Source organism: Marinomonas sp. PE14-40 (assembly GCF_051623805.1).
Lineage (GTDB): Bacteria > Pseudomonadota > Gammaproteobacteria > Pseudomonadales > Marinomonadaceae > Marinomonas.
In genome coordinates this window covers 2,530,001-2,645,343 of record NZ_CP130700.1, presented here as the reverse complement: position 1 = coordinate 2,645,343, position 115,343 = coordinate 2,530,001, and the positions used below count along the sequence as shown (strand labels likewise).

General features: G+C 39.6%; 100 protein-coding genes, 1 rRNA gene and 2 pseudogenes (2 of these 103 running past the window's edge). 61 read left to right on the top strand and 42 right to left on the bottom strand.

Features of this window, described 5'->3' with window-relative positions:
• From Q0A08_RS12200 to pseG, 9 genes are all read left to right on the top strand, one after another.
• A protein-coding gene (locus Q0A08_RS12200) for a flagellin (protein ID WP_438461815.1) crosses the window boundary here: on the top strand, positions 1-278 show its end. Its footprint begins 613 nt before the window's first position; 278 of the gene's 891 nt are visible here — the last part of the coding sequence; its start codon lies beyond the left edge, outside the window; it ends in the stop codon at positions 276-278.
• 725 nt (positions 279-1,003) lie between these two features.
• A complete protein-coding gene (locus Q0A08_RS12195) occupies positions 1,004-1,891 on the top strand; it encodes a flagellin (protein ID WP_438461814.1) in 888 nt (295 codons plus the stop codon).
• 60 nt (positions 1,892-1,951) lie between these two features.
• A complete protein-coding gene (locus Q0A08_RS12190; protein ID WP_438461813.1) occupies positions 1,952-2,386 on the top strand; it encodes a flagellar protein FlaG in 435 nt (144 codons plus the stop codon).
• 29 nt (positions 2,387-2,415) lie between these two features.
• Positions 2,416-3,840 carry a flagellar filament capping protein FliD gene (gene fliD / locus Q0A08_RS12185; protein ID WP_438461812.1) on the top strand — a complete coding sequence of 475 codons (1,425 nt, stop codon included), beginning with the start codon at positions 2,416-2,418 and terminating at the stop codon, positions 3,838-3,840.
• 26 nt (positions 3,841-3,866) lie between these two features.
• Positions 3,867-4,301 (top strand): flagellar export chaperone FliS, encoded by a 435-nt coding sequence (gene fliS, locus Q0A08_RS12180; protein WP_438461811.1) that lies wholly within the window; start codon positions 3,867-3,869, stop codon positions 4,299-4,301.
• 3 nt (positions 4,302-4,304) lie between these two features.
• A complete protein-coding gene (locus tag Q0A08_RS12175) occupies positions 4,305-4,595 on the top strand; it encodes a hypothetical protein (RefSeq protein WP_438461810.1) in 291 nt (96 codons plus the stop codon).
• Positions 4,588-6,708, top strand: a complete 2,121-nt coding sequence (locus Q0A08_RS12170) for a motility associated factor glycosyltransferase family protein (RefSeq protein ID WP_438461809.1) — start codon at positions 4,588-4,590, stop codon at positions 6,706-6,708. The genes Q0A08_RS12175 and Q0A08_RS12170 overlap by 8 nt, the downstream gene beginning before the upstream one ends.
• A gap of 23 nt (positions 6,709-6,731) precedes the next feature.
• The gene (gene pseI / locus Q0A08_RS12165; protein WP_438461808.1) at positions 6,732-7,760 is read left to right on the top strand and encodes a pseudaminic acid synthase; all 1,029 of its coding nucleotides are present in this window, start codon (positions 6,732-6,734) and stop codon (positions 7,758-7,760) included.
• A gap of 8 nt (positions 7,761-7,768) precedes the next feature.
• Positions 7,769-8,770 carry a UDP-2,4-diacetamido-2,4,6-trideoxy-beta-L-altropyranose hydrolase gene (pseG, locus tag Q0A08_RS12160; RefSeq protein WP_438461807.1) on the top strand — a complete coding sequence of 334 codons (1,002 nt, stop codon included), beginning with the start codon at positions 7,769-7,771 and terminating at the stop codon, positions 8,768-8,770.
• A 4-nt stretch (positions 8,771-8,774) separates the two neighbouring features.
• On the opposite strand, the gene pseF is transcribed toward pseG, so the two are convergent.
• From pseF to Q0A08_RS12145, 3 genes are all read right to left on the bottom strand, one after another.
• Positions 8,775-9,458 (bottom strand): pseudaminic acid cytidylyltransferase, encoded by a 684-nt coding sequence (pseF, locus tag Q0A08_RS12155; protein ID WP_438461806.1) that lies wholly within the window; start codon positions 9,456-9,458, stop codon positions 8,775-8,777.
• Complete coding sequence (gene pseC, locus Q0A08_RS12150; RefSeq protein WP_438461805.1) at positions 9,455-10,678, bottom strand: UDP-4-amino-4,6-dideoxy-N-acetyl-beta-L-altrosamine transaminase; 1,224 nt, start codon at positions 10,676-10,678, stop codon at positions 9,455-9,457. The genes pseF and pseC overlap by 4 nt, the downstream gene beginning before the upstream one ends.
• Positions 10,679-10,830: 152 nt before the next feature.
• Positions 10,831-11,388, bottom strand: coding sequence for a DNA-3-methyladenine glycosylase I (locus tag Q0A08_RS12145; RefSeq protein ID WP_438461804.1), 558 nt, complete (start codon positions 11,386-11,388; stop codon positions 10,831-10,833).
• A 111-nt stretch (positions 11,389-11,499) separates the two neighbouring features.
• Here Q0A08_RS12145 and Q0A08_RS12140 point away from each other — a divergent pair, with 111 nt between their 5' ends.
• The 7 genes from Q0A08_RS12140 (at position 11,500) to Q0A08_RS12110 (ending at position 18,562) form a co-directional block, all read left to right on the top strand.
• Positions 11,500-12,384, top strand: a complete 885-nt coding sequence (locus Q0A08_RS12140; protein ID WP_438461802.1) for an energy-coupling factor ABC transporter permease — start codon at positions 11,500-11,502, stop codon at positions 12,382-12,384.
• The gene (locus Q0A08_RS12135; protein ID WP_438461801.1) at positions 12,377-12,991 is read left to right on the top strand and encodes an NUDIX domain-containing protein; all 615 of its coding nucleotides are present in this window, start codon (positions 12,377-12,379) and stop codon (positions 12,989-12,991) included. The genes Q0A08_RS12140 and Q0A08_RS12135 overlap by 8 nt, the downstream gene beginning before the upstream one ends.
• Before the next feature lie 62 nt (positions 12,992-13,053).
• On the top strand, positions 13,054-14,013 hold the full coding sequence (locus tag Q0A08_RS12130) for an acetyltransferase (protein ID WP_438461800.1): 960 nt from the start codon (positions 13,054-13,056) through the stop codon (positions 14,011-14,013).
• A 3-nt stretch (positions 14,014-14,016) separates the two neighbouring features.
• The gene (locus Q0A08_RS12125) at positions 14,017-14,475 is read left to right on the top strand and encodes a DUF1249 domain-containing protein (protein ID WP_438461799.1); all 459 of its coding nucleotides are present in this window, start codon (positions 14,017-14,019) and stop codon (positions 14,473-14,475) included.
• Between the two features lie 57 nt (positions 14,476-14,532).
• Positions 14,533-15,105, top strand: coding sequence for a YqiA/YcfP family alpha/beta fold hydrolase (locus Q0A08_RS12120; RefSeq protein ID WP_438461798.1), 573 nt, complete (start codon positions 14,533-14,535; stop codon positions 15,103-15,105).
• Positions 15,106-15,315: 210 nt separating this feature from the next.
• Positions 15,316-17,214: a DNA topoisomerase IV subunit B gene (parE, locus tag Q0A08_RS12115; protein WP_438461797.1), complete on the top strand. Its 1,899-nt coding sequence runs from the start codon at positions 15,316-15,318 to the stop codon at positions 17,212-17,214.
• Between the two features lie 412 nt (positions 17,215-17,626).
• Positions 17,627-18,562 (top strand): HD domain-containing phosphohydrolase, encoded by a 936-nt coding sequence (locus Q0A08_RS12110; RefSeq protein WP_438461795.1) that lies wholly within the window; start codon positions 17,627-17,629, stop codon positions 18,560-18,562.
• Positions 18,563-18,572: 10 nt separating this feature from the next.
• Here the strand turns inward: Q0A08_RS12110 and rrtA are convergent, their stop codons facing one another.
• Positions 18,573-19,214 (bottom strand): rhombosortase, encoded by a 642-nt coding sequence (rrtA, locus tag Q0A08_RS12105; protein WP_438461794.1) that lies wholly within the window; start codon positions 19,212-19,214, stop codon positions 18,573-18,575.
• A 448-nt stretch (positions 19,215-19,662) separates the two neighbouring features.
• Between rrtA and Q0A08_RS12100 the strand changes: the two genes are divergently transcribed.
• Positions 19,663-20,274: a UPF0149 family protein gene (locus Q0A08_RS12100; protein ID WP_438461793.1), complete on the top strand. Its 612-nt coding sequence runs from the start codon at positions 19,663-19,665 to the stop codon at positions 20,272-20,274.
• Positions 20,275-20,342: 68 nt separating this feature from the next.
• Here the strand turns inward: Q0A08_RS12100 and Q0A08_RS12095 are convergent, their stop codons facing one another.
• The 5 genes from Q0A08_RS12095 to Q0A08_RS12075 all read right to left on the bottom strand — a co-directional run bounded on the left by Q0A08_RS12095 (position 20,343) and on the right by Q0A08_RS12075 (position 26,963).
• Positions 20,343-21,539 carry an aromatic amino acid transaminase gene (locus Q0A08_RS12095; RefSeq protein ID WP_438461792.1) on the bottom strand — a complete coding sequence of 399 codons (1,197 nt, stop codon included), beginning with the start codon at positions 21,537-21,539 and terminating at the stop codon, positions 20,343-20,345.
• A gap of 288 nt (positions 21,540-21,827) precedes the next feature.
• The gene (locus tag Q0A08_RS12090; RefSeq protein ID WP_438461791.1) at positions 21,828-23,492 is read right to left on the bottom strand and encodes a formate--tetrahydrofolate ligase; all 1,665 of its coding nucleotides are present in this window, start codon (positions 23,490-23,492) and stop codon (positions 21,828-21,830) included.
• Positions 23,493-23,813: 321 nt separating this feature from the next.
• On the bottom strand, positions 23,814-25,109 hold the full coding sequence (locus Q0A08_RS12085) for a DSD1 family PLP-dependent enzyme (RefSeq protein WP_438461790.1): 1,296 nt from the start codon (positions 25,107-25,109) through the stop codon (positions 23,814-23,816).
• Positions 25,110-25,118: 9 nt separating this feature from the next.
• Positions 25,119-26,528, bottom strand: coding sequence for a D-arabinono-1,4-lactone oxidase (locus Q0A08_RS12080; protein ID WP_438461789.1), 1,410 nt, complete (start codon positions 26,526-26,528; stop codon positions 25,119-25,121).
• A 75-nt stretch (positions 26,529-26,603) separates the two neighbouring features.
• On the bottom strand, positions 26,604-26,963 hold the full coding sequence (locus Q0A08_RS12075) for a c-type cytochrome (RefSeq protein WP_438461788.1): 360 nt from the start codon (positions 26,961-26,963) through the stop codon (positions 26,604-26,606).
• A gap of 238 nt (positions 26,964-27,201) precedes the next feature.
• Here Q0A08_RS12075 and Q0A08_RS12070 point away from each other — a divergent pair, with 238 nt between their 5' ends.
• The 3 genes from Q0A08_RS12070 to Q0A08_RS12060 all read left to right on the top strand — a co-directional run bounded on the left by Q0A08_RS12070 (position 27,202) and on the right by Q0A08_RS12060 (position 30,982).
• A complete protein-coding gene (locus Q0A08_RS12070; protein ID WP_438467584.1) occupies positions 27,202-28,245 on the top strand; it encodes an AraC family transcriptional regulator in 1,044 nt (347 codons plus the stop codon).
• 267 nt (positions 28,246-28,512) lie between these two features.
• A complete protein-coding gene (locus tag Q0A08_RS12065; protein ID WP_438467582.1) occupies positions 28,513-29,637 on the top strand; it encodes an outer membrane protein transport protein in 1,125 nt (374 codons plus the stop codon).
• 148 nt (positions 29,638-29,785) lie between these two features.
• On the top strand, positions 29,786-30,982 hold the full coding sequence (locus Q0A08_RS12060; protein WP_438467580.1) for an oxidoreductase family protein: 1,197 nt from the start codon (positions 29,786-29,788) through the stop codon (positions 30,980-30,982).
• 46 nt (positions 30,983-31,028) lie between these two features.
• Here Q0A08_RS12060 and hrpB read toward each other — a convergent pair whose 3' ends face one another.
• Together hrpB and Q0A08_RS12050 are read right to left on the bottom strand one after the other, a co-directional pair.
• Entirely contained in the window at positions 31,029-33,647 is a 2,619-nt protein-coding gene (hrpB, locus tag Q0A08_RS12055) for an ATP-dependent helicase HrpB (protein ID WP_438467578.1), read from the bottom strand.
• 84 nt (positions 33,648-33,731) lie between these two features.
• Positions 33,732-34,049, bottom strand: coding sequence for a 2Fe-2S iron-sulfur cluster-binding protein (locus tag Q0A08_RS12050; RefSeq protein ID WP_438467576.1), 318 nt, complete (start codon positions 34,047-34,049; stop codon positions 33,732-33,734).
• A 158-nt stretch (positions 34,050-34,207) separates the two neighbouring features.
• Between Q0A08_RS12050 and Q0A08_RS12045 the strand changes: the two genes are divergently transcribed.
• Positions 34,208-35,095, top strand: coding sequence for an AEC family transporter (locus Q0A08_RS12045; protein WP_438467575.1), 888 nt, complete (start codon positions 34,208-34,210; stop codon positions 35,093-35,095).
• 6 nt (positions 35,096-35,101) lie between these two features.
• On the opposite strand, the gene Q0A08_RS12040 is transcribed toward Q0A08_RS12045, so the two are convergent.
• Positions 35,102-37,156, bottom strand: a complete 2,055-nt coding sequence (locus tag Q0A08_RS12040; protein ID WP_438467574.1) for a putative bifunctional diguanylate cyclase/phosphodiesterase — start codon at positions 37,154-37,156, stop codon at positions 35,102-35,104.
• 273 nt (positions 37,157-37,429) lie between these two features.
• Here Q0A08_RS12040 and Q0A08_RS12035 point away from each other — a divergent pair, with 273 nt between their 5' ends.
• The 8 genes from Q0A08_RS12035 (at position 37,430) to Q0A08_RS12000 (ending at position 47,743) form a co-directional block, all read left to right on the top strand.
• Positions 37,430-37,705, top strand: coding sequence for a hypothetical protein (locus tag Q0A08_RS12035; protein WP_438467572.1), 276 nt, complete (start codon positions 37,430-37,432; stop codon positions 37,703-37,705).
• A 202-nt stretch (positions 37,706-37,907) separates the two neighbouring features.
• Positions 37,908-38,342 (top strand): hypothetical protein, encoded by a 435-nt coding sequence (locus Q0A08_RS12030; protein ID WP_438467570.1) that lies wholly within the window; start codon positions 37,908-37,910, stop codon positions 38,340-38,342.
• Between the two features lie 160 nt (positions 38,343-38,502).
• Positions 38,503-39,909 carry a TolC family protein gene (locus tag Q0A08_RS12025; protein WP_438467569.1) on the top strand — a complete coding sequence of 469 codons (1,407 nt, stop codon included), beginning with the start codon at positions 38,503-38,505 and terminating at the stop codon, positions 39,907-39,909.
• Positions 39,910-39,917: 8 nt separating this feature from the next.
• Entirely contained in the window at positions 39,918-41,339 is a 1,422-nt protein-coding gene (locus tag Q0A08_RS12020; protein WP_438467567.1) for an efflux RND transporter periplasmic adaptor subunit, read from the top strand.
• Entirely contained in the window at positions 41,336-44,470 is a 3,135-nt protein-coding gene (locus Q0A08_RS12015; protein ID WP_438467565.1) for an efflux RND transporter permease subunit, read from the top strand. Before Q0A08_RS12020 ends, Q0A08_RS12015 begins: the two co-directional genes overlap by 4 nt.
• A 30-nt stretch (positions 44,471-44,500) precedes the next feature.
• Positions 44,501-44,842: a copper resistance CopC family protein gene (locus tag Q0A08_RS12010; protein ID WP_438467563.1), complete on the top strand. Its 342-nt coding sequence runs from the start codon at positions 44,501-44,503 to the stop codon at positions 44,840-44,842.
• 244 nt (positions 44,843-45,086) lie between these two features.
• Positions 45,087-47,393, top strand: coding sequence for a heavy metal translocating P-type ATPase (locus tag Q0A08_RS12005; protein WP_438467561.1), 2,307 nt, complete (start codon positions 45,087-45,089; stop codon positions 47,391-47,393).
• Positions 47,390-47,743 carry a cupredoxin domain-containing protein gene (locus tag Q0A08_RS12000; protein WP_438467559.1) on the top strand — a complete coding sequence of 118 codons (354 nt, stop codon included), beginning with the start codon at positions 47,390-47,392 and terminating at the stop codon, positions 47,741-47,743. Before Q0A08_RS12005 ends, Q0A08_RS12000 begins: the two co-directional genes overlap by 4 nt.
• A gap of 113 nt (positions 47,744-47,856) precedes the next feature.
• On the opposite strand, the gene Q0A08_RS11995 is transcribed toward Q0A08_RS12000, so the two are convergent.
• The 3 genes from Q0A08_RS11995 to Q0A08_RS11985 all read right to left on the bottom strand — a co-directional run bounded on the left by Q0A08_RS11995 (position 47,857) and on the right by Q0A08_RS11985 (position 49,568).
• A complete protein-coding gene (locus Q0A08_RS11995; RefSeq protein WP_438467557.1) occupies positions 47,857-48,711 on the bottom strand; it encodes a CopD family protein in 855 nt (284 codons plus the stop codon).
• A gap of 102 nt (positions 48,712-48,813) precedes the next feature.
• A complete protein-coding gene (locus Q0A08_RS11990) occupies positions 48,814-49,161 on the bottom strand; it encodes a copper resistance CopC family protein (RefSeq protein ID WP_438467556.1) in 348 nt (115 codons plus the stop codon).
• Positions 49,162-49,217: 56 nt separating this feature from the next.
• Entirely contained in the window at positions 49,218-49,568 is a 351-nt protein-coding gene (locus Q0A08_RS11985; protein WP_438467554.1) for a hypothetical protein, read from the bottom strand.
• Positions 49,569-49,858: 290 nt separating this feature from the next.
• On the opposite strand from Q0A08_RS11985, the gene Q0A08_RS11980 reads away from it, so the two are divergent.
• From Q0A08_RS11980 to Q0A08_RS11960, 5 genes are all read left to right on the top strand, one after another.
• On the top strand, positions 49,859-50,485 hold the full coding sequence (locus Q0A08_RS11980; protein ID WP_438467552.1) for an ion transporter: 627 nt from the start codon (positions 49,859-49,861) through the stop codon (positions 50,483-50,485).
• A gap of 382 nt (positions 50,486-50,867) precedes the next feature.
• Positions 50,868-52,151 carry a site-specific integrase gene (locus Q0A08_RS11975; RefSeq protein WP_438467550.1) on the top strand — a complete coding sequence of 428 codons (1,284 nt, stop codon included), beginning with the start codon at positions 50,868-50,870 and terminating at the stop codon, positions 52,149-52,151.
• Positions 52,151-53,821 (top strand): hypothetical protein, encoded by a 1,671-nt coding sequence (locus Q0A08_RS11970; RefSeq protein WP_438467548.1) that lies wholly within the window; start codon positions 52,151-52,153, stop codon positions 53,819-53,821. Before Q0A08_RS11975 ends, Q0A08_RS11970 begins: the two co-directional genes overlap by 1 nt.
• Positions 53,811-56,078 (top strand): hypothetical protein, encoded by a 2,268-nt coding sequence (locus tag Q0A08_RS11965; protein ID WP_438467546.1) that lies wholly within the window; start codon positions 53,811-53,813, stop codon positions 56,076-56,078. The genes Q0A08_RS11970 and Q0A08_RS11965 overlap by 11 nt, the downstream gene beginning before the upstream one ends.
• The gene (locus Q0A08_RS11960; RefSeq protein WP_438467544.1) at positions 56,078-56,476 is read left to right on the top strand and encodes a hypothetical protein; all 399 of its coding nucleotides are present in this window, start codon (positions 56,078-56,080) and stop codon (positions 56,474-56,476) included. The genes Q0A08_RS11965 and Q0A08_RS11960 overlap by 1 nt, the downstream gene beginning before the upstream one ends.
• A 377-nt stretch (positions 56,477-56,853) precedes the next feature.
• On the opposite strand, the pseudogene Q0A08_RS11955 reads toward Q0A08_RS11960, so the two are convergent.
• Positions 56,854-57,500, bottom strand: a pseudogene (locus Q0A08_RS11955) (transposase); the annotation flags it as partial.
• A 45-nt stretch (positions 57,501-57,545) separates the two neighbouring features.
• Here Q0A08_RS11955 and Q0A08_RS11950 point away from each other — a divergent pair.
• The 6 genes and pseudogenes from Q0A08_RS11950 to Q0A08_RS11925 form a co-directional block, all read left to right on the top strand.
• A pseudogene (locus Q0A08_RS11950) lies at positions 57,546-58,292 on the top strand (DDE-type integrase/transposase/recombinase); the annotation flags it as partial.
• Between the two features lie 299 nt (positions 58,293-58,591).
• Positions 58,592-59,722: a radical SAM protein gene (locus Q0A08_RS11945; protein WP_438467542.1), complete on the top strand. Its 1,131-nt coding sequence runs from the start codon at positions 58,592-58,594 to the stop codon at positions 59,720-59,722.
• Positions 59,719-60,258: a hypothetical protein gene (locus Q0A08_RS11940; RefSeq protein WP_438467540.1), complete on the top strand. Its 540-nt coding sequence runs from the start codon at positions 59,719-59,721 to the stop codon at positions 60,256-60,258. The genes Q0A08_RS11945 and Q0A08_RS11940 overlap by 4 nt, the downstream gene beginning before the upstream one ends.
• Entirely contained in the window at positions 60,255-60,995 is a 741-nt protein-coding gene (locus Q0A08_RS11935) for a class I SAM-dependent methyltransferase (protein ID WP_438467538.1), read from the top strand. The genes Q0A08_RS11940 and Q0A08_RS11935 overlap by 4 nt, the downstream gene beginning before the upstream one ends.
• An 11-nt stretch (positions 60,996-61,006) precedes the next feature.
• A complete protein-coding gene (locus Q0A08_RS11930) occupies positions 61,007-61,675 on the top strand; it encodes a hypothetical protein (RefSeq protein WP_438467536.1) in 669 nt (222 codons plus the stop codon).
• 15 nt (positions 61,676-61,690) lie between these two features.
• Positions 61,691-62,785 (top strand): hypothetical protein, encoded by a 1,095-nt coding sequence (locus Q0A08_RS11925; protein ID WP_438467534.1) that lies wholly within the window; start codon positions 61,691-61,693, stop codon positions 62,783-62,785.
• A gap of 680 nt (positions 62,786-63,465) precedes the next feature.
• Here Q0A08_RS11925 and Q0A08_RS11920 read toward each other — a convergent pair.
• Both Q0A08_RS11920 and Q0A08_RS11915 read right to left on the bottom strand, forming a co-directional pair.
• Positions 63,466-64,863: a DEAD/DEAH box helicase gene (locus tag Q0A08_RS11920; RefSeq protein WP_438467532.1), complete on the bottom strand. Its 1,398-nt coding sequence runs from the start codon at positions 64,861-64,863 to the stop codon at positions 63,466-63,468.
• On the bottom strand, positions 64,860-65,360 hold the full coding sequence (locus Q0A08_RS11915) for a hypothetical protein (protein WP_438467530.1): 501 nt from the start codon (positions 65,358-65,360) through the stop codon (positions 64,860-64,862). The genes Q0A08_RS11920 and Q0A08_RS11915 overlap by 4 nt, the downstream gene beginning before the upstream one ends.
• 90 nt (positions 65,361-65,450) lie before the next feature.
• Between Q0A08_RS11915 and Q0A08_RS11910 the strand changes: the two genes are divergently transcribed.
• The 4 genes from Q0A08_RS11910 (at position 65,451) to Q0A08_RS11895 (ending at position 67,359) form a co-directional block, all read left to right on the top strand.
• Positions 65,451-65,660, top strand: coding sequence for a helix-turn-helix domain-containing protein (locus Q0A08_RS11910; RefSeq protein ID WP_438467528.1), 210 nt, complete (start codon positions 65,451-65,453; stop codon positions 65,658-65,660).
• A 468-nt stretch (positions 65,661-66,128) separates the two neighbouring features.
• Positions 66,129-66,560 carry a hypothetical protein gene (locus Q0A08_RS11905; RefSeq protein ID WP_438467526.1) on the top strand — a complete coding sequence of 144 codons (432 nt, stop codon included), beginning with the start codon at positions 66,129-66,131 and terminating at the stop codon, positions 66,558-66,560.
• 12 nt (positions 66,561-66,572) lie between these two features.
• Complete coding sequence (locus Q0A08_RS11900; protein WP_438467524.1) at positions 66,573-66,986, top strand: hypothetical protein; 414 nt, start codon at positions 66,573-66,575, stop codon at positions 66,984-66,986.
• A 58-nt stretch (positions 66,987-67,044) separates the two neighbouring features.
• Positions 67,045-67,359 (top strand): hypothetical protein, encoded by a 315-nt coding sequence (locus Q0A08_RS11895; RefSeq protein WP_438467522.1) that lies wholly within the window; start codon positions 67,045-67,047, stop codon positions 67,357-67,359.
• A 355-nt stretch (positions 67,360-67,714) separates the two neighbouring features.
• Here Q0A08_RS11895 and Q0A08_RS11890 read toward each other — a convergent pair whose 3' ends face one another.
• The 6 genes from Q0A08_RS11890 to Q0A08_RS11865 all read right to left on the bottom strand — a co-directional run bounded on the left by Q0A08_RS11890 (position 67,715) and on the right by Q0A08_RS11865 (position 76,065).
• Positions 67,715-69,058, bottom strand: a complete 1,344-nt coding sequence (locus Q0A08_RS11890; protein WP_438467520.1) for a hypothetical protein — start codon at positions 69,056-69,058, stop codon at positions 67,715-67,717.
• A 10-nt stretch (positions 69,059-69,068) separates the two neighbouring features.
• The gene (locus tag Q0A08_RS11885) at positions 69,069-69,866 is read right to left on the bottom strand and encodes a hypothetical protein (protein ID WP_438467518.1); all 798 of its coding nucleotides are present in this window, start codon (positions 69,864-69,866) and stop codon (positions 69,069-69,071) included.
• A 749-nt stretch (positions 69,867-70,615) separates the two neighbouring features.
• Complete coding sequence (locus tag Q0A08_RS11880; RefSeq protein WP_438467516.1) at positions 70,616-71,440, bottom strand: hypothetical protein; 825 nt, start codon at positions 71,438-71,440, stop codon at positions 70,616-70,618.
• A gap of 108 nt (positions 71,441-71,548) precedes the next feature.
• Positions 71,549-74,806: a PIN domain-containing protein gene (locus tag Q0A08_RS11875; protein ID WP_438467514.1), complete on the bottom strand. Its 3,258-nt coding sequence runs from the start codon at positions 74,804-74,806 to the stop codon at positions 71,549-71,551.
• Between the two features lie 8 nt (positions 74,807-74,814).
• The gene (gapS6a, locus tag Q0A08_RS11870; RefSeq protein WP_438467512.1) at positions 74,815-75,159 is read right to left on the bottom strand and encodes a GapS6a family protein; all 345 of its coding nucleotides are present in this window, start codon (positions 75,157-75,159) and stop codon (positions 74,815-74,817) included.
• Positions 75,160-75,276: 117 nt separating this feature from the next.
• Positions 75,277-76,065, bottom strand: a complete 789-nt coding sequence (locus tag Q0A08_RS11865; protein ID WP_438467510.1) for an ion transporter — start codon at positions 76,063-76,065, stop codon at positions 75,277-75,279.
• A 377-nt stretch (positions 76,066-76,442) separates the two neighbouring features.
• Here Q0A08_RS11865 and Q0A08_RS11860 point away from each other — a divergent pair, with 377 nt between their 5' ends.
• From Q0A08_RS11860 to Q0A08_RS11840, 5 genes are all read left to right on the top strand, one after another.
• Positions 76,443-76,691 (top strand): hypothetical protein, encoded by a 249-nt coding sequence (locus tag Q0A08_RS11860; RefSeq protein WP_438467508.1) that lies wholly within the window; start codon positions 76,443-76,445, stop codon positions 76,689-76,691.
• Between the two features lie 391 nt (positions 76,692-77,082).
• A complete protein-coding gene (locus tag Q0A08_RS11855) occupies positions 77,083-78,015 on the top strand; it encodes a hypothetical protein (protein ID WP_438467506.1) in 933 nt (310 codons plus the stop codon).
• A gap of 49 nt (positions 78,016-78,064) precedes the next feature.
• Positions 78,065-78,850, top strand: a complete 786-nt coding sequence (locus Q0A08_RS11850) for a hypothetical protein (RefSeq protein ID WP_438467504.1) — start codon at positions 78,065-78,067, stop codon at positions 78,848-78,850.
• 540 nt (positions 78,851-79,390) lie between these two features.
• Positions 79,391-80,071, top strand: coding sequence for a response regulator transcription factor (locus Q0A08_RS11845; protein ID WP_046016537.1), 681 nt, complete (start codon positions 79,391-79,393; stop codon positions 80,069-80,071).
• A gap of 10 nt (positions 80,072-80,081) precedes the next feature.
• The gene (locus Q0A08_RS11840) at positions 80,082-81,419 is read left to right on the top strand and encodes an ATP-binding protein (protein ID WP_438467501.1); all 1,338 of its coding nucleotides are present in this window, start codon (positions 80,082-80,084) and stop codon (positions 81,417-81,419) included.
• Positions 81,420-81,575: 156 nt separating this feature from the next.
• Here the strand turns inward: Q0A08_RS11840 and Q0A08_RS11835 are convergent, their stop codons facing one another.
• Positions 81,576-82,442, bottom strand: coding sequence for a LysR substrate-binding domain-containing protein (locus tag Q0A08_RS11835; protein ID WP_438467500.1), 867 nt, complete (start codon positions 82,440-82,442; stop codon positions 81,576-81,578).
• 253 nt (positions 82,443-82,695) lie between these two features.
• On the opposite strand from Q0A08_RS11835, the gene Q0A08_RS11830 reads away from it, so the two are divergent.
• Together Q0A08_RS11830 and Q0A08_RS11825 are read left to right on the top strand one after the other, a co-directional pair.
• Positions 82,696-83,826: an S-(hydroxymethyl)glutathione dehydrogenase/class III alcohol dehydrogenase gene (locus Q0A08_RS11830; RefSeq protein WP_438467499.1), complete on the top strand. Its 1,131-nt coding sequence runs from the start codon at positions 82,696-82,698 to the stop codon at positions 83,824-83,826.
• A 177-nt stretch (positions 83,827-84,003) separates the two neighbouring features.
• Positions 84,004-84,930, top strand: coding sequence for a bestrophin family protein (locus Q0A08_RS11825; protein ID WP_438467497.1), 927 nt, complete (start codon positions 84,004-84,006; stop codon positions 84,928-84,930).
• A 96-nt stretch (positions 84,931-85,026) separates the two neighbouring features.
• Here the strand turns inward: Q0A08_RS11825 and soxR are convergent, their stop codons facing one another.
• Positions 85,027-85,467 carry a redox-sensitive transcriptional activator SoxR gene (soxR, locus tag Q0A08_RS11820; RefSeq protein WP_063338964.1) on the bottom strand — a complete coding sequence of 147 codons (441 nt, stop codon included), beginning with the start codon at positions 85,465-85,467 and terminating at the stop codon, positions 85,027-85,029.
• Between the two features lie 119 nt (positions 85,468-85,586).
• Between soxR and Q0A08_RS11815 the strand changes: the two genes are divergently transcribed.
• Complete coding sequence (locus Q0A08_RS11815) at positions 85,587-85,985, top strand: RidA family protein (protein WP_438467495.1); 399 nt, start codon at positions 85,587-85,589, stop codon at positions 85,983-85,985.
• 6 nt (positions 85,986-85,991) lie between these two features.
• On the opposite strand, the gene Q0A08_RS11810 is transcribed toward Q0A08_RS11815, so the two are convergent.
• The gene (locus Q0A08_RS11810; RefSeq protein WP_438467493.1) at positions 85,992-86,810 is read right to left on the bottom strand and encodes a helix-turn-helix domain-containing protein; all 819 of its coding nucleotides are present in this window, start codon (positions 86,808-86,810) and stop codon (positions 85,992-85,994) included.
• A gap of 250 nt (positions 86,811-87,060) precedes the next feature.
• Here Q0A08_RS11810 and Q0A08_RS11805 point away from each other — a divergent pair, with 250 nt between their 5' ends.
• Together Q0A08_RS11805 and Q0A08_RS11800 are read left to right on the top strand one after the other, a co-directional pair.
• Positions 87,061-88,536: a Na+/H+ antiporter NhaC family protein gene (locus tag Q0A08_RS11805; RefSeq protein ID WP_438467491.1), complete on the top strand. Its 1,476-nt coding sequence runs from the start codon at positions 87,061-87,063 to the stop codon at positions 88,534-88,536.
• A 5-nt stretch (positions 88,537-88,541) separates the two neighbouring features.
• Positions 88,542-89,243, top strand: coding sequence for an aspartate/glutamate racemase family protein (locus tag Q0A08_RS11800; protein ID WP_438467489.1), 702 nt, complete (start codon positions 88,542-88,544; stop codon positions 89,241-89,243).
• Between the two features lie 96 nt (positions 89,244-89,339).
• On the opposite strand, the gene Q0A08_RS11795 is transcribed toward Q0A08_RS11800, so the two are convergent.
• Positions 89,340-89,849 (bottom strand): DUF6653 family protein, encoded by a 510-nt coding sequence (locus tag Q0A08_RS11795; RefSeq protein WP_438467487.1) that lies wholly within the window; start codon positions 89,847-89,849, stop codon positions 89,340-89,342.
• A gap of 50 nt (positions 89,850-89,899) precedes the next feature.
• A complete protein-coding gene (locus tag Q0A08_RS11790; RefSeq protein WP_438467485.1) occupies positions 89,900-90,472 on the bottom strand; it encodes a hypothetical protein in 573 nt (190 codons plus the stop codon).
• A 181-nt stretch (positions 90,473-90,653) separates the two neighbouring features.
• Between Q0A08_RS11790 and Q0A08_RS11785 the strand changes: the two genes are divergently transcribed.
• Positions 90,654-91,346: an SGNH/GDSL hydrolase family protein gene (locus Q0A08_RS11785; RefSeq protein ID WP_438467483.1), complete on the top strand. Its 693-nt coding sequence runs from the start codon at positions 90,654-90,656 to the stop codon at positions 91,344-91,346.
• A gap of 57 nt (positions 91,347-91,403) precedes the next feature.
• Here Q0A08_RS11785 and Q0A08_RS11780 read toward each other — a convergent pair whose 3' ends face one another.
• The 12 genes from Q0A08_RS11780 to Q0A08_RS11725 form a co-directional block, all read right to left on the bottom strand.
• The gene (locus Q0A08_RS11780; protein ID WP_438467481.1) at positions 91,404-92,045 is read right to left on the bottom strand and encodes an AAA family ATPase; all 642 of its coding nucleotides are present in this window, start codon (positions 92,043-92,045) and stop codon (positions 91,404-91,406) included.
• A 118-nt stretch (positions 92,046-92,163) separates the two neighbouring features.
• A complete protein-coding gene (locus Q0A08_RS11775; RefSeq protein WP_438467479.1) occupies positions 92,164-92,664 on the bottom strand; it encodes a hypothetical protein in 501 nt (166 codons plus the stop codon).
• A 208-nt stretch (positions 92,665-92,872) separates the two neighbouring features.
• Positions 92,873-93,877, bottom strand: coding sequence for an ABC transporter substrate-binding protein (locus tag Q0A08_RS11770; protein WP_438467477.1), 1,005 nt, complete (start codon positions 93,875-93,877; stop codon positions 92,873-92,875).
• A 118-nt stretch (positions 93,878-93,995) separates the two neighbouring features.
• Positions 93,996-94,778 (bottom strand): ATP-binding cassette domain-containing protein, encoded by a 783-nt coding sequence (locus tag Q0A08_RS11765; RefSeq protein WP_438467475.1) that lies wholly within the window; start codon positions 94,776-94,778, stop codon positions 93,996-93,998.
• Positions 94,778-95,860 (bottom strand): ABC transporter permease, encoded by a 1,083-nt coding sequence (locus Q0A08_RS11760; protein WP_046016522.1) that lies wholly within the window; start codon positions 95,858-95,860, stop codon positions 94,778-94,780. Before Q0A08_RS11760 ends, Q0A08_RS11765 begins: the two co-directional genes overlap by 1 nt.
• A 103-nt stretch (positions 95,861-95,963) precedes the next feature.
• Positions 95,964-96,983 carry a sugar ABC transporter substrate-binding protein gene (locus Q0A08_RS11755; RefSeq protein ID WP_438467473.1) on the bottom strand — a complete coding sequence of 340 codons (1,020 nt, stop codon included), beginning with the start codon at positions 96,981-96,983 and terminating at the stop codon, positions 95,964-95,966.
• 150 nt (positions 96,984-97,133) lie between these two features.
• Positions 97,134-99,704, bottom strand: a complete 2,571-nt coding sequence (locus Q0A08_RS11750; RefSeq protein ID WP_438467471.1) for a PAS-domain containing protein — start codon at positions 99,702-99,704, stop codon at positions 97,134-97,136.
• A gap of 76 nt (positions 99,705-99,780) precedes the next feature.
• Positions 99,781-100,557, bottom strand: coding sequence for a response regulator (locus tag Q0A08_RS11745; RefSeq protein ID WP_438467469.1), 777 nt, complete (start codon positions 100,555-100,557; stop codon positions 99,781-99,783).
• A 202-nt stretch (positions 100,558-100,759) separates the two neighbouring features.
• On the bottom strand, positions 100,760-101,725 hold the full coding sequence (locus tag Q0A08_RS11740) for a GlxA family transcriptional regulator (RefSeq protein WP_438467467.1): 966 nt from the start codon (positions 101,723-101,725) through the stop codon (positions 100,760-100,762).
• A 14-nt stretch (positions 101,726-101,739) separates the two neighbouring features.
• A complete protein-coding gene (locus tag Q0A08_RS11735; RefSeq protein WP_438467465.1) occupies positions 101,740-102,642 on the bottom strand; it encodes an EamA family transporter in 903 nt (300 codons plus the stop codon).
• 473 nt (positions 102,643-103,115) lie between these two features.
• A complete protein-coding gene (gene cydB / locus Q0A08_RS11730) occupies positions 103,116-104,120 on the bottom strand; it encodes a cytochrome d ubiquinol oxidase subunit II (protein WP_438467463.1) in 1,005 nt (334 codons plus the stop codon).
• Positions 104,120-105,529, bottom strand: a complete 1,410-nt coding sequence (locus Q0A08_RS11725; protein ID WP_438467461.1) for a cytochrome ubiquinol oxidase subunit I — start codon at positions 105,527-105,529, stop codon at positions 104,120-104,122. Before Q0A08_RS11725 ends, cydB begins: the two co-directional genes overlap by 1 nt.
• A gap of 353 nt (positions 105,530-105,882) precedes the next feature.
• Between Q0A08_RS11725 and Q0A08_RS11720 the strand changes: the two genes are divergently transcribed.
• Both Q0A08_RS11720 and Q0A08_RS11715 read left to right on the top strand, forming a co-directional pair.
• A complete protein-coding gene (locus Q0A08_RS11720) occupies positions 105,883-107,886 on the top strand; it encodes an ATP-binding protein (protein WP_438467459.1) in 2,004 nt (667 codons plus the stop codon).
• A gap of 62 nt (positions 107,887-107,948) precedes the next feature.
• Positions 107,949-109,340, top strand: a complete 1,392-nt coding sequence (locus Q0A08_RS11715) for a sigma-54-dependent transcriptional regulator (RefSeq protein WP_438467457.1) — start codon at positions 107,949-107,951, stop codon at positions 109,338-109,340.
• A 79-nt stretch (positions 109,341-109,419) separates the two neighbouring features.
• Here the strand turns inward: Q0A08_RS11715 and xseA are convergent, their stop codons facing one another.
• Positions 109,420-110,772: an exodeoxyribonuclease VII large subunit gene (gene xseA, locus Q0A08_RS11710; protein ID WP_438467455.1), complete on the bottom strand. Its 1,353-nt coding sequence runs from the start codon at positions 110,770-110,772 to the stop codon at positions 109,420-109,422.
• A gap of 96 nt (positions 110,773-110,868) precedes the next feature.
• On the opposite strand from xseA, the gene guaB reads away from it, so the two are divergent.
• From guaB to Q0A08_RS11690, 4 genes are all read left to right on the top strand, one after another.
• Positions 110,869-112,338, top strand: coding sequence for an IMP dehydrogenase (gene guaB, locus Q0A08_RS11705; RefSeq protein ID WP_438467453.1), 1,470 nt, complete (start codon positions 110,869-110,871; stop codon positions 112,336-112,338).
• A 134-nt stretch (positions 112,339-112,472) separates the two neighbouring features.
• Entirely contained in the window at positions 112,473-114,050 is a 1,578-nt protein-coding gene (guaA, locus tag Q0A08_RS11700; RefSeq protein WP_438467451.1) for a glutamine-hydrolyzing GMP synthase, read from the top strand.
• Between the two features lie 103 nt (positions 114,051-114,153).
• Positions 114,154-114,876, top strand: coding sequence for a DNA/RNA nuclease SfsA (gene sfsA, locus Q0A08_RS11695; protein WP_438467449.1), 723 nt, complete (start codon positions 114,154-114,156; stop codon positions 114,874-114,876).
• Between the two features lie 385 nt (positions 114,877-115,261).
• A 16S ribosomal RNA gene (locus Q0A08_RS11690) occupies positions 115,262-115,343 on the top strand (it continues 1,459 nt past the right edge of the window).

Genomic DNA, 115,343 nt, shown 5'->3' with positions numbered 1-115,343 from the left:
CACAAAGTATGATCGAAATGTTAGGTAGTATGATTGCCGCGGTTGATACTAAGCGTGCTGAGTTGGGTGCGGTGCAAAACCGGTTCTCTTCTACCATTAGTAACTTGGGTAACATTAAAGAGAATGTTGAAGGTGCGCGTTCCCGAATTCGTGATGCTGACTTCGCGGAAGAAACTGCGACTATGACAAGTAATCAAATTCTGCAACAAGCTAGTACGACTATTTTGTCGCAAGCAAATCAAAGACCACAATCAGCGATGTCCCTTCTAGGGGGTTAATAAATCGCGGTTAGATAGTTAACCAGTTTTAAAATTTAGTTAGGCTGCTCTGCGAAGGGCTTATCAGCTGGAGGTTTATTGGTGGCGGTTGATAAGTAAGCAAAATTACTTTTAGCTTTTTGGCGAAAGTTAAAGGGATTTACTAAAGGCTTCTTTTGAAGAAGTGATTTTGGCAAGCCATTAGTATACTAATGGCATAAAAAAGCGGCTGATCAGGCCGCTCTACGAAGGACTTTCAAATGCCGGAGGCAAGAGGTTTGGCGATGGCACTTGAAAATTTCGCTTCTCTCTCCTAGAAGTGATTTCAGCCAAACATTCGAAGTGTTTGGCTTTTTTTTTGTGAGATTGGCAGTCCCACATCATATTTATAGCAATACCTATGCCAACCTTTCTAATGCATTAATAAATTGTAAAAAATCACTCAATTTGAAAAAAACGAACGAATCCTCCAGTTAAAAAATATTTTCTTTATTTTTTATAATTTAATTTTCACCTAACTTGTTGAAATGAAAGATAAATAAGGATTTTTATTGCCGCTTCCTATGCCTTTTCTTTCCGCATTGAGGAAAAATGTATCTTTTTTATCTAAAGCTTTTGTTTTTAAGGCCGAAAACAAATTTAAGAGGTTTTACGATTATTGGAATCGTGTTTGGCGACACGTATTCAATATCGAAAAAAAGCGTTTACCTGGCAGGTAAACAATTAGGCGAAACTAGGAGGCTATAATGTCTGTATATGTAAATACAAATACGACTTCTTTGTATGCTCAGCGTCAGTTATCCACTTCAGGTAATAACTTGGATACTACTTTTGAACGTTTAGCATCTGGTAAACGTATCAATAGTGCGGCAGACGATGCTGCTGGCTTGCAAATATCTAACCGTTTGACTTCTCAGACAAATGGTCTGAATCAATCCATTCGAAATGCGAACGACGGTATCTCATTGGCGCAAACTGCTGAAGGGGCGATGGACGAAACAACAAACATGTTGCAACGTATGCGTACCTTGGCAATTCAGTCTGCAAACGGTTCAAACACCGATGATGACCGACTAGCACTACAACAAGAAATCTCGGCTCTAACAACTGAGATTGACCGTGTTGCTTCTGATACTACCTTTGGTGGTCAGAACCTGCTTGATGGTTCTTATTCATCAGGTGTTTTTCAAGTTGGTGCTGATGCTCAGCAAACAATCAGCTTCTCTCTAGCTTCTGCTGGTGTAAATAACAGTGTTGATGTTTCTGGACTTGGTGGCTTTAATGTACAAGGCCTTTCATCAGCTGCGGGTACAACTGTTGTAACTTCTGCCACAGCATCGATTTCATCTGTTGCCAATGCGCAAAGTATGATTGAAATGCTAGGTAGTATGATTGCTGCCGTTGATACTAAGCGTGCGGAGCTTGGTGCGGTACAAAACCGTTTCAGTTCTACTATCAGTAACTTGGGTAACATCAAAGAGAATGTTGAAGGCGCGAAATCACGTATTGCTGATGCCGACTTCGCGAAAGAAACTGCTGAATTGACAAGTAATCAAATTTTGCAACAAGCAAGTACGACTATCCTGTCTCAAGCAAACCAAAGACCGCAAACTGCATTATCGCTTTTAGGCTAATTCAGTGCGTGATAAAAGCTGGGGCCTACCTCAGCTTTTTGGGTTTTGGAGGGTGCTATCATGGCAATAGGTTCGAGTGATTTATTAAAAAGCTCTATGGATTTAGGTGTTGGTCAACAGCTTCAACACTCTAGAACAGAGAGTTTTGCGCAAGAAAAAACGCGAGAAACGAAAACTGTAACATCTCTTCGTGACAGTCAAAATGTTCAAGCTGATGCTAGATACATGCAAAGGGACGTAAACGAAAAAAAGGAAAAAGTAGACTTTCAACAGCTAATGGACTCAACTAAGAGTATGGCGCAGTTAAACATTAAGCTTTCTTTTGATGTTTCAAGTGCAAACAAAGATAATGTTGTTAAGGTACTTGATCAAGAGACGGGTGAAATTGTCAGGCAAATACCAACAGAAGAGTTTGTTGAAATGTCTGAACGTATTCAAGCGTTATTAAGAGAATTAGGTGATATTAAAGGTGCGTTAGTGAATCGAGAGGTTTAGCAACTTTGACTTAAATTTAGGGGCAGTATATGAGTGTGGGAGCCTTAGGAACAGGTTCTGGTATGGATTTGGAATCTCTTGTGAGTGGCTTAGTTAGTTCTCAAAGAGATTCTAAAATTGCGGCTTACGAGCAAAAAATATCAGATTTGTCAGTTGAACTTTCTGCTGTTGGTTCTGCGGAGTCAGTGGCGTTTTCCTTTCATGAAGCCGTTAAAAAAGTTAATGACCCTCGTTTATTTAATAGCCGTATCGCTGATATTGATCAACCTAGCGCGGGTGATGCACTTGCGATAGAGGCAAGTGGACGTGCTCGAAATGGACAATACAATGTAGGTGTTAATCAAGTCGCATCTGGTAGTCGGATGGAGCTGTTGCCTAATGTATTTAAATCTCCCGATGAGGTGCTAACTGCATTGGGCGGTACTATGACATTTGCTGCTGGTAATGAGTCTTTTACCATCAACCTTGAAGGTGGTACGACACTGGCTGAATTGTCCGGAATCATCGCTCAAGCTGAAAAGAATTTTGGTGTTTCCGCTAGTATTATCGATACTGGTGAGGGTGATGTTCGCCTTATTATTGAATCTGATAAGACAGGTGATGGTAACGATCTTACTATTTCAAGTTATGAGAAAACCTTAGTCGATATCATGGGGTCAGACACTCGTTATGATTTCGCGACACTTCCTGAAAAATACACAGACTTGCTTAAATCAACTAAAAACAATTTAAGCATGGTTCCTGATAACCTTATTTCAACTGAATTTGCTCAGAATGGCATCATTAATGTTGATGGTGTTGAAATTCAGGGTGAAAATAATACCTTTGATAAGGCGGTTCAAGGCTTAGAAATTGAAGCTTTGAATAAAACAGAAGGGCAAGTCGCTGCGTCTATCTCGACTGATTCTGAGACCATCAAAGAGTCCATTAGAACCTTAACGGATTCATATAATAAAATGGTATCCACCTTTAATGATCTTACTCAAATGGGCGGAACATTACAGGGAAATAGTCTGCTTCGAAATCTAGAATCTTCTTTGGTTACTACTCTAGGAAGAACCTTTGAAGGCAGTGGTGAATTTAGAACTATGTTCGATTTAGGCCTAGAAGTTGAAAGAAATGGCTTAATAAAAGTCGATAGTTATAAATTAGATAACGCAATTAGTTCAGGTTTTAAAAATTTTGCCGATATGTTTACTGGAGAGCGTGGAATTGCAAAAGCTTTTGACGAGTTGATGCAACCTTATCTGGGCGCAAGTGGACTATTTCGCAGTACTGAAGACTCTATCCAGTCTCAAATTACCTCTAATGATGAATCTAGAGAGGCATTTGATCTTAGGATGGAACAATATGAAAAAACATTGCGTAAACAATATTCTTCACTTGATAGCTCGATCGCTGAAATGAATGCCAGTGGCGCCTACTTACGTAGTCAACTGGCGGGATTAGAATAGAAGACTAGAAGAATTGGAGTTAATGTATGTACGTAAACAAGGGTATTCAGGCTTATAAAAAAGATTCTTTAAAGTCTGACCTTGCCGGAGCCGATCCGCACCGTATTATACAGCTTTTAATGCAAGGGGCGCTTGAAAGGCTTGCCCTTGCTAAAGGTTGTATTGAAAGACGCGACTTGGAAGGAAAGGCAAACGTATTAACTCGCGCGATTGAAATTATTAACGCCCTCAAAGACTCTCTTGATCGCTCATATAACCCTGAGCTTGCCGATAACCTTGACTCTCTCTATGACTACATGACATTTAGAATTACTGAAGCGAGCTCTAAGCTCGATAACAGTATTATTGATGAAGTTATGGGGCTGATGCTTCAAATTAAAGGTGCTTGGGATCAAATTTCAGAATTAGACAAGCAAGAAGCTTATATAGAAAAAGAGAATGAGCGATTAGGTAACGGTTAAATTATGGAATACCATCAAGCATTAGAGGATATTACGCTTCAAATCAATGCTGCTATTGAGCAGTCTGATATTCCTTTAGTGCTTTCACTATGCCAACAAGGCGTAAAGCTGGTTAAAGAAAATGAGCCAGCGAAACCAGAAGACTTGAATGTATTAAACGCATTTCAACAAAGTCATACCAAGGCCCAATTACTTGTCACTAAAGCTCGTGACAAGCTAAAAGGTGCCCTTAGCAAGTCCAAACACGCTCGAAAAAGTATCAAACAATACAAAGGGATCTCCTCAAATGTCTAATGATATCAATGACTCTATAGCCTCTGTTGAAGCAAGACTTAAACAGAAACAAGAGAGATTGGAATCACTTAGACAAAAGGATGCTATTTTTACCGAGAAATTTCAGCAAAATATGCAGGCTTTAGAAGAAATGATGCCTCATATTTTTGAAAGTTTTCAGTCATTTAGACCGCAAAATCAAGAAATATTCTTGGATGAGTTTGGCGATCTAAATATCGATCTGGCACCCGATAACCCTTTGTATCAAGGTGCCGTAAAAAGTAAAGCTGCTGCAAAAATCGATAAGGTGATAAACGAACCTAATAAAACGGTGTTGGATATTACCCGTACTAAAGATCATCCATCTCGCCATGTTTATTTTAATAACCTTATTCAAGATGTTGTGGAACAAGGTGCAGAGGGGTTAACGCCTCTGACAGAAATTCCTGATTTTGCTGGGTCCGTCTTTTTTTTCGGCATAGAACTTGGTTACCAGTTAGAGGCATTTTTAGCCCGTAAAGATGTTAAACACCTTTACCTTTATGAGGCTAATCCGGACTTATTTTACTATTCTTTATTTGCCATAGATTGGCGCCCAATTCTTGAAAAATTCAATCAAGATGGCAAAACCATTCACATCATTATTGGTTTAAGCCCTAAAGAACTAAGTCAAAAATATGCTCTCCAGTTAACCGAAAATGGCTTTTTTATGGCGGGTATGACGTATTTACATGTGGCTTATCTTAGTCCTGAAATACAAGCTGCGCTGGATTACTTTGTAAAGCATTATAGTACGCAAATAATGGGATGGGGCTTTTTTGATGATGCTTTAATGGGGGTTGCACATGGGTTGAAGTCTTTACCTAAATCTAAGTTAGCGAGAGTGACGCGAAATGACGCAGGCGAGCCAAATTCTCTACCTAATTGGATGAAAGATATTCCTGTCTTTATTTTAGGTAACGGACCTTCCTTAGATAATTCGATTGAGCTAATCAAAGAAGTTAAAGATAAAGCCCTATTTATTTGTTGTGGTACAACGATCAACACTCTAAGCCGACTAGGTATCAAGCCTGATATGCATGTTGATGTTGAGCGTATGATTCATACCGCCCAAAAGTTTGAGTTCTTAGAGGCAGATTATCTTGAAGATATTTTGGCTTTAAGTGTTGATGTTATGCACCCTGACTTCTTCAAGTACTTTAAACGTAGTGGTATGGGCATGAAGCCGGGTGAAGCAATTACGTCTCTTATTTTGTCTAAAGCAAGAGCGGCTGGTGATAGCACTGAGTATGTGCAAATGAACCACTCCGGTCCTATTGTTGCTAACCTAGCGCTATCCTTTGTGCATTTATTTGGCTTTAAGAATGTCTACTTTGCTGGCGTTGATAACGGCTTTAAAGATATGACAGTGCATCACTCTAAGCACAGTGGTTATTATGGCAAAGATGGTAAAGAAACAGGCTTTCAGACGTTTGTCGAAGAAAAGCTCGTAGTTAGGCCGGGTAACTTTGGTGGTGAAGTTCATACCACAAGTATTATGGACTCATCTCGTGTGCAGCTTGAGTTAATGCTTAAACAGTTACATAAAGAAAGAAGCTTTTCATGTTTTAACTTGTCTGACGGCGCCAAAATTGAGGGCAGTGTTCCTGTTCAGCCTGAAGATGCCATGATATTTGATCCAGATATTAATAAACAAAAGGTGATTGAAGTTTTATATGAAACCTTCTTTGATGACGTGCCTGAACAAGTAATGTCTATGGATACCAAGGAGCTTATCTCTCAGGCGGCATTTGATGAAGTTGTTGAGTTCTTGCAGCAAGGTTGGGATGACAAGATTCAAACCCGAGAAGATGTCACTAACTTGTTATGGCATCAATATAGAACCTTGTTCTTATTAAAGACCACAGTACATACTCACCTTTATGATATTTTTGCTGGCTCTTTTACCTATTCTGCTTTTGCCATTATTAAAACTGTTTATGCGTACCGTGAAGAGCATGAGGCAGTATTACACGCTAAAAAGCTCTTTAATATATGGTGTGATTTTCTACAAGAAATGCCTATTATGGCAGACGATGTGAGCCAGTTTGTTGATGGTGGTTCGGATAAAATGCGTTTGTTATACAATGGCTAATTAACTTATTTAAGGTTGATTCAATGCCGCAATCCCCTTTTATTATTGCCGAATTATCAGGCAATCATAATCAAGACTTTTTTTTGGCTAAGGCCATGATAGAAGCCGCCGCAAAAACCGGTGTCGACGCGATAAAGCTACAAACCTACACTGCAGACTCCATGACGTTAGATGTTAGAAATGAAGAGTTTATGGTATCTGCTCAGGGGAGTTTGTGGGAAGGTGATAATTTATATGATCTTTATGCAAAAGCCTCTACCCCTTATAAGTGGCACAAACCTTTATTCGATTATGCTAAGTCACTCGGTCTTATCGCATTTAGCTCACCCTTTGATATTGCTGCAGTCAACTTCTTAGAAGAACTTGAAGTACCATTATATAAAATTGCCTCGTTTGAATTAACTGATTTGCCTCTAATTGCGGCGGTTGCAAAAACGGGTAAGCCTATGATTATGTCAACAGGTATGGCAACTAAAATAGAGATTGAAGAAGCCGTAAGTCTTGTTAGATCAATCGGCGATAACGACATTACCTTGCTAAAATGCACCAGTACTTATCCTGCAAAAATTGAAGACTCCAATCTAGCGACACTTGCTGATTTAGCCAAAACATTTGATTGTCAGGTCGGCTTATCTGATCACACTCAAGGCTTTGCTGCAGCGGTTGCCGCTACGGTGTTGGGCGCAAGTGTTATAGAGAAACACTTTGTATTGGATCGAAGTGCAGGTGGGGTTGATGCTGCTTTCTCCATGGAGCCGGATGAATTGGCACAACTAGTCTCAACTTGTCGACAGGCGAAAGCTGCGCTTGGTGAAGTGACCTATGGTGGTACCAAAGCAGAACAAGATTACAGAAAATACCGCCGCTCAATTTATATCTCAAAAGATAGTAAGAAAGGTGATAAATTGACCGACTCTAATATGCAAATTATCAGACCGTCATTAGGGCTTGCGCCAAAGCATTGGCCTGATGTCTTGGGTAGAACCTTGAACGTCGATGTGAAAAAAGGTGAAGCACTGGATTTTTCCATGTTAGATGAGCAAATTCTTTAGTGCTAAATTTGGCTAACAAACAACTACTCATTCGAGCGGATGCTTCTCTAGAGATAGGTATGGGGCACAGAGTAAGGTGTCAAATTTTGGCAGACTTATTTCGTGAAAAAGGTTGGCTCGTCTCGTTTGTATGCCATGCCAGTTGTCGTCAAATGAGTGCTGATGAGGATATTTTCATTAGTCATGAGGATATCTTTTTAGAGATGGCTGCACAGGCAGACCTCGTCATACTTGATCACTATCAATATGACTCAAAGATGATTGAAGCTTTATATAAAGCTCAATCTAAACTTTTGTTGATTGATGATATGAATGATAGAGGAGCTTTATATTGTCATTGGCTGCTGAATCCTATCTCTTTAGATTACCAGGCTAATTTCTCTGACTTAAAACGAAGTTATCAGGAAATACCTGAGCTATTTCTTGGTTTAGATTATGCCTTGCTGAGGCCTCAATTTAGACAAAGATCACTTAGTTCCTCTGAAAAACTGTTAATTACCTTAGGAGGGACGGACCCTCTTTCGTTAACTCTGCCTATCCTTAAATGTTTAAACTCATTAGGTTTTCGTTCTGAGAATATGCTGGTTATGCTTGGTCAGAATGCTAAGGGTGCAGGCCAAGTCATTGCTTTTTGCCGGCAGCAGAATATTGAATATCATCAGGGAGTAAGAGAGGTTGCTGCCTTAATGGATCGAGCTAAAATGGCTATTTCAGCAGGCGGTAGCACCTTGTTTGAGTTGGCGGCCATGAATGTGCCAAGTATTTTTTTACAGATAGCAGATAATCAAACCGAGCTGCTAAAAGAGCATGAAAGCTACGCTTGGTGCAGAGTGCATCGAATGCATGATAAAGAAAAAGACGTTAGGTCACTGATGGTGGCCAAGATATGCGAGCAAGTCTTAGAGGATTGGGATGACACTGATTATCTCAGTCAGTGTCAATCTCGTATTCCTCACTCACAGTGTTCAGGATTAGATCAGATACTTGAAAATATAGAATCGACACTTTAGATTGTTAATCGGAATGCAACTCTAATAATTGTTTTAGCACTTCAAAGTCTTCTGCTGTATCTAAATCTTGTACTAAACATCTAGGGAGCATAACTGGCTTTGACTCAGGGCCAAAAAACTCAGGGCCTTCTACTAAGTCTTTCGCTCTAGCCCAATAGAATTGTCCAGCATCATGAATGGCTTCAATAAGATCTTGAGACCTATGCTGTATAAATTCAGGATACATAGGTGCAACATGTCCTGAGCTGGTTTGCTTTAGTGCCCTTTGTACTGGAAAAGCAAAACTGGTGGCAGCAAAACTAAATTTAGCTTGAGTTAATTTCTCGTAGCCTTGAATTAAGTACTCAGGCTTCAGCAGAGGGCAGGTAGCATAAATCATGCAGGCTTTATCAACCTTTTCTCCTGAAGATACTAACCAACTGACTGCATGCTGAAAGACGGCTGTCGTCGTACTGTAATTATCAGAGAGCTCTGCTGGTCTAGTAAAGGGCGTTTCTGCGCCAAATAACCTAGCCACTGAAGCAATTTCCTCGCAATCCGTCGAGACAATGATGCGATCAAACAGCTTTGTTTTTATTGCCGCTTCAATGGAATAGGCAATGAGTGGCTTGCCATGTAGTTCAATAATATTTTTTTTGGATAGGCGTTGTGAACCGCCTCTAGCAGGGATAATGGCAACGTTAATCATATTGCCCCCTTTGACTCACTATTTACCTGTTCTAAAATTTGCTCAAGTACCTGAGTAATATGAGTTTGTTGGTGCAAGGTTAGATCTGAATACATAGGTAAAGAGATACTGCTTTGATAATAACTTTCAGCAACGGGGAAGTCTCCCCATGAGAAGCCCAGTGACTTGTAATAAGGCTGAGTATGAATAGGGATATAGTGTGTTTGAACACCAATTCCTAATCGCCTTAAAGTGGAAAAAATCCACTTTTTATAAGGAACAAGGCGCTTCGAAAGTCGAATAGGATATAAGTGAACGGATGAATAAGAGTTGTCAAAAATATGAGGAAGGTGGATGTCTAAGTCTTTTAATAGATAGTTATACTGCTCAAATAGTTGGTGTCTCTTTTTAACAAAAGAGGTGACTTTCTCTAGTTGGGATAACCCCAGCGCAGCTTGTAATTCAGTCATTCTATAATTAAAACCGAGTGCTTGCTGCTCGTAATACCACTCACCTTGCTCTTGATCTATAAGATCCTCGGTTACTCTTTCTATCGCATGACATGCAAATGAGCGCATTGATTTATCTAGCTCAGGACTGTTTGTCAGCGCTAAGCCGCCTTCTCCAGACGTGATGATTTTCACTGGGTGGAAGCTAAAAATACAGATGTCAGAGAATTCACAAGACCCAATAAGTTGATCTTGGTATTGAGCGCCAACGGCATGTGAGGCATCTTCGATAATAGCAAAGCCATAAACCTTAGATAGCTCAAATATTTTTGCCATATCACAGGGCTGGCCAGCAAAATGTACGGGAATGACCACTTTGGGGAGTTTGCCATCTATTTTTGCTTTGGCTAACTTTTGCTCTAACTTAACAGGGCATAGGTTGTAGCTTGTTTCATCAATATCGACAAAATCAACATCGGCACCGCAAAAGCGTGCGCAGTTTGCAGAAGCAATAAAAGAGTTTGGTGAAGTCCAGACTATATCACCGCTTGTAACCTCTAAGGCTAAACATGCAACATGTAATGCGGCCGTGGCATTGCAAACAGCAAGGCTAAATTTAGCGCCAGTATACTCACAAAAAGACTCTTCAAAGCGCTGGATGACAGGCCCTTGAGTTAAAAAATCTGATTTCAATACACTGATGACAGCGTCAATATCTTTATCATCGATACTTTGCTTACCATAAGGTATGAACTCATTATTTTGATCATTAAAATAATGCTTTTTGGCCATTTTATTACTGCTTAATTACTTATTAAGGGGAGCTTTTTTAAAAATTGAATATTTACACAAAATCAGTGTTTATAAGAAAAATGCTTATAAACTGATATCGGCAAAAATGGCGAAAACATTAGCATTAATAATGTGCCTCTTCATGTCTAATCTTAAGTACGAAAGCTGCACGCTTGAATATGGTCGTTCACCATGCCTGTTGCTTGCATAAAGGCATAGCAGGTTGTTGGACCAAAGAACTTAAACCCCCTTTTTTTCAAGTCTTTCGCTATGATGTGAGAGAGCTCAGTACTAGCAGGGACTTGGCTAATATCTTCCGGTTTATTATCTATGACTTTATGGTCGCTAAAGGCCCAGAAGTAATTGCTGAAGCTTTTATATTCTAAAATAATGGCTTGAAACTGCTTTGCATTATTTATGGTGGCTTGTATCTTTCCTTTATGGCGAACAATTTCTGAGTTAAGTAATAAGGCCTCTTGCTCAGCGTCAGTCATACTTGCCACCTTGTCGATATCGAATTGGTGGAATGCTTTGCGATAGCCTTCACGCTTATTAAGTATGGTGATCCAACTTAATCCTGCTTGGGCACTTTCTAATACCAGATATTCAAAAAGTGTTCGATCATCATAAATAGGTTTGCCCCAATCCTTATCGTGATAATCCATGTAGGAATCAGAAGCAAGGCACCAAGAGCAGCGTAAAAGTGACATAATAAAGGCCTGATAACGTATAAAGAAGCCTAGTTTGCCTGACTTTTAAGGTGAGTTACATTCAATTGCGGCAGCCGTTGTAAATTTTACTAAGGTCACAAGAAGTCTAACATGAATATTTCCAGTAATTTACTTGCTTTAGGGCAGGTATGGTTTTTTAACTTATTATTAATTCCGCTTTTATTTTTGATAATAAAACGGCTTGATTGGAAGACGTTGATTAATGACAAAGTGCTGCAGCATAGGTTTTTTGCGGCAACCTTAGTACTTTTCATTATTTGGCAAGTGAATATCAGCATTAGTTTAGATGTTGCGATTCATTTTCTGGGCATCACGACTTTATGTTTAATGTTTGGTTGGAGCTTAGCCTTACTTGGGGCATTAGTGGCGCAAGCGGGGTTTTTAATTCTTGGTCAAGGGCAATGGGAAAGCTTTGCACTTAACTACTTTATCAATGCTGTCATCCCGATTGCTTTTACTTGGCAACTCCATCTTTGGATTGAGTCAAAAAAACCGCAAAATCCTTTTGTTTTTATCATGGGTGCAGGCTTTTTAAGCTGCTTACTTTCTTCTATTTTAGTGGCCACGTTAGCAGGTGTTATGCTGTTTTTGGGTGGGCAATTTAAGTTTAATCTTGGGGTTCTAGATTATATTAGCTATTTGCCATTGTTTATTTTCCCAGAAGCGGTTGTGAATGGCATGTTTATCTCCGGATTTAGTATATTGCACCCACACTGGATGCAGGCATTTAATGATGAACGTTATTTCCAAAAGCCAACACCTGGTCAAGAAGTGGAACAAGGGAAAGTACCAGATGCCTTAAATTTAGATGCACAAGAAATGCAAACGGATAGAGAAGGTAAGTCTGACTCTGAGCCCTTAGAAGCAGAAGATTTTGACAAATATCGACCACCAGAAGGCTGGCGTAACAAAGCTTTAGATAACAAAGATAATGATAACTCATTGAATGAAAAGGATAATAAAAAGCATGACTAAATTTACACAGAAGGATGTTGAAGTTCAAAAAGAAGAAATTCTTTATGAAGGCTTCTTTACCATGAAAAAAGTCACGCTTAAGCACAGGTTGTTTGATGGTGGTTGGAGTAAGGAAATAAGCCGAGAAATGTTGGTGCGTGATGATGCTGTTTGTGTCCTTTTATACGATCCAATTGCTGATAAAGTCCTCCTTATTGAACAATTTAGACCTTGTGCAGTGAAGCATGAAAGTCCTTGGTTACTAGAGTTAGTTGCAGGTATGGTTGAAGAAGGCGAGCAAGATGAGGACGTTGCTAGGCGTGAATCACTTGAAGAGGCGGGAGTCGAAGTAAAGCGTTTAGAATACATGTTTAAATTTGTGCCTTCCCCTGGTGGTCTGGTGGAATATTTGCGAATGTATGCGGGTGAATTTGATGCTAGTAAGGTGGATGTTAATCGCAGCTTTGGCTTACCTGAAGAAGGAGAAGACATACGTTTGCACTTAATGTTGGCGGAAAATGCCATTGATTTATTGAAAACGGATATAGACAATGCAAGTACCATAATGGGGCTGCAGTGGTTAGCGTTAAATCGAACTGAATTAAGGCAGAAATGGACTCAAAATTAAGTCTTTCATGACAAGGTTGCACCCACAAAATCAAGCTATGAACAAGTGGGTGAATAAGTCTAATGTTAAACGTCTTAATGCAAGTAATCGCGCCCTTTAGACCTTTATTGGGCGTTTTATCCTTCTTATATATCTGTCTTGTCACCCTAGGTTTAGCCTCGCTATTGCACCTAGTAGCGCTTTATTACTTTTTATGGCGACCTCAAGACGAACAAAGGTCTCAAAGCATTTATCATCAGCTATATGAAACTTGGTTTGCAGCCATTAATTATTGGTTTCGCAAAGTATTAAGAGCTAATTGGATATTAGATAAAGAGCAGAAAAGGCAGGCTGATACTTGGCAGTTTGTTATTGCAAACCATCAATCTTGGGTCGATATTTTTGTTGTTTTTGCTCAAATACAAGGGCGAATACCTCTCCCAAAAGTCTTTATGAAACATAACCTTATCTGGATACCTTTGATTGGTACTGCGACCTATTTGATGGGGTTTCCCTTTATGCGTCGCTACAGTAAAGGGTTTCTTGCTAAACATCCTCATTTGAAAGGAAAGGATATAGAGACCACACGTCGATCATGCCAGCGTTTTATGCAAGCTCCCAATACAGTGCTAAGCTTTGTGGAAGGAACACGTTGGAGTCAAATGAAACATGACCAGCAGGACTCACCTTACCAGCATTTATTAAAACCAAAAACGGGTGGTGTTGCGTTTGTATTACAAGTCATGCCTGATAAGTTTCAAGCCATTGTGGATATGAGTGTTATTTATCCACAAGAAAATATTTCATTTTGGGATTTACTCTGTGGTCGTTTAAAATCTGCTAAGGTAGTTGTCCGGAACATTCCGTTTCCTGAAAAAGTGCTAAGCTCAGCAGACTTTCAACCTGCCGGTATTCATAGGTTGGAATTTAATGATTGCTTTAATCAATTTTGGGCTGAGAAAGATAAGCGTATAGGCCACTATAAAGAGGCTTTAGAGCAAGAGGCAAATATGCCAAAACAAGGTGTAATCAAAAGTAGTTAGAATATGATAAAAGATGCTTATATCCCCGACTTAAACAGCTTACAAATGCTTGGCGAACTTAATTATCGTCGCATTGCGCGTATTTTGCGCAGTAAAGAAGCTGAAGCCGAGTGGCATTTTTTGATTCACAGTATTGGTGGACAAGAAAGTCGTCTAAGTCTTGTTTTAACCCAAGAAAGTCAATATACCAGCCAGTTTAAGTTAACCTTTGGCCAGCAAAAACGAACAGACTTATTGTTTGACCATGGGGTGAATATGACTGTTCGCTTATATCATGATGTTAAAATTGCTGAAATTACTGATGGCCATAGACAATATCAAGGGGCTTACCCTTATCCGAATGATGCCATGTTGCATAAAGACGAAAAAATGCGTTTGAATCAACAGCTCGCAGATCTTCTAGAACTGTGTTTAAAACATGGTTATCGACTTAACCAAGATGACCTCGTGGCATTTGCCTGATAGGTTAAAACGCTTGCCCGTTATTCTATTCCCTTCTATTTATTCGAGTAATTCTAGATGCCTTGTTTGATATACCTTCATGGTTTTAATAGTTCTGAGAATGCCCAAAAAGCGAGTTTATTAAAACAGCACTGTGCAGAGATAGGCTTGTCCGACTCTCTTATTGTGCCTCGATTAGATTGGGAACCGACCAAAGCCATCGGCGCTATAGAGGCCTTGATAGAGGCAAATTTAGATCGAGGTGTATGTTTATTTGGCAGTTCACTCGGTGGCTTTTATGGAACTTATCTTGCCCATAAATATGATGTTAAATGTGTGGTACTCAACCCTGCTGTGGGTGCGCCTTTATTACTTCAACACCACTTAGGTCTGCAAAAAAATTATCATACTGAAGAAGAGTATGTCCTTACACAAGACCATATAAAACAATTGCAAAAGTATGATGTGCCTTTAACCAAACCTAGTTTGTTTTGGTTAATGTTGCAGAAAGGGGATGAAACCTTAGATTATCGCCATGCTTTGAATTATTACCAAGGGGTTGAAACTAGCTTGGAAGAGGGTGGCGATCATGGCTTTGTAGGTTTTGAGCGCTATCTGGACCAGATACTTCGCTTTGCCAATCTCGTTTAGAGAAGTAAAGAATAAGTTTTCTACCTCAGCATGTTGATAAAAGTATTTAGACTTATTCTATTTCAATTCTAGTTTTTTTATCGACTGTAAACTCATGCAGGGCAGTGTTAGACTGATGCCCAATAAAGTTTAGTAATCCACTTACCTTCTTGTCTTATCAGCACAAAAAGCGGATGAAGAATACAATCTTATACAGAAGTTGGAAAAAGAATGTCTGCCAATCAATATAATGCGGATTCTATTGAAGTCCTAAGTGGCTTAGAGCCAGTACAAAAACGTCCTGGTATGTATACGGATACCGCCCGACCTAACCATCTAGCCCAAGAAGTTATCGATAACTCGGTCGATGAAGCATTAGCAAAGCATGCTGATAGGGTTGAAGTAATCCTACACAAAGACGGTACCTTAAGCGTTGAAGATAATGGCCGTGGTATGCCTGTCGATATTCATCCTGAAGAAGGTGTGTCAGGTGTAGAGCTAATCTTAACCAAACTGCATGCTGGTGGTAAGTTCTCTGGTGATAACTATCAGTTTTCCGGTGGCTTGCATGGTGTGGGTGTTTCTGTAGTAAACGCCTTATCGACTCAACTTGATGTCTGGGTAAAACGAAATGGTATCCAATACCATATTGCTTTTGCTGATGGTTTAAAAACACAAGACCTAACTGAAATCGGCACCTGTGGTAAAAAGAATACAGGAACAAAAGTAAGCTTTAAAGCTGATCCTAAGTACTTTGACTCTGCTAAATTCTCTGTTTCCAGACTTAAGCACCTGTTAAAAGCCAAGGCGGTATTATGCTCTGGCTTACATATGATTTTTATTAACGAGTCAGGCTCAGAAGTCGAAAAGGAAGAATGGTTCTTCCAAGATGGTTTAAAAGATTACCTTGCTCAAGCAAATGCCGGCTTTGAATTACTGCCTGAAACGCCGTTTGTTGGTGGCATCATAGAGGTGACTCAAGGCGTTGACTGGGCGGTACAGTGGTTACCAGAAGGTGGTGAGTTAGTCACAGAAAGTTATGTTAACTTGATCCCAACAGCGCAAGGCGGTACCCACGTAAACGGGTTAAGAACAGGACTTCTTGAAGCCATAAAAGAGTTTTGTGACTTTAGAAACCTGTTACCAAGAGGGGTCAAACTAACAGCAGAAGATGTTTGGGAGAGATGTAGTTATGTATTGTCAGCTAAGTTGCAAGAGCCGCAATTTTCGGGGCAAACCAAAGAGCGTTTATCTTCTCGTCAAATTGTGGCTTTTATTTCTGCCACAGTAAAAGATGCCTTCAGTTTATGGTTAAACAAGCATGTTGATGATGGGCAAAAAATTGCTGATATCGTTATTTCTAGTGCGCAAAAACGGATGCGTGCTAGTAAAAAAGTCGTGCGTAAAAAGATTACACAAGGCCCAGCTTTACCAGGAAAGCTAGCAGACTGTGCGGGACAAGATACAGCCCGAAGCGAACTTTTCCTAGTGGAGGGTGATTCGGCTGGTGGATCTGCTAAACAAGCCAGAGATAAAGAGTTTCAAGCGATTATGCCTTTAAGAGGTAAGATCTTGAACTCATGGGAAGTTGACTCATCAGAAGTCCTTGCCTCTCAAGAGATTCATGACATTTCTGTCGCGCTAGGGGTTGATCCTGCAGACAGTGATCTATCCCAATTAAGATATGGAAAGCTTTGTATTCTGGCGGATGCGGACTCGGATGGATTACATATCGCGACGCTACTTTGCGCCTTGTTCGTTAGGCATTTCCCTGCGTTGGTTCAAGCTGGTCATATCTTTGTTGCTATGCCGCCTTTGTATCGAATCGATGTGGCGAAAGAAGTGCATTACGCCCTAGATGATGAAGAAAAAGACATCATCTTGCATAAGCTTGCAGCAGAGCATAAGCGTTCTACGCCAAATGTTCAGCGATTTAAAGGACTAGGTGAGATGAACCCGTCTCAATTGAGAGAAACTACCATGGCGCCTGATACCAGACGTTTGATTCAGTTGACCATGGAAGATGTGGAAACAACGGGTGAAGCCCTAGATCGTCTTTTATCTAAAAAGCGCTCAGGTGACCGTAAAATCTGGCTAGAAACCTATGGTAACCTTGCCACTATTGACTAACATGTTAATTTCATTATTAGGTTTAGTTAAGGAACCTACGATTAAGCCACCTATTCTCAGTCTTATCAGAAAAAGTGACAAACAAGGCGTCACTTTGATGTAATGTAGGTACCTTTCGAGAAGGGACAACACAGAGTGTCATTTTTTCTGAAAGACTCGAAGGGCGTGGTCTAAAAGCCCTATATTTAAGTTGAGAGCCTTATCAATAGAGCAACTATTAAGTTGTGGCCCTCGTCATAAACCTAGGTGCTTTTATCTACACGCTGAGGCGGGAGGGCTTATTCGGAGGTTCCTTAATACTGTCCATTTGTGAAGTATTGACTGAACCTAGTGACATTCCTTTTGTCCTAATCTATATATTCATTTCAATGGCATAAAGTGCCACTAAGACTTACATATCATAGGTGTTTTTATGAGTTTACTGAGGAAGGTAAATCAATGGGTCTCTGGTTCTGCAGATAATTCAATTGATAATATAAGCGACTCTCATTTCACCAGCTTATTATCCAGTTTAATGACCATGGCTTGGTTTGTAGAAGCTCGAGATCCTTATACGGGTGGGCATTTGTGGCGCGTGTCTAAATTTTCTGAGTTGGTTGCACTCAAAGCTGGCTTATCTAAGGATGATGCTGCCCGTATTAGTCTAGGTGGTTTTTTACATGATCTAGGCAAGGTAGGTATTCCTGATGCGATTTTACGTAAGACTGATAAATTAACGGATGCTGAATACGAGATTATCAAAACTCATCCGGATATTGGCTTTCGCATGTTATCTGGACATCCGTTAGCTGACTTAGTCAAAGATGCTGTCTTATTACATCATGAAAGGCCTGATGGTCGTGGCTACCCTCAAGGTCTTAGAGCTGAAGATATTAGTGATATGGCGAAGGTAGTGGGTCTGTGCGATGCGTTTGATGCGATGACAAGCTCTCGCCCTTATCGTGCTGGTATGCCACAAGAAAAAGCGCTTTCGATTATTGCAGCAAATAAGGGAACACAATTTGACGCAGGCTTTGCTGATGCTTTGATTGCTTTAGGTGAGGCTGGTGAGCTTGCCCATATTATTGGGCACAGTGACGAAGGCATTCCACTTCAATCTTGCCCTTCTTGCGGTCCAACGATAGTGGTTCAAAGAGAAAGCCAAGTAGGCGATCATCTACATTGTCCTAGCTGCACTGGGAGCTTTGCACTTGAGAAAGAATCTAATGAATTCCATTTAACGCCACTTAATCAGGCAGCGAGCGCAAAAGAGTTAGAACCTAAACTGGATACTGACCTGATTAATCGCCAACTGGATCATGCGATTACCGGGCTAAATCAAAAAACTATTATTAAGCATTTGGCTTAATTATTCATGTTTAGGAAAGGCCTGGTAGACGAGTATCAGGCTTACGTCTTGAGCGCTTATCGAGGTATAAACATAAGATTGCAGCAGGAACACCGCTAAGAACACCGATTAAGTGGACATTTTTGGCGATTATTATGCCTTGTTCGGCGACAAAGTGGGTGGTTTCAAACCAAGGCTGTAATTGCAACATCAGTACTAAGATCACAAGATTACAAATGAGTTTATTCGAGCGCCAATAACGAATTGAGCCAAAAGCAAATAAGCCATAAAGAATGCCAGAAAAGCCTGCGTAGGTATTTAGCTTGTAGCAGGTAATCAAATAGCTATCGATGACAGCGAGTATAAAAAGGGTGCTTAAGGCTTGCTCGTAAAATGACTTACCTGATTTCATATCATCCATGAATAGCCAAATGTAAATCATTAGGCCAGACATATTCATAATCAGATGGTTAATGTTCCAGTGGGTGAAGTGAGCCGTAACATAGCGCCAAACGTCTTGCTGCCAATCACAAGTAGTGAGCCATAAGTTGGTCCAAGACTCACTATAAGGGGCAAAAAACATCATCAACACGAATATACTGAGAAAAAAACCTTTTAAGGGCTGGCTCAACATATTTGGCGAATCTGTCTTAATTAATTGAAGTATTTGCATAATGACGACATTGGCTACTCAATAGTCTATGAGATATATCAAAGACACTTACACAATATTACATTAAAACGGCAGTTTTATGGCTATTTTTTGTAAAAGAAATGTTTATCTCTTAATAAAATCGTCGAAATAATCTCTTTAGTGCTTTTCTATCTTTTAGATTTAAAGCAATATTTTCAAAATATACTGATTGACTTGATTGTTTTTTAATCAGCCTGATGCTGTTTAGTTTGTGAACTTGCTTGACTTTATGAAACTGAAGACGAGCTTATTTCAATTATCCAGTTCTTTTCAGGTTAGCTTGAATAGGTATCAAGTAAGTAAATAGGACTAATTTTTCATTAGAAAATGAAATGCTAAAGCAAGATAGGAAATTTCGAGTTAAAATAGAGATATAGCTTTGTTTTAAATGTAGGTTTTTATGTTGTGTGCCTACTAAGGAATCATTATGACAGAAGAGCAAAATCAAGATGCGATTGATGAAGACGCTCTTTATAACCGTCTTGATCATTATCTAGCGAGTTATGGTTGTGAACGTTCTTTAATGTGTGTATCTGAATTAGATGGTTACTTTACTGCTTTGGGTTGCACTAAAGATAGTCTTGAGCCTGATGCTTGGATATCAGGTATTTGGGGGGTGGATGAAGACCAGCCAGCCTGGGCATCACCAGAGGAAGAGGAAGAGTTCTTAAGTCTCGTTCTTCTTATGTATGTTAATACGATGGACTGTCTTGTAAAGGGTGAACTGCATCCTGTTTACTTACAAGTTGAAGTAGACGGCGATCAGGAAATTGTCATTGATGAGTGGTGTGTTGGTTTTATGCGAGGGGCTCGTTTAACTGGCTTAACGCGAAAAGGTGACAAAAGCTTCTTAGATGAAGTTTTAGCATCGGTAAGGTTGTTTGGTACAGAGGCGGGCTGGAATAAATTGGATAACATGAGCCGAGAAGAAATTATTTTTTGGCAGGAGCTAATTGAGCCCTCCATTATGCGTCTTGCTCAGTTTAATCATCCAGAAATTAGTTTGGCTGAATCCAAGAATCCACCGGTTCTGCATTAGATAAACTGAGATTCAGCATAAAAAAAGGGAAGCTATCATGCTTCCCTTTTTAGTGCTTTTAAAAGCGATTAACCAACGACAGTTGCGATAGATTGAGCAAGGTACTCAAGGTTATCGTCTGTGATACCTGCGATATTCATACGACCAGTATCAGCAATATAAATAGAAAACTCATTACGCAATCTAAGTACTTGCTCAAGCGTTAAACCAGAATAAGAGAACATACCTCTTTGATCTTTAATAAAGCTAAAGTCTTTTGTGCATGATGATTTTGCTAAGCTTTCTACTAACTTATGGCGTAGGTCGTTAATACGATCACGCATCGTCGCTACTTCAGCTTCCCATTCTGCATGCAATACTTTGTCTTGCATAATCGTATAAACCACAGACGCACCATGAGCAGGAGGCATCGAATAGTTTGCACGAATCGCCATACCAACAATAGAAAATGCGTTGCTTGCCTCTTCTGTTGTTTCAGCAATGATGCTCATACCGCCACAACGTTCGCGATAAATACCAAAGTTCTTAGAGAATGAGTTAGCGATTAGCATGCTAGGCACACGTTCTGCCATGTATCTAAGACCTGCCATGTCTTCATCTAAGCCATCACCAAAACCTTGATATGCAGCATCAACTAGCGGTAGTAAACCTTTTTCAAGTACTAGCTCTGTAAGGGCGTGCCAGTGCTCGATTTTCAGGTCAATACCGGTTGGGTTGTGACAGCAAGCGTGAAGTAAAATGGCATCACCTGCTTTTACTTCTGCTTTAAGCGTTGCCATCATGTCGTCAAAACGAAGACCGTTCGTTTCGGCGTCATAATAAGGGTATGCCGCGATCTCAATGCCAGAACTTTTGAAAATAGGTAGGTGGTTACCCCAAGTTGGATCACTTACCCAAATTTTAGGATTAGATAAGTTAGCACCAATGAAGTCGGCTGCAACTTTTAGTGCGCCAGTACCACCTGGCGTTTGTGCAGAGAAAATACGTTTATCAGCAATAATTTTGCTGTTTTCACCTAGAAGCAGTGTTTGTACAACAGGTGCAAATTCAGGTGCGCCATTAATGCCAATATAGCTTTTAGAGTCTTCTTGCTCTAATAAAATTGCTTCGGCTTTTTTAACACTATTTAAAATCGGCGTATGGCCAGAATTATCCTTATAAACACCTACACCCAAATCAATCTTTTTAGGATTTGGATCATTACGGTGAGCTATGATGAGCGCTAATAAAGGATCGCCTGGAACCGCTTTTAAATGCTTAAACATGGTGCTTGAGTCCTATTTTTCAGAGGGGTCGTAAAGCTTGCTGCTAATTTGTATCTATCTAGTAGAGCAAGTTAAAAATCGTCTTTTATTCTGCCGTATTTGCATATAATTACAATCATTAAATAGGGAATTTTATTGACAATAATTTCTTTGCCTGTAAAGAAATCGATACAGAATATAAAAAGGGAAATAGGCTTTAAGTCGAGGAGTAGACTCTTAAAGAAGTTGATAGAAAGCGACTTGGTTTTAAAGGAAGGAACAAGCGAGTCTTGTTCCTTCTTCTATGGGTTACTCTAGACCTTTAATGATACCGTTTTCTAATAGCTCAATATTATTTGCTGCGGGTTGCTTAGGTAAGCCAGGCATACGCATAATATTGCCTGTCAGCACCACTAAAAAGCCGGCTCCTGCATTGATCTGTATGGCTCTGACCGTCACTTCAAAGTCTCTTGGTCTACCATGAAGTGTTGGATCATCAGATAAAGAGCTGGGTGCTTTAGCAATGCAAACAGGTAAATGGGTGAGCTCGAGTTGCTCCACATGTTTTAAGTCTTTTTCTGCTTCTTTGGAAAATGCCACATCAAATGCCCCATACATGGCTTTGCAAACAGCTTTCACCTTTTCTATAACGGGTAAGTCTAATTGATATAGCGGTTGGTAAGGACGGTTTTTACTAACAGACTCCATCACTACTTTCGCTAGCTCAATAGCGCCTTTGCCGCCATTTGCATGGTGAGTTGTTTCTGCAAAAGATACATTATGTTGCGCGCATCTGGCTCGTATTAAGTCTATCTCTTCGTCTGTATCGGTCGCAAAGCGATTTAATGCTACAACAGGGTGTTTATTAAATAATTCCACGCTTTCAATATGCTTATCAAGATTCTCTAAGCCTTGCTTAACTGCTTCTAAATCTTGCTTAATTAAGTCATCTTTGGCTTTGCCTCCATGCATTTTAAGTGCCCTGACAGTGGTTACGAGTACCACAGCATCAGGGTCGAGTTCAGCAATACGACATTTTATGTCAAAGAACTTTTCTGCGCCAAGATCAAAGCCAAAGCCCGCTTCTGTAATGGCCCAATCAGCATGGTGCATGGCCATACGTGTGGCAATAATACTGTTACAACCATGCGCAATGTTGGCAAAAGGGCCTCCATGTACAAAGGCGGGTGTTCCTTCAAAACTTTGTACTAGATTAGGCTGAAGTGCGTCTCGTAATAAAGCCATCATGGCACCAGTAATATCCAGTTGTTTCGCGTGAACTGGCGTTCCATCAAAGGTGTAGCCAATTAAGGTTCGATCAAGTCGCTTTTTTAGATCTTTAGCGTCGGTTGCTAAGCAGAGCATAGCCATGACTTCTGAAGCCGCGGTAATATCAAAGCCACCTTCACGAGGAATGCCCTGCATTTTACCGCCTAAACCAAGCACAATATTTCTCAAGCTTCTGTCATTCATATCCATGACTCGACGCCAGACAATTTGCCTTGGGTCTATGTTTAGCTGATTACCTTGGTAGATGTGATTATCGATTGAAGCAGAAAGTAAATTGTTTGCACTGGTGATGGCATGAAAGTCACCGGTGAAATGCAGATTAATTCTATCCCCTGGCATAATTTGGCTATAACCACCGCCTGTTGCGCCACCTTTCATACCTAAGCATGGGCCTAAGGATGGCTCTCTTAATGCCAAACATACGGATTCATTTAATTGTGTGAAGGCTTGGCCTAAGCCGATTGTCGTGGTGGTTTTACCTTCGCCAGAGGGGGTGGGGGTAGTAGCGGAAACTAAAATGAGCCGGCCTCGTTTGCTGCTAGTTGTTTTTAAAGCATCCAAGTCGATTTTGGCAATGTCTTTGCCATAAGGTAAAAGGTGGGCGGGATTAATACCTAAACGGTCGCTGATTTGAGTAATCGGTTTGGGGCTAAATTGCTGTGCGATTTCAACGTCTGTTGCCATGATTGGCTCCTTGGTGATAATTAACACGCTTTCAAAGTTTGGGGTCTGCTTCTTTTTGGAAGGCGAATAACGGCTTCCTTTCATACCTATAATTTAACCTGTTATGAATCTTGAGAATTTGACCTAAAAGGCCTTGAGGATCATTGAACTTATAAGACACGCATAGTGCGTCAAGCTAAGAGCAAGTTCCCAAAAGTGAAAGTTTGCTTACGCACCTTATTAAGCTACAACTCAAACTTGAGCTTGTCAAAAACATATAGAGTGGGGGAATAAGGCAGAACTTACTTTTTCTGCCTTATTGTGAATAAGTTACGAGAGGAATTAACCAACTTGCTCTGATAAAACAGGCCAACTGGCGGTGATCTTACCTGTCTCATAAAGTGAAATATTACCGAACTGTAAAAAGACAAACTCACTTTGCGTCGGTCTTAAAAATATCCAGTCATCGACTTTTAGTTGAATATTATCAGAGCCATTTAACATTTCTTGATTAGTCGAGTGTCCCCACACAGGGTTAATGCTGAGACCCTTAGGTGAGATAGGATTAGCTTTCCAATTACCGCCATAGGTATAAAAGGTTTTACTGCGATTAGGGTTCCAAATGGACATCAGTCGACCTAAGCCATCAACGCCAGGAATTTGAGTATCTTGCATCACTTTTAGTACTGGTGTGGCGATAAAGGCGGCTGCGACATGATCAGACAGGGTGTCTAAATCAAAATCACTTGGTTTTACTAAGCAAGAGCCTGCTGCCACTTCGTTATGAGGGTAATCACCTTCATCATAATACTGATAAGTTGGGCTGCCTGCAGAGTTTAGAGTGAGTTCATCGGCACTTTTTCCAGAAATTCTAAGTGCGATGGCCAGCTTATCTCGATAGCTTTGCATGGCAGCATCCCTCAAAGCTATTTTACGCCCAGGTACTTTTGCCAAGTGAGGCTCATAGCCCATTAGACCTGTAAAACTTAATGCAGGATCAGCATCGATTTGATTAAGCATTTTCTCGAAGAGTAGATCATCGGCAACACCACCACGATGGAAACCTACATCAAGCTCGATATTAATCCGCATTTTAACCTTAAGACTATGTGCCAATGCTTGATATTGGTGGAGTCGTTCTGGGGAGTCGATCAACCACTGTAGTTGGGTTTCATGATTAAATTCTGGCGTTTGATTAGCTGCATAAAGGCGATAAAAATTGGCCGCTGCAGTAACTGGCATAGGCTTTCCTAGCAGCACATCTGAATCAGGCAAAGCTTGAGCAACCTGATTCAAAAAAGGCCGGTGGAATAGCATAAGTTTGTTGGTTTGTGATTGCTCCATAATTAAACGCAGTAGCGGAATCGAGGGTAAAGATTTCGCGACAATACGATAATCAAAGCGTCCAGCTAAATGCGCTTTAAGCACCTTAATATTGTCAATTAATAGGTTTTTATCTATTACCAAGTTAGGTTTGGAAAGGGCTTTATTATCTAAGGCCAAGCTTAGCTGATTAAAATAGTGATTATGGTTTTCACCAATATCACTTGGTTTGGCAATGCCAAGGCCTGCAAAGGCAGCTAGGCCAATCCCCCCAAGGATAAAGCGACGACGTGAAGGTTTGACTTGATCAGACATGTTGCGCTCCTATGCAATATCAAACAGGCTTTTTAAGTAAGGATTTAAAAACTTACCTTTTGGATCCAATGACTGCCTGATGTCTTTAAAATTTTGCCAATTAGAATAATGCTCGGCAAACTCCTGGCTTTGCATGCTATTGAGTTTGCCCCAGTGTGGACGGCCATGATATTTTTTGAAAATAGGCTCAACCGCTTTGAACATGGCTTGATAGTCTTCGTTATAGAATCTATGGACAGCAATGGAACAAGTTTCACGACCGTTAAAAGGGCTTAACCAGATATCATCACTTTTTACGAAGCGGAATTCGAACGGGAAGAAGACTTCATCAAAATGTTTCTCGACAGTGTCTCTAATTTCTCTGAAAGCTTGAACGGCATATTCCCTAGGTAAGTGATATTCCATCTCATTAAATCGTACATTGCGTTCTTGCGCATAGTTTTGCCAAGAGTTGGCGATGGTCACTTCTTTTTCAATTTTTTGCATTTCATGACTTAAAATATATTCCCTAATTCTAGGAGACCAAGCTAGCCAATCCCTTAATTGCTTGAGGGTCTCAGTACCATCATTTTGGTCTATCTTATCTGTGACAGAGGGGGCTTCATCTGTGATGTTGTGGGTATCCATCAAGCCATAGCCAGAAAAGGGGATATAGTAGAATTCGAAATTACGATTTGCCTTAGCAATCTCTTCGGCATTATCGAGAATATCATCAATAGCGAGACAGCTTGTTTCGCGTCTAAGGCGATACTTGGGCATATTTTGTAGACGAATTTGAGTAACAACTCCTAAAGCGCCAAGGTTAACTCTGGCTGCTTGGAAAATATCCGAGTTTGTCTGTCTATCACAAGACAAAGCCTCTCCGTTGGCAGTGACTAATTCTAAGCCTTCAACAAAGTCCGATAAGCAACCTAAGCTAGCCCCTGTGCCATGAGTGGCAGTACCCAGCGCTCCTGCTAATGTTTGCTCGTCAATATCAGGCATATTTATCATGGCTTGACCACGTTCAGCTAATGGTTTGCCTATGTCTCCCAAACGAGTACCCGCCATAATGACGGCTTGATTAGTGGCTTCATCATGGGAGATAACCCCTGTCATACGGCTAAGAGACAATATTGTGTCTTGAGTCGGCACAAGGGGGCTAAAGGAATGACCAGCACCAACAGGGCGTATATGACCTTTTGCCTGAGTAATAATGTGCTGCAGTTCAGCAAGACTTTTGGGGGCAATGCGTGACTGAGGGAAGCACTCTTGAGAACCTGACCAATTTCGCCAAGGAAGGCTTTTTCGAGTAACTTTCTCCAGCGTCTTTTCAGACGACATTGTGCTGGTTTCTTGTGCTAAGCTGATAGTAGGGCTTAAGCTTGCACCGACTGCTGTACCAATTAATGAGCCTAATAAATTGCGTCGACTAATCATAATCTGTGTCCTTATTCTTGTTCTTAGAAAGCAATTGAAAAGTATGTATAAACTCGCCTGACAGCGGTTTAATGACTATTTGCTTTGCGCCATAAATTGAATGAGTTGCTCAAACTCTTCTTCACTGCAATCCATGCACATGCCAAATGGCGGCATGCCGCCAAAACCATTCACTACATGAGTCAGTAAAGTTTCCATGCCTTTATCTATTCTTGGCTGCCAAGCGATGAGGTCGCCTGTAAGAGGGGCTTGTGTGTCAGGGTTTGCATGACAAGCAACGCAACTACGTTGATAAATGCCATTTAGGTCTTTGTTAGAAGGCGTAAGTAACCTTGCTTGTTCAAGCCTCATTGCATCATCTTGTACCTGCTCACAACCTGTAATGAAAAGGGAGATAAAGCAGCTTGCTAGCAGTAAAAAGTAGGGTTTAAGCATGGTTTTTACCTTTCAAATACGGATATTAAGGAAAATAAAACTCGCTTATCGCCTGAGCAAAAGAGTGTTTAGCTAGGTTAGTAATATGCGCCTGAGTAATTATTTTCTATTTTTGTTGTCAATTACTGAATATCGGATTTAAATGGTAGGTAGTTTTCACAGCAAGAAAAACCACATATGAGGCCAGACCCTGACAATCTCGGCCAATCATAAAAAATAAAAATAATGAAATAACCTTATGAATCACACATTGCGTTCACCTTTGGTGCCCTTTGCTCGACAAGATTGCGCTATTCCAACTTATTTGTTTCACCTGCTAACGAGTCTTTTTTATCAAAGGGGCTTAAACACGGCCGCTTTGACTCAAAATGCTGGTATTAAAGAAGGGGAGTTGACCCAAGAAGGTACCTTGATCTCCTTTGATCAAAGTATGGTGATTATTGATAATGCGCTAACACTCAGTGGTGATACTGCATTGGGTTTAGCGGTAGGTAGCCAAGAGAGTTTGAGTGATTTAGGCATGTTGGGTTATGCGATTGCCAGTTGTAAAAATGGTTGGGATGCACTGCGTATTTCAGAAAGCTACTTTCAAACGACAACCAATCTTACTCATGTTGAAATGAGTTTTGGTGAAAATGAATGCAGTCGATTCTCTCGTCCTACCCATCAAGTTTCTGATCATTTATTCAGATTTTTGGTAGATGAGGATTTATCAGGTCATGTGAAATTAACCCGTGATTTTCTAGACGATTCTTATGCGCCGCTTGCTGTGCATTTTGCCTACCCAGAGCCTGATAATTTGAGCTTATACCAAGTCTTTTTTCGTTGTCCTTTAGTTTTTGATGCACCTGTGAGTCAGGTCGTGATTCAGCAAGAAGATTTAGAGCGCACGAATCAGTCTTATAACCCTGTGACTGAAAGCCTAGCGATTAAGCTTTGTGATGACATGCTACTGCAGCAAGACTCTAATCGTAGCCTTGTTGGTAAAGTGCATTTAGCGTTATTACGAGCACCTGAAAAATACCCTTCTATTCAAGAAGTGGCCGAACAACTTGCTATGAGTGAACGTAGTTTAAGACGACGGCTTACTGAACTAAATACCTCCTATAAAGAAATTTTTAATGCGGTTCGCCAAGAGCTCGCTTTACGTTATCTACAGGACTCAAACCTTGCGATGGAAGATATTGCGCAACTTGTTGGCTTTAGCGATAGCACCAGTTTTTATCGCTCTTTTAAGAAGTGGACAGGCAAAGCTCCCTCCAGTTATCGCAGTAAAGTTTAACGCTATTTACGCTCGTCCTAAGCTCAAAATGAATTAGTCCGATTTTGTCAGGATATGGCCGAGCTGGTTATTCTTACTTTCAAAAAAATCATGATAGTCTGAAAATCAATGCTTTTAACCACATTTAGTTTGAATTTCGCCACTTAAAGTGACCTTTAAGACGCTTACCTTAGTGCTCTTTTTCTGAGAAGGTTTCTTGAAAAGCGGTGATTTCTCTAATAACGCTTAGGAGCATGGAAAACAATAATAAAAAATTAGGGACTATCCATGAATAAATTCAACATGCCGTTTGTGTGTTTAGCACTCTTGGCTCCTTTCTCAGCAAGTGCTGCTGTCTATGAATTCACACCTTATGATTTAAGCTTGGTTTACAGTGATAAAGAAAAGGTCAATCTTGCTTATTCAAGTTATCGTTATAATTTTAACGGAGATTACTCGACAAGCTTAGGTGGAGGGAAAACCGGAGAATCTTTTGATGATACTAAGGTATATACCTTAGGCTTGCATAAGCAACTCACAGATAAGATCGATGTCAGCGCACAATTGTATGATCCCTATAATCTAAATGTTTCCCATCAAGAAGGCTTTTATGCAGGTACCAAAGCCTTAGTAGAAACTCAAAGCTTAGCGCTTACCTTTAAATATCAATTTAACGAAAGTTATTCCCTAATAGCTGGGCCTACCATTAATAAAACATCAGGCAATATGACGATAAATAGTAATATTGCCTCAGTCTCAGCTAACCAAACACCGGGAAGTGTCCCCAGTATTGAAGCGGATTTTGGCTCGGATACAGCGCTTGGTTATATTGCGGGTGCTTCTTTTGCAATCCCTGATATTGCATTGCGAGCCAGTCTCGTCTTTCAAAGTAAAGTCGACCACAGTTTTAATGTAACAGAAACAAGTGACATTATTTTATCGAATACGGGGGGTGCAACAGACACGGCTAAAAGTGGCAGTGATTTTATCTTACCTCAAGCCATCATCTTTGATTTTCAAACCGGTATAGCAGAAGGAACATTGCTAACCTTTAGCGCCCAGTGGCGTGAGTGGAGTGATCAAGTGATTAGCTCATCTGTCGCGGGAGAGCTGGCAACCTATGAAAAGGATGCCATGACTTATAAGTTAGGGTTAGCCAAACAGTTTAGTGATGAGGCTGGTGCTTATATTCTATATATTCACGAAGAGCCATTAGAAGAAAAAGTAAATCCGTTAGCCCCAAATGACGGTTACCGAGGTATCTTTTTAGCGGGTTCATATCTTGTAGATGATATTAATTTAATTGCCGCTTATGAATATGCTGTCGCTAAAGATGTGGAAGATGATATGGGAACTAAGTTTGAAGATAACGTCATCCAAGGTGTTACTTTTATGGCTGAGTATTATTTTTAATTACTTGGTTCCAGCGTTATATTTCTATTCCTTTTAACTAAGGCTCTCTTTATTAATCCCCTTTTTAAAGAGAGCGACATCTCCAAAGTTCTGAGTCTCAGTCATTAAACTGATAGAATGCTGTTTTTTGCTTAATAGGGGAGTGGCTTTGCAGCCTTTAGCAAGAGACAAACAGATTTTTAATTCAAGCTTTCAAAATTTACTGTCTGACAATCTAGATCAAGAGGTTATTCGCCATTGGTTAAAACAAGGCTTTCAATTAGAAAAAGTTAGCCTTGGACAAAGGGTTCAAAGTTTGTGGTCTGGTTATGGTGAAATCGTTAAGTTCGAACTTACCCCATCTTTATCTCAAGCTTCATCTAATGCAAAGCTACCCACCTCTGTTGTCGTGAAGTGGGTTAATCCGCCAGAGAGGGTTGTTCACCCAAGAGGCTGGAAAAGTGATATTGCTCATCAAAGAAAACTATCTTCTTATCAGGTCGAAATGAATGCCTATCGGCTTTTTAACCAAACAAGAAAGCTGGAAAATTGGCCTAGTAACTTAAATATCCCTTATTGCTATCAAGCTTATTATGATCGAAAAAGTTGCCAGCAAGTTCTTCTCCTTGAAGACTTAGATGCTTCAGGCTTCCCATTAAGGTATGACAGCTTAACTGAGACTCAAATCTTGCCTTGTATTGACTGGCTGGCAAGTTTTCATGCCTTCTTTCTTCAGGACTTTGCTAAACCAGATAATAGGGGGATGTCGAGTCACATGCCGCAAGGTTTTGAAAATAAAGTGGATAACTTTGCTACTTGTTCACAAGGTTTGCCTAAGCCTTTTGGATTATGGCCAATAGGTAGCTATTGGCATTTGGCCACAAGACCAGATGAATGGCAGAAAATGCCAGAATCAAAGCTAAAACAAAAAGCAGCAGCCTTAGATAAAAAGCTCAATAACTTAAGGTTTAAAACCCTGATTCACGGGGATGCCAAGGTCGCTAATTTTTGTTTTTCAAAAAAGAGTCAGACCGATGGAGTGAAAGTCGCCGCTCTAGACTTTCAATACACGGGTATTGGCTGTGGCATGAAAGATTTCATTTATCTGCTTGGTAGTTGTTTATCTGAATCAGAGTGCCAAACCCACTGGGGTCAGTTACTGGATGCTTATTTCGTTAAGCTAAAAATGTGTTTAGCTGAATTAAATTCTGAGTTAGACATCAAAGCCTTAGAGCAAGAGTGGCGTTTTGCTTTTGAGTTGGCTTGGGCTGACTTTCAGCGTTTTTTAGAAGGCTGGTCTCCTAACCATAAGAAAAACACGAGCTTTAGTCGCGCATTAACCGCCAGTGCTTTGAGCAAGCTTTAAAGCTTGCTCTTTCTTTAATGAGTTTGTTCTTTTTTGAGTAAGTTTGCTAGGAATCTCGGCTTAACGCTTTTTTGGTTTTGGCTGAGGCAATGGCTTCTAAAGGATTGTCAGGCCAAGGGTGTTTTGGATACCGGCCTCGCATCTCTTTTTTCACGTCATGGTAGGCATTTTGCCAAAAGTGCTCTAGGTCCTGAGTGATGGCCAGAGGTTTTTGAGCCGGTGATAAAAGCTCAATTTTCACCTTGGTGCCTGCAATTTTAGGTGTTTTCAATGTGCCAAACATCTCCTGTAGTTTGACTTTTAAACTAGGGGGGAAGGCTTGATAATCTAATCGAATTTGGTTTCCCGAAGCGACTTTCAAACTCTCTGGCGCAAGCTTTGCCAAGGCTTGTTGCTGGTTCCACTCCAATTGATTTAGCAAAATATCAGCAAGGGATAGCTGGCTTAATTTAGCATGAGTGCTGACATTCGCTAAGTAAGGAGCCAGCCATGCCTCTAGGCTGTCCAGTAGGCTAGCATCATCCACTTTGGGCCATTGGAACTGTGCAATCTGAGCAGGTAAGTTTGGCTGATCTGATTCAATTATTTGGTGAATAAAGGCAAGTCTATGTCTTACTCTCAAGGCGGCTTTATCCCAGTTTAAAAGGTGTAACCCTAAGCTTCTTATATGTTGGCAAACCGCCTGTATTTGAGCCTCTTCAGAAATCTGAGAAAGCTTTTTGGAGGCAATGCACAATCCACCAATCATAGTATCTTGGCTGGAAAGTAACCGCTCACTATTTTTAGGCCAACTCACCTTTTCAACGACGCTGGTGAGTTCATGAAGCGCACTCTCAAAGAGGTGAGGATTTAAAGGGCTCGCTAGGAAAATCTGATCCTTATTAAACTTGCTGTTACCGCCGGTTTCTAAGGCAATGATAAAACCTGCTTTCGCAACGGCTTGGCTTTTATGTAGCTGAGCTAAACGACCATTGGCTAACTTATAATCTTGCCACTGGCTGCTGTTATCTAGCGCTTGTTGTTTGGCAATACGATCTGGATAAGCGCAGGCAAGCAAGTAGCTTATTTTGTCCTCTTGTGTAAATGCCGCTAGATCAGATGCCGTAAGATGGTTTGAAGTTAGCTCAATCTTATTCACTAATCCCTGTGCCAGTTTATTCATTTGCTGTAACAACTGTTGCTGGGTTTTAGTGACCTTTTGGTTTATCTTAGTGTGAAAACCTAGTGCTTGTTCACTCAAATCCATTTGTTGAGTTTGGCCGCTATTGCCTTCCATAATAAGCGCACCTAAAAGTGTGCTTAATTTGCTTTCTTTAATCGCGATTCCTGCAAGGATTAATCGACCAATACGGGCTGAGGCAGAGAATTGAGACATGGCTTCACCTAACGCGGTTAGCTTTAAATTGTCTTGTTTCTCTAAAGCACCTAGGTGTTGTAGAAGCCCAACAGCTTGTTGCCAATGACCTTCTGGAACTGGGGTTAACCAGGTCAAATCTTGGTGGTGGCTGGCTCCCCATTTAGCAAGCTCTAAAGCAAGGTTGCTAAGGTCTGCTGTAATGATTTGAGGTTGAGCTTGTTCCATGAGGCGGCTTTGCGCGTCTTCGCTCCACCACCGATAACAGACACCTTCTGAGGTACGACCGGCACGGCCAGTGCGTTGAATACTTTCAGCTTGGCTTACCTTTCTGGTATGAAGGCGGGTCAGGCCTGTATTCGCATCAAATCTGGCTTCTCGGCTTAAGCCAGAATCAATCACGACCTTAACGCTGGGAATGGTTAAGCTGGTCTGTGCGATCGCAGTGGCAAGTATGACTCGTCTCTTATTCGCTTTATTTGAGGAATCATCTGAGTGCTTGTTAAGTGCCAATACCGCTTGCTGAGCTTTAAAGTCTAATTTGCCGTAGAGAGGAAGCACCTCGCAATGATCCGCCAGCTGATCTTGCAAGCTTGATTCTAGTCGGTTGATTTCACTTTGACCGGGTAAGAAAACAAGAATATCACCTTCATCATGGCTTAGTGCATGACACACAGTACGACTAAGGTGAGGCAGTATCTCATCTTGTTTTAGGTTTAAGTTTTGATAATTGACCCTGACAGGAAAGCTACGGCCTGGGCAAAATAAACGACGACAACCTAAGGCTTTTTCTAAAGAAGCTTGCTCCAAGGTCGCCGACATGATGAGCAACTTAAGCGGTTCTTCTTCACGAAGAAAATCACGGCTTTCAAGACACAGGGCTAAAGCCAAGTCTGAATCTAGATTGCGTTCATGAAACTCATCAAAAATGATTAAACCTATGCCCTCAAGGCTAGGGTCATCTTGCAATAATCGAACTAAGATTCCTTCGGTAATGACTTCAATACGCGTTTCTGGGCTGACTTTTTGTTCGTGGCGAATGCGGTAGCCCACAGTTTTACCTAGGGGTTCTTTGAGCAGCTCTGCCATCCTAGCTGCAGCGTGTTTAGCTGCTAATCTTCTTGGTTCAAGTACGAGTATTTTCTGCTGCTTTAACCAAGGTTGATCTAATAAAGCTAAAGGCACTAAGGTGGTTTTACCTGCTCCAGGCTCTGCTTCTAAAATAGCTTCATCATGCTGGTTAAGTTGTTGACGAAGAGGCTCAATAATTTGAGTAATTGGCAGATCTAGAGCAGTAAAATCAAAGGGCATGGAGAAAAATCAAATTAGTTGAGAGTTGAGGATAGGTTTATCTTAACTGATTTAGTGTGACTGAGCTAAAGGTCTGAACTTGTCTTAAGGCCTATTTCGCTTTGGCCTTGGTGCTGGTGGCACTTCAATCTCGATATCGGTTTTACAGTGTGCAATACAGGGCAGTATATAACCTTGCTCTAATTCTTTCTGGTTCAAGCCAAAAGGTTCTCGTAAACCATAGTCTACCTCGCCAGCATAGAGCTTGGTTAAACACACGCCACAAACACCGTTATCACAGGCTTTTCGTACTTCTCGACCTTGTTTCTCTAAGCTTTCAATAATATTTTCTTCTGTGCTTGTCTGGTAGCTCATCCTTTGGTCGGATTGACTCAAGGTGATCTTAAGGGTTTTATCTCTCATTATCTTTTCTTGCATATGCTGTATTTAGCCCTTGATCAAACTAGCTTGCGGTTAATTAATATTAACTTTAGCATGCGCACCTATAAAACCCATGCTTTTAATAAAGAGACGTTATCAGCATGGAAAAACGTACTACCTCAATACTTTAAGGAATGACAATGGAACAGTCCGAATTATTATCACGTACTTTTGATACGGTATTTCCTTTGGTGTTTGTGGTGCTCGTTGGTTTTTTATATGCAAGGTGGCGTGCGACGGATATGACGATAGCCAATCGCATCAATATGGATGTGTTTGTGCCCGCTTTAATCTTTTCAGTCATGGCGTCTGGCAGTTTCCATGTGATGCAGTACAAAGGCTTGATTCTCGGGGCCGCTGTTATTGTGGTTGGTTCTGGGTTGTTAGCCTGGCCGATTGCCAAGTTTATGGGCGTCTCTACCAAAACCTTGTTACCACCTATGATGTTTAATAACAGCGGTAACCTAGGTATTCCTTTAATGGTGTTGGCGTTTGGTGAATCCGTTTTACCTATTGCTGTCGTACTTTTTCTGACAGAAAACCTGCTTCACTTCACCTTAGGCATGTATCTCATCAACCCTAAAACCAAGCTGAAAAGCATACTCACCATGCCGATGGTATTGGCGACTATATTTGGCTTACTATTTAGTTTCTCTGGCTGGAGTATGCCGGTTTCCTTATCTGTCCCGATTGATATGCTAGGGCAAATCTCTATCCCATTAATGTTATTTGCTTTGGGTGTGAGAATGAATGATGTGGACTTAACCAACTGGCGCTTGGGTTTATTAGCGGGTATTTTATGCCCGTTAACAGGCCTGATAGCCGCCCTTGTCTGGCAGCAGATTTGGCCAGTAAAGGAGGAGTATTTTGCTTATCTTTTAGTGTTTGCCTGCTTACCGCCAGCCGTACTGAATTATATTGTGTCTGAGCTGTTCCAGCAGGAACCAAACAAAGTTGCCTCTATGGTACTAATAGGTAACTTGATTAGTCTAGTCACCATACCAGGCATCTTACTTTATGTGCTTTAAAGCACTTTATGTTTGATTAAGTACATTGTGTACAGCTTTATGATCTTCGAAGACAAGCTTTTCAAAGGCCTTGGCATTTAAGGGTTTGGAGAAATAAAACCCTTGGTAAAACTCACAACCGAGCTCAAGTAAGGCAGCCATCTCTTCTTGATTTTCTACCCCTTCTGCGACAACTTTCATTTTTAGTTTTTGAGCTAAAGATAAAATACTGTCAGTAATATCCTTATCGACTTCATTCTTATGTAGGTCACGAATCAAGGATTGATCAATTTTGATAACGTTCAGAGTCAGTTCACGTAAGTGACGAAGAGACGAATAACCCGTTCCAAAGTCATCTAAAGAGAGCGACATGCCCATCTCTTTAATTTGAGCTAGCTTCTGCTTAGCTAGATGTTCATCTTTGAATAGACAGCTTTCCGTAATTTCTAGCTCGATCAGCTGTGGCGGGCATTTACATTCAACCAAGAGCTCTTGTACTCGTTCAACAAAGTTTGGGTCTTGAAATTGAATAGGGCTGATATTAATCGCAAGGCGACTAAAGTTATGAGGTAAGCCTTGATGTAACCACTGGGTAATCTGTAGAAAAGCCGTCTTTAATACCCAATCACCTAATTGATAAATTTGTCGTGTTTCTTCACTAATCGGAATAAAGTCACCAGGGGATATCTCCCCTAAAATAGGATGCTTCCAACGGGCTAAGCACTCTGCGCCTATGATGTCGCCATCCTTATTACACTGAGGCTGAAATGCGAGATAAAACTCGTTGTTTTCAATGGCACTGTGAAGCCCTTGCTCTATGCTGAGGCGCTGTTCTGCCTGAATATGAAGCTGATTTTCGTAGAAGTGGTAAGTGTTGCCACCTTCTGCTTTAGCTTTGTACAAGGCAATATCAGCATGACGAAGGATATCTTGGCCTGTGTTGGAATCTTGTCGAATAATAGAAATACCAATACTGGCTGAGGTATGTAACAAATGGCCAATTAAGGTATGAGGTTCTGCAATAGAAGTCAGTATTCTATTGGCAAGTCGAGTTGCCTCAATTTGAGCTTCTTCTTCGTTTTTCGCGATATTAGGAATTAAGATGACAAATTCATCGCCGCCAAGTCGGGCAACACTGGTATCGTCATTTTTAAACTCACTTAAACGCTTACCTATTGTAACCAGTAGCGCATCACCAACCGCATGTCCTAGTGAATCATTGATATGCTTAAATCTATCAAGATCCATATAAAAGAGTGCACCAATAGTGGGTTGGTGCTGAATCTTGATAATAGCGTTATGCAAAATGTCAGATAGGTGGCGACGGTTTGATAAACCAGTTAAGAGATCAAAGTAGGCGTATTCCCTTAACTGTGCTTCGGCGCTCTCTCTTTCTTTCCAAAGGGCAATAAACTGTTTAATGAGTAGGCCAAACTCATCTTTTTTAATTTTTAACGGCGGGTTGTCGATGGCTTTATTGTCATACTTAATCGAACTGATCCAAAGGGTTAGCTTAGTTAAAGGGTGGGTGAGCACCATATAGAAAAAGGCTAATAGAATCAGAGATAGGATGAGGTTTTTAATCAAGCTTAACAAAAAGACATTTGTTGCCCTTGCGATAAAGCTTTTCGCGACAGCTTGAGAATCTAAGCTAATACTAAGAGAGCCCACGTTGATGTCTTTAGGTGAAAAAGTAAGTGGGATTTCTAAATGTTCTTGTTCACTAAAGAGGTAGGTGGCAATGATTTTTGTGAGTTGGTTTTCATCACTGGGTTGGGCTGTATCACTAGCGAGCTGACTATTAAAGTCATCCATAATTTCGGCTTTAATAATATCAGGGTGAGATAACAGACCTTTAATGACCTGCTTAGCCAGTGGCGAGTTTAACTGATAGGCGGCTTGAGCGGCTGGGTCATGCGATAGCAAAAGAATACTACTGAAGCGCTGTTGGATTTGCTTTTTTTCACTCTCGAGATCTAAAAAAGCCTGCAAAATCCCAAACATCAAACTCAAAATTAATGAGGCTGCAATGATTGTTTGCGCATGTTTTACCGATGCTCTGTCTTTTATACGAATAGCCACTATATAGTCTTTCCTTTGACGCTACATATCTAAATATTAAATATTTACCAACAGATTAATAAGATGCGATCCATGAAAACTGATATTTCAACCATTTAGACGTCCGCTAGGCGTCTTATTAAAGCATGTTATGTTAGCGTTTTCGAATGTTCGTTTTACGTGAAAAATTAGCCATGACCAAGGTGCTAGTTCAAGGATAAAAATTTATCAATCTAGTTAATATAGTTTATGTGGCATACTAATGCCTCTGCTTAACTCACAAGGAGACAAGACGTGCAATCTGATCCTAAGGACTTATTAAAAAAGAATAAAGAATTGATTCACTCTAATGACCTAAAAGTAACATCCCATGTTCAAAGACCACAAGAAGATTGGGTTTTGCATACTGTTATGATTGAGGGTTACGAAGTCCCATTTCGTTTTAAACGCCAAGGCAAATATCAAAGTTTGAAAGGCGCGAGAGTTAACCTTACCTATTACCCCAGTACTGAAAATGTTGCAGGTATCTCACTAGAAGTCATGAGAGTTGTAAGAATAAAGAGAAGTTAGTACTTACAAACTTAAATTTTATCTGCCTTAAAAACTTTCTAGCGAATCGATTGTCTATAAAATGAATCGTGCTTTGTATCACGAATATCTTTTTGTTTGATTGTGTAAACAAAGTGAAATAAATGAAAGTTGTCATCTGTCTGGCTGGCCTCATGCCGAGCTTTATGTCAGCATTCGTAACAGATTTTTTTAGGTGATAATTATGAACTCAGTAAAACAAGGAATAATTCTCAGCATTTTTGCTGCTTTATTCTTGCTGCAGTCCATCTCTCAATTATTGCCTATGCATGGGGTTGATACTTTTCAAACTCCGTCGACACTCGCTTTCCAATCTGCGCACTCTAGCTCTTCTGATGTGGTTCAATTTAACTCTGCCAGCCCTATGCTTGAGCATAAAAATATGGCGAGTATGTCTGCTTCATCTCATTCTGACATGACAGGAAACTGTGAAATTCATTGTCAGATCATGGGGCAAGATTGTGCTGAAATTATGTGCGCCAGTTTGGTATATGATGCTCTTATCAAACCTTCTTTGCAGGCTTCTTCCATGCAAAGTGTCAATTTCTATTCCCATTCAGAGCATTTTAGCTTTAGAGCCAACTTCCTTTATCGGCCTCCGATTAGCATTCTTTCTTAACCATTATTTGTGATGCATTAGTGTATTTGATTTAGCTCAGGCTTGTCTTAGATAGGCGACGCTTGTCGAAAGTCTCATTGCTCTAATTGATCACATTGTCTTTGGCTTTATTTCGGTGAAATAAGCCAAGCTCTTCAATGTTTAGAAAGGAGCCTGGTTAATGTATTTAACTAAGCGTCTGAGTATTCAATTACTCATTTTAATGTCTGCATTTACTCAACAGGTAACTGGGCAGACTCTATCAAGTAGCCATTTGGAAGTGAGCGAAAAGAATTCTCTAACGAATTTAATTTCAGAGGCGATTAGTCGCGATGAGTGGATGGATGCCAATCAATTATTTATCTCTTCTTTACAAGCTGAATCCATAAAAAGGGGTGAACTAGCTAACCCTAAATTGGGTTTAGGTTTAGCTAACATGCCATTAGATAGTTTGGACTTTAATCAAGAGGCAATGACTCAATTAAAGTTTTCTATTAGTCAGATGTTACCAAGGGGCGATAGTCTGGCTCTGAAAAAAGAAACTTGGCAGCAAAAGGGTCAAGTTGCTCAGGTGAAGCAATATCAAAGAGCGGCACAAATAGAGCGAGATGTGTCCTTATTGTGGTTGGCCATATTTGAAGCCAAGCAAAGTATTGCCTTGGTTGAGGCAAATCGAGGTTTGTTTGAACAGCTGCTGGAGGTGTCTCAAGCGAGTTACTCGTCAGCGTTAGGGCGAACTAGCCAAGGTGATATTATCAAGGCTGAATTAGAATTAATACGTCTTGACGATAGGTTGGCGAGCCTAGCACTTATTAAGCAAGCCAAGTATTCGCAATTAAGCCATTGGCTAGGTGATTTTGAATCATGGTCAGAGCCGAAAAACTTGCCCCAAGTAAGTCTCAAAAAGGCAAGCTTTTATCCTGCTGATCCAGTTCACTTAGATGACAAAGGCCAAACGCTTAATCGCTCAATATCGGATCAAACCCTAGCCAAACAGCTTACCCAGCATCCAAGTCTAGTGGCGCTAGATGAGAAAGCTCAGCTTGCTCAGGTCGCTATGTCATTAGCTAAACAAGCTTATCAGCCACAATGGGGGCTCAACGCAAGTTACGGCTATCGTGATGATGCCGATAATGGCATGTCTCGCAGTGACTTTCTTTCACTTGGTGTCACCTTAGATATGCCTATCTTCTCGAAAACGGCGCAAGATGCTGGAGTAAAGTCCAAGCAACTGGCGCTTAATGCTATCGCCTTTGAGCATGCATTAAAACTTAAGCAAATGTTGGCAAAATACCGTGTCATACAGTCTAAAGTCGCTAAGTTAAACCAACGTAATCACCTTTATCAATCGTCATTGATACCTCAACTAAAACAGCAAGAAGACATTTTGTTGGCTGCCTACAAAAGTAATGAAGGGCCATTTTCTGATGTGATTAAGGCACGAATTGAAAGCTTAAATGCCAAGATTCAAGCCCTTGTTATCTCTGTTGCTCTGCAAAAACAAAAAGTCGAATTTAATTATTTATTTGCCACAAACAATGACTTTGCATTGGGTGCTGGCTCAGCCACCCCTATGTCTTCCTACTAGGAATTAGCATGAAACCTTTTTTAAAAAATTGCCTAATGATAGGTGTGAGCTTATCCATTGGGGCCGTATCAGCGTTAACCGCTTACGCATATTTTCAACCTCTCAACGCTATTGATAGCCCTTTAGCGGAAATGGCGATAGACAAACCTTTGTATTGGGTTGCGCCTATGGACCCAAATTATCGTCGTGATAAACCAGGCCAATCGCCGATGGGAATGGACCTGATACCTGTTTATGCCAATGAGGCCAATCAAGATTCAGGTGTTGGGACTGTGCAGATCTCCCCCGAAGTTATCAACAGTTTAGGCGTGCGTACAGATGTGGTGAGTTTTAAACGACTCAATCTAAATGTGAGTACGGTAGGCTATGTACAGTATGACCAAGATAAAATTCAGCACCTTCACCCTAGAGTCGAAGGCTGGATAGAAGAAGCCTATATCAAAGCCAGTGGTGAAAAAATCACTCAGGGTCAGCCTTTATATCGTCTTTATTCTCCTGCATTAGTGAATGCCCAAGAAGAGTATCTTTTTGCGTTAGGGCGCAAGGATAAAAGCTTGATCAAAGGGGCTAAAGAAAGGCTACTAGCGTTGAACTTCCCACCAACAGAAATTAAACGATTAACGCGAACGTTAAAAGTACAGCAAAGCGTTACCTTTTTCGCCCCTAGTGATGGTGTAGCAGACTACCTAAATATGGTTGATGGCATGTTTATTAAGCCTGGCATGGAGCTTTTATCGATCGCCTCTTTGGATGAAGTGTGGGTTGAAGCCGAGGTGTTTGAAAAGCAAACCAGCTTAATTAAAGAAGGTCTTGCTGTGCAAATGTCATTGGATTATCTACCCGGTAAAAGCTGGTTAGGTGTGGTGGATTATGTTTATCCAACACTGGACCTTGCTAGTCGGACTTTAAGAGTACGCATGCGCTTTGATAATCAAGAACAAGCCTTAAAGCCTAATATGTTTGCCAAAATCAACATTCTTAACGATGAAGCAGCGCCAAGCTTATTGGTACCTAAAGAAGCCGTTATCAGAGTAGAGCAGTCTAACCGCGTGGTGCTAGCGCTTGGTGAAGGTCGCTTTAAATCTATTAATGTGGAAATAGGTCGTACAGATAAGGATTCTATCGAAATCGTTTCAGGTTTGTTTGAAGGGGATGAAGTTGTCACCTCAGCGCTCTTCTTACTGGATTCTGAATCGAGTAAAAGCTCAGACTTTAAGCGCTTTAATTACCCTTCATCGTCTGTCATGGACATGAGTGAAATGGATCATAGCCAAACGGATATGTCTGACATGAATATGCCAATGATGGATATGAGCGAGATGGATCACAGTGGCATGGATCATAGTCAGATGGATCATGGCTCAATGGATCATAGTCAAATGCAAATGACCTCACCTATGAATATGTCAGAGGAGGGGAATAAACCATGATCAAGTCCATTATCTATTGGTCGATCAATAATCGATTTATGGTGCTGTTAGCCACCTTATTATTATTGGTTTTGGGTCTTATCTCCTTAAAAAATACGCCTGTGGATGCGATTCCTGATACCTCAGATGTACAGGTGATTATTAAAACCAGCTTTGCAGGGCAAGCGCCACAAGTGGTGGAAGACCAAGTTACTTATCCACTGACAACCGCCATGCTTTCTGTACCCGGTGCGCAAACTGTCAGGGGTTACTCCTTCTTTGGCGACTCCTATGTGTACGTGATTTTTGATGATGATACGGACATGTATTGGGCTAGAAGCCGGGTATTAGAGTATTTGAGTCAGGTTGCCCCCTCTTTACCTGCTAATGCAAGATCCCAATTAGGTCCAGATGCTACGGGTGTTGGCTGGATTTATCTTTATGCCTTGGTGGATAAAACAGGTCTGCATGATCTTAGCCAATTAAGAAGCCTGCAAGATTGGTTCTTAAAGTATGAACTGCAAACCGTCCCTGGTGTGTCAGAAGTGGCGACGGTAGGCGGCATGGTGAAGCAGTATCAGGTCAAGGTAGATCCAGATAAGTTAAGGGCCTTTGATATGCCCTTAGCCCATATTCAGCAAGCGATTAAACGAGGCAATCAAGAGGTTGGTGCCTCTGTGATTGAAATGGCTGAAGCAGAATATATGGTTCGCACCTCAGGCTATATCCAAGGGGTTAAGGATTTAGAGCTTTTGCCGCTAGGCGTAAACAAGCAAGGAACACCACTTTTATTACGTGATGTGGCGGATATTCAGGTCGGGCCACAAATGCGACGTGGTGTAGCCGAGCTGGATGGTGAAGGTGAAACCGTTGGCGGCGTCATCGTCATGCGCTTTGGTGAGAATGCACAAGCCACAATCCAAGGGGTTAAGAGCAAACTTGAGAGTCTCAAGGCAAGCCTCCCTGATGGGGTCGAAGTCGTGACTGTCTATGATAGATCTGGCTTGATCGAAAGTGCAGTGCAAAACCTTTGGGAAAAACTTGCCGAAGAGCTGGCTGTGGTTGCTATTGTTTGCGTCATTTTCTTATTTCATGTGCGCTCTTCTTTAGTGGCTGTGTTTAGTTTGCCCGTGGGTATTTTAGCGGCTTTTATCATCATGAACCTGCAAGGCATTAATGCCAATATCATGTCTCTTGGCGGTATCGCCATTGCCATTGGCGCCATGATAGATGGGGCCATCGTCATGATAGAGAACATGCACAAGCACATGGAGAAAACCCCATTAACGAAAGAGAACCGTTGGCAAATAGTCGCTCAATCTGCCAGTGAAGTGGGTCCTGCTTTATTCTTTAGTCTGCTTATCATTACAGTGAGTTTTGTACCGGTTTTCACCTTAGAAGCGCAAGAAGGCAAGATGTTTGCGCCTTTGGCTTATACCAAAACCTATGCCATGGCGGCATCGGCCTTATTGGCCGTAACTTTAGTACCTGTGCTCATGGGCTACTTTATTCGTGGCAAGATATTGCCAGAGCATAAGAACCCCGTTAATCGACTGCTTACCTTTTTGTATTTACCCGTGCTTAAGACGGTATTGGCTTATCCTAAATCGACCTTGGCCTTAAGTCTTGTGGTGTTTGCTGTGGGGATCTGGCCCCTAGATAAGTTAGGCAGTGAATTTATTCCCCCTTTGGATGAAGGGGATCTTATGTATATGCCGACTACTTACCCTAGTGTGTCTATTGCTCAAGCGAGGCAAATCTTACAGCAGTCGAATAAGTTAATTCGCACGGTGCCAGAGGTTGAAAGGGTGTTTGGCAAGGTTGGCCGTGCAGATACGGCGACAGATCCAGCGCCGCTAACCATGATAGAAACCTTTATTAAGCTCAAGCCTAAGTCTGAGTGGCGTGAAGGTATGACTACGCAAAAGCTCAAAAAGGAGCTGGATGGACTCATTCAATTTCCGGGTTTAACCAACGCTTGGGTCATGCCCATTAAGACACGTACTGACATGCTAGCAACTGGCATTAAAACCCCTGTAGGGATAAAGATCGCCGGGCCTGAGCTGGCGGTTATCCAAGAGATAGGCCAGCAAATAGAGCGCATCATAAAAGATGTCCCCGGGACAGCATCCGTTTATTCCGAAAGGGTTGCAGGTGGTCGTTACATCAAGGTGGATATTCGTCGGGAAGAGGCTGCACGATATGGCATGAATGTGGCCGATATACAGGCTGTGGTTGCGACCGCTGTGGGTGGCATGAATGTGTCTCAAACAGTGGAAGGGCTAGAGCGTTATCCGATTAATGTACGCTACCCGCAAGACTATCGTGACTCGCCAGAGCAGCTATCTTTGTTGCCTGTGATTACCCCATCAGGTCAGCGTATTGCTTTAGGGGAGCTAGCTAATGTCTATGTACAAGATGGGCCTCCTGGTATTAAGAGTGAAAATGCGCGCTTAAATGGTTGGGCTTTTATCGACATTGAGGGCATGGATATTGGCCGTTATGTGGAACAGGCAAAAGGCATTTTAGCTGATGAGCTGAACTTGCCAGCAGGCTATTCCATTAACTGGTCTGGTCAGTATGAATATATGCAAAGGGCAAAAGCCAAGCTGACTTATGTGGTGCCCTTAACTCTGCTTATCATAGTTGTGCTGCTCTATTTGAATTTTAAAAACATGGTGGAGGTTGCCATCATAGTCGGCACCTTACCCATGGCGATTATTGGTAGTCTTTGGTTGATGTACTTAGAAGGTTATAACTTTTCAGTTGCTGTGGGAGTCGGCTTTATTGCCTTAGCTGGGGTCGCGGTAGAGATAGGTGTCATCATGTTGGTCTATCTCAATCAAGCCTATCAAGCCATGTTAACCCAGCATGCAGAGCAAAAGCAGAACCCGAGTGTCCTTGCCTTACGTCAAGCAGTACTTGAAGGCGCGGGTCTCAGAGTCAGGCCAGTCATGATGACCGCGGCCACCATCATTGTTGGTCTGCTACCCATCATGTATGGCACAGGTACAGGTTCAGAGGTTATGAGCCGCATCGCCGCACCCATGGTTGGTGGCATGATCAGCGCCGTTATTCTCACCTTATTAGTCTTACCTGTTGTTTACTTTTTATGGCGTAAACACAGCATTCAAAAACTCAAAAAAGCCTAACTCAATCATTTATAAATCTTGGAGAAATATATGAAAAATATCTTATTAGCCCTAGTGATCAATATCTTTATGACAAGCCCACTGTGGGCCAATGTTAGCTTGGAGCAGAGCTTTCCTAAAAACGGGGCCATGTTTATGCAATCACCTGACAAGGTGCAGCTTAAGTTTGCCAAAATGGTTAATCTTAAATCAATTCGTCTGTTTGATGCGGCGGGTAATGTGAGTGTATTAGCTGTGGGCGATGGTCGTCATAACACCTTTTTTAGCGCCCCTATGATGCCCTTAAATAAAGGTAATTACCGTGTGGCTTGGAGTGTTGAAAGCCATGATGGCGAAGTGAAAATAGACACTTTTGATTTTATGGTGCATTAGGCTTAATTTGCTTTAATTAGCTGCAGATTCCCTAGAATGGCAAATGCATAAAGCCATAAAATCTTATTAAAAAAGGGACAATAAAAACAAACAAGGGCACCAATAGGTGTCCTTGTTTGTTTAGTTCTCATTATTTGTTTTCACTCTAATATGGAGGAAATGGAATTTATTAAATTCAAAGTTTGACTTAGGACTTACTCCAAGCTTTATAGTGATATTAGTTTTTGCTTAATCATGGAGAGCAATGGTGGACAAACTAAGTCAAGATCCAAAAATCATTCAAGAATTTATTATTGAAGGCGCAGGGTGTGCAAGCTGTGTGGGTAAGATAGAAAAGGCCATTGCCAAGGTCGCCGATGTGGACTTTGTTGCCATGAACTTTGTCGATAGAAGCGTGCTGGTAAAAGGCAATGCTAAAGGTGATCTTATTGTAAAAGCCGTGGAGGGTGCGGGTTATCACGCCAAAGCTACTAACGCGCAAACAGCACAGGCTAGCCAAGAAGAGAAAGAGCAAGCAGAAGCACTTTATTATAAAAAGTTGATGAAGCACTGCTACCTCGCTTTGGCTCTAGGTGTGCCATTAATGTTTTATGGTTTGTTTATCGGTGAAATGACAGTCACATCAAGCACAGAACAAATCGCTTGGCTGCTTGTTGGCTTACTGACGTTAGCTGTGATGCTTACCTCTGGTCGACACTTTTATCTTGGCGCTTATCGTTCTTTTAAAAATCATAATGCCAATATGGATACCTTAATTGCTTTGGGCACAGGGACGGCTTGGCTGTATTCTATGGTGGTTGTATTAGCGCCTGATATTCTGCCTTTAATGGCACGTCATGTGTATTTTGAAGCCAGTATGATGATTATCGGCCTGATTAACCTTGGATTAGCATTAGAGCTTAAAGCCAGAGGAAAAACCTCAGAAGCTGTGAAGCGCCTAATCGGTTTGCAGGCTAAATCGGCTAGCGTGATTCGTGATAATCAAGAGGTAAAAATAAGCCTAGAAAAAGTCAGGCTAGGTGATCAAGTTAAAATCAGGCCCGGTGAAAAAATCCCTGTGGACGGTATTATTCTTGAAGGCCATTCAAGTCTAGATGAAGCCATGCTAACGGGTGAACCTATGCCTGTGGCAAAAGGTCCAGATGATGAGGTTGCAGCAGGTACCATCAATACCAAGGGAAGCTTTATTTTTAAAGCCACGCGAATTGGTAAAGACACGGCCCTAGCGCAAATCATTCAAATGGTTAAACAGGCGCAAAATGCTAAACCGGCAATTGGTCGATTAGCGGATACAATTTCGGCTTACTTTGTACCAAGTGTGATGATATTAGCTGTAGTCACTGGACTTATCTGGCTTAACTTTGGTCCTGATCCAGTGGTGGCCTTCGCCATAGCCAGCGCCTCTACCTTACTTATCATTGCCTGTCCTTGTGCCTTAGGTTTAGCAACGCCCATGTCTGTTATGGTAGGTGTTGGAAAGGCCGCAGAAGCAGGTGTTTTGATACGCAATGGTGAAGCCTTGCAAACCGCATCTGATTTATCCGTTGTGGTATTGGATAAAACCGGCACCATTACCCAAGGCAAGCCGTCAGTCACTGACATTGAATGTTTTGGCGAGCTTTCCCCAGAAGAAATTTTAAAATTCTCAGCAAGTTTGGAATTAAATTCTGAGCACCCTTTAGGCATAGCGATTGTTAATTCAGCTAAAGAGAAGTCCATTCCACTTTCTAGTGTAGAGGACTTTAATGCCATTAGCGGCAAAGGGATAACAGGTTATGTGGAGCAGCATTCGTTAGCATTAGGTAATCAACGCTTTATGCTAGAGCAAGGTGTCGATATTCGCTCGCAGCAAGACTTAGCTAAGGCTTATGCAAGCTCAGCAAAAACGCCTTTGTATTTTGCGATAGATGGCAAGTTAGAGGCCATGATTGCGATTTCTGACCCCATTAAATCTGATTCGATCTCGGCGATAGAAGCGCTACAAGGGCAGGGCCTTAGAGTCATCATGCTAACGGGAGATAATACTCATACGGCAGCCGCAGTCGCTAAACATGTTGGTATTGATGAATACTTTGCCGACGTTTTACCAGCGGATAAAGCGGATATTATTAAAAAGCTACAGGCTCAAGGAGAAATGGTAGCCATGGTTGGGGATGGTATTAATGATGCCCCAGCACTGGCCTTAGCCAATGTTGGTTTTGCCATAGGTACAGGGACAGACGTAGCAATAGAAAGTGCTGATATTACTCTGATGCGAGGCGCTTTAACGAGCGTGGTGGATGCTATTGAGATCAGCAAAGCCACATTGAAAAATATTAAGCAAAATCTATTTGGCGCTTTTATTTATAACCTCATAGGCATTCCATTGGCTGCAGGTGTGCTTTATCCCTTCTTTGGAATTTTACTCAGCCCTGTGATTGCAGGCGCTGCCATGGCCTTATCCTCAGTGACTGTGGTGACGAACGCTAATCGATTACGCTTGCTGAAACCCTCATTAAAAACGTCAATAAAAACCTCGCAGGAAACCTTACAAAGAGGAGAGATAGCATGATACTGGTGAATTTACTTGGACTTGTACTCATTGCATTTATTGTTTGGTGGTTCTGGTTATATCAGCAAAAACCACAAGGGTTTGATGCCGAGCATCAGGTGATTAAAGTCAGCTCTGGTGTTTATCTCCCTGCTAAATTGATGCTCAAGGCGAATCAGGCAGTACAACTTAGATTCTTAAGAGAAGATGAGGCTGCTTGTTCCCAAACCCTAGTAATACCGGATCTAGGCATCAGTGTTGATTTGTCTTTGGGCAAAGAAACCTTGGTCGACTTACCGGCGTTAGCGAAAGGAGAATATGCTTTTCATTGTCAGATGCAGATGTATCGCGGGCAATTGTTGGTGGCTTAATCTTACTTTTATTCAGCCTTATTTCTAATTTGCCTAGCTTCTACTTATCTTAGCTATTTAGAGGGAGAGTAAAGTGATGACTTTACTCTCCCTATTTATTTGTGACTATAAATTTAGGGGCTAACTAAGGTACTCAGAAAAGCGCTTAAACTTAAAATCCCGAAACCAAGATAAATCTCAACTTTTAAAGATGAGGCCATTTTCTCTGTGCCATTCTTTACTTGAAAGTTAGGTGCCAGTTTAAATTTATGCCATGCCGCGAGCGCTAGGATAGCCAAGACTAAAATTAGTTTGATGGCTAATGCAGCTCCCCAATTAGAGATTAATAACTCTAATTGAAAACCCGTAATGAAATATACCAGAGCGACGCCTGCTAATAGTAAGAAGGGCATGATAAAGCTGGCGTAATAGCCAAACCTTTCTAGTAGCTCTTCGACGGTTTGTGCTCCTTCTAAGTTAACCAAACACCATAAAGGGTAGAGGCTGCCTAACCAGAGAAAAGCAATGAGGATATGCAAACTCAAGATACCTTTTTCAATCACTCCCAACTCAGCAAGATGGCCTGTAAAAGCAAAAGATAAGCTGATGCTGACTAGCATGCATATTAATAAAATTCGGTTTATGAAAAGGTAATATAAAGCCGCAAAAACACAGGTTAATAACCCATAATTTAATGCCATACCTAAGCCAGAGTCATACAAGATACTTATCATCAGAGGGTCAAATAACCCTGCGAGGCCTTCTTCTGCAAAGGCGCCAACTATCACCCAAAAGAAGCCCAAGCTAGTAAAGAATAAAGTGAGTAGGCTAATTAAAAAATAAGACTTTAAGCTTTTGATGAAGTGAGTAGATAAGGCCTTTTTGAGCGAGTTTGTTTGGCTTAAAAAGAGGCCAAAAGCGGCCCCCACAAGACCTGATAACGCGAGATAGAGAGCGAGCCTAAAAACTAAGCTGATGCTTTCCCACATAATCGTCTCCTTTAATATTTTGTGAAGCTCAAGGTGTCACAGATACTGATAAGCTTTCTATCAGTGTTTCAACCATGCAACCTTGAGCGTTAGTAAAGACTATTATTTTTGGTTAAAGCTAATCTTGCTTTTCATTTTATGGCCATCGCTGCCTAGGGTAATCCACTCTAGGCTATATTGGCCTTTCTCTAACGTGGGAAGCGGGATCGAGAAATGAGTATTGGCTTTTGCACTGGGTTTAAAGTTAAGGGGGATTTTTTTGCCTTGGTTCTTAAGGGACAACTTAATTAAGCGAGAAGAGTTTTTAAAATTTAACTCAATAGCCGCAAGAGGTGTGTCATAGCTGGCATTATTAGCTGGAATGGAGGTGAGTACTTTTGCATGAGCGAGCAGGTTGCTGCTAGTAAATAAGATGCTAAAGCCAAGGATTAAAGAAATCAGCGTTTTCATAGAGTTTGTCTCGTTTGAATGAAATAAAAAATTTAGGATTTAAACTTAATAATGAGTTAAACAAGTGAGACTTTTGGTGGGCGTATAAGGCGAGATAAAGGGGTATCAGGCCAATGAATTAAAAGGGCATGACGGTCACCCAAAAAAGGTAACTCCAAGCTTTTATCTAGATCTAAAATCAGGGCTGAACAGGTGTCAATATGACAGCATTCAAGCTTAGCCGTATTGGTTTGGCTTCTTCTACATTCAGTGTCTAAAAATGCTTGCGAGTGCAAATGATTAAATGTGCGCTCATGAGAAAACTGAGAACTTTCTGGGTTAAGGGCGTTAGCATGACCAAAAGGTGAGGCTTGGGCACTCAAGGATAATAAGCATAATATCATTAAGCTCAATACCTTAAACCACATAGACACACCCTCATTTTATAAGGGATTAAATATAACAGTTCGATAGGCTGATAACTAGGGAACCTGCGAATAACTCCTCCCGTCTCAGCGTGTGGATAAAAGCACCTTGATAGTGACTGAGCCAGGTTCAGAATAATCGATATAATTTCTTTTCTTTCTGTATCGAGACTTTTATGATGGCGCAACTTAAAGTCACATGCCTAGCATCTTTTTGATCTAGAGGGTTTGAGTAAAATCACATGTGGCCTTTAAATTAGACCTTTATTCTAGACATTAAGAGAGACAAGACAATGCAAAAAACTGACTCAAAAAGTTGGTTTAGCCTCATAAAGTTAGTGGAGTCCAGTGCTTGGTTCCAAGGCTTTATCATTAGTATCATTATTATTGCCGCTTTGACCGTTGGCGCTAAAACCTATGTTTTACCCGCAGGAGTTGAAAGTGCTATAAACTACCTTGATAGTTTCATTACTGTTTTCTTCTTGGTTGAAATTATTTTGCGCTTTGTTGCCTGCGATAATAAACGCGCATTTTTTAAAGATCCTTGGAATATTTTCGACTCCATTATTGTGATTGGCAGTCTTTTACCTATCTCAGAAAGTGACATGATTTTAGTTGGTAGATTGCTGCGCGTATTCAGGGTATTACGTTTGGTTTCTATTATTCCAGATCTGAGATACCTGATTAATGCACTGTTAAAAGCCATCCCTAAAATGGGCTACATTGCCCTTTTGATGTTTATTATCTTTTACTTGTTTGCCGCTGTGGGTGCCATTTTCTTTGAAAATGTTAACCCTGTATTGTGGGGCGACATTGCCACCGCCATGTTGACTCTCTTTAGGGTGGCGACATTTGAAGACTGGACGGATGTCATGTATTTAAATAGGGCATGGAAATGTAAAGAAAAATTTTACGCTTAATCTTATGAGATATAACAATATTAAATCTCGTACTCTAAATAAAAGTGTACCACTCATAACTATTTTTAATTGAGTTTAGGTGGGTTATGAAGAAGAAAGATACATATTTATCTTAATGAGAAAAAAAACGTTTATTCATTTGGCATCATTATGACAGCCCTTCAATTAGGGCGATTGAAATACTTTTTTGTCGTTTACATTTCGCGATAAACAGAAAGATTAGAAAAAACAAATCATATCATTATTTCCCTACTTACTATCCTTATCCTACCCATACTGAATCAGTAGAATGAAAAATCGTGAACAAGATTAATCTTTGACAAAAAAAACTGATGAACTAATGTTTTTAAAGGAAGAAAATTAACTATCGGAAAATTTTGTAATGAATGTAGTTGTTCAAACCATAAAGCTGAAAGACGGAAAGACTATATCTGATGTTGTAGAGCAGCTCTCATCCCTTCCTTATTGTTTTTTTCTTTCTACATTTTTAAGAAGTCGCTACAAAACAGCCTCAACTTTGAGAACTTTTGCTTACCTTAGTATTTTCCATTTACGTTATTTTATAGCTAAAAAGATTGATATTGTTGAACGAGTTGCGAATGGTGACTTATTGTCCAACCAAGAGTGTGAAGACTTTTTTGAGTGTTGCTCTCATAAGGTTAACTTTGATCACAACCCTAGTAGTAATATTTTCAGTTTTGATCGTATGTCTTCAAAGCAACTATTGAATATGATTGAAGCTAATAGAGTAAAAGAAGATGTCGTATCAACATCTACGGCTAAAATGCGACTATCAGCTTTTAAACATTATGTAGAGTATTTGTGGAATTTGTTCCATTCAAACAATACAAATTCATCGCACATTTTTGATATTAACTATAAACATTTTCAAGATAAATTGAATTATCATAGCCAATCCTTGAAAAAACAAAATGGTATAGCTATTGATCCTTTGCAGCCAGCAATACCAGATGATATATATTTCTATCTTCTTGAAGTAATAAAACCTTCACATGACTGCAATCCTTTCTCTAAGTCAGTTCGATTAAGAAACCAATTAATTATCCAAATATTAAATGAAACGGGGATTCGAGTTGGTGCTTTAGCAAAACTAAAGATTAGCGATATAAAAACAGGTGGTGAAGGGAATTATTTGATTATTTCACGTTCACCAAATGATAAAACAGACCCCAGAAAAAATCCTGCCTCTCAAAAAACTAAGCAGCATGTTTCCGGTATCCACAAAGAAACGATGAAGAAACTACTTCTATATATAGAAACCGAGAGAGAAAAATTACCTCTTGCTAGTACTCATGATTTTATTTTTGTTAGTGCTAAAGGGAAAACCAAAGGTTTGCCTATAGCAAAAAATAGTATTAACGATTTTTTGGGGATTTTATCGGGTGTAGTGGGTTTTCATTTATACCCGCATCTTTTTCGCCATAAGTGGAATGATGTTTTTGAAGAAAAAGCTAATAAGCAAGGATATTCCCCAGAACAAATTGAGGATATGCGTAAGTATGCATGTGGGTGGAGTGAAAACTCTGAAATGAGTTCTATCTATAACGAATTCAGAAACGCACAGCGCGCTGTCAAAATGTCAAAGCTTAGGCAGTCTGAGTTTACTCCGAGTTTCGATGAATTGAATACGAACGGAGGGAAGTAGTGCAAACTTTTGAACTAAGTGATTTAGCACTCTTGTATGATGGCGATGTCAATTTCAAGTCTAAAGCGAACTTCTCGTTTTATTTGTACAGCGATTATTGGACTTTAGATTTAAAAGAAAATTTAAATTTAAGCTGGACCAACGATGGGAAGATATCAATTAAATTATTCGTGATGATCCGGAGACTGCTTGCTTACCGAGCTAAAAATCGTTCGTTCGCAACGGTAAAATTGAATAATGCAACCTTAAAAGCTTATGGAGCCTCTTTAGAAAATGGCCTAAAATTTCAGGCCATATTTAATCAGAGAAGTGATAGTAATCAACTCAATGACGCTAAGTTATTTAAGGCTTTAGCTAAGTCTAGAGAGGAGGAAGGGGTAGCCTTAAAAAATTATTTTTCAGAGATAATTTCATTTATTGATAAGCTAGAGTTTGACTCTTCAACAATAAGTAAAAATGTAATGGATCCGCAGAAAGGCTCTTATTCAGAGGTTGAATATGCAAGCATAAAAGAAAAGCTAAGGAATAAAACGATATCTGCTGTTAATAATGTGAAAGCTAACCAATCAAGTTTATTTCATTTTATGATTCTCAGTACAGTAATTTCAGTTCAGCTAATGATTACGTTACTTAGAAGACCATCTCAGTTAAGTCAGTTGAAATGGTGTGACATTTTACCAATAGGTATTTCATTTCGTGACCATCGATATAAGGATTTATCAGACGTACCGGAAGTGGAGCAGTTGTTTGGAGATTTGGAACAACTGCAAATAAGAACATTTAGAGGGAAAGATGGTGAGTTTAGGCGTTATGTTGAGCATCAAAGTCATCGTATAGAACCTGACTTAACTTCTATCATTATGCTATACAGAGAAAGCTATAAGTCACTTTTAAAGAAGAGCTTTTTACATCAAGGTTTAGCGTTGAGTGATAATGAAGTAGATGTGATCCTCCATCGAAGTCCTTTATTCCCGTTGCAAGAGTACTTTACATTTAATTTTGAAAGTAAAAATATACTTTTTGCAGCAATAAGCACCAAGTCGAAAGCAATGCACAGAAGTGGTGCGAATTTAATTTGTTCTATAAGGGCCATTACGGCTAAGTTATCCTTTGAAAGTGATAGATTTTCTGAGTTAACTCTTACAAATAATAGACTAAGACACACTGTTATGACTGAAGGAGCACTCGATGGGTGGACAGAGTTACAATTATCAAAGATAACAGGTGTTACAGTTAAAGCGGTTCGTCCTTATATTGATCTAAATTTCAATGCAAGAGTCTTGATAAATGTAGCTTTTGCAAAGAATAAAGTAATAAAAAAATTTTCATCTCAAGGCTCTAAGGCACTTCTAAAAGAATATCAGTTTCGTGTAGTTAATGAGTTTGATGAAGAGCTAGGAGCTATTAATTCAAAAGCGAGTTGCGTAACCTGTGAATCAAAGTTAGGGATGCCAATTGGTTGTTATCCTTGTGATAACTTTAGACCACATGCCGACGCTAATCATAAAGAGATGTTATCCAAAGCTGAGAGAAAGTTAAATATAAATGGTTTGAATAGTAGTGAAGGTGCAATGAAAAGCTTAAAGAAAAGCATCGTATACATTAAAGCTACTATTGAAATTTGTAATGACTTGAAGTTGAAAAGCAAGGGCGTAAGCGATGAGAGTTGAGAGATTTGAATTAGCGCGAAGAGAGTTTATTTTCAACGAAATGAAAAATACAGACATTTCTCACTTTAGCTGTGAAAACAAAAAACTAGCGACTTGGGATGACCTTTATTGGCAATTTATAGATAAGTTTGGACATAAATATAGGTATTTTTTTGTTGACTCATTAGGTCAAATTACAATAAATAATTATACGTCCGTTCACTCTTTTCCTATAAATAAGCGTCGCCTTTTAATGGCTTACTGTTTACATGTTCATTCTCTGAATATAGTGAGATCTAATAAAGTAGGTAGAGTGACCTTGGCTAGAAAGTGGTTGTCGTTTGTCGAAGACATAGATGATACATCTTTTGAAAAGATCACTAACTTTGGAAAGGACAGAACTCATTCAACCTTCAATAACTTAGTTCAGTTTTTTATATGGCTGAAAAACTATGGCCTAATTAATAGCCAATTAAATTGGGCTCCACCGGAATTTAAAAGTAAAACTGGCCCTGAACAAGCTGAAGCTATAAAAGAAAAGATGCCTGAAGAAAAAGTTCTTCTTGCTTTGGGTGCTATACACTATGACGTAGTTCCTCTGGATGATTCACTTTGGGACTTGTCATCTTTGAGCTTACGCCGTGATTTGATGGTATGCGTAATGTCTGTATTAGGACTTGCATCTCCTAATCGTATAGTCGCAGAGCAGACTATTATGGAGTGTCAGTCAGTAAAGAAAGTAGAACAAAAGTATAAGGGGAGTTTAGAGACTGTACACTATCTAAATTGGAAAGGATCAAAGGGGTATAAGGATTTTAATAACCACATATTGTCTCAATTAGCCCCTTCTGTAGAGCGATCTTTAAGGTATTTAAAAAAAGTTACAGAGCCTGGAAGAATATTAGCAAGGTTTTACTGTGATCCGTCTTTATCATTAGAAAACCTTTTACTTAAATCACCACAGTTTGTAAAAAAGGCTGAATCACTAAAACTGAATATGAAAAAACCTGTGAATATTCTTACTATAGGTCTAGTTCTTGGTTTTTATGAAGATTCAGAACATTGCATAATTGTGGAAAAAGGGACTCCAGATTCAATCTATGTGAAAGCAAAATCTTTTAGATTAAAAGAAATTAAAAAACTAGAACCAAATGACAAACTGCTTCTATATATTAAGTATATACACAGAATACTAGGTGTTAGTATGTCTACAGTGAATATAGAGTCCATCTTTGGCAAAAAGGTGATCACCGTTTTTGAATTTCAAAATCGATTAATTTCTTATATCAAGTCTACGCATCCTAGCTTTCCTAAGCTATCCAATGGGAGTAAGAATGGAACATGCGATATGAGAACTGCATTATTTTCTTTTCTTGGACATCAATTGATTAAGTCGAATTCAGGTGCCGGTATGGTTGCTAGAGCGTCGTTTTATATGCCAGTTTCTCCATCTACTATTGGTGTAATCTATTCTAATAGACTAAAAAATTTACAAGGAAAAGAACCTTCTATCTTTATTCAGCATGGATTTAGCGCTGAGTTTTCCTTAACTCCTCACCAACCCCGACATTTTTTAAATGACAGCGGTGAAAAACAGCGATTACCTCGCTCAATACTGAATATGTGGAGTGGTAGAAAAGATCCTCGTCAAATAGTGTCTTATGTTCACAAAACAGGTATTGAAAGAGGAAGCGAAATATCCGATGTTCTTTTTACAGACGAAGAGAATGAGCATGAGATCAAAAAAAATATAAAGGTCATAACAATAGATGCATATAACGCTCTTTACGCATCTGTTGCGACTGAAACTTCTGTAGGTATTTGTACTCAGAATAAATCCGTTAGTCCGTGTACTTTCTTTAATGATTTTGAGACACATTGTAGTTTGTGTTCGTCGTCATGTCATATCGCTCATGATTACGAGTCAATTTCTCTGCTAGAGAAAGATATTAAATGGCAGCAATTAAGACTTAATGAAGTGAAAAATAGCCCTAAGTTTTCAGTGAGTCATGCAATGAATAGTTGGTTTAAAATCCACCATCGTAATACTCAAATATTATCAAACTTAGTGGGGATTTTGTCTGATCAGAAAATAAGAAAAGGGACAGTTGTCAGATATTTAGGGAATAAAAACGAATTTAGAATCACAGATTTAGAAAATGAAACCGTTGAGATCCATAAATTAGTTGTTGAAGACTCAAGTGTAGCATTACATAAAGAAATAGAAATAAAATCTGAAGATATTGATGATTATCAGGATTTGCTAGGGATGATCTAATGGCGAAATTGAGTTTAACACCAGACCAAGTCAAGAAAATTAAGACTTTGATAACATCTTGGGAAGGAAAGTTGACATGGGATTTGCTGGTACAAACAATAGAAAGTAAGTTTGATATAAGAACTACGCGTCAGACTTTGCATTCTTATATATCAATCAAAGAGGAATATTCTCGGAAAAAGCAATATTTAAGAGGAATTCCAGATCAATCTTTCGTTAAATTTGTTTTGTCAGATATTCAAGCAGCTGAAAGAATTAAGCAATTACAGTCAGAGAATGATGTTTTACAACGACAAGTAGATAAACAGCTTGCATTCATTCAATTAATAGCAGACACAGCTAAATCAAACCCATCTCTTCTTTACATATTGAATGAAGTAAAAAGGAAGCTTAGCTGATAAACTTAAGAACTAGGGTTTATAGTTACTTCAAGGCAATTAAAGGTCTGACCAAAAATGGCAATAGCAAACGTCTTTAGAATCACTCTTACTGTTTAAATTTTGGCTCAATACACTTGCCTCATCAATAACATCAGGTATGTCGGATGCATAAACGTATTGAAGAGCAATAGTGAGAGTTGATCCAGCTTAACAGTCAAATTGGTCTTACGATAAAAGCATTTTGCATTGAGCAAAAAAACAGTATCTGCAATTTCTATAAATTCAAAAAACAATTTAAAACCTCCCAGATAACTACCGCGGTCTAACCTGCTTTAGTTGCGTTACGTAAACCTTGAACTGAACTTAAACCACAATAATCGGGCATGATTGAATTACTTAACCAGTAGCCGTCTTGATCGACTGTTGCCGCATTTGGTTATTGTTTCTATGTTACGTTTGCATGACTGCTATGTTCACTGGGAATTAATCCCAGTGAACTCATAAGCTTTCTTGGGATGTTGAAACGGGTTAAATCACTAAATTCGGCAACCATTCCAGTTGCTAATAATAAACGGATGCTTCGCATTGCTTGGGTTGCTTTTATCATTGCGGAATAAAGCCAATTTTTCATATGATACCCAAACTCATTATCCAGCCGTTTGAGACGAGTCATTCGCTCAGTAATAGTCTGTATGTATTCCTGAAAACTATTTGATGGGCTTGATGTGACAAGATTAATTCACTTAGCCAACGTAGATGTTGTTTTGACCAATTGTCATTTACTTTTGCTGTTACCTTATTATGAAGTAGTAAGGCTTTGAGTTGGTAATTAGCATCTCAAAGGTTTTTCATTGCATCTTTTCTGGCGCGAAACAAATCGCGGACAACTTCATCTTCTGGTTCGAGAGCGTAGATAAATGTTAGGTCTTCTGATTTAAGAAGTTTGGCTAAATTTATGAATTGTGTTTGTCTGTTTTAATTTTATAGTCAAGTTTTTAGGAGTATGAGAGGTGGCTATGACATTGTAACAATGACCTAATGATATGGTAATCCCCCAATTTTTAATAGAGGTCAGTCGTAGAGTTTTCTAGCCTGTCACACGTTTAGAGTCAGCGAGGCCTGCTATCGTTACCAGCCTTAGCTCAATGATGGAAATCAGTTGATAGTAGAGTGATTTATCGGGCCAACTCAAAATCAGCGTAACCGGGCTTCGGACTGTGTTTTCTCTACTTCATAAATCTCTGAGGCTATCCATGGAACCATAAGTGTGTTTACCGTAACTATTCTGCTGAACATGCATATCAAACCTCATAAACGCTGAGTTCGTTAAAAGCCTGAGCCCTTAGCTGTACCGAAACAAATTAATGAATGCTGGTCGATGGATTTTATACATGATCAACTCTCAGATGGCTGACGTTGTCGTTTGTTTAATGTGATTGACGACTTTAATCGAGAAGGGTTGACGATTGATGCGGACATAACCTTACCAGCAGAACGTGTCATACATTCACTCAATAAAATTATTTAATGGCGAGGTAAGCTCAATGTCATACGGTATGATAATTGCTCTGAATACATCAGAGAGAAGCTGGGTCGTTGTGCAAAAGAAAATAGTATGGAACTAAGTTTTATTCAACCTAGGAAGCCGCAGTAAAAAGTTTATATAGAGCGATTTAACAGTATTGTTAGATGCTATTGGTTAAGTCACTATCTGTACAAGAATATTAAAGCACTCCAAGATTAAGCAACGTACTGGTTATGGGTTTACAACAATGAGAGGCCTAACATTGGAATTGGTGGCATTACACCAATACAGAAAAGGTGCTTAACATAAACTTTAAAGTCTACATCTGAACTCTATTAAAAATTGGGGGATTACCTTATGCTTAGTTATGCGAGCCTCCATTTTCTATTTTTGACGAATATATTATGGCTCTGTTTTTTAAACTAACTCACTATATTTGAGGATAGTTTCTGTGTGGGGAGTCATTATGCCTTAAATGACTTTATAGAGAGTTTGTCTTGCAAAAGCTCCATTCGATGGTCTTATCAAGACGTTTACCTTGACCAAAATGAATAAAAATAAATATTTAAAAAAGGTCGACTTTTTTTCTACAAAGGATGAAGAAGAACTTGAAAAACTCAATTAAAATTAATGAATTTACGAAGTTTTCTGCGCATCAAATTATTCCAGAAAATGTTTTATTGACTGGTTTTATTGATAGTCCTGGCATAAAACAAATCGAAATATCACCTACAGACGCTTGCAACCAAAATTGCCAATGGTGCTTTACAGTTTTAGCTCGTGAATCAAAAGAAAAAATGTCACTAGCGCAGTTAAAAAAGATACTAGATGATTTCCAGCTGCAAGGAGGAGTTTCGATCGTTATTTCTGGTGGCGGAGAACCTCTACTATATAGCGGTTTGATTACTCCTACCAAAACTTTTGAGGGTAAATCAATCTTAGAATATTGTTTCAATTTTGGTTTTACAGTGGGATTAATAACAAATGGAGTTTATTTAGACAGGCTGATCAAAGCTATAGATATCAAGAAACTTGCGTTCTTGAGAGTGTCAGTAGATACACTTAATGAAGACGATTACTATTCATTACATGGTGCAAAAAAAGAGCATTTCCAGACAGTAATTAAAAACATAACTACAGCTTCCAATCAAAGAATGGGTAGCTATACGCCTGCATTCGGTCTTAGTTTTATTGTAGATACAGAATCAAATTTGAACTCAACCAACGATTCAGTAATTGCGATAAATACTTTCGTAAAAAAGCTGAATATTGATTTTGTTCAATTTAAGCATTTGCACACTACAAATATTAAACTAGCTCAAAAGTCTCTACTTAAAGTTCACTATTTTGCTAAACAATTAGAATGGTCAAATACAGAATTTTGGGTACAGGAATATCATTCCCCTAAACCACACGAAGTTTGTTATGTAACTAAAATAATTCAGTCCTTTGGAAATAAAGACAAAGTTTTTCCTTGCTGTCATTTATTTGGAAACACAAATTACATAGAGCAAAAAGGCCAACTCAAAACAGAAGTTGTAGTAAAAAATTGTCCGTCAAAAGTTTGTAGGTATGTATCCATCAATAACTTATTGACTGAAGTGGAAAATGGAGTTCCAGTAGATAAAGCAATTAATACTCTTAAGCAATCAATTGAAGAATATGGGTTTCATCCATATCGATATTTCCCAACCGCACCAGATTTGATTTTTCCTGTAACAGGAAAAAAAACATCATGAAGATATTAGTAATCGGAAACATTGCTTCTGGAAAAAGCACCCTTTTGAACTCAATTATAGATTTGTATCCAGAATTTTGTTCCATCTCGATAGATGAAATGCGAAAGCTATACTCTGATGGCTCTGTTTTGGGGGAAGAATATGCCAAGCAAGTTTTCATTGATAGTATTAGCCGCAATGAAACATGCCAAATAATAGAGCTATCAGGTATTGGGGAATTAGCAACGCTAACGTTTGAGAGAGTTAAATCGGATTCAAACATCCTAATCATCTACTTGCGAGTACCAGAGAATATCATCAAACAACGATTGAAGAGCCGTTGTTGGGATATTCCATTTCCGCTTCCTTTAGAAAACATTCCAACAGCGATTAAACATACTAGTTCGGAGTTTTCTAGTGGTGTTATTGAGTCTCATTTAAAGGTTTGCCCACAATCGATTTTACTAAGCCTCAAAAATGAAACAAGTGTTGATATTCAAGTAAACACTGAGCTATGCAGGTTATATATACAAAATATTTTAAGTGGTAACTTATGAGCAACTCATTATTTTCAAGTAAAGAATTACTATATCAAGACTTTCGCCCCGAATATCCAAGTTCCATAATTTCTGATTTGGAATCTGCATTTAATATTAAATTAAATGGAGAAATAGCCGAGTTTGGATGTGGCACGGGCAAGCTAACAAAGTATTTGAGTGGGCAAAACAGGCATATTTATGCCATAGAACCAGACATAGAAATGTTAGACCGCGTACCAATGAATAACGTATCAATAACAAAAGTAATTGGAACTGCTGAAAATTCAAGATTTGCTAACTCTAGTATCGATTTTATTTTATCTGCACAGGCATTTCATCATTTTGAACCTGTCGCTACAAAAGGTGAGTTCAAGCGAATACTAAAAGAAAACGGACAGATTATTCTGATTTGGTATTTTTCAGATATGAACCAGATTATCGCGAGAGAAATTCGAAAAACGTTTTACCGTTTTGGTCGCCTATTAGACCAACCAAAAAGAATGAAAATAACTGAGCATACTATTGGTACGTTATTTTTAGAATACAATGTTTGTTTCAAGCAGATTGGAGTTATCGAACAAGCATTAAACCTTAATAACTTTCTAGGGAGTATGTGTTCATCATCATATGCTCCTGAGCCATCGGACAGCATTTTCGATGACTACAAAGAAGAGTTTGTTCGGCTATTTGGTTTACACCATAAAAACGGAGAGGTCATTTGTCGTTTCAATATTATTGCTTACCATATTTATTAGAAGGATAAAAAATGAAAGCTCATACAATGTTTTCTACTTTTAACACAGGTGTAGGGAGCCTGATTGGCATCGCTGGAGGATATTATATTCGAAAAAGTGAAGTTGCAGGTTCTGAAGCATGGATAGTTTTTGCAGTTGTTTACTTAATTGTATTCATAAGTGCTTTTGCGGTAAGTAATTATTTAGGGAGATTTCTTTTCAAGCAAGTAAGAACATTCTTTGATCCTCATTACATTGAGGGACGCTGGGTTCAGGTCATAGAGGACAAAAGACTTGATACGCTCCCACCCACTAGATATACGTTTTTAGAAATCTCCTATGAAAAAGGACAATATCTTGTCAAAGGTGCTTCGTATAGTGAAGAGGATGGTGAGCAAACAACTAACTTTTATTCTCTTTCCTCTACTTACTCAAAAAGTAGCTCGACCTTAAAATACGTTTACAAATTCACAACTGATGAGCATAACGATAAGAAAGAACTATTTGGTGAAACCAGCTTAGTATTCGGAAATGTAAATGGAGAAAAGAGCTTAAGTAAGTACAAAGGAGTCGTTCATAGTAATCTTAGAGATGACGTGCGTGTTCTTGCAGTAAAAATCAAAAATAAAAACGAATTTCAGTTTAGTAATGCTACTAGTAGGCAGAAAGTGCTAACGACCATAAAAGAAGCTTTTCTTTAATAGCAGGAATTATATATGTCTCAAGCTCTAACGACTGAGTTAAAAACACAAATTATCGATTGTTTCAAAGATAAAACGCCTGAATCAATTATTGTAGGGGGCAGCTATTCATGCTCAGAAGGCAATATTTTCATTTCGAACCAGAAAGAGTATTGGTTGAGTGATATTGATTTGCTTTGTGTGCACCCTGAAGGTTTTTCTATAGAGGAAGCCGACAAAATATTCCATAACATGCTCATATTATCAAACAGTATTAACCAATCCAATCCATACTTTCATATTGGTCTAAAATTAAGATCTCCATCTGAACTATTGAAAGAAGCGAATACTCTCTATTTTAAGGAGCTATCCCAAAACTCATTCAGTATATTAGGTAAGAACTACCTTGATTATTTTAAGCCACAACAAAAATTTGGATTTGACAGGAACGATGCCGAGGTACAAAACACTCTATATAAATGTGCATTGACTAGGTTATGGTGTAATGTACTGTTCTTTCCTACAAGGCTTTTATCATCAGAGTCTCCTGATTTCCGAGTTTGGTATAATTACTTTTACTGTCGTGGAGCAATGGATTGGATTACGTGGAGGTTAATAAAAGAAAATAAATGGGTAAACGGTTACCAATGCCGTTTCGATGAATGGAGCAGGTTAGATCACTCCAAGACTGTTCCTAAAGAAGAGCTGCATCGGTGTCTACAGACAAAATTAGGTATCAACAACATTGATTACCGTGCAGTTATGGGACAAGTATTTGAGTTCGCCATTTCGGAAATTGAGCAAATATCTCCTATTCAATTAGAGCACTATGACCCAGAACTTCAATTCATAATTTCAATGAACAAGTATCTATTAAATAGAAGCCTTAATAAATCAACCCAAAATACAAGAATAGATATTCTCGATAGTATTGAGCACTTATCCAAATTTGGACAGGTGCCTAAAATGGAAACAAGCGACATTAACATTTGGAACTTGTTACGCGCTAATTATAGTGATTTCCGATTTGCTCGCAGTGATAAAGACAGGTTCGACCATAACGTTTATACAGAACACTTTTTACGTTTGGGTGCTTCTCCTGCTTTAATTAAAAATCTTGAACAGCAATAAAAGGATCTGTTTAATTGGAGTAAGGTGGTTTAGGCTTTAAAGCCTTTCGTAAAAGTTTAAAAAGAGATTCTTTGTCGTGAATATAAAGCAAAGCGTACTCCGCTTCAGCTAAAGCTCTAAGTTGGGCTCTAGAGATATTTAGTGAAATAAATTTGCAGCGTTGTTCTTACTTGGAGTGCCTTTACTTGTTGGTTAGGTTGTACGGTCTACATGCGAAGGTTGTTTTAACTTATTCTAGTGGCCGTTCTTGATCTTAATTTAAATAATTCTACTAATTTATTAATATGCTTTAAGTTGATTCTTGTAACTGTTTGATTGGATCTCCAAATCATGTGAGCTGCCATGAAAAAGTAAACTGCTTATTGTACAGTCGTCTCTGGTACCACTTTTTCTACATAATCTAGAGCTGACTCAAGTATTGCCTCTTTACGATACTTTGCATTTTCGTGGTTTAAGAAATGAAACAATTCTATCCGTTCATTTTTTAGCTTTAGATAAGTCTTTGAAACGAAAGAATCCTTTTTTTTACCTTTGAAGTTATTTGTATCTTAACTGATTACAAGTGAAATTGAGTAGCTTTCTATTGTAGATTTACTTCGTTATGCTTCGTGATAGCGTTTACCTGATATGTGTATTTCCTTTTAGTGCATTTTATAAATAAAGGATAAAGAGGTGATTCATTACAGTGACAATATTGTTGTTTTATAAGAGTCCTTACATAAAACCATCCTTACTTGGTAGGAAGCTTCTGGTGAAAAATCGAGATGTATATCAAGCGAGTTTGAATGGTTGGGTGATGATTTTTCAATAGTAGTAAGATTGTTATTACTAGAGTCTTGAGTGGCTTGACCTAGCTTTGTTTTTTCCAAAATTGCATGTTCCTCAATGACTTTTACCCTCATTGAGTCTTCTGGTAAGTCTTGGTTTATTCTTTCTGAGTATTCGATCAGTTTTGGTTCTGCGAATGCAATCATTGCACAAGGTTCATCTGAGTTTTTATTTATTCGTAGAATCCGCCCAAGTACTTGGCGAAAATAAAGTTCAGTTTTAACGTTACTTAAGTACGCACAGACCTGTAAACGAGGGATATCTGTTCCTTCACTTACCATGCCTATAGATACAATCCAGTTAATTTCTGAATCTTGGAAATGCCTGATGTTTTCGTGCGCATCTAATTGGTCATAGCTAACGACGATAGCACTCTCATTAAAATTGGTTATTATAAACTGGGATATTCGGTTAGCTTGGTTGATTGAAGATGCAACAACTAGCCCTGCTGCTTCTGGGTGTTTTTTTCTTAGTTTAACTAATTCTTTATGGGTATAAGCCATTAGTTGGCTTAGTGACTCTTGATGAATAAGTAATTCGCTATACTTTAGTTTTTCGGCCTCAATTGCCTGACGAATATTACTAAATTCATGTTTTTCAGAATTTTCATGAATACTAATTGAGCTGTTATCTAATAATATTAAATTAGGTTTCCTGCAAACTTTGTCTCGAATGGCTTCACCTAACCCATATACAAAGTCAGTGTGAAGCTCTTGAGGCTCATCTGAATAATTTTGAAGTGCTATTTTTGTATTGTCTGAACGCCAGGGAGTGCCACTTAACGTTAGTGTTAATGGGTCTCCTTCCTTTTTTAATGACGCTAAAAGTTGTCCCCATTGATTAGAGTTGCTATTTAATCCAGAAGAGCAATGATGAATTTCATCAGATACTATTAAAACACGGTAATTCTTAATCACATGTGCGAGTTCTTGGTAGGTATATTGAATACCTTGATAAGTAATGGCTATTCCCTTTGACCCTAAGCGGCCATCAAAGCGATCATGTAATATCGTACTAAATGTTTCTTGAATACTGCTCTTTATACTTACAGAGGGAGCAAAGCAAAGAATAAAATCAATGCAGTTTGTATCTAATAATTTTTTTGCTAACGAAGCTGAAAACTTTGTTTTACCTGCACCAGGTGCAGCTACACACATGAAATTTTTCTGTCCTGATTTATAGACTTCTAATGCTTTTGATAAACAGTTTTTTTGCCAAGCTCTTAGCGATAGGCTTTGAGTTTTAATCATGAGAGTTCATGTAATATGGTTTGGGTACTGGTTAATAAACCATTTAGTGTTATTGCTCGTTTTTTTGATTCACTTTTTTTAGATGTTAATAAATCAAGCTGAGTAGGTAGTATAGACTTCATTTCTTCATAACCTTGCGCCTCGGCAATACATAGCTCAAGCTCATACTCAAGTTCGGTCAAGCGTTTTAATAGTATTTCTTTTTCATTTGGTACAATTCCAGTTGATATTATTTTTTGCTTCTTACTACCTTCAAAATTATTCGCGAGAGCATAATAAGCTGTTTTGCCATTCTTCGGCGCGACAATTAATTGACCAGACTTAACTAAACGATGAGTTTTTAGATAAATTGCATGTCTTGCTTTTTTCATTTCAATTGGACTGTTTTCGCCGTACTTCTCAAAATAGTATTTGAGTATGTCATTAATAGAGGCGTTTTCTTGCATCGTTGATTGGAAGTATTCTTCTACAATGTGAGCTACAGGTTTAGATTTCAAAATTACTATCTCGATTTACAAAATACGGATTATAGTCCGTGGAGATATAGTCCGCAATTGGCGATTGTATTTCATTTTTGAGATATAAAAATGAGAAACATAGCAAAAGAGGTTGGAGAGTTAATTCGGCATCAACGCAAAACTAGAGGGATTTCTCAAGAAGCTCTAGCAGCTAACTCTAAAATAGATCGAAGCTATATGGGTCGTATAGAACGTGGTGAAGTTAATGTAACGCTGAAAGCGCTATGGGATATAGCTGCTTCAATGGATATTTCTACAAAACTTCTTATTCCAGACTGATAGTGAAGTGCCACCTACAGCTATTTGTTTAAACACTGCTATCTTAAATTCTTCGTTTTATCGTTTGCCAGCCATGTTGGGCGTCTCTTTAAATACATTATATTGTGTCTCCTTCATATAATAGAAACGATCTATTTTCTTGCTTTGTATTTTTTTAAGCTAAATAAGGACTAACACAGCCCCTTTAGTTTCAAATCAAGAGGGGCTAAAATATTGTTATTAATGAAGAAAGGAGTTTGAGCATATTTAATACCAGGTGGCCAATAGTAAAAAACGTTCTTTAAACATTGAAAAGTCAACATTTTTTGCCGACAAAACTCACATGAAAAGAACTGGACTGGCTAAATAACTCAAATAAATATTCGTTAAAATGATCTTAAGACTAATTTCGAGGAAATTGACGCTAACTCCAACATAAAAGGTTTTTAGCCAAATTAAGTTATAGTCCTCAGGTAACGGACAGCAACAATGATGAAAACAAAAAAAAATATAACAACAGCTATAATCATGCTAATCATGATAGGAACAAACGTTCCTGCAAAGGCTACCATCCTGAAATGCGACACAATAAAATTCACGAGAGATACCGTAGATGATGAGTGGAGAAAATTAGGAGGAGAGCAATTTGTTTTTAATTACGACACAAAAGAGTCATCAATAACCGCATCTGAAAACCTATTAATACACGAGAATATCTCATGCTATCAGCGCGATCTATTTGTAGCCTGCAAGTGGCATACTAATAGTCCCAAATACAACGAAGAAAGAAAAAGAACTGATTACTGGTATTTAAACATAGATAGATCGACTCTATCTATGAGGTTAAGAGAGAACTTTGGAGTGGGTAATGAAATAACAAATTATCGCGGAGTATGCCAACGAATAAGCGAAAAATTCTAACGGGATATCATAATGAAAAATACAATAAAAAACACTTTGATAGTTATTTCGATTTTGTCAGCAAGCAATGTACATTCAGTAGTATTCAACTGCCAACTAAAAAATACAAAAGGTAACAATATAATCAAAAAAGAATATTTAAACAGCATAATCTATGATAAAAAAAAGAGAGAAATAACCGATCACATTAACTTCGATGCAGGTTATGGAACTACTTTAGACATAAATTACAAAGAAAATACATGCAGAAATGATGCTCTTTCACTACACTGCGAATGGATAAATAGAGCTTACGAGGATGTAATAGGATCATTAAGCATCAACAGATCGACGCTAGACATAACAATGTCAGCAAGGTTCGAACACAAACAAGAACCTTATTCAGAACACAAAGGACAATGCACAATTGGAAAACTAAAATTGTAAATTAAAATTTTCTTCTTCTATCTTCGTAATCAATAAAAGTTAATCCACGGGAGCAACCATGAAAAAAAGTATCCACAGATCCATGCTGCTAACAATCGCTGTACTACTATCATCTTGCTCGGCAGAACTGCTTCGAGAGATGGATGAGAGCTCCAATGCCAATGGCTATGGAATAACAAGTGTCCTTAAAAATGGCTCTCCTTATAGTTATCAGCGAGAGGAAGAAGAACGTCAGCAACGAATAGAGCAACAAAACCAAGAGTATATTCTAAGGTCAAGTAACGATTCATCTATAAACCAAAATCAAGGGTGTACCGCCCTGTATAACCCTAGATGTGCGGAAAGAGATATTGTCTGTGTATGCGAAGAATAGGTAATAATCTCTTATCAAGAGAATAGCCACTACCCTGAGAGTTATAAGCTCATTAACTCACCGATAACGTTAATCAGTACACTTTCAAACGAATTTTATTCTGTAAAAACAGGTGCACATTAAAAATTAAAGTAACTAGAACCAATTCTACTTTTAAAATTTCACTTCAATTTCATAAGTAAATTAAATATAAAAAATATTTTTTAGAACGTACTACTATTAAAAAACACTTGGAGGCCCTGTCCATTACATAATGAACTTTATCTTTAAGCTAGAAGTTATTGCAAAAAAATCGAAAATAACAGTAAAGTTAGCGGCTAACAGCATTCAGTAAATTCGTTATATGCTTTGTTAATCATATTCCCTCCACAGTCATTTCAATGTTTTTTTCTAACCAGTCAACTGTATTGAGTGTTAACTTATATTTCTTGCCCTCAAATTCAAAGATCCAATAATCACCGAGCGTAGCCTCTCGGACACAAAACCTATCAGGGTATTCAGATTCGCAATGATAGAGGCGGGAACTACGCCAATTACGATTACGTATATATATGTTATAATTGGATTCTAAAGCTTTATCTTCAGGAAACTTTATCACAATGTCTGCATAGTCATCATCTTCTGGGTGGGATTCATAGTGTATTTTTTCAACATCAATGCTAACGCCGGTTAATGGGTCAGTAAAATCCCATTCAAAAATTTCTGAATATGAGTAAGGTTTTGCCGTCTTTACATTCTTATTATTAACTTGTTGCCTTTTATTTTTTTGAAATTGTATAAATCGTTGATAATTTTCTTCATCCCATTTTGTTAACAGCCATTTTTCATCCATATGCTTCATGTCTTCACGGCTAGCATAGTCTTCAAATATGCTATCTATGCCGTCAAAACTGCTGTCTTTAATTACACTTGAAGATACGCTCTCTTTTGTTTGCTCATCTTGTTTTTTAAGCTCTTCTTTCTGAAGTCCCTTGTGAACACCTTCTAAAAAAAAGCTTATTGAGTGCTGTTCAAGGGTATTATCTTCACTGATAACATACACATCTTTATTTTTATCGTAATCAACATAATCCCAATCTAGTTTATAGTTAAAAGGGAGGGCTGTTTTATTTAGAGTTGATTTTGCATACTCTCTCATATCCCTAACAAGTTGACGGCTTGAATCTTCTGTTAACCAGTCGAAACCTGCAACCCCCAAATTGTCTGCTGAGGCATGTCTTTCATAATTTTCGTTTTTTGTATCACTATTAGAGCGTATAAAGAAAGATTTACTCCATTCAGGGCTTCCAGGCATATCGAAGCTCATTTTTTTAGGTTTCGATGCCAAAACACCTGGATCACATAGAGCATAAGCCTCTCTTGAGACTGGTACCAAAATCTTTAAGTTGTAGGGTCTAAAACTGTTTAGAAACTCTGATTGGGGCATATTGAATTCCCCATAATTTGTGTTGATTGTGACATCAGAGAAAGTATTATCAAAACCCCATTTAGCATGACATTTAACAACCAACGCCCCCAAAATTGACCACTGCTCTAACGCATAATCAATCTTTAGCTTTCCCGCATTTCTGCCTAAAGTAACACCATTTGATTCTAATTTATCAACAGTAATAGCCCCTTTAAAGACTATTCTTTGCGCTAACACTTGAGTTGGTAAAGACAAAAAGAAAGCTGCTAAAAACAATACCCATCTATTCATTTATTTCTGCCTAGTTTATTTTTTTTAGCACTTGATGCGCTTGAAATCGGTACTTTCCCATATCCCCAGTCTGCTGAAGGTATGTACTTAGGTAATGTTTCGCTAATGTGTTTTTTTTCAATAGAAAGCAGGTGTAACCGTAATGAAAGCCAAAATTAGCGTGTAGATCAGGAGTATAAAGACGTATGTTTTCTAAACTATTAAGTACTTGCTGGTAATTCTTAGTTTTTAACGCTTGTTTTAACTGCTCATTGAATAGTTCTAGCGCTATCTTTATATTTTTCGCTTGTTCTTCTCGTTCATTTCTTTTTTCAAGATACGGCCTAATTTTTGCTTCTGAAAGATTGAAGGAAATACTTCCTTTCTCTCCATCATTAGAAGTAATTTCAACAAGCAAATAAAGTGTCTGTTCAGTTGCAGGTAATCCGTAGATGGCATCACCAACATTAAACTCCAGTGCTCCTTCATTAATTTTTATTACCTGTGTTGAAATAATAGTATAAGTCAGTATGTCTCTAATAGAGGCGGTAACATTTCCACTAAAGCTACCCTCAACTTTAATTGTTTGGAACTTGTCTATTTGTTGAAGTGCTTTATCATTAGGTTGATACTCACTCTTCTGTTGCTTTATTTCTGTACTTCTAAAAATTTTAGTACGAAATATTAAATCAGTAGTAAGTTCTTGAGAACGATTAAATAATACAGGTGTTGAACGCTCTACATCGCTCCACCCAAGATTTGTAATATGTTCTGATGAATAGCAACCAGCACTAAGTACAAAAAGTAGTACACCAATTATAGCCTTCATTTTACTCACCATATATACAAATCTCTTAGCATTAAATTTTATCAGTTCTTTTAATTTTTTCTAAGATATATAGAAAATGCTTTTTAGGAACTTATAAAATAAGCCTATGGAAGACACTATTTATAATTAACTATTAAAGCACTTCAATCAATGATAATAAACTATCTAATTGAACATTATCATAAAGCTTTGGGAGATAATTTATGATCATAGCTAAATAATTAAAAAGGTGTGGATTTTTTACTTTTAGCAGTCTCAACTGCACTACCGCACAGGTATTCATAGTTTTGCAGATATCCGAAAATAATCAATTATTTCTATTATCAATAAATTTTCTTCATCGCATGCTCTGTACAATTATTCTAAATATATGCAATTCACTCAAACTACTTTATCACTATGGTTTTCTCTAATAGGTTCAATTCATCACTTACCCTAGGAGCTTTATTAAGTACTGATTGACTATAAGTTTTATTCGCACATTTCCTTTAAATCTGCCTTAAGAATGTTTTAACTGAATTCATAAGTCATTATGATAAAAACCAAAAAAATGATTATCTACCACAAATAAACGAAAATTACGCTCTTCACAACTTTAACCGTATCAAGATAGAAAATTACTTCTCTCTTGATACGGAGTTTAAAAAAATCATCAATAGATTTAAGCGATTAGATATTTAGTTCATTCAAAACAGTATTTCAATAGCTAAGACATTTCAACGGTTGATTTGTCAACAACGACAAAGCCCCTAGTCTCTATAGTAAAATAGATTAGCTACAGATATTTCAAAGCCACCGGCTTGGCATATCAATCCAAATGGTGAGTGAACGAGATGTTCAGTAACCTGATGACGATTGATTTCAATATCATTCTGCTCTCCATTTATCTCTAAAGACAATAATCCAGATTCACAAATAGAATTATTATTAGGCATAGGTAAAGACAATTTTGCGCTGCGTTCACCATTATTAAATTCGACTTCCAGTAATCCATTGTTTTTTGGCAAGGACACATACTTAGCAGAAATAATTTCATGGAAATCAAATAAATAATCGTCCTCATTAATTCGTCGGATAGCAATCTGCCTTTCATATATTGGCCAGTTATCCTTATCAATGGACTCACTTAATGCATCAAAATTTGCAATGGATTCTATTTTTGCTTCCATGTCTTGTTTTTGATCAGCGTAACGACAGCGTGCAGCCTCTACAACACGGCTCGGCTCACTGGAATATCGCTCATACAAATCCAACAGAAAAGAAAAGTGATAATTAACTGCATTACACATACAAGCTAATAGATTAGGGGTATCTTTATTAGCCACAATAACAGTCTTAATTTCTTTTTCCATTTCAGTATCTTGATCAAGTTGATACATGGAATACCACTTGAATGGCAGAACACCAAAAATAAAAAAATACTGTGGTGATTCTCGACAGTCGAAACAATCTATCTCTGATTGATAGCGATTAAACAGCGCAACTATTTTAGAAAAATTTTGTTCACTCCAAAAATTATTAAGTTCTTTTTCAAATGCTGCTGCATCTGTAAAAGGATCGATAGTCTCGCTCATAAAAAACCTCAGGAACCTCAGAATAAGGTCAAATTTTCAGTTTATGTGAAATTGATCAACATGTAGGGTTAAATATCATATTTGTTTTAAAAGTAACTTAGACCTGTCTTAATTTTCTTTATCTATATTAGTTGTTTCAATAATATTCTCTTTAATAAATTTCGTAACTGCTAAACCTTGCTGCTTTAAATTGATAAAATGACCATGGCAGAATCTCCCTAAAAGCTCACTTCCTAATTGGTATCGTTGGTTGTGTGATGAGTGGAGTCGTATCAGTAGGAATGCGCTGAGCGCAGTTAGTCCATTGATTGAGTTATCGTACATTTGCTTTGAAATAGCTACCTTACAGCAAGCGTTTACAATGTGTTCTGCATATTTACTTTGGGAAAGTTGTAGCCGATATATAGACCCCTCTACGGCATTAGAAATTGCCAGATATGAATACATAAACAAATGCTCAATGCCAATTACGCTTGAATGCTTATCGATTAGTTTAAAGGCTAGCCATTGCTCTTGTGTTGTTCCGCAGCATAAACGCTCAATATCAGAATGACCAACCGGAGCTACAAAATCATTGTGAACATGCTGCGCTAGGTGGAGGTTGTTATTCGGTATCTGAATTAACAGTCGTTTAATTAGATCATTTAAGTTAGCTATGGTAATTAGACTGTTGGTATCATAAAAAGATGTCATTTGATGATCTAGACATAGTAGTGGTATTGAAAGTGATGCAGAAAGTTTGAGAGAGCTGTAATGTGAAGAGTCTAATAAGCGCTTAAACTGAATTAATTCGTGAGGCATGTCATATAAAGCAGGTTCTGCTACCTGACAATGTTTAAGAAGCTCTCTTAAATTAAGAATAAATTCGTCTTGACTAGCTGATTTCGAGTCAAACTTAATTAATTTTCCGTCAATTATATCGATGGATAAATAGTTCGGATTAAAGCGCTCTTCTACCCAATTCGATAATGTAATATTTGTTTCTATTGTGATAAATAGCTTTATTGGTAGTGAAATCAGGCCTTTACTATATCCACCTAAAGCCAAATAGATCATAGTGAGGCTATCAATTACTAACTCACTATAGTTCGTTTCTCCATTATCTAACAAAGCTGTTTGTAAGTTACTTTCTCTATCCATAAGATAATCTAAAGTAGCCTTTACAAGGTTCTCTTTATCGAAGTTGATACGAACAAGTAGCGGGAAAGGTGAGCCATTAATAACTGGAGGAATCAGGCTCTTTTTAGGAAATTGTTCAAGAATAGATGCCATAGAGCCAACAACATCATTTGGATCTGTATTAAACCTATAGAAACAATCTTCACCTGAATTATGCTCTTCACGTAATCGACTTGCGATTCGAAATACTGCTACAGGTGCTGGGGATTTTTCGATAACCTTGTAGTTATAAATACCTATTTTAGTTTCATCGCCAACTTTCGATTTCTCTAAAAAGTTGCCTAAGGGTGTATGTAAATCAATTAAACTAACATTTTTAGGCGCATTTTTTACAAGTAGCTTTGTTGTTGGTGCTTCTCCGCTTTTAGTATACGTGACACCAAACTGGCAATTCTTAACTGTTTGATTAGGTAGGGTTATTAAGTTGCCTCCTTTTTGTAAATCATTGAGGTACAATTCTGTTATGTCTTTAGCTCTTTCATAAGGGTTGCTGATAAACCATTTGAGAGCTATCGATGAGACAAAACTTTTGTCTACTAGGTTTACATAATGAAGTACTGTTTTAGCTAAATCACTGTATGTCTCAAAAAGCTCTAGCGGCATTTTTTTTAAAGCTTCGCAGAGTTCAATATGATCTGATATGCCTTCAGCCGTGTTAGAACTTTGGATGGTAAGGAAATGAAGGTACCAGCAATATAGTTGCTTAGGGTAAGTGTTAGTTGCTATTTCTGTTAATCGCTTTGCTTCCTTAAAATCATTTAAGGACCTTGCTAATTCAGAACTTAATATTATTAGGTTTAAGTTCGTACTTATGTCCTCAAAACTGCTCAGTAGGTCTTTAAGTGATTGATGTCTATCATTGGCTTTTAAAGCAAACGCGAAAACCTCAACTAATGGAGATGGCCAAGGACTATCAGAAATAATGGGTTCAAGCAGTGCTACTGTATGATGAGGCATGTGTGCATTATTAAATGATTCACATAATTGGTATAAAATATGAGGGTTTATTTTTCCTACTATGGCTTTTAGTTCTTCAATTTGCTCTTTTGATACGTCTTTTTTTAAACTTAATTGAGACTCATCACTGGGAGTCCATAGAACTGATTTCTGTAAAAGATCTATCAAAACTTTCAATTCAGGGCTTTCACACAGCACTTCGCCCCCAGCTTCAAGCCAATCCGCAAACTTTTCGGTTATTAGTTTATTGTCTATTGCTCGGTATACTCTGAGAAAAATGTTTTCATCAATTGAGCTGTTTGCATCCAAGATTGATTCAAGTGGTTCCAATATAGAGTTGTCAATCTTAAAATTGGGAATGTATTTTCGAACTTCGACGTGATTATTTTCGCAAATTTTTTTCAACGCCGTGTGTTCATATGAGGTTAGCTGCAGAAGGTACGCGGCAATGTTTATATTACGAATATCGATAGTGTTTTGATTATGCTCTAAGAAATCATCTATTAAGGTGTTAAGCGTTTTCTTAGATTGAGAACTTATCATCCAGAAATGTGTAGCACCAATCTCACTTACGAGTTTAAGGGTAGCTTCGTGAATATTAAGAAATTGACTATTTTCATTAGGGTAATATTGATTAAGCAACTTAGCTGTTTCAGCTGCTTGAGTGAATTTGTAGTTCCTTCTGAAGCCTCTTATTAAAGCACAAAGCATTTCTTCTTCTGCTTCTATTGTCTTTGACAGACTTTTTTGTAATTCATCTATCTTCGCAAATTTTTCGAAGTAAACTGCATCACAAAAAGTACTGCGGTGTTTACAATCGTGGTAATACTGGATTGCTTGGTCGGATGAATTAATACTGAGAAAATCAATGAATACTGAACTAACGTAATCCTTTAAGTCGTTATTTAGTGATGAACCTTTCAAAAGTTTCAAGAAAACATCACGGCCTATAACAGGGAGTTCACCTTGATACAGCTTCAGTTTAAATTTTAGAATACTGAATAGTAGAGGCCCCTCTGTGGAAACATTATTAATAGTTTCCAATGTATCAAGAGAGTCTTCTGCTGAGGAGAATGATCTTCTAGAAATTAGGCAATTGAAAAGACGTACTGATGCAATTAAATCAGTAGTACTTAACCCATTAAAGGTGTTAATAGATATATTTGAATTAACAGCGTTAACATTGTGCCCTCCATCTCTATTGGCCTGCGTGACAGACAGCTTATCCATCTTATTCATCACTTTTCAGAGTTAATGTTGATATTGCCAATAGTGATAGTACTATTTGTACTATTGATATTGTGCCCCATTTTGTTCTGTTGGATGAGTGCGGGGGAAGGATGAATAGTAGCTAATTGATCTTTTAGCGCTTGAGATTCATTAACTCGTCTTTCAATTGCTGTTTTGTTTAAATCTTCATTAATTCCAGCATCTTTTAAACCATCTACTAACTTTTGAATTGCTTCATCATTTACAACCCAGCCAGTCATCTTATCTTTCAAATTAACGATATTAACCTTTACACCATCCTTGATGATGTCAAAGACAATGCCAGAGAATATTGTTGCTGTTAAAAAATCCATCCAAAACGCCTCCTTAAAACGGTTTAATTTATTAATGTTATATTAATTTTAAATGCAAAACAGTGACTTATTTATAATCGAATATCTTGGAGCTAAAAATCAGAAGGTACATATAAGTTATTTATTTTGTAAATCTGATAGTGCGGCCTTAATTTCCTTAAGTTCTTGTTGTAAATCACTAAGTGAGGGTTGCTTCTCAGCTCTGGCTGCTTGGTGTTCCTCTTCCATGACATTAACTACTATGCCGATTACCATGTTTAAAAATGCGAATGCGGTAAAAAATATGAATGATATGTAGAATATCCAGCTCATAGGATAGACCTCCATCGTCTCATATTGGATATCTGTCCAATCTTCAAATGTCATTATCCTGAATAATGTCAGCATCGATATTGCTATGTCGCCCCAAAGTACTGGGTTGATCTGGTTGAATAAAAAGCTACCGATCGCAGCATATATGTAAAAAATGATAAACATCAGAAGAACTACATAACCTAACTGAGGCAGTGCTTTAATTAATGAATTGATTAAAATTCTTAGCTCTGGAACAACAGAGACCATTCTTAAAACACGGAACACGCGTACAAGGCGGGCAAGAAGTGCCATTTCTGAGTCTTCTATTGGTATAAGGCTAACAATTACTACCAATGTATCGAAGATGTTCCAGCCCTTTCTAAAGAAGCTTTTCTTATCTTCATCAGCTACAAATCGGATCGTTAACTCAGCAAGAAAGAAAAATGTAATAAAAGTATTTAGGAAAGTTGTGACTGAAATTGCTGACTCTGGTAACTCAAAGGTTTTAGCCCCGATTTCAAGAGCAGAAATAATAATGACTGCAACGACTAAGAGCTCAAAAACTTTGTTGTTTCTGATGTTATTAAGTTTTATTTTTATAGCATCGTACATGGCTTTTTCAGTGAACCTTTAAGGTAAGTGGGTTTCAGGTGGCGGTAATTATAATGAGGTTCGTTCTTGTTTTCAGCAAATTGATATATTTGTTTACTTATCTTATTTTAGTATGCGTGATTGGTGGAACGACTGCGATTTTTTAGTCTAATTTTTACTATGTAAAAGGCTGTACTAACAATATTTTTGTAAAGGTCTATACACTTAAAATTAGTGAAATTTCGCTATGCATGAGTTTGATTTTAATACTTTTACAAAAAACAATTTTTTTGTAAATCTTTTCTTTTTTAATATTTATTAAGCATATGATTTAAAAGGTAAAAATTTCATGATCTCACCCTTTTTGGAGAGAGTGCCAAATATAACTTCAAGAAACCATGGCTGTTTATCCTTTTAGTTGGATCTACTACATCATCTTTATCTTCTTAACCGCCTTTGTTTTCTTAAACATGATGGTGGGTGTGGTACTGGATGTCATGACGCAAGAAACCAACAAACAAGAGCATGATGCTCAAGAGCAGAACCATGCTGAGCTGATGGATCAAATGCAGAAAATGCAGCAACAGATCATCGCTTTAAATGAAAAACTTGATGATAAATTGAATGATAAAAGCGATAAAGGCTAGTATTTTACTGACTTTGATTAGTTAAATAAGAAGAGGGCGAAAGCCCTCTTTTTTTATGTTTAGCGTTGCTCATCTAATTAAGGAGTTCAGCCAAATAATCCACAAGTAGGCGTATCTTAGGTGATAAATGTCTGTTTTGTGGGTACATCATCCAGATGGTATCGCCTGAAGGTCAATAATTATCAATCTGTTCTCATTCTTAAAGCTAAAGCACATTTCTTTTTGGTAGTTACATTCGTTCTATTTGAACTCTTCTTTAATAGAAATACTTTCGTATGGCTTAAATAAAATCCAACTCCCTTACTGTGGCTGACACAAAAACGACACGACCCAACGTTATGGCGTTTAAAACATCAATAAAATAAGGCTGTACTTAAAGCAGGAGTTGGAAGTGAAAATAGTTAATAAACCCTTATTATTTTTTACATTTTGTACCCCTATGGTATTACACGCAGATGAAGAAGAGCGCTTCAATGCATATCTAAATATTGAACAACAAGCGAGTGCAGATATTTCAGGGAGTTCATCCTCATTCAAGCAAAAACGAATACAGATTAATTTGGATAAAGAACTGTATTTAGATGATATGAACACCATGTCTGTTGGTTTAGGGCTTGAAAGAATTGATATCACAAGCAATGCGTTATTGCCTGGTAGCAATGCAAAAATCCCTAATGAGGTTAAGGGGGGCAGAATAAATTTATCTTGGTCGCACGAATTTGAAAGTGGTAAAGAACTCAATTTATCAGGTGCGCTAGGGTCATTGAGTGATAAACCTTTCAAAGGCTCCGATTCACTCTCCAAAGAGTTAGAGGCCAGCTTATTAATGCCCACAGATGCTGGAAATGCTTGGATAGTAGGGATGGGAGCTAGTGATGATGGGGGGTTAAATGATCTTCCTAGCCTCGCATTTCAATGGAATAAGAGCGAGCGCTTTCAGGCGTTGATTGGCTTACCTTTTATTGAAGTTAATTGGCAGCCTTTTGAGCAAGTCGAATTGACTGCAATCTTAGCTGATAAAGAATCTGAGTTATCAACTAGCTATAACTTTAATGATGACACCGCTATTTCATTATCTCATGGGAAAGGAGGTTGGACTGGAAGGCGGTTTGCACGAAGCGACAAAAAATCTTTTATGAATTATGAAGAAACGCGTACAGCTTTAACCCTAAGTCAAAATTTTGGCCCTGCGGTATTTGGTTTATCTGGTGGTGTTATCACTGATAGAAGTCTGAGTGAAAACAAAGATGGAAGTACAAGTAATAGCGATTTAAATATTAAAGATGCTCACTTTATCGCATTAAATTTTGGTATGGAGTTTTAAATATATGAATATGATTTTTAAAAATATATTACTGACTTGTTCGATTGCAATGACAGCATGCAGTACCTTAAACGCAAAGGATAAGCCGTTAAATTTCACTCAGAAAGTAAATGTTTTCGGAGTCACAATTGTTGCAACGGATACAGTGCCCGAAGGTAAATTACTTCATGCCGCGAGTGTAATGGCAGAATACTTAGATAACGACCAAGATGGTAAAGCAGATAATGAATTACTTGTAAAAACGATACGGCTGCAAAAAGCAGTTTTAGTCATGGTTGAGCAAGAAGAGGATATGGAATACTTCAGAGAAAGTATGCTAACTGAACATGGAATCGAAGTTGGCATTGGGCAGGATCTTTATGCAACAGAGACTCATCCAAACGGAGCTGCTAATGGGATTTTTGATGCAACTCTTGAAGAAGTATTACATTTAATCAGTAATGCTGGTTATGAAAAATTATATCCAAATACGTTTTCAACCAGACCAGGTAGTGCCCAGTCAAATGCTATGGATATCGCGAGAGGAGGTGTGTTTAAGAGCATTCCAAATCGCTACCCTAAGCAAGCTTGGTATAGTTACTATGATCCGACCTGTGATTATGAATGCCAAGGTGGTGAATACTTTTATTGGTCTTTAACAACATTGCTCGGCGCTCAAGATTATGGCTGGCGCAAAAAGGATATTTCTGATGAATGGCGCTTATATACACCTCAAGAATTCATTGAAGGTGATACAGCAATGTATCAGTTACTGTCATCCCCAACCTACAAAATACCGACTGTATTACCTAATGGTAAATATAAGGCAATAAAGTTAGAGATTCTCTCCTTGTAGGTTTTTAAAGCCTCTAGTTAGGTTTTCTAGAGGCTGTTTTTTAAATTTAATATTATAGATAGTAAGATTTATTTCGTTTTAACTGTAAAAACTTTTTATATTTTAAATAATATAATAGAGAAGGTTTTATCTTTATATTTTATATCTTGTAAGGTCGTGATTTTATTTATTATTGAGTTTTTTAAAAGTAAGCCTTCTAATAACAAGGCTTACGAATTTGGAGTTCTTACAAAGTCTTACAAAAATGGTACACGACTCCACGTTATAGGTTTTTCCATGCGAATATCATCTATATTTTATAAAGAGTGTTTAGACTGAAGTTAGTGAGATAGTACTGTAGAGGGGCTATCTATTAATTATAAAACTCAACAGTGAATGTTATTTGTTTATTCAACGGGTAGTAAGGAAACTACTTTAAAGGTAAAGACTCTAAAATCTAACGTAGCATTGATCCTATGAAAAACACTTTAACGCTAAGTACATAACACGTGTTTAGTTTTTTATTGGCTACTTTTAAGGTTATGCAGAGAAGAAAATATAATGAAAACCATAATTTTAGTTGAAGATGATCAAGAGATTGCTCGTCTAGCAATCATGTTTCTTGAGTCAGAAGGTTTTAGGGTTCTCCATATAGATCAGGGCAACCATGCTGTAAACTTTATACTTAATACACCTTCAGATGTCGTCATTTTGGATATCATGCTACCTGGTAAGAATGGTATAGATATTTGTAGAGAAATTAGGCGCTCTTTTCGTGGTGCAATCTTGATGCTAACCGCTTGTGAAGATGACATTAATGAAATATCTGCCTTGAATATGGGTGCAGATGACTACCTAACAAAGCCTATTCGACCACATGTATTACTCGCTCATATAAATGCCTTACTTCGAAGAAGTATAGAAACCATCGATAATAAAGCGGTATTTTTTTCATCAGGTATAAAAATAGATATTGTGCGTAGAGAGGTAAGCTATAACCAAAAGAGTGTCGATATTAGTTCTGCAGAGTTTGATTTAATTGCATTACTAATCAAGCATTCTGGAGACATAGTAGATCGCAATACCTGTTATCAAAACTTACGGGGTATTGAATATGATGGTATTGATCGTGCAATAGATATGCGTGTTGCTTCTATACGAAAAAAACTAATGTTAGCAGGCTTTAACTCTATGTTAGTAAAAACAGTAAGAGGCAAAGGCTATATGCTTCTGTTGGACTGAAGATTATCTGATGAAAAAATTATCTTTATTTTGGCGGCTTTATTTAAGTATGTCAGCAGCTATGCTGATTTTGGCGATTATTTTGATTGCCATTATGCAAACCTATTTTGGCTATGATGGTAAACGAGATTTTGTTAATGATGTTTATCAGGAGCTGAAGCCTGTCCTTATTCAATCAAATAAGGGCAAATTCAATCAGCGTACGGTTGAAGCATTTGCATCTAGTTCAAATTTTAGAATTTTCATTGAGCCGAATTTAAAAGCAAAAAAAAACAATAAAAATGAGTACTTAGGTGAGCATCGAAAGACGTCCGTTTTTATATTACCTGATGGGCGTTTACAAGCATGGATCTTTTTACAGAGTTTACCGGGTTATCTAGTTGTAGAAGATTATGCAGAAATAGAAAAAGGATTGTTTTTTAATAAAATGGAAGGACTAACGAGTGAAGATTATCTTGAGAACTATGCCTACGAACTATTAATTCTATTAACTTTAATCGTTATGTCTGTTGTGGTGCTAATGATTGCTAAAGCAATCGAAAAACCGATTGAGGCTTTACAGCAAGCCCAATTGAAATTTTCATCCGGTAAAACTGATATCCGCGCAAATGAGGATGTACCTAGCCCTGTTGATGGATTAGCAAAAAACTTTAATTTGATGGCTGAGAAGATCGAAACTCAAATCAAAGATAATCAAGTCATGACACATGCCATATCCCACGAGCTGAGGACACCGCTCACTCGAATGCAGTTTGCATTAGGTATCTTACAAACTAAAAAAACGGCTTTAACAGAATCTGAGCAAGCTTTATTAGGAGATCTAGATACTTATATTGAAGATATGGATAAGTTAACTAAAACGATTTTAACATTAGGTAATGTTCAGCATCAGAGACTAAACACTCTATCCCTTGTTGATGCAGATAAGTTTATACAAGAACGTATCTCTAAATTAACTAAGAGGGATAAGCATTTCAGTATTGAGTTACAAAGTGACTCAATGTTGAGCATATTACCAATGCATTTTCAGCTGCTAGTGGATAATTTAGTGAACAACGCGCAACAGTATGGAGACAAAATGGTTTCTATTACTTCTTATATCGAAAATGGATATTTCGTATTAACTGTTGCAGATGATGGTTTAGGAATCACTGAGGATCAAAGTAAAAAGATTTTTAATGCTTTTGCTCGTTTAGACACAAGTCGTAGTCGCGAAACGGGTGGTTTTGGTTTGGGACTAGCAATTGTTGAAAGCATTGTTCGCCGGTATCAAGGGCATATTAAAGTTGAGCCAAGCAGTTTGGGTGGAGCAGGTTTTACTTGTTGGCTCCCTCTGGAAGAGGCTTGAAGGCAAATAAATATGATGTGTAATGCTCTTTGATAAGTGCTAAAAAAACCATTATTTCTTTCTACTTAATTGTTAAATTTTAAAATTAGCATAGTTAAAATTAATCTATCTACTAATTCAAAAGAGGGCGTTTGCCCTCTTCTTTATAGCTTTTGTCTAACTAAGTTGTTCTGCCAAATAATCCACAAGTAGTCGGATCTTAGGCGATAAGTGCCTATTTTGTGGATAAACCGCCCAGATGCCATCATCAGGGGCTCTATAATTATCGAGTAAGGTGACCAAGTCTCCTTGGGTTAAATGCTGCTTAAGATAATAGTCTGGCAGTTGCACTATCCCTAAGCCTTTTAAGGCCGCATCTACTAGGGCAAAGCCACTGTTATAGCGTAGTCTTCCTGTAACTCGAATATTCTTATCCCTACTTGAATCTTTAAAATGCCAATAATCGAGAGTGCCCAATAAGCAACTGTGTTGATTGAGTTCAGCTAGAGATTGAGGTTCGCCTTCTTGTTCAAGGTAAGCGGGAGAAGCGCACAGATAGTGTGTTCTTGTTCCTAGTTTTTTTGCAATCATGCTTGAGTCATTTAGCTTCCCAAGACGAATCGCAAGGTCATAACCTTCTTCTACTAGGTCCATTTGTAAGTTGGTGAGGTAAGCTTCTACTTCTATATCCGCATAGCGTTCCATAAAGCTATTCACTAGAGGCAGTATTTGTTGCTCGCCATAGGTAACAGGCGCAGTCAGTCTTATTTTACCTTGTGGTTTTGATTGCAGGTTGGTGATGGCTTGTTCTGCTGCATCCAAGGCATCGAGAGCACCGCGACAATGTTGATAGAAAATATGCCCTTCTTCTGTCAGAGAGACTTTACGGGTCGTGCGATAAAACAATTTAATCTTAAGTCGCTTTTCTAATGCACTAATTTGCCGACTGACTTGCGCGGTCGAAATGATCATTTTCTTTGATGCTTGAGTAAAACTGCCACTTTCAGCAACATAAACAAATTCTCTAATTCCTTCCCATTGCATTTTGTTTACCTATGAATTTTATTGTTACCACTGAGTACAAGTGTTTTACATAGTGAATATATTATCATTCATATAGAAATAAATATAATGGCTGACATTCATAACCGCTCGGTCAAGCTTGTTACAAAATAGATGAACTTTGCTTATCTCAAGTGCCTTTAGTTTATCGGTTTTACTGATGATCCTGCTTACAACCTGCGCGGCCATATATGAAGTCCATTTAAAATATTTTTGAAATTAAAAAGAGAAAACTATGACAGATCAATTTATTAAATCGAAGGCGGCTATTGCTTGGGGCCCTAAGCAACCTCTTTCTGTTGAAGAAGTCGATGTGATGCTACCGAGAAAAGGGGAAGTATTAATCAAAGTTGTTGCTTCTGGTGTGTGCCATACGGATGCTTTCACTTTGTCTGGTGAAGATCCAGAAGGTATCTTCCCTGCCATTCTAGGGCATGAAGGTGGTGGCATCGTGGAGCAAGTAGGCGAAGGCGTGACGAGCGTTGAAGTGGGTGATCATGTTATTCCTCTTTACACGCCAGAATGTGGTGTCTGTAAGTTCTGCTTATCTGGTAAAACCAACTTATGCCAACAGATTCGTGAAACGCAAGGTAAGGGATTGATGCCAGATGGCACCACACGATTCTATAAAGATGGCCAGCCTATCTTTCATTATATGGGATGCTCAACTTTCTCTGAATATACTGTCTTGCCGGAAATCTCTTTGGCGAAAGTAAGCAAAGAAGCGCCGTTAGAAGAGATTTGCCTGTTAGGCTGTGGGGTTACCACAGGCATGGGCGCCGTGATGAATACCGCTAAAGTAGAAGAAGAGGCAAGTGTTGCAATCTTTGGTTTAGGGGGCATTGGCCTATCTGCTGTGATTGGAGCAACCATGGCAAAAGCAGGTCGAATTATTGCGATTGATATTAATGAGAGCAAATTCGAATTGGCTAAAAAGTTAGGCGCTACTGACTTTATTAACCCTAAAGATTACGACAAACCAATTCAAGATGTCATTGTTGAGCTAACAGACGGCGGTGTTGATTATTCTTTTGAATGTATTGGCAATGTAGACCTAATGCGATCAGCATTAGAGTGCTGCCATAAAGGCTGGGGTGAGTCGGTTGTGATAGGTGTAGCGGGTGCTGGACAAGAGATATCAACGCGACCATTCCAATTGGTAACAGGACGAGTATGGCGTGGTTCTGCTTTCGGTGGCGTTAAAGGCCGTACTGAATTGCCAGATTATGTAGAGCGTTATTTGCAGGGTGAGTTTAAGTTAAGTGACTTTATTACTCATACCATGGGGTTAGAGGATATCAATGAGTCCTTTGAACTTATGCACAAGGGTGAAAGCATACGAAGTGTGATTCATTTTGATAAATAAGACGTATCGCGCTGCCTCTATCTGAGGCAGCGTTTTCGCCTAACAATGAAGCATGTTAGTTTTCATAAGGGTATCTAGCATCCATAAGCGGATAATGTGTCAGTATCTAATTGACAAGTAATTCTCATTTTCATTTACTTCTTAGGGTAAAACATTATTTTTAGCTAGAGACACCCTATGATTGTTCGCAATAAACCCAATGCATTCCGACTTTTCTTTATTATACGAGGTTCAGTGGTTTTACGTGTTTTCCCACAAATCGCTTTTATAACGCTTCTTGGGGCAGCAGTTGCTCTCTTTCAATATTATTATCCCTTGTTGTTCCCTTCTTTTACTTTGGCGCCCCTAGCGCTTCTTGGAGTAGTGTTATCTCTCTTTTTGGGATTTAGGAATAATGCGAGTTATGACAGGTGGTGGGAGGCAAGAAAGCAGTGGGGGCAGCTTATCGTTCACTCTAGGAGTTTAGCGAGACAGTCTGTGTCCTATATTCATTGCAATGAAAAAGCAGGTAAAAAAGCGCACCAACGTCTTATCTATCTGACGATTGCCTTTAATCATGCTCTTAGACACCAATTGCGAAAGTCAGACCCATGGGAAGATATCGAAAAGTATTTAAAACAAGATGATCTTTTACCATTACGAAAGTCCCATAATATTCCTGATGCTCTATTAAGGCTGATGGGAAAGCAACTTGCTATCTGTCGAGATAAAAAACTTGTGTCTGAATTTTTAATTCCAAGTTTTGATCAACACGTGACTAAAATGGCGGAGGTTCAAGCGGCTTGTGAACGTATACAAGGTACACCAATTCCTTTTGCTTATATGTTGTTAGTACAGCGTACAGCTTATCTTTATTGTTTCATTCTTCCTTTTGGGATTGTTGCTTCGCAGGGACTCGTTACCCCTCTTTTTTGTGCCATTGTGGCTTATACCTTTTTTGGGTTCGATGCCCTAAGTGAAGAACTACAAGAGCCTTTTGGTCTGTCTGCTAATGATTTAGCCTTAAATGCCATGACGCGCACAACGGAAATTAACCTACTCGAAACCTTGGGAGAAACACACTTTCCAGAGCCTATCGAGGCTAAAAACCATCGCATTGAATAGCAGAAAGCACTGAATTAAAAGTAGTGCTTTAAGCTAGGGCTAGAAGAAATAGCTAGAAGAAATAGCTAGAAGAAATAGCTAGAAGAAAGGTACCTGCTATTGATTAACTTTAGGATGCCAAATGCCTTGTTTTTGGACAAAGTCATTTGGTTTTAATAGCTGGCACTTTTTCATACTCAAACAACCGCAACCAACACAGCCTGCTAGGTTGTCTTTTAAAAACTGCATGCGTTTCATTTTATCTTCAAGATCTGCTTGCCATTTATTGGCAACTCTCTCCCAATCACGCTTGGTAGGTGTCTTATTCATAGGGAGGCTTTCTAATTCAAGAATGATTTCTTCTAAAGTAAAACCGACGGATTGTGCAACCTGAATTAAAGCAATTCTTCTTAGCATAGAGGAATGATAGCGGCGTTGATTACCACTGGTTCTAGTGGAGTGAATTAATCCTTTTTTCTCATAAAAACGCAACGCAGACCCAGCCACACCACTGAATTCAGAGACTTCACTTATCGTTAAATTTTTATTAATTTTCATAATCTTAAGTGACCATAATAAATGATATTTAGAACGTATCTAAATAATTTGACTTAAAGTTAACTTTAACAATTATACTGCCCGAAATTTTGAAAACAATATGAAATAGGTGTGTATTAATGAGCCAACCGAATGACCCTCTTGAGAGCGATTTTTCTAGGTCAGATACTCATATGGAAAAAGAAATATCATCATCGATTTTAGGGGGAGAGTTGGTATTTGTATCGGGTCACAATCAGCAGCAAAAAGAGGATACGCAAGGGGGCTTTCGTGATCAGGTAAAGCGTGCAATTGATCACTTACAAGCCTCCTTAAAGAGCCATCACCTCGCTTTGGACAATGTTATTAATATTTCAATACTGATTGAAAACTGGGACGCAATAAAGTTGTGTGTTTGTCATGAAGAGATCAGTAAGCTCTATGGACATAATGGTGTACCGGATATTACTCATATTCCGCTGACTCAGGCTAATTTGATAGCCGGACCAATTAGTTTAAACGCCATCGTATTAAGGTGACTTTCCCTAAGCCTTGGCTCTAAAGTTCCAATGTTCGTTAGGGCCTTGATTATTGATCATCTCTTGAATGGCTTCGTCTATATCTTGGTCATGGGGCTCGTAAAATCGGCACATGGCGAGCGCTTTACGTAAGTTAATATTAGTACCTAAATATTCCATCAATACTCGAGAGCTCGAAGGCATACGCTCATCACTGGCCGATACCCCTAAGCGCAAACCATGTAACCAGCTGATGCGATTTTTAAAGGTAGGGAACATGATGGTTTGGGTAATTTCATTAAATGTAAGTGATTCATAATCCATCATAAAAATACGATCGGAGAGGTAATACGCTATGCCTAAGTATTTGCAATGGCACACCTCTTTATCCCATTGTTCTTTGCCTTCTATTAGCCTTTCTGTGCGTTGAAAAACCACCTTCTCTCCTTGTTTCTCAAGACACACGAGAGATCTTAGAATTTTGCCTGGATTGCCCATAGAGTAGTAATACTCAAAGTAATAGCCTAAATACTTATCTAGCTCAGGGCTCGATTTTTGCTGTAGCTGATTGAAGTGTGCTGACTCAATACTGTCAGCGTTATTGCTTGTTTGCCTTGGACTGACTTGTACCAACCTTTCAAACTGGCTATGGGGTAAATGCAGCTCATGTTCGGCCACATCAAAAAACTCACAAATACGACGCAAAGTGTTGGCGGCGGGTTTGTGTTTGCCACTTAAGTAACGATTGAACTGAGGTCGGCTTATCCCTAACCGTTGGGTTACTTCGCTTATGGATTTGTAATAACTACAGAGCAGTCTCAAGTTTTGAGCAAAATCTTCATTCATGATTTATCGGCCTAAGCGAATTCAAACATCAGGGTGTAAAAATAAGCATAGCAGGGCAAGGAGCGACTAATAAAGACGCACTTTGGTGTATTAGTTGCGCCAAAGTGCGCCAACTAAGATCAAGGTGTCAAATACCTCAGGTGAAATCCATTTGTTTTACTAAACCTCAGCAGCTGATTTGCCTGTCTTTCTAAGACATAGATAAATGAGCGCCAACTTCCTAAATAAGAAAAAGATCGAGGAAAAGAGTATGACAAATCAACCAAAATTGAGTTTTTATGGTGGCCCTTGGGCGTCGTTTTTACCCATATTAAGCTTTGTTATTGTCGCGATTTATGTCGCAACTGCGTTGGATGAGGCCACGATACAAGGCATGTGGGTGGGCATTTTAGCTGGGCTTTTAGGCACCTTCTTATTAGCAAAAGATAAATCCTTGTATAGCGAAACCATTATGAAAGGCATGGCGAGTAAGGTGGCAATTGCTCCTGTCGCAGCTTGGATTTTTGCAGGCATTTTTGCCACTGTTTTAAGGTCCTCAGGTCTCGTGGATGGCATTTTGTGGGCGGCTTATCACACAGGCGCAACAGGCACTGTTTTTGTAGCAGTCAGCTTTATGGCCAGTGCGCTTTTTGCAACCGCAGCCGGAACTGGTTTTGGCACCATTGCCGCAGGCATGGGCGTCTTGTATCCAGCAGGTGTTTTGTTAGGTGCTGATCCTTTCTTGATGGCTGGTGCTATCGTCGGTGGTGGCGCTTTTGGTGATAACCTTGCGCCCATTTCAGATACCACAATTTCTTCTGCAGCCAGTCAAAATACGGATATTGGCGGCGTTGTTCGTTCTCGTCTTAGATACTCATTAACCGCTGGTGCGATAACCTTAGTCTTGCTTGTTGTCTTTAGTCTATTAAGTACGGGCTCGTCTGTTGGTGTGCCTTATGAGCAACTGGCTGATCATATGGATCCTAAAGGCTTGATCATGTTGATTCCTGCGCTAGCGGCTATCTATGTGGCGATGAAAAAGGGTGATGTGATCTTTGCCACGACCATAGGTATTTTGCTTGGCATGCTGGTGGCTGTGGTGTCTGGACTTAATACCTTAGAAGCCTTTGTCTCAGTAAAAGACGGAGCCTTAATTAATGGTGTTGCAGGCTGGATGGCAGACTTATCCATCTTAGTCTTACTGCTCGCGGGTGGTATTCGCCTGATGTTAGATGGCGGTGGTAGCGATCGATTAATCAACTTACTAAAAGGCATGGTAAATAGCCCTCGTGGAGCCGAGGCATCATCGGCGGTTTTATCCCTTTTCCTTTCTTCTATGATGAGTATTAATGCCCCTGCTATTCTAGCGGTTGGCCTTTCTTATGCTAAACCTGTGGGTGAGAAATTTGGTCTGCATCCTTATCGTCGTGCCAATATTATCGATAGCATGGCGTGTACTTTGGTTTACTCATTACCTTGGTCAGCAGCCTTATTATTTGCGTCAGGTTTATCTTTTAAAGCAGCAGAATCTTTTGAGGGTGTCCCTGCATTAACACCAATCGAAATGACACCCTGGATTATATATGCCTGGGTGCTATTAGCGGTAATGACCTTCTCCATTATCACAGGTTGGGGGCGTCGTTTTGTGGATGAGAAATCAGACACTGAGCTTGCACTTGAAAAGCAAGCGAATGAAGAGAAAGCAGCTTTAGCTAAGCAATCCTTTGAACAGAATGCCAAGGCTTAAGCATGATGAAAAATAGCAAGAGAGCCAGCTTAGGCATTATCACAGGGTCAGGGCCAGAAGCGGGTTTGGACATGTGGAATAAGGTATTAAAAGCCAATAAAAACTTGATGGGAGAGGCATTTAAAGGGGATTTAGATGCGCCCATGGTGAATATTATCTCAGAGCCGCTATTAGGGCTTTCTATGGAGCTCGAGCTACACGATGACAAGGTATGGAAGACCTTGTCTCAAGTGGCAAATGAAGTGGCACAACAGGTGGATTACTATGCCATTGCCTGTAATACCCTGAACTATTATCAGCCGCAATTAGAAGCCTTAGCTTTAAAATCTAAGCTAGTGTCATTTGGGGATGTGGTGAAGCAAAAACTAGAACAAGAAGGCATTAAAAAGGTTGCGCTATTGGGATCAGACCCTGTGACAGACCTTGGTGATTGGTCTCCTTATCGACAGCTTAAAGAGGTTGCTGAGGTGGAAGTGCCAGACCCTAAGCTAGGTTTACATCAACTGATTTATGATGTGAAAACCTATGGTGGTGACATGCCTTTTATCTGTGAATCTTTTACTAAATTAGTCGATTCGTTAGAGGCAGATTTAGTCTTGCTTGCTTGTACCGAGCTGCCTTTGATTCCCATTAAAACGCACAAACAACTTATCGATGTGACAGACCTAGTCGCACAAGAGTTAGCTAAGTTATCACAAGCACAATAGCCATGTGGCTTTGATGTTAACAGGCTGTCACCCACATGCCTGTTAACATGTTTTGGGGCCTTATTAGGCCTCTTTTTTTATTGTGGCAAAATACAATTAGGGCTTTAACCAATCTAAATATTTTGGATTGGTTTCCTTCATATCCCGATACAACCACACCATGCGATCCACAAACCAAGCTTTGAAAACCATAATCCAGAGGTTGCCTAGCATGAGTGCCCAAATATTTAAGCTGTATAAACCATAGAAAAAGAAAGGCAAACCAAGGCCTGATAACAATTGCAGTAAGAGAGCTGGGGTGAGGTGATAATGAGGAATTGCCACCTTATTTCGTTCTAGATAGATACGTTCACCAAAGGTGCCCATAGAAGCCCAGTTGTTGGTGTTAGTTGGCGCGCTAAATAGCCTTGGGTTTAACCAAACCCAAATAAAAGAAAGGAGTATGGGGATAATACTGTAATAGCCAATCCACTCCCTAGACCAAAATGCGATAGAGATAAGGGGAAGAATTGAGAACCTTGTATAAACACTCCAAGGGTTTGAGTGACGCTTCCAAGTTTCGTCGTCCATACTCATCAAACGTTCGGTTAAGCGGGTTAAATCCATTTTTCTCTCTCAACAAGTTTTGTTAACAGTGTTTTATCAATGTTTCTTTTTTAAGCACAATGCTCTGTCTTAAAGGCTTTCACCATTTCTGGGAAACTCTTAAAATGCGGGTTATTAATTTCAAATCCTGACTCTGGTTCAAGTGTTAAGCCTTTTTCATAGTTAACAAGACTTTTATCATAAAGCTCGCAGCCCTGTGTGATTTTGTTAGTGGTGATATAAAAATTAGCTAATACAAATTCGGCTTTAGCCACCTGGGTTAAATGCTCAAGCTGAGAAAATAGTTTGATGGAGTGCTCAGCGTGAAAAATGGCTTTACCCTTTTTAGGGTCAAAGTCTGGAGCTACCGAGTGAAAGTTTGGGGTAGTAGGGTTCGCATGTTTTTTATATAAGCTAGACAGAAAAATATGAGATTCAGCCATGCCAAATTTATCATTAAGTGCGGTGAAGTCTTCTAATGCTTCTTCACCTAAACGCTGGGCTGAATAGACTCTATCTTGGTTCATTAAATAGTAAGCATAAGAGAGTTTTTGATCTGGGTTATCAGTATAGGGTGTTAATGCACTAGAGCAGCCCACTAAAAAGCTAAAGACGCTGACTAACAGACAGACTCGAACTAACATGCTTTGACCTACCTTATTTTTATTTATGCCAAGTAAAAGACGACATTAGGTGTTTGAGGTTAGACAATCAAGTTTTCGCTTGAGCACCCGTTTAAATTCAATAGGCATGTTGTACTCAGAGAGATATGAGTAAAATGTTGAATAAGGTTAAATTAACGGTTCAAGAAAGGCTAGCGAGTTGATGACAAAGGTTCTGTGTTTTGGCGATTCAAATACCTGGGGTACAAAACCTGAGGGCGGGCGTTATGCTGATCATGAACGTTGGAGCTTTCTGCTCGGTGTATATTTGAATATGTCATCTCTGGATTCTATTAACCAAGAAATGGAGAGTAAATATCTCGTTATGGAGGCAGGCCAGCCGAATCGCACCTTGATTAAAAATGCCCCGTTTGATGGGGACAAATCAGGACTCACTTACCTCAAACCTCTATTAGCCATTCACGAGCCTGAACTTGTGATAATCATGCTGGGCACCAATGATTTAAAGGCTAAGTTTAACTTGTCTCCAGCAGACATCGGCGCAGGCGCAGGTACGCTTATTAAACAGATTCAAGCCTTTAGCCAAGAGGCTATTGCTAGCGTTTCTTCTAGATCTTCTAATATAAAGATCTTATTAGTTTCGCCGCCAGAGATTAAAGTGTGCCCGCCTTATATTTCTGTTTATGCTGGTGGTGCGCAAAAATCTCAATTATTAGCCCATGAATTTGCAGCTCAAGCAGAGTTGTATCAGTGTGATTTTCTTGATGCTAACCAAGTGATTAAAAGCTCTGATCTGGATGGCATTCATTGGGATGCTCAAGCACATGAAAGCTTGGCCTTATCCATTGCTGAATATATAAAACAGAGGATGCTGTTTAGTCACACTTCGAATTAAGTGCTTTTTATAATGCTAGTTGTGTTTAGAGCTAGTCATGTTTAGAAATAGCGTTTGTTAAGCGCTGGCTGTGTTTAAAAAGATATCAGGCGCCAGTAAATAATCATTAACCGTCTTAATATTCAAGGCATCATTATTCTGTACCTTAGATAAGGCGGTTTTTTCATCTAAGCCTAAATCTAACCAACGTTTAGTTAAACGCGAAATAAGTGTGGATTCATCTACCTCTAAAAAGAGGGATAAATCAAAGTCTGTTTTAAGGTCACGCCAGCCTTCTTGATCCAAAAGCAGGTAATTTCCTTCGATCAGAATATATTTATCTTGGATTTCAATTGCGACAGCAGAGCCAATAGACGCATCTAAATCACGATCAAAGCGCGGGGCATAAATGCTTTCTTTTGAATCTGAGCTTCCTTGTTTTAGTCTCTGTATCAGGTGTTTTAAACCTGAAAGATCAAAGCTAGCAGGGGAGCCTTTTCGGGAGAGTAAACCTTGGTCAGATAGCACTTCATTACTTAAGTGAAAACCATCCATCTGTACGATTTTAGCCCCTTCCAAATGTGACAATAATTGCTGGGAGAGGGTCGATTTACCTGCACCAGGGCAAGCTGCAATCCCGATCATAAAGCGTCGCTTATCGGCTGACTTTTCTTTAATAATCTGGACGACTTGATCTAAGTGATTGAGTGAAATAGGCAAGATGAAGGTCTCTTTTTAGTGGGTGTGGAGTGGCTTTATATACGTTTAGAAATCACTAAACATCTCAAGTAATATCCAAATCATGAGCGATTTTTCTGCATCCAATGCTTTTTGTTAGTTATCTGACTTTTCTATAAAACATGTTTCCGAACTTAGACTCGAAAACATAGTAAAACTTTCTATTACCTCTATATAGAGCAGGATATTGATCTATTAGAGGGTGCTCACTATCTAAAGCGATTCGATATAGCATCGGTGGGGAGCGTCTATACCATTCAATTTTGCCCCGAACTGTTTTAACACTTCCATCTTTCAGTTTCTCATGAAAGAGAAACTCACTTTCCTCTGTTATTTCGAAGGAGAAATGTTCTTTTTGCCAATCGGCATTTGGTCCCGAATAAAACTGATTATCTATCTCATACAGTCCAATTATTCTGTCTTTCGTAATTGGATAATGAGCATACAAAGTGATACCAATAAAAAATAGGGTAAAGATCCATACCACAGTAAACTTCTTTAGATGAAGTGATTTTTTTGATTTCAGGTAACGCCTAATATATTTTAGCGAAAATAGGCTAACGGCTAAGACAATAAAAAATAAAAAGCTAAAAATCGTCATGCTCTAAATTCCAATTAGTAGCTAACAAGGTATTAATTGGAATTAAGTTTATGCTTCGCATAGCAAGGTGTAATCCAGTTATTGGTTTTTTTGTTTAATTAAAACAATAAATTACTATCATATCTTTTTCATATCAAGAGAACTTTATTGTGATATAAATGAGTCTTTGGCGAACGGTTTTTTATTAAAGGCCAGTTAACTTATAGCCTTACCAATCATCACTTTTATTCTCGATCTCTTGTGCTGCAAGCTCTGCGGGAATCAGAATATAGTTAGGCTCGACCTTCTTTCCAAGTAATAACTGATAACCAATTTCGACGGCTTTTTTGGCCATCAAGCTAGGTTTTTGCATGGCTGTGGCAGCCCAGTTGCTGTTGCCCGATTGAATCAGTTTCACGGCAAAAGGGGCACCGTCCACAGAGGCAAGAATGAAATCATCACGACCTGCTTGTTTAGCAGCGCGGACTGCGCCTAATGCGGTTGGGTCATTAATACTAAATACACTGTCAATCTTTGGATAAGCTTCCATTAAATAGGTCATGGCTTTCATGCCGCCATCTATGCTGCCTGTGCCATTTAGCTGATCATTTAACAGCACTATCTTTGGATAGGCGTGGATCGCTGATTTACAGCCGGCTACACGCTCAACAACAGAAGAAACGGCAACACCATTAATAATGACCATATTACCTTGGTAGTTCATACGCTTGGCGAGATATTCACAGGCAATGACGCCCGCTTGAATATTATCTGTGGTGATAGTGGCATCAGCACCACGTGCTTTAACGTCTACTGCAATCACCTTGATACCGGCTCTTTGTGCTTTGGCTATGGTGGGGGCTATGCCTTCTTCATCTGCGGCTGTGAGCAGAATGAGGTCGACGTCTTGTTCGATAAAATAATTAAGCTGGGTAATTTGACGTTTTAGGTCGTAAGCGTCTGAGCGAATCAACATTTTTACTGGCTGACCAACAAGGGATTCGGCGCGGCTGGTCGCGGACTCAATCAATTGGACAAAATACGGGTTACCTAAATCCGCCACACTGATGCCGATAGATTGTAATTTGGCTGGGTTGGAGGCGGTTGCTGAAAAACTGGTAAAGCCAAGGGCCATTAAACAAGCAAGGAGAAAGCTACTGATAAGTGTCAGTCTTGTTTTTATCTTACCAGCAAAACTTAGTATTAAGCCTTTGGCATGTGTGTCCAGTTTCATCTTGTTTCTCATACTATTTAAACGAACGTCCTGTTTATATTGCAGCAAAATTAAGCCCTGATCTTGTTTCATTAGACGACGAATCAGGGCCTATGCCAAGGTTTCTGCTATTTAGCTTTTAGGCGGCTTCAATTTCCATTGCGCCCGTCATAATAGCAACCGCATCAGACATGCTATGGCTTTGTGGTGTGACAATACCTGCACACTTGCCAAGGCGGTGGATGTGGATACGGTCGGCTACCTCAAACACATGAGGCATATTGTGGCTGATAAGCACAATGGGTAAGCCTCTATCACGTACTTCCTTGATTAAGTTTAGAACGCGACGGGACTCTTTTACCCCAAGTGCGGCGGTAGGTTCGTCCATGATAACCACCTTGCTACCAAAGAGGGCAGAGCGAGCGACGGCGACCCCTTGGCGTTGGCCACCAGAAAGAGACTCAACGGCCTGACTCATATTTTGAATGGTGAGCAAGCCTAGTTCTGTCATCTTGGCTTTGGCATTATGCTCCATGGCTTTTTTATCTAGCATTCTTAGATACTTACCTAAAAAACCGGGCTTGCGAATTTCACGGCCTAAATAGAGGTTATCCGCAATATTTAGGGCAGGAGAGACGGCCAAATTTTGATAGACGGTTTCTATGCCTAATTCACGGGCTTCCATGGGGGTATTAAATACTACTTTTTGCCCATCTAACCAGACCTCGCCTTCATCAGGCACCAAGGCGCCTGAGAGGGCTTTAATCAAAGAAGATTTGCCTGCACCATTGTCACCAATTACAGCTAGAATTTCTCCTGGGAAAAGTTCGAAATCCGCATTATCTATAGCGGTCACACTGCCATAACGTTTCACTAGACCAGAGGCTTTTAATACAGGTGTTTGTTGATAATCTATGCTCATTATGCCGTTCCTCTTCGAATCCATTGGTCAACGCCAACAGCTAAGATGATTAATATCCCCACGGTAAATTCTTGCCAAAGTACATCGACACCAGCAAGGGCTAATCCGTTTCTAAATACACCGACAACTAGGGCGCCAATCAAGGTGCCATAGATTGAACCGCGTCCTCCAAAGAGACTACAGCCACCTATCACCACAGCCGTAATACTGTCTAAGTTAGCGGTATAACCTGCTTGTGGGCTGATCGAGCCAATTCGACCAATTAACACCCAAGCTCCGACGGCACAGACAATCCCTGCAAGCACATAGACTGACATTAGGATGCGATTAGTTTGAATACCGGCTAGGCGCGCTGCATCTGGGTCATCCCCTGTGGCATAAACATGTCGGCCCCAAGAGGTCCAGTTAAGGGCGTACCAGATTAAAAAGAAGAGACCTAACATGAGTAAGGAGCCGTAGGTTAATCTTGCGCCAAAAAAGTTAATGGTTTCTCCTGTCCACTGTAATAGCGGGGCGATAGAGGAAATGTCCTGCGAGCGAATGGTTTCACTTTTTGAATACCAGAGGTTTATGGCGAAAAAGACATTCCAGGAACCTAGGGTGGCAATAAAAGGTGGGATTTTTAATCGAGTAATGAGTAGGCCATTAATAAATCCCGCTAGGGCGCCAACAGAAATACCAAGGGCGAGGGCTAACCAAGCTTCTAGGCCTAAATCTATGGCCATACGGCCCATCACCACAGAGCAGAGCACCATGATAGCACCGACGGATAAGTCGATACCTGCGGTTAAAATAATCAGGGTTTGGGCGACCCCAATCACACCGATTATGGTTACTTGTTGCAGAATAAGCGACAAGTTAAAAGGGTGTAAAAAGCGATTACCAATTAACAGGCTAAAGCCAAAAATCGCTAATAATAAAACGATGCTGGGAGCTGCAATAGGGTAAGTGTGAAGAAACTTTTTGAGCCGCAATATAGGGCTTTCTTTCACTGAAAAATTTGCCACATACCCAGCGGTGTTATCCGCCACTTGATCGTGTTCAAGTACTGGTGTTGAGGTATTGGGTTTAACAGAACTCATAGATTACTCCGAGCAGTAAAAAGGCCTTTAGTCGGGTATGCATTACCTGACTAAAGGCAAGGAGATGGCTTTCAATTCAAAATGCTATTTGATCTAAGGAAAATTAACCCCAGCACATGGCAAGGCCAGTGTTTGAGTTAATTGATTGAACACTCTGAGTTGGATTGTCTGTCACGAGCTGTACCCCAGTATCGAAGAAATCTAACCCGTCAGAAGCACTAGGGCGTGTACCTGTTTTAGCGAACTCAACAATAGAAGTTACCCCTTGTGATGCCATCTCTAATGGGAATTGCATGGAGGTTGCACCTATCACATGATCACGTACGTTTCGTACACCAGGGCAGCCGCCATCGACAGAAACTATGGTGACGTCTTTCTCAAGCCCAAAGGATTTCAAGGCTTCATAAGCACCCGCTGCGGCAGGTTCATTGATGGTGTAAACCAGATTAATACTAGGATCTTTTTGTAGTAGGTTTTCCATGGCGCGGCGGCCGCCTTCTTCAGATCCTTGAGTCACATCATTGCCGACAATTCTTGGGTCGGTTTCATCCCCAATACGGCCTGCATTTTTAATGTCGATACCAAAACCTTTTAAGAAGCCTTGGTCACGGGCAACATCTACGGTAATTTGGCTAGTGCTAAGATCCAGCAGTGCAATACGGGCATCTTTTGCTTTCTCGCCCATACGTGCTTTTGCCCATTGGCCGATCATTTCACCTGCTTTAAAGTTATCTGTGGCAAAGGTCATGTCTGCGGCATTGGCTGGACTTAATGGGGTATCTAGGGCAATAACCAATAGACCTGCATCACGGGCTTTTTGGATGCTAGGTACAATACCAGCAGGGTCACTTGGTGTAATGAGAATGCCTTTTGCGCCAGAGGCAATGAGGTTTTCTATGGCTTGAACTTGTGATTCATTATCGCCGTCATAACGGCCTGCGAAAGTTCTTAACTCAACCCCAAGCTCACTGGCTTTCTTCTGAGCACCTTCTTTCATCTTTACAAAGAAAGGGTTGGTATTGGTTTTGGTGATAAGACCAATAATATCGCTTTCAGCGAGTACGCTGGTGGATAGACTGGTAAGGGCAATAACACCTGCAAGCTTGCGCAAAGAAAATTTCATGATAGTGACTCCAAAATTGTTTTTGTTGTTTTATCTCTGGCAGTGGCTGCCAGTTACAGCCTGTCATTTGGCTGTTTAATCACTATGCAAAACAAAAACTAATGGTGAATTTCAGCATGAAAGTTTCTTTGTAATAATTGAAATATAAGCTTAACCTAGCTGAAATATTTCCTTTAGGGTATTGATATTAAAGGGCTTTTGAATAAACCAGTCTGATGCTAATAAATTATATTCTTGCTCTAATTGCGCTTTGGGTAGACCAGACATTAATAAAATTGGCTCATCTATTTGATGGGCGAGACTGATGCCGTTTATTTCGCCAGCTAAATTGATGTCCGACAAAATAAGATCTGCACTGTCATGCTCTAGCATATCCAACACGTCTTCTGCGCTTTCAAAATGGCTTACTGATAAGCCTAAACTTTGTAATTGATCCGCGAGTACATTGGCGACTTGAAGATCATCTTCCACAAGCCAAACTCTTTGTCCTGCCTGCATTGGGAAAGAAGCTTCTAAAGGCTCTTTTAAAGTGACATCAGGGTAATCGTTATTAAACAGATCTGTATTTCTTATTGTCTTGTCATTAAGAGTAGTGTTTTCACTTAATGGCTCGGATTTCATCAAAGGTAAAATAAGACGTACTTTAGTCCACTGATTAGGTTCTGAGGTGATCTCTAATTCACCGCCACTTTGCTTTATAAAACCATATATGGTGCTTAAGCCCAGCCCACTGCCTTTACCTATGGGTTTGGTGGTAAAGAAGGGCTCGATAATTCTGGGGATAAGTTCGGGGCTTATCCCAAGCCCTGTGTCTTTTATTTCTATCATGATGGCCGTTTGTTGCTTCTGGTTTGTGTCTAGACTCTCATCTGTATTGACGAGTTGGCACGAGCGAGTTTCAAGGCTAAGTTCTCCGCCGTTAGGCATGGCGGCGCTACTGTTCAGGGCGAGATTTAATAACGCATTTTCAAGTTGGGAGGCATCGATTAAACAATGGGCATTTGGGCAATTAAGTTTTGGTATGACTTTGATGTTTTGCCCTGCACTGTAAGCAATAAGATCTAACATGTCTTCAATCAGAGCATCTATTTGAGTTGCTTCAGGAAAAAGCGGCTGGCGACGGCTAAAGGCGAGCAGTCGTTGCACTAGGTGACGGCTTTTCTCTGAAACGGCGATACTTCTATCTAGATACTTTTGTTGATCGGCATTAAAGTTGCCAGAATCTGCTAGCATCTCAAGGTTGCCCATAATTGCGGCTAAAAGATTATTAAAGTCATGGGCGACACCGCCTGTAAGCTGACCAAGCATATCCATTTTTTGTGCTTGGTGTAGTTGTTGCTCGACATTCTTTCTTTCGGTGAGATCACTATATAGGGTAACAAAACCGCCTTCTGGCATGGGCTGGCTACGAAACTCAATGACCTTGCCTGAACTAAAATGCTGCTCAAACTGCTTGCTTGTATGGTATCTGTCTTGAGTGAGATCTTGTAATAGAAACTCAGGGTTTGGATCTGTGCTTGGGTTTTGCTGATTTAATACGTTTTGCACTTGAGTGATAGGCATACCTAAATAAAGCTGGCCCGGTTGGAACGAAAATAAGCTTTCGTATCTAGGGTTCCACGAGACTAATAAACCTTGGGAAGAGAATACACTCAGGCCATCAGTAATATTATTGAAGATGGTTTCTAATAGGTCTTTTTGCTTGGACATCTCTGCTGTCATTTCTTGTCGGCGTATCGCATCTTGGCGAAACACATCAAAGGTATCAGCGAGTGTGCCTATCTCATCATTGCGTTTAATCTTGGCTTGTTTTGAATCGATACTGCCCTGAGCTAACAAAGACATTTCGGCTGTTACCACACCAAGGTCATGGGTGATGCCTCGACTATAAAAATATAAGCGCGCTAGGCCTAAAAGTAGAAAGATAGAAATACCTAAGATCCAGCTCTGACCATAGCTCACCACGTCTGCCACTGACTGTCTTTGCTGGCTCACCTTTTTCTGTAAACCGCCTACAAAGTGACTCACATGCTGGCTTAGTTGCTCGGATTTGGCTCTGACAGAAATTAGTAGATAGTTCTTTCTTTCCTGTATGGCGGCAAGCCTCATATGGGCTTGGTGCAAGCTTTGGGCGGTTTCGACCACTATAGGTGAGGGATGATTTAAAAGGTTGAGTTCATCAATAATTAAAGAAGGGGTGATTTTAGGTCGTTCGATAAGATCCAATAACCAACTTAGACCAATATCTGGCTTAATGGCTAACAGCAACTGAGATTTAGAGAGAGCTCGAATTTGAAATTGCAGCGCGAGACTATCTTCTCGAATAAAGAGTTCTTCTTCGACCAAAGAGATGAGCTCAGACAGACTAGTTTGAAGCTCACCAAGGCGAGTGAAAATATCCTCTTTAAAATCTGTGTCAGCCAAGGTTTGGGCCACAGTGCTTAGTTCATAAAAGCGCTGTTCTATTTTTTTTGCTTCACTTTGTAGCTGAAAGGGTCGACCCGATTCAGCTGTATAAGGGGCAATGGCGGCGAGCTGGGCAACGCCTTCGGCTAAGGTGAGTGCTGTGCTTATCTCGGGTAAGGTTTGTGCTTCAAATTCAGATAAGGTTGCTTCACTTAAACGCATGGCTTGCCAACCAATCGCCACCATAAAAAATGCCACCAGACTGATCGCTAAGACGGCGATGGTGGTTTTATGACGTAAACTGGTTAGTCGCATTTTTACCTCTACTTTTTAACTCTTACTGTTTTGTATGAGCGCGATTAAAACTCTATCGCCTCATTAGCGTTAGCTGTTAGGTATTTATCGTCTCATTGTTTCTACGTTCATTGCTTCTAACGGGCCCTTGAAATAAATAACCTAATCCTCTTTGAGTTTTGATGAACTCTGGAGTTTTCGGGTTAGCTTCTATTTTTCGGCGTAGACGCAGAATCAAGACATCTATAGTGCGATCGAACACCTCGGTTTCTAAGCCGCGGCTCATATCTAATAGCTGCTCTCGAGTAAGGATTCTATCTGGGTGAAGTGCCAAGGCTTCTAGCAATGAAAATTCGCCTAAAGTTAGCACGACCAAATTACCTTTATCGTCCTGTAGCTGACGCGCGGTGAGATCTAACAACCAAGAACCAAAGCTCAAGCATTGATGAGCCTCTGCTAAGGTATGGGAGAGTTGATTAGCAATCTGAGGGGTAAGCTGAGTTGAGCGCCTTATCAGAGCATGAATACGTGCCATGACTTCGCGCATGCTAAAGGGCTTCATCATATAGTCGTCTGCGGCGAGTTCGAGCCCGAGAATACGGTCTGTTTCATCACCTATGCCAGTTAACATCATGATGGGTATTTGATGATTCTCTCTAACTTCACGAGCCAGTTGTAGCCCATCTTCATCCTGTAGATAAAGATCCATAATGATGAGCGAAACCGCGGCACCTTCAAGCTGTTGCCACATTTGCTGGCCATTCTCTGCTAGCAAAGCAATGTAGCCTTTTTGCTGCAGTGCATCGGCTAATAAAGTGCGGATATCGGCATCATCATCCACAACTAATACTGTCTTTTTGAGGGTCTCAGACATGCCCAGAGTCTCTTCCTTTTTTATCGTTATTATGAAGTACTTATTATTTAAAGATTAAAAATTGAGCCAAGGCTCAGTATCTGTTTATTGTCTTATCATTAACATGGTTAAGTTAATGGAAAATGAACAGATGCCTTTAAGTTTATTCAATTTCATACTTTTGTGACGAATTATATTATTGAAATGAGTTTAGCCTTTTAGCTCAAAGAGATTGATTCTCTAAGCGAAAAATCGAAGGGGCTTGATGAAAATAGCGTGACCAAAGGCGTCTGAACTGACGGCTATCTTCAAACCCGCATTGGCTGGCAATACTTTCGATAGGAAGATCTGAGGTTTGTAGTAATTGCTGAGCGAGATTTAATCTCAGTTTATAGGTGTATTCTTTGGTGGTGACTTTCGCTTCTTTCTTAAAAAGGCGTGCTAGATGTCTGGTGCTGCAATGGGCTATTTGAGCCAGTTCATCTAATGACCAGCTTTTGGCTAGATCGGATTGAATTGCATTTTGTACCAAGTGTACTTTTTGATGAAGATGATTTCTGTGTTCAAGCCAAGGAGAAAAACTAGGGTCTTGGCTTCCACGTCTAGAAAATAGCACCATGTACTGAGCTATATCCGCCGCTAATTGTGCTTGGTTATTTTCTTGTACTAGGTAAAGGGCGAGATCTATCCCTGCGGTGACACCGGCACTGGTGTAGGTATTATCATCCACCACAAAAAGACGATTTTCCAATACTTGATGAGGGGCTACTAAGCCTCTTAAATCATCAAGATGAAGATGGTGTGTGGTACATTTTTTATCTTTAAGTAGGCCAGCCTTTGCCATGATAAGAGAGCCTGCACAAACGCTGATGTAGCGTTCGAATGTATGCTGTTTTAGCCAATGACAAGCGGTTTGAATGGCTGGTGTTTCCAGTGGGATCTCATCACCGGTTAGACCAGCAATAATTAACCATGCATTGGCTTCTATCTTGTCTGGTAAAGGGGCGAGATTAAGAGGTAAACCTAGGGAGTTGCTTGCATCATTTTCGGGTCCGACAAAATGCAATTGGTAAAGAGCATCTCCGCCACGTTTTTGATGAATACGATTGGCGTATTGAAAAACTTCTGCTGGCCCAATCGCATCTAATAAGAGGATATTGGGCAGCATTAAGACGTAAATAGGGGTCATGTTAGCTAGCCCTATTAAGTCACAGATTTGGTTTTAAATAAGCTGCCTAAAAGCTTAGCCCCGAAAGTATTTACTAATAGACCTGTTACTACCAAGCTAATGCCTATCCATTGGGTTTGGTTAATGCTTTCATTCAAAATTAATGCCGCAGACGATAGGCCAACCACAGGCACACCTAAGGTTAAAGGCGCAACTTGTGCTGCCGGGTATTTCTTTAGTAGATAGCTCCACAAACCGTAGCCCACTACAGTCGCAAGGACTGACAGATAAATCAGAGAGATGGCTGATTGCAGACCAAAGTTACTTAGGCTATCAATAATTAAATCTGGTCCTTCAATAAAGTAGCTGGCAATAAAGAAGGGAATAGGTGGAATCCAAGCACTCCAGATAATGAGATTCACATTAGCTGCATAACCTTTTTGTGAAATGGTTTTGTTAGCTATGTTGCCCATGGCCCAACTGGCAGCGCCTGCTAAAGTAAGGGCAAAACCTAATACCGTCATGGTTTGAGAGTCATGGCTTTGGGCGATAAAGATAAGGCCAAGTGCCGCAATAAAAATGGCTAAGACTTGGAAACCTTTAATGTTTTCTTTAAGGAATAGCATGGCAAAGACCAAGGTAAATAAGGCCTGTGATTGTAAGGCGAGTGAAGCAAGGCCCGCTGGCATGCCGTTATCCATGGCGCTGAATAAAAATGCGAACTGTAAAAAGCTAATGGGCAGGGCATAGGCAAACCACCACTTAATAGGAGTCTTAGGTCGTTTAAAGAATAAAGAGCCAACTAAAGCAACCAGTAAGAACCTTAGTCCACCTAATAATAGAGGGGGGATACCTTCAATTCCCCACGCAATAACGACAAAGTTAAAGCCCCAAATAAAGATAATGGCGAGGGCAAGTAAAATGTCTTTGTTGGTCATGGTGAGGTCCTTTTGAATATAAATGACACCAGATTCACTCTATCACAGAGCCTTGCTTTAAAAACCCATGTTACTGACAGAATTTGCTGTATGGTCACATCTGTATGCTTGTAAAAGCAGCTAGTGAATATGAATTTAGTTTACGCTTTATAAACGCTGGATATGAGGTGTGTTTGAGCTAGGTAACGGGTCAAAAAGGACATGTGCTCTAAGCGTTACTGATAAGAGCCTAGTTAATTGCAATATCATGAGTAATGAAATAAAAAAACTACCTTTCCCACTGGGTGATCGATGTGGGAAAGGTAGGTTAAACCGAAATGGGTTTATAAAAAGCTGATTAAGCCTTTTAAGCTGAAAGAGATGATGGTTAAAGTAATTAGGCCTAAAAGATACAGTCTAAGAAACCAAAACCATTGCTTTTGTTGTTTCATACTTAGCTCCTTATCTTGCTAGTCAAAATGTTTCTCATAAGATTAATAACCCTCTTCGTAATCCTCTACCTTGCCAGAAAATACACGGTATCCCCATAAGGTATAAGCACAGATCAAAGGCAAAAAGATGACGATGCCATACACAAGAAAGCTTAAGCTGGAATCTGGTGCTGCGGCTTCCCAAAGTGTCATTTGTCTTGGCACTAGGTAAGGAAATAAGCCCACGACCAAACCTGCAAACCCTAATAAGAAAAGGCCTGCACTGCACCAAAACGGCCAGCTTTCATGCTTGGCTTTATGGTCACTGGCAAAACACTTCCAGGCTATATAGCTTAATACTGCAGACGCTAAGGGCAGTGGGCTTAACCAAAGAAAGTTAAGGCCATCAAACCAACGAGCACGAATTTCAGCTTGGTCCAGAATCGTCCAGATACTGACTGCTCCCATCGCCAGAATAACGAGTATGAGGAGAAAACGCCCTTGCTTAGCGACTCTGAGCTGAATCTCACCACGGCTCTTCATATAGAGGTAGCTGGTGGCGAGAAGAGCATAACCTGCCATTACCGCAAACCCTGTTAATATGGCAAAAGGGGTAAGCCAAATTAAGCTATTGGTTTCACTGGCGTTGGCAGGAATGCCTTCTACAACCGAACCTAAGATTAAGCCTTGGCAAAATGCCGCTATGGTTGAGCCACTGCTAAAAGCAAGGTCCCACCACTTTTTAGAGGTATCTGACTTAAAGCGATATTCAAATGCCACACCCCGAAAGATTAAGGCAAATAACATCAGCATGATGGGCAGATAGAAAGTCGATGTGATAGCGGCATAGGCACTTGGGAAAGCGGCAAATAAAATGACCCCCCCAAAGACTAGCCAAGTTTCGTTACCGTCCCACACATGGGAGATTGAACGCATTAAGTGATCTCTTTCCTCATTGTTATCAAACCAAGGAAAGAGGATACCTATGCCCAAATCAAAGCCATCTAACAGTGTGTACATAAAGATGGCGAAGCCCAAGATAAGAAAATAGAAAAGTGCGTAATCCATTATTTATCCCCTTGTTCTTGGTGTTTAAGGTTTTTAACCCAAGCCAGTGCATAACCTGGTGCTTTCATTCCAATAAGTTGTCTTTCTAAATCAGCCATTTTTGGCGGCCCTTTCTTGATCAACTTGCCCATAAAGTAGAGATATACACCTAATAGCAAACTATAGATGACAACAAACATGATTAAGGAAAAGAGGACCTTTTCAGCTGGTAACAAAGAAGTAACATCCATGGTGCGAACTAGGCCTTGAACAACCCAAGGTTGGCGTCCGGTTTCAGCCACATACCAGCCTGCGAGTACTGCGATGACACCCATTGGGGTAAAGGCCGTGGTGAGTAATAAGAAGGCTTTATTTTCGTAGAGCCTATCTTTATGGCGCAGTAATAAACCACAGATGGCGATAAAGAGCATACCAACACCGATTGCGACCATGACTCTGAATGACCAGAAGACAAGCGGCACATAGGGTCTGTCTTCAGGTGGAACAGACTTAAGCCCTTGAACACCACCATCTAGACTATGGGTGAGTATGATACTGCCAAGATGTGGAATCCCAATTTCATAGTCGTTTCTTTCTTCTTCCATATTTGGCATAGCAAATAATAGCAGTGGAACAGGCGCTTCCCATTCGGGCCAGATACCTTCCATCGCCGCAAGTTTAATGGGTTGATGTTTAGCGACATTAAGACCATGTAAATCACCCACGTAAGTTTGCAATGGGGTGAAGATTAACGCTGACCAAAGTGCCATAGATAGGCCTTTTTTAGCGAAGTTAATATGCTGTTTTTTCAATAAATAATAAGCGCTGATGCCTGCTACTAAAAAGCTTGCTGTGATCATGGTTGCCAATAGCATGTGGGCCAATCTATATGGCATAGACGGGTTGAAGATGACTTCGAACCAGCTAGTAACATGAAATTTTCCAGCGATGATTTCGTAACCTGCAGGGGTTTGCATCCATGAGTTAGCGGCAATAATCCAAAAAGCCGAGATCCAAGTACCGATAGCAACGATCAAGCTGGCACTAAAGTGCATTTTAGGACTCACCCTTTGCCAACCAAATAACATGACACCCAAAAAGCCAGCTTCAAGGAAAAAGGCGGTTAATACTTCGTAGGCCATTAGTGGGCCTATGACAGGACCTGCTATGTCTGAAAAACGTGAAAAGTTGGTACCAAATTCATAAGAAAGAACAATGCCTGACACGACACCTGTACCAAACGTAATAGCGAAAGGCTTGATCCAAAATTTAGCTAATTGCAAATAATAGGGGTTATGGGTTTTAAGCCATAGGCCTTCCCATATCGCAATCAAGGTGGCTAGACCGATTGTGATACTGGGAAAGATAATGTGAAAACTCACAGTAAACGCAAATTGAATCCGTGAGAGTATTGCGACATCAAGTTCCATAAATACCTCAAGTAAAGAGTTAACTAACTTTCTTTATTTTCTGACTTGCTTGTTTCAAAAGGCTTGGCATCAGGGCTAACCCAGTAATAGATAGTAGAGTTATGACTTCGATCAGTAAAAGATTATTATTCATAGCTAATGCCTTATTTGATTAAATTAAATAAAAAATATTTGAGTTGGATCAAGTTTTGCTATTGATTAGCCATACTTATAGCAATACCAGTGCCAAAAAATGGTTTTATTTATAAGTGTATGAATTTAAAGGTTTGTTTTGTTTTTCTGAGCGTTTTATAAAATCGACTGTAAACTAGGTTTACAGTTTTAAATTGAAAGTTGTTAATCAGGTTGACAGTGTGCCGACATTAAATGTGATTTTTGAAATGGTTATCTTGCTCACCAGTGTGTGCGGCTTGATGGCAGGTTTTTGGCTTTATTGGCGTGCAGCTGGTAAGCGAGACTTAACGGCTTTATCGGCATTTGCCATCATGATGGCCTTGTGGTGTTTTGGCCATTTAGCCATTGCTCACGATATGCAATCTCTCGGCATTTTTCTCATTCTGGCTAACCCTTTGATGCCAACTTTCTTCCTCGATTTTAGTGTGCGCTTTGTTTCCAGTAGTCAGATTCAGGGTGAATATACCCATAAGTTTAAGCCTTGGCTGGCCTTACTCAGTGATAATCTTAATAAGGTGTATCTAGTCAGTTTTCTCGTTTGTATTTCTAGCTGGTGGTTAAGCGGTGTCATCGTTATAGAAAAAGCCGGTCTGTTTCTCTTTGTATTCACAGATTATGGTTGGTTTAATCTGGTTTATACCGTCTTGTTAGGCGTACTTGGTCATGCGGTTTTACTTTACGGTTGGCTGATCCATAAGGGCAATAAACGTCGTTCTATCCTTGTGCTTTTTATGGTGAGTGCTTGGGGTTTATTGTTAGCGACTAGTTTTATTTTCCCATCTGTTGGGGTGGATGCTTTTCCTTATCCCATGATGCTTTTGCCGACTTACATTTTGCTGCTTGTTTATGCTGTGGTGCGCTATCAAATCTTAGCGGTAAATGCCTTTGCCAACCGTGCCTTGCTTTGGCTGGCGATGATGTTGAGTCTCTTGATATTGATTGCTTTCATCAGTGCCACCGCCGCACCTTTAGGGATGCAAGCCTTGGCTGAGGTGCCGGCTTGGCAATTATGGTTATATTCTTTAACCGTTCTTTTATTAAGTGCCCTTATTTATCCCCCTCTTTCTCGTTTAGTAGAGCGTTTAATTTATCCTGGCTCTCGTTTGAATGAAGACCTTTTAGATATTTGGAGCCAAGCCCTTAAAGGTGCTAAGGATTGGCCCCAGTTGATTCAAATTGGCGAAACCTTGTTGAAGCAACAGCTTGGGCAGGTGGTTGATGTCTCTATCGAAATTAATAAAGGTCAAATTATTACGCTTGATACGAGCTCAAATGCCAGCCAAACAGAACGTCAAAAAGAGACTCAAATAGATGAAAATCGGATGCAGCTTTTAGTGCGGAACCTTTATCAAGGTTGGCAGTTTGAGTTGATCGCTTGGCAAGATGTGAGCCCAGGAATGCGTTTGTCTGGGGAGGTGTTTGCCTCTTTGTTTACCACTCGTTGTGGCTTGTTACAGCAAAGTCTTGAGCTTGCTGAGGCAGAAAGGCAAAGGCTAGATGAAAAGCATCTAGTCGAATTGGGTGGTTTATCTGCCGCTATGGCCCATGAGTTACGTAATCCGTTAAATATCATTTCCATGGCGTCTATGAGTACAGATGATACCATCAAGCAACATATTCAAACTCAGGTTCAAAGAGCGGACAGGTTGATCAGTGATTTACTGCTGTATTCTGGCAGTCTGAAATTGGACTATACCCCTTTATTATTAAAACCTTTGTTAATGAGCTTAGAGCACCAAGCTGAGCTAGATAATGTACAAGTGAGTTTCGATATGCCAGATGAGCTCACTTTAGAGGTTGATGTACAAAGAATTCAGCAGGTGTTTATTAACCTAATGGATAATGCGGCTGCATTTTTACGTAACCAGCCAGATGCCAAGCTTAGAGTAGAGGCAAGACGTTATGATGCTAGTAATCTAGTGCAGGTTCGGGTGCATAATAATGGGCCTGAAATTGCTGCCAATATGGATGCTCAAAGCTTGTTTCAACCCTTTGTAAGTAAGCGTTCTGGTGGCCATGGTTTAGGTTTGGCGATAGTTAAACGCATTATTGATGCGCATCAGGGGGAAATACGTTGTCGTAGTGACCTCAATTGGCCTGTCAGTTTTGAAATAGATCTGCCATTACATGCAAATAAAAGTCAAAAGCAATTATCAAATCAAACCTTCATGCCTGATCAATAAGGGCTCTAGAAGGCGTTTTGCTAGTAAAATGCTAAGTAAAAAATTAAGTAAAAGGTAAAGAAATGGATACTGGGGCAAAGATTTTATTAGTGGATGATGAACCTGCGTTTTGTCAGCTGGCACAAATTTGGCTGGAAGGTTCGGGTTATCAAGTAAAAACAGCTGCTGATCTTGCTTCAGCTAAGGCCTGTTTGGCTAGCTTTGATGCTGACCTTGTCTTGTTAGATTTAGCCATGCCGCCTCATTTCGACCCTCACCAAACCTTGGCTGCTATTCCTGATCTTATTTCGCGTCCTGTTATCGTTATTACGGGGAATGCTGAGCGTGACCTTGCGCTTAAAGCGATCGAAAATGGTGCTTGGGATTTTATCGCAAAACCCTTAGACCCTGAAATGCTAGCGATTGTTGTTAAGCGTGCCTTGACTAAACATGGGCTGGATAAAGAAGTTCGAAATCTTAAGCAGCTCAAGCTAGATGGACAGGTGAAAAGTGCGGCTGAATCTTATATTGGTGTGTCGACCTCGGCGATTAATATTCGCGCTTTGATTGAGCGTATTGCGCCAACTGAAGTTCGCGTATTAGTAACTGGCCCTTCTGGTACGGGTAAAGAGGTGGTCTCAAGAGCTATCCATGATATGAGCTTGCGCAAAGATAAAGTCTTTATTTCAGTACATTGCGGGGCTATTCCTGCGGACCTTTTAGAAAGTGAATTATTTGGTTATCAAAAAGGGGCTTTTACCGGGGCGGATAAAGATAAGGTAGGGCTTTTATCTCTTGCTGATGGCGGTACGCTATTTCTGGATGAAATTGGTGAAATGCCTGCACCTATGCAAATTAAGTTATTAAGAGCGCTGCAAGAAGGGACTTTCTTTCCTGTGGGGGGAAGAGTGCAGCAGTCTATCGATGTGCGAGTGGTATCAGCCACCAATGCTGATTTGATGGAAAAAGTGAAAGAGGGTGAATTTAGAGAAGACCTTTATTATCGAATTAAAGGCATCACGCTTGAGACTCAGGCTCTAGATCAACACAGGGAAGATATTCCTCTCTTGATACAGACTTTTTTAGCTCAAAAAGAAGGTGTTAATGCAGGTTTGAAAACAGGCTCTATGTTATCGGCTCAGGCTTTAACTTGGTTTGTGGCGCAGACTTGGCCTGGTAATGTGAGAGAACTTAAAAATGCTTTGGAAAGTGTTGCTTCTATTGCTCAAAGTACTGAAATTAAAATGGAAGACATAGCTTTGCTCTTTCCTATGGGGCAAATAGAGAGTGTGCCAGTTTCTAATCCATTGATTACTTTGGATTCTGGTCTGGATGAACAAGTCAAACAACTTGAAATCGCTTTAATCAAATTAGCTTTACAAGAAAGTCTAGGGAATCGCAGTCAAGCGGCAAGGCAGCTTGGTATTTCAAGGCAAGGCCTATTAAAAAAGATTGAAAGGTATCAGTTGGGATAAAGATGTAAATTACAGGTATTGAGAGCAAAGAAGGGGGGTTAAGAACCTTCTTTGTCTCCTCTTCTCACTTTAACGCTTCTTAGTTACTTTTCTTTTTACTAATGACTTCGCAGTTAAGCTCACCGTCTTTGATTCTTACTTTTAACTTTTCACCTTTTTTGGTTTGAGCAATGGTTTTAACCACACCTTCTTCGTTGCTGGCAATCGCATAACCGCGAGACAGAATTTGTAACGGGCTCACTAGATTAAGCTTTTCTACTAAGGAGGCAAAGGTCTGCGCCTTTTGTTCTAGGTTTTGCTTCAAGGCTTGAGATAGTCTGCGTTGGTAATCCTCTAATTGTTGATTTTTAAGTTTGAGGGTTTGTGCTGGGCTTGCATTACTTAGCCTAGTATCTGAGTGAGTGAGTTTTACTTTATGGTTATTGAGCAGGGCTTGCATGCTTTGTTGCATTCGCCTCTCGAGCTGATTTAACTTATCTTGCTGCAACTGTATGCGTTCACTTGGATGGCGCATTCTTTGGATTAAATGATCGAGCTTTTGCTGTTGAGTTTGCAACTGACGCTCAAATGATAACGTTAAGCTATTTTCTCGTGTTTGAATCTGTCTAATCAACTGATCTGAATCTGGGCTTAAAAGCTCTGCTGCGGCAGTTGGTGTCGCAGCACGGACGTCGGCAACAAAGTCTGCAATGGTGAAATCGACCTCATGGCCGACGGCAGAAATAATAGGCGTTTTAGCATTAAAGATGGTTCTGGCTAAGGTTTCATCATTAAAGCTATAAAGATCTTCCAGTGAACCGCCGCCACGGCCAATAATAATGGCATCGAAATGATCGCTGGCATCCATTCTAATCAGTTGTTTGGTCAGGTTTTGCGCCGCGCCTTGCCCTTGTACTAAGGAAGGGATAATGGTGAGCTCAGTTAAAGGAAAACGTCGTTTAAAGGCACTGATCATATCTCTTACGGCTGCGCCAATGGGAGAGGTGATAATTGCCACACGCTCTGGTGTTGTTGGTAAAGGCTTTTTATGCTCTTTTTTGAAGAGACCTTCTGCTTCTAGTTGCGCTTTTAACCTTTCATAGGCTTGTTGTAATGCTCCTTCGCCACCAGATTCCATGGATTCTACAGTTAATTGACAATCTCCCCTTGGTCCGTAAAAAGTAACCTTGGCTCTGAGTTTAACTAAGTCCCCATCTTTAGGCTTAAAACGGACAGAATTGTTGCGATTATTAAACATGGCGCAACGTATTTGTGCCTTACTATCTTTGAGTGAAAAGTACCAATGGCCAGAGCCTGGGCGGGCTAGGTTGGATATTTCACCTTCTACTAAAACCCAAGGTAAGCTGGCTTCTAGTAAGTTTTGTATTTGACGATTTAATTGAGAGACACTGAAGGCGACCTCATTTTGTTTCTCGGCTGTAAAAAAATTCATCAATCTCTCATTGTTTTGATTTACCGCGAGGGCTTTCTCCGTTAGAATTACTTGCCATCTAAATCTACCCCAGTTGGCATTGGAAACCCTCCCATTATGTTACGAATCGCGCAAGAAGCTCTAACGTTTGATGACGTATTGCTTATACCAGGCTATTCCGAAGTTCTACCCAAGGATGTTAGCCTTAAAACCCGCATAACAAAAGACATTGAATTGAATTTACCGCTTGTTTCTGCGGCGATGGACACGGTTACAGAACACCGTATGGCTATCGCGCTAGCGCAAGAAGGTGGTATTGCGATTGTTCATAAAAACCTTTCTGTTGAAGAGCAAGCTGCTGAAGTACGTCGTGTTAAGAAGTACGAAAGCGGTATTGTTCGTGATCCGGTTACTATTAACCCTGAAGCCAGTGTTCGTGAGTTGGTAAATTTGACTGCCAGCCATAACATTTCCGGCGTACCTGTTGTTCAAGGCGATGATCTAGTAGGCATAGTGACTAGCCGTGACGTACGTTTCGTGAAAGATTTCGAACAATCTGTCGCTGATATCATGACGCCGAAAGAGCGCTTGGTAACCGTTGAGGAAGGTGCTTCAGCTGGTCAGGTTCGTAAACTATTACACGAACACCGTATCGAAAAAGTACTGATGGTTAATGCTGAGTTTGAACTACGCGGCATGATCACGGTAACAGATATCGATAAAGCAACGGCTTATCCAAATGCATGTAAAGATGACCAAGGTCGTCTACGTGTTGGTGCTGCTGTTGGTACAGGTGCTGATACTTCTGATCGTGTGACGGCTTTGGTCGAAGCAGGTGTTGATGTCATTGTTGTAGACACAGCACATGGCCACTCTAAAGGTGTTATTGATCGTGTTCGTTGGGTGAAAGAAAACTTTCCTCAAGTACAAGTTATTGGTGGCAACATTGCCACAGCAGAAGCCGCTATTGCTTTGGCAAAAGCGGGCGCGGATGGTGTTAAAGTCGGTATAGGCCCCGGCTCTATTTGTACTACTCGTATTATCTCTGGTGTGGGTGTTCCTCAGATTTCAGCGGTTGCTAATGTGGCAGCAGCTATGGCTGAATATGATGTACCTGTTATTGCTGATGGTGGCGTACGTTTCTCTGGTGATATTGCGAAAGCAATCGCAGCCGGTGCAAGTGTTATCATGGTTGGTGGTTTACTTGCAGGTACTGATGAAGCACCAGGCGAAATTGTACTGTATCAAGGTCGTTCATTTAAATCTTACCGTGGCATGGGCTCTTTGGGCGCTATGGCACAATCTCAGGGTTCAAGTGACCGTTACTTCCAAGATGCGAAAGACGGTGTTGAGAAATTAGTGCCAGAAGGCATTGAAGGTCGTGTTCCTTGTAAAGGCCCTATGGTTGCAGTTGTTCATCAAATGATGGGCGGACTTCGCTCTTCAATGGGCTACACAGGTTCGGCTGATATCGAAGATATGCGTACTAAAACGCAATTCTCTCGTATCACAGGTGCAGGTATTCGTGAAAGTCACGTACATGATGTGACTATCACTAAAGAAGCGCCGAACTATCACGCCGGCTAAGCGTGAAAGAAAGTTAAACTGAGATGGGGCGAATTAATCGCCCCATCTTTATTTTAAGAAGCTTAGGTTTTTATCAAAACTCATTCAAAGACCTAGCTCAAAGACCCTAATGTCTATTAAAGAGTTAAAAAATTATGTCGCAAAATATCCACGCTCATAAAATTCTTATTCTTGATTTTGGTTCTCAGTACACTCAATTGATTGCTCGTCGCGTGCGTGAAATTGGTGTTTATTGTGAAGTCCGTGCGTTTGACATGGAAGATCAAGAAATTATCGAATTCGCTCCAAAAGGCATTATCCTCGCGGGTGGTCCAGAATCTGTTACTGAAGCTGGCTCTCCTCGTGCACCAGAATCTGTGTTCACTTTAGGTGTACCAGTTTTAGGTATTTGTTATGGCATGCAGACTATGTCAGAGCAATTGGGTGGAAAAGTAGAAAGCTCAGAATTACGTGAGTTTGGTTACGCGCAAATTCGTACCCATGGTGATACTAGTCTATTAACTGACATTGTTGATCATGTTGCTAATAACGGTGTTCATCTACTTGATGTGTGGATGAGTCATGGTGATAAAGTGACTGAGATGCCGGCTGATTTTGCTTTGATGGCATCAACAGAAAGTTGCCCAATTGCTGGTATGGCAAACGAAGCAAAAAAATTCTACGGTTTACAGTTTCACCCTGAAGTAACACACACAAAACAAGGAGGCGCTTTATTATCTCGCTTTGTTGTTGATATTTGTGAGTGTGAAACACTTTGGACGCCAGATAACATTGCCACTGATGCGATCGAACGTATGCGTGAGCAAGTGGGTGACAAGCAAGTGTTGCTAGCTCTTTCAGGTGGTGTCGATTCATCTGTTGTTGCTGCGCTTCTTCATAAAGCCATTGGTGATCAGTTGACGTGTGTCTTCGTTGATAACGGCCTATTGCGTTTGAACGAAGGTGATCAGGTTATGGCTATGTTTGCAGAAAACATGGGTGTGAAAGTGATCCGTGTTGATGCTGAAGATATGTTCTTATCTCGCCTTAAAGGTGAAGCTGATCCAGAAGCTAAGCGTAAGATTATTGGTAATAGCTTCATTGAGATTTTTGATGAAGAATCATCAAAACTAAATGAAATTGAATTCTTAGCGCAAGGTACTATATACCCTGATGTTATAGAATCTGCTGCTTCTAAAACGGGTAAAGCCCATGTTATCAAATCTCACCACAATGTGGGTGGATTGCCAGATGATATGAAAATGGAGCTCGTTGAACCACTACGTGAATTGTTTAAAGATGAAGTACGTAAACTTGGTTTAGCGTTAGGCCTACCTTATGACATGGTTTATCGTCATCCTTTCCCTGGGCCAGGTTTAGGTGTTCGTATTCTTGGTGAAGTGAAAAAAGACTATGCGGATATTCTGCGTCGTGCTGATGCTATCTTCATTGAAGAACTACGCCGTTCTGGTTGGTATGATAAAACAAGCCAAGCATTTGCCGTTTTCTTACCTGTTAAATCGGTAGGTGTTGTGGGTGATGGTCGTCGTTATGAGTATGTTGTTGCACTTCGTGCGGTAGAAACTATCGACTTCATGACAGCGCGTTGGGCTCATCTTCCTTATGAGCTTTTAGAAACAGTTTCTGGTCGCATTATTAATGAGATCGAACACATTTCTCGTGTTACTTATGATGTTTCATCTAAGCCACCTGCAACAATCGAATGGGAATAACTTCCAATCGTTTGATGTAAAAGCTTAAATAAAACGGCTCCCTTCTAATCAAAGGGGGCCGTTTTTATTTAGAATTTGGTAAACAGTTAACAACAAGGTATTTATGAAATTCCCCAATCCTTTAATCGAAGCCAAGCTCATAAAGCGTTATAAACGCTTTTTAACTGATGTAATTTTGCCTGATAGTAGTGAGATAACGGTTCATTGTCCGAATACTGGTTCAATGAAACGATGTATGCCTGAAAATGCGCGTATTTGGATTTCAGATAGCCAAAATGAAAAACGTAAATATCGTCATACCTGGGAACTGGTTGAAATTGATAATCAACATCTTGCTTGTATTAATACTGGCTTGCCAAATAAGTTAGTAAAAGAAGCCATAGATAATGGTGTGATTGAAGAACTTCAGGGTTATCAAAATATAAAAGCAGAAGTGAAATATGGTGAAGGGAGTCGTATCGATTGGTTGCTGTCCAATAATGAGGGCGAAACACTTTGTTATGTGGAAGTGAAAAATGCCACCTTGTTAGAAGAGGGTGAGTTAGGGGAAGGGGGCCATGGCTATTTTCCTGATGCAGTGACTGAACGTGGTCGTAAGCATCTTTATGAATTAGCCAATATGGTAAAACTGGGGCATAGAGCTGTGCTTTGCTTTTGCGTTAGTCATACAGGTATTAATAAAGTCTCTCCAGCAGCGCATATTGATGAGAAATATACCCAAGCTTTGAAAGAAGTTATGGCTCAAGGGGTGGAAGTGATTGCTTATCGTGCAGAAATTACTCCAGATGAGATTGAATTAACTCATAAAGTGCCTGTTATTGTTTGATAAATAATCAAAATGAAATTTAAATGCAATTAATTGGCTAATCGGTCAAAAAGCGCTTGCCATAAAATTTGAGATGTATATTATACGCCCCACTGACACGGAGCAGCAAACAAGACTGCAACGACAACCTACTAAGTAGGTGACTATCGAAACACTGATAAGTCAGACCGCTCTTTAAAATAGTTAATCAGATAATTTGTGTGGGCACTCGCTAGAGACTTCAGCAAGTTATTCGAGTTGTTAATTGCTACGGTAATTGATGTTCGAATGACTACAAAAAAATTGAAGTCTTACGAGAGTCGATACTAGAACGCTTTATGTTTGATTCGTTAGTTCGGATCGAATTTTAAAGTCAGTAGTAAAGATTTGAGTGAGCAATGATTTTAAACTGAAGAGTTTGATCATGGCTCAGATTGAACGCTGGCGGTAGGCTTAACACATGCAAGTCGAGCGGAAACGATGATAGC

What these genes read in the sequence shown, in the direction of transcription:
- Q0A08_RS12195 (WP_438461814.1), top strand. Translation starts at nt 1,004, where the DNA reads ATGTCTGTATATGTAAATACAAATACGACTTCTTTGTATGCTCAGCGT.
- Q0A08_RS12190 (WP_438461813.1), top strand. Translation starts at nt 1,952, where the DNA reads ATGGCAATAGGTTCGAGTGATTTATTAAAAAGCTCTATGGATTTAGGT.
- fliD (WP_438461812.1), top strand. Translation starts at nt 2,416, where the DNA reads ATGAGTGTGGGAGCCTTAGGAACAGGTTCTGGTATGGATTTGGAATCT.
- fliS (WP_438461811.1), top strand. Translation starts at nt 3,867, where the DNA reads ATGTACGTAAACAAGGGTATTCAGGCTTATAAAAAAGATTCTTTAAAG.
- Q0A08_RS12175 (WP_438461810.1), top strand. Translation starts at nt 4,305, where the DNA reads ATGGAATACCATCAAGCATTAGAGGATATTACGCTTCAAATCAATGCT.
- Q0A08_RS12170 (WP_438461809.1), top strand. Translation starts at nt 4,588, where the DNA reads ATGTCTAATGATATCAATGACTCTATAGCCTCTGTTGAAGCAAGACTT.
- pseI (WP_438461808.1), top strand. Translation starts at nt 6,732, where the DNA reads ATGCCGCAATCCCCTTTTATTATTGCCGAATTATCAGGCAATCATAAT.
- pseF (WP_438461806.1), bottom strand. Translation starts at nt 9,458, where the DNA reads ATGATTAACGTTGCCATTATCCCTGCTAGAGGCGGTTCACAACGCCTA.
- pseC (WP_438461805.1), bottom strand. Translation starts at nt 10,678, where the DNA reads ATGGCCAAAAAGCATTATTTTAATGATCAAAATAATGAGTTCATACCT.
- Q0A08_RS12145 (WP_438461804.1), bottom strand. Translation starts at nt 11,388, where the DNA reads ATGTCACTTTTACGCTGCTCTTGGTGCCTTGCTTCTGATTCCTACATG.
- Q0A08_RS12140 (WP_438461802.1), top strand. Translation starts at nt 11,500, where the DNA reads ATGAATATTTCCAGTAATTTACTTGCTTTAGGGCAGGTATGGTTTTTT.
- Q0A08_RS12135 (WP_438461801.1), top strand. Translation starts at nt 12,377, where the DNA reads ATGACTAAATTTACACAGAAGGATGTTGAAGTTCAAAAAGAAGAAATT.
- Q0A08_RS12130 (WP_438461800.1), top strand. Translation starts at nt 13,054, where the DNA reads ATGTTAAACGTCTTAATGCAAGTAATCGCGCCCTTTAGACCTTTATTG.
- Q0A08_RS12125 (WP_438461799.1), top strand. Translation starts at nt 14,017, where the DNA reads ATGATAAAAGATGCTTATATCCCCGACTTAAACAGCTTACAAATGCTT.
- Q0A08_RS12120 (WP_438461798.1), top strand. Translation starts at nt 14,533, where the DNA reads ATGCCTTGTTTGATATACCTTCATGGTTTTAATAGTTCTGAGAATGCC.
- parE (WP_438461797.1), top strand. Translation starts at nt 15,316, where the DNA reads ATGTCTGCCAATCAATATAATGCGGATTCTATTGAAGTCCTAAGTGGC.
- Q0A08_RS12110 (WP_438461795.1), top strand. Translation starts at nt 17,627, where the DNA reads ATGAGTTTACTGAGGAAGGTAAATCAATGGGTCTCTGGTTCTGCAGAT.
- rrtA (WP_438461794.1), bottom strand. Translation starts at nt 19,214, where the DNA reads ATGCAAATACTTCAATTAATTAAGACAGATTCGCCAAATATGTTGAGC.
- Q0A08_RS12100 (WP_438461793.1), top strand. Translation starts at nt 19,663, where the DNA reads ATGACAGAAGAGCAAAATCAAGATGCGATTGATGAAGACGCTCTTTAT.
- Q0A08_RS12095 (WP_438461792.1), bottom strand. Translation starts at nt 21,539, where the DNA reads ATGTTTAAGCATTTAAAAGCGGTTCCAGGCGATCCTTTATTAGCGCTC.
- Q0A08_RS12090 (WP_438461791.1), bottom strand. Translation starts at nt 23,492, where the DNA reads ATGGCAACAGACGTTGAAATCGCACAGCAATTTAGCCCCAAACCGATT.
- Q0A08_RS12085 (WP_438461790.1), bottom strand. Translation starts at nt 25,109, where the DNA reads ATGTCTGATCAAGTCAAACCTTCACGTCGTCGCTTTATCCTTGGGGGG.
- Q0A08_RS12080 (WP_438461789.1), bottom strand. Translation starts at nt 26,528, where the DNA reads ATGATTAGTCGACGCAATTTATTAGGCTCATTAATTGGTACAGCAGTC.
- Q0A08_RS12075 (WP_438461788.1), bottom strand. Translation starts at nt 26,963, where the DNA reads ATGCTTAAACCCTACTTTTTACTGCTAGCAAGCTGCTTTATCTCCCTT.
- Q0A08_RS12070 (WP_438467584.1), top strand. Translation starts at nt 27,202, where the DNA reads ATGAATCACACATTGCGTTCACCTTTGGTGCCCTTTGCTCGACAAGAT.
- Q0A08_RS12065 (WP_438467582.1), top strand. Translation starts at nt 28,513, where the DNA reads ATGAATAAATTCAACATGCCGTTTGTGTGTTTAGCACTCTTGGCTCCT.
- hrpB (WP_438467578.1), bottom strand. Translation starts at nt 33,647, where the DNA reads ATGCCCTTTGATTTTACTGCTCTAGATCTGCCAATTACTCAAATTATT.
- Q0A08_RS12050 (WP_438467576.1), bottom strand. Translation starts at nt 34,049, where the DNA reads ATGAGAGATAAAACCCTTAAGATCACCTTGAGTCAATCCGACCAAAGG.
- Q0A08_RS12045 (WP_438467575.1), top strand. Translation starts at nt 34,208, where the DNA reads ATGGAACAGTCCGAATTATTATCACGTACTTTTGATACGGTATTTCCT.
- Q0A08_RS12030 (WP_438467570.1), top strand. Translation starts at nt 37,908, where the DNA reads ATGAACTCAGTAAAACAAGGAATAATTCTCAGCATTTTTGCTGCTTTA.
- Q0A08_RS12025 (WP_438467569.1), top strand. Translation starts at nt 38,503, where the DNA reads ATGTATTTAACTAAGCGTCTGAGTATTCAATTACTCATTTTAATGTCT.
- Q0A08_RS12020 (WP_438467567.1), top strand. Translation starts at nt 39,918, where the DNA reads ATGAAACCTTTTTTAAAAAATTGCCTAATGATAGGTGTGAGCTTATCC.
- Q0A08_RS12015 (WP_438467565.1), top strand. Translation starts at nt 41,336, where the DNA reads ATGATCAAGTCCATTATCTATTGGTCGATCAATAATCGATTTATGGTG.
- Q0A08_RS12010 (WP_438467563.1), top strand. Translation starts at nt 44,501, where the DNA reads ATGAAAAATATCTTATTAGCCCTAGTGATCAATATCTTTATGACAAGC.
- Q0A08_RS12005 (WP_438467561.1), top strand. Translation starts at nt 45,087, where the DNA reads ATGGTGGACAAACTAAGTCAAGATCCAAAAATCATTCAAGAATTTATT.
- Q0A08_RS12000 (WP_438467559.1), top strand. Translation starts at nt 47,390, where the DNA reads ATGATACTGGTGAATTTACTTGGACTTGTACTCATTGCATTTATTGTT.
- Q0A08_RS11995 (WP_438467557.1), bottom strand. Translation starts at nt 48,711, where the DNA reads ATGTGGGAAAGCATCAGCTTAGTTTTTAGGCTCGCTCTCTATCTCGCG.
- Q0A08_RS11990 (WP_438467556.1), bottom strand. Translation starts at nt 49,161, where the DNA reads ATGAAAACGCTGATTTCTTTAATCCTTGGCTTTAGCATCTTATTTACT.
- Q0A08_RS11985 (WP_438467554.1), bottom strand. Translation starts at nt 49,568, where the DNA reads ATGTGGTTTAAGGTATTGAGCTTAATGATATTATGCTTATTATCCTTG.
- Q0A08_RS11980 (WP_438467552.1), top strand. Translation starts at nt 49,859, where the DNA reads ATGCAAAAAACTGACTCAAAAAGTTGGTTTAGCCTCATAAAGTTAGTG.
- Q0A08_RS11975 (WP_438467550.1), top strand. Translation starts at nt 50,868, where the DNA reads ATGAATGTAGTTGTTCAAACCATAAAGCTGAAAGACGGAAAGACTATA.
- Q0A08_RS11965 (WP_438467546.1), top strand. Translation starts at nt 53,811, where the DNA reads ATGAGAGTTGAGAGATTTGAATTAGCGCGAAGAGAGTTTATTTTCAAC.
- Q0A08_RS11960 (WP_438467544.1), top strand. Translation starts at nt 56,078, where the DNA reads ATGGCGAAATTGAGTTTAACACCAGACCAAGTCAAGAAAATTAAGACT.
- Q0A08_RS11940 (WP_438467540.1), top strand. Translation starts at nt 59,719, where the DNA reads ATGAAGATATTAGTAATCGGAAACATTGCTTCTGGAAAAAGCACCCTT.
- Q0A08_RS11935 (WP_438467538.1), top strand. Translation starts at nt 60,255, where the DNA reads ATGAGCAACTCATTATTTTCAAGTAAAGAATTACTATATCAAGACTTT.
- Q0A08_RS11930 (WP_438467536.1), top strand. Translation starts at nt 61,007, where the DNA reads ATGAAAGCTCATACAATGTTTTCTACTTTTAACACAGGTGTAGGGAGC.
- Q0A08_RS11925 (WP_438467534.1), top strand. Translation starts at nt 61,691, where the DNA reads ATGTCTCAAGCTCTAACGACTGAGTTAAAAACACAAATTATCGATTGT.
- Q0A08_RS11920 (WP_438467532.1), bottom strand. Translation starts at nt 64,863, where the DNA reads ATGATTAAAACTCAAAGCCTATCGCTAAGAGCTTGGCAAAAAAACTGT.
- Q0A08_RS11910 (WP_438467528.1), top strand. Translation starts at nt 65,451, where the DNA reads ATGAGAAACATAGCAAAAGAGGTTGGAGAGTTAATTCGGCATCAACGC.
- Q0A08_RS11905 (WP_438467526.1), top strand. Translation starts at nt 66,129, where the DNA reads ATGATGAAAACAAAAAAAAATATAACAACAGCTATAATCATGCTAATC.
- Q0A08_RS11900 (WP_438467524.1), top strand. Translation starts at nt 66,573, where the DNA reads ATGAAAAATACAATAAAAAACACTTTGATAGTTATTTCGATTTTGTCA.
- Q0A08_RS11895 (WP_438467522.1), top strand. Translation starts at nt 67,045, where the DNA reads ATGAAAAAAAGTATCCACAGATCCATGCTGCTAACAATCGCTGTACTA.
- Q0A08_RS11890 (WP_438467520.1), bottom strand. Translation starts at nt 69,058, where the DNA reads ATGAATAGATGGGTATTGTTTTTAGCAGCTTTCTTTTTGTCTTTACCA.
- Q0A08_RS11885 (WP_438467518.1), bottom strand. Translation starts at nt 69,866, where the DNA reads ATGAAGGCTATAATTGGTGTACTACTTTTTGTACTTAGTGCTGGTTGC.
- Q0A08_RS11880 (WP_438467516.1), bottom strand. Translation starts at nt 71,440, where the DNA reads ATGAGCGAGACTATCGATCCTTTTACAGATGCAGCAGCATTTGAAAAA.
- Q0A08_RS11875 (WP_438467514.1), bottom strand. Translation starts at nt 74,806, where the DNA reads ATGGATAAGCTGTCTGTCACGCAGGCCAATAGAGATGGAGGGCACAAT.
- gapS6a (WP_438467512.1), bottom strand. Translation starts at nt 75,159, where the DNA reads ATGGATTTTTTAACAGCAACAATATTCTCTGGCATTGTCTTTGACATC.
- Q0A08_RS11865 (WP_438467510.1), bottom strand. Translation starts at nt 76,065, where the DNA reads ATGTACGATGCTATAAAAATAAAACTTAATAACATCAGAAACAACAAA.
- Q0A08_RS11860 (WP_438467508.1), top strand. Translation starts at nt 76,443, where the DNA reads ATGGCTGTTTATCCTTTTAGTTGGATCTACTACATCATCTTTATCTTC.
- Q0A08_RS11850 (WP_438467504.1), top strand. Translation starts at nt 78,065, where the DNA reads ATGACAGCATGCAGTACCTTAAACGCAAAGGATAAGCCGTTAAATTTC.
- Q0A08_RS11845 (WP_046016537.1), top strand. Translation starts at nt 79,391, where the DNA reads ATGAAAACCATAATTTTAGTTGAAGATGATCAAGAGATTGCTCGTCTA.
- Q0A08_RS11840 (WP_438467501.1), top strand. Translation starts at nt 80,082, where the DNA reads ATGAAAAAATTATCTTTATTTTGGCGGCTTTATTTAAGTATGTCAGCA.
- Q0A08_RS11835 (WP_438467500.1), bottom strand. Translation starts at nt 82,442, where the DNA reads ATGCAATGGGAAGGAATTAGAGAATTTGTTTATGTTGCTGAAAGTGGC.
- Q0A08_RS11830 (WP_438467499.1), top strand. Translation starts at nt 82,696, where the DNA reads ATGACAGATCAATTTATTAAATCGAAGGCGGCTATTGCTTGGGGCCCT.
- Q0A08_RS11825 (WP_438467497.1), top strand. Translation starts at nt 84,004, where the DNA reads ATGATTGTTCGCAATAAACCCAATGCATTCCGACTTTTCTTTATTATA.
- soxR (WP_063338964.1), bottom strand. Translation starts at nt 85,467, where the DNA reads ATGAAAATTAATAAAAATTTAACGATAAGTGAAGTCTCTGAATTCAGT.
- Q0A08_RS11815 (WP_438467495.1), top strand. Translation starts at nt 85,587, where the DNA reads ATGAGCCAACCGAATGACCCTCTTGAGAGCGATTTTTCTAGGTCAGAT.
- Q0A08_RS11810 (WP_438467493.1), bottom strand. Translation starts at nt 86,810, where the DNA reads ATGAATGAAGATTTTGCTCAAAACTTGAGACTGCTCTGTAGTTATTAC.
- Q0A08_RS11805 (WP_438467491.1), top strand. Translation starts at nt 87,061, where the DNA reads ATGACAAATCAACCAAAATTGAGTTTTTATGGTGGCCCTTGGGCGTCG.
- Q0A08_RS11800 (WP_438467489.1), top strand. Translation starts at nt 88,542, where the DNA reads ATGAAAAATAGCAAGAGAGCCAGCTTAGGCATTATCACAGGGTCAGGG.
- Q0A08_RS11795 (WP_438467487.1), bottom strand. Translation starts at nt 89,849, where the DNA reads ATGGATTTAACCCGCTTAACCGAACGTTTGATGAGTATGGACGACGAA.
- Q0A08_RS11790 (WP_438467485.1), bottom strand. Translation starts at nt 90,472, where the DNA reads ATGTTAGTTCGAGTCTGTCTGTTAGTCAGCGTCTTTAGCTTTTTAGTG.
- Q0A08_RS11785 (WP_438467483.1), top strand. Translation starts at nt 90,654, where the DNA reads ATGACAAAGGTTCTGTGTTTTGGCGATTCAAATACCTGGGGTACAAAA.
- Q0A08_RS11775 (WP_438467479.1), bottom strand. Translation starts at nt 92,664, where the DNA reads ATGACGATTTTTAGCTTTTTATTTTTTATTGTCTTAGCCGTTAGCCTA.
- Q0A08_RS11770 (WP_438467477.1), bottom strand. Translation starts at nt 93,877, where the DNA reads ATGAAACTGGACACACATGCCAAAGGCTTAATACTAAGTTTTGCTGGT.
- Q0A08_RS11765 (WP_438467475.1), bottom strand. Translation starts at nt 94,778, where the DNA reads ATGAGCATAGATTATCAACAAACACCTGTATTAAAAGCCTCTGGTCTA.
- Q0A08_RS11760 (WP_046016522.1), bottom strand. Translation starts at nt 95,860, where the DNA reads ATGAGTTCTGTTAAACCCAATACCTCAACACCAGTACTTGAACACGAT.
- Q0A08_RS11755 (WP_438467473.1), bottom strand. Translation starts at nt 96,983, where the DNA reads ATGAAATTTTCTTTGCGCAAGCTTGCAGGTGTTATTGCCCTTACCAGT.
- Q0A08_RS11750 (WP_438467471.1), bottom strand. Translation starts at nt 99,704, where the DNA reads ATGCGACTAACCAGTTTACGTCATAAAACCACCATCGCCGTCTTAGCG.
- Q0A08_RS11745 (WP_438467469.1), bottom strand. Translation starts at nt 100,557, where the DNA reads ATGTCTGAGACCCTCAAAAAGACAGTATTAGTTGTGGATGATGATGCC.
- Q0A08_RS11740 (WP_438467467.1), bottom strand. Translation starts at nt 101,725, where the DNA reads ATGACCCCTATTTACGTCTTAATGCTGCCCAATATCCTCTTATTAGAT.
- Q0A08_RS11735 (WP_438467465.1), bottom strand. Translation starts at nt 102,642, where the DNA reads ATGACCAACAAAGACATTTTACTTGCCCTCGCCATTATCTTTATTTGG.
- cydB (WP_438467463.1), bottom strand. Translation starts at nt 104,120, where the DNA reads ATGGATTACGCACTTTTCTATTTTCTTATCTTGGGCTTCGCCATCTTT.
- Q0A08_RS11725 (WP_438467461.1), bottom strand. Translation starts at nt 105,529, where the DNA reads ATGGAACTTGATGTCGCAATACTCTCACGGATTCAATTTGCGTTTACT.
- Q0A08_RS11715 (WP_438467457.1), top strand. Translation starts at nt 107,949, where the DNA reads ATGGATACTGGGGCAAAGATTTTATTAGTGGATGATGAACCTGCGTTT.
- xseA (WP_438467455.1), bottom strand. Translation starts at nt 110,772, where the DNA reads ATGAATTTTTTTACAGCCGAGAAACAAAATGAGGTCGCCTTCAGTGTC.
- guaB (WP_438467453.1), top strand. Translation starts at nt 110,869, where the DNA reads ATGTTACGAATCGCGCAAGAAGCTCTAACGTTTGATGACGTATTGCTT.
- guaA (WP_438467451.1), top strand. Translation starts at nt 112,473, where the DNA reads ATGTCGCAAAATATCCACGCTCATAAAATTCTTATTCTTGATTTTGGT.
- sfsA (WP_438467449.1), top strand. Translation starts at nt 114,154, where the DNA reads ATGAAATTCCCCAATCCTTTAATCGAAGCCAAGCTCATAAAGCGTTAT.